Origin of the sequence: Aminobacter sp. BA135 (assembly GCF_050859125.1) — a bacterium.
Taxonomy (GTDB): Bacteria; Pseudomonadota; Alphaproteobacteria; order Rhizobiales; family Rhizobiaceae; genus Aminobacter; species Aminobacter ciceronei.
This window is the reverse complement of record NZ_CP139572.1, coordinates 4,403,384-4,514,462: the sequence shown is the minus strand read 5'-3', so window position 1 is coordinate 4,514,462 and position 111,079 is coordinate 4,403,384. Positions and strand designations below refer to the sequence as shown.

112 protein-coding genes and 1 pseudogene (1 of these 113 only partly in view) are annotated in these 111,079 nt (G+C 64.4%); 70 read left to right on the top strand and 43 right to left on the bottom strand.

Annotation, left to right across the window (positions count from 1 at the left end; genetic code table 11):
• Positions 1-123: 123 nt before the first annotated feature.
• Positions 124-711, bottom strand: a complete 588-nt coding sequence (locus SLT36_RS22030; RefSeq protein ID WP_432288433.1) for a TetR/AcrR family transcriptional regulator — start codon at positions 709-711, stop codon at positions 124-126.
• Positions 712-785: 74 nt separating this feature from the next.
• On the opposite strand from SLT36_RS22030, the gene SLT36_RS22025 reads away from it, so the two are divergent.
• Positions 786-1,694 (top strand): SDR family oxidoreductase, encoded by a 909-nt coding sequence (locus SLT36_RS22025; RefSeq protein ID WP_432284436.1) that lies wholly within the window; start codon positions 786-788, stop codon positions 1,692-1,694.
• A 118-nt stretch (positions 1,695-1,812) separates the two neighbouring features.
• Here SLT36_RS22025 and SLT36_RS22020 read toward each other — a convergent pair whose 3' ends face one another.
• Positions 1,813-2,376: a cytochrome b gene (locus SLT36_RS22020; RefSeq protein ID WP_432284435.1), complete on the bottom strand. Its 564-nt coding sequence runs from the start codon at positions 2,374-2,376 to the stop codon at positions 1,813-1,815.
• A 550-nt stretch (positions 2,377-2,926) separates the two neighbouring features.
• On the opposite strand from SLT36_RS22020, the gene SLT36_RS22015 reads away from it, so the two are divergent.
• The 11 genes from SLT36_RS22015 to SLT36_RS21965 all read left to right on the top strand — a co-directional run bounded on the left by SLT36_RS22015 (position 2,927) and on the right by SLT36_RS21965 (position 14,031).
• Positions 2,927-3,202: a metal-sensing transcriptional repressor gene (locus SLT36_RS22015; protein WP_432284434.1), complete on the top strand. Its 276-nt coding sequence runs from the start codon at positions 2,927-2,929 to the stop codon at positions 3,200-3,202.
• 68 nt (positions 3,203-3,270) lie between these two features.
• Entirely contained in the window at positions 3,271-4,590 is a 1,320-nt protein-coding gene (locus SLT36_RS22010) for an MFS transporter (protein WP_432284433.1), read from the top strand.
• A 57-nt stretch (positions 4,591-4,647) separates the two neighbouring features.
• Positions 4,648-5,049 carry a DUF2946 family protein gene (locus SLT36_RS22005; RefSeq protein WP_432284432.1) on the top strand — a complete coding sequence of 134 codons (402 nt, stop codon included), beginning with the start codon at positions 4,648-4,650 and terminating at the stop codon, positions 5,047-5,049.
• 52 nt (positions 5,050-5,101) lie between these two features.
• Positions 5,102-6,454, top strand: a complete 1,353-nt coding sequence (locus SLT36_RS22000) for a PepSY-associated TM helix domain-containing protein (RefSeq protein WP_432284431.1) — start codon at positions 5,102-5,104, stop codon at positions 6,452-6,454.
• A 135-nt stretch (positions 6,455-6,589) separates the two neighbouring features.
• The gene (locus tag SLT36_RS21995) at positions 6,590-6,922 is read left to right on the top strand and encodes a hypothetical protein (RefSeq protein WP_432284430.1); all 333 of its coding nucleotides are present in this window, start codon (positions 6,590-6,592) and stop codon (positions 6,920-6,922) included.
• Between the two features lie 182 nt (positions 6,923-7,104).
• Entirely contained in the window at positions 7,105-8,286 is a 1,182-nt protein-coding gene (locus SLT36_RS21990) for an MFS transporter (protein ID WP_432284429.1), read from the top strand.
• Positions 8,287-8,369: 83 nt separating this feature from the next.
• On the top strand, positions 8,370-9,146 hold the full coding sequence (recO, locus tag SLT36_RS21985; RefSeq protein ID WP_432284428.1) for a DNA repair protein RecO: 777 nt from the start codon (positions 8,370-8,372) through the stop codon (positions 9,144-9,146).
• Entirely contained in the window at positions 9,143-9,661 is a 519-nt protein-coding gene (locus tag SLT36_RS21980) for a PaaI family thioesterase (RefSeq protein ID WP_432284427.1), read from the top strand. The genes recO and SLT36_RS21980 overlap by 4 nt, the downstream gene beginning before the upstream one ends.
• A 26-nt stretch (positions 9,662-9,687) precedes the next feature.
• Entirely contained in the window at positions 9,688-12,426 is a 2,739-nt protein-coding gene (locus tag SLT36_RS21975) for a DUF2339 domain-containing protein (protein ID WP_432284426.1), read from the top strand.
• 351 nt (positions 12,427-12,777) lie between these two features.
• On the top strand, positions 12,778-13,413 hold the full coding sequence (locus tag SLT36_RS21970; protein WP_115732901.1) for an outer membrane protein: 636 nt from the start codon (positions 12,778-12,780) through the stop codon (positions 13,411-13,413).
• 183 nt (positions 13,414-13,596) lie between these two features.
• Complete coding sequence (locus tag SLT36_RS21965) at positions 13,597-14,031, top strand: hypothetical protein (protein ID WP_432284425.1); 435 nt, start codon at positions 13,597-13,599, stop codon at positions 14,029-14,031.
• Positions 14,032-14,046: 15 nt separating this feature from the next.
• On the opposite strand, the gene SLT36_RS21960 is transcribed toward SLT36_RS21965, so the two are convergent.
• A complete protein-coding gene (locus SLT36_RS21960; protein ID WP_432284424.1) occupies positions 14,047-15,288 on the bottom strand; it encodes an MFS transporter in 1,242 nt (413 codons plus the stop codon).
• 247 nt (positions 15,289-15,535) lie between these two features.
• On the opposite strand from SLT36_RS21960, the gene SLT36_RS21955 reads away from it, so the two are divergent.
• The 9 genes from SLT36_RS21955 to SLT36_RS21915 all read left to right on the top strand — a co-directional run bounded on the left by SLT36_RS21955 (position 15,536) and on the right by SLT36_RS21915 (position 23,504).
• Positions 15,536-16,054, top strand: a complete 519-nt coding sequence (locus tag SLT36_RS21955) for a sigma-70 family RNA polymerase sigma factor (RefSeq protein ID WP_432284423.1) — start codon at positions 15,536-15,538, stop codon at positions 16,052-16,054.
• The gene (locus SLT36_RS21950; RefSeq protein WP_432284422.1) at positions 16,051-16,839 is read left to right on the top strand and encodes an anti-sigma factor family protein; all 789 of its coding nucleotides are present in this window, start codon (positions 16,051-16,053) and stop codon (positions 16,837-16,839) included. Before SLT36_RS21955 ends, SLT36_RS21950 begins: the two co-directional genes overlap by 4 nt.
• Positions 16,840-17,516: 677 nt before the next feature.
• Positions 17,517-18,623: a peptidase C39 family protein gene (locus tag SLT36_RS21945; protein WP_432284421.1), complete on the top strand. Its 1,107-nt coding sequence runs from the start codon at positions 17,517-17,519 to the stop codon at positions 18,621-18,623.
• Positions 18,620-20,080, top strand: a complete 1,461-nt coding sequence (locus SLT36_RS21940; RefSeq protein ID WP_432284420.1) for a RimK family protein — start codon at positions 18,620-18,622, stop codon at positions 20,078-20,080. Before SLT36_RS21945 ends, SLT36_RS21940 begins: the two co-directional genes overlap by 4 nt.
• A 61-nt stretch (positions 20,081-20,141) precedes the next feature.
• A complete protein-coding gene (locus SLT36_RS21935) occupies positions 20,142-20,528 on the top strand; it encodes an ArsR/SmtB family transcription factor (RefSeq protein WP_432284419.1) in 387 nt (128 codons plus the stop codon).
• Positions 20,525-21,085, top strand: coding sequence for an SRPBCC family protein (locus SLT36_RS21930; protein WP_432284418.1), 561 nt, complete (start codon positions 20,525-20,527; stop codon positions 21,083-21,085). Before SLT36_RS21935 ends, SLT36_RS21930 begins: the two co-directional genes overlap by 4 nt.
• A gap of 1 nt (position 21,086) precedes the next feature.
• The gene (locus tag SLT36_RS21925; RefSeq protein WP_432284417.1) at positions 21,087-21,878 is read left to right on the top strand and encodes an SDR family NAD(P)-dependent oxidoreductase; all 792 of its coding nucleotides are present in this window, start codon (positions 21,087-21,089) and stop codon (positions 21,876-21,878) included.
• Positions 21,879-21,941: 63 nt separating this feature from the next.
• Positions 21,942-22,214 (top strand): DUF3303 domain-containing protein, encoded by a 273-nt coding sequence (locus SLT36_RS21920; protein ID WP_432284416.1) that lies wholly within the window; start codon positions 21,942-21,944, stop codon positions 22,212-22,214.
• Between the two features lie 99 nt (positions 22,215-22,313).
• Entirely contained in the window at positions 22,314-23,504 is a 1,191-nt protein-coding gene (locus SLT36_RS21915) for a low temperature requirement protein A (protein WP_432284415.1), read from the top strand.
• Positions 23,505-23,519: 15 nt separating this feature from the next.
• Here the strand turns inward: SLT36_RS21915 and SLT36_RS21910 are convergent, their stop codons facing one another.
• Positions 23,520-24,269, bottom strand: a complete 750-nt coding sequence (locus tag SLT36_RS21910) for a TSUP family transporter (RefSeq protein ID WP_432284413.1) — start codon at positions 24,267-24,269, stop codon at positions 23,520-23,522.
• 169 nt (positions 24,270-24,438) lie between these two features.
• Here SLT36_RS21910 and SLT36_RS21905 point away from each other — a divergent pair, with 169 nt between their 5' ends.
• Positions 24,439-25,065, top strand: a complete 627-nt coding sequence (locus SLT36_RS21905) for a glutathione S-transferase family protein (protein ID WP_432284412.1) — start codon at positions 24,439-24,441, stop codon at positions 25,063-25,065.
• 52 nt (positions 25,066-25,117) lie between these two features.
• Here the strand turns inward: SLT36_RS21905 and SLT36_RS21900 are convergent, their stop codons facing one another.
• Positions 25,118-25,729: a hydrolase gene (locus tag SLT36_RS21900; protein WP_432284410.1), complete on the bottom strand. Its 612-nt coding sequence runs from the start codon at positions 25,727-25,729 to the stop codon at positions 25,118-25,120.
• A gap of 3 nt (positions 25,730-25,732) precedes the next feature.
• Positions 25,733-26,587, bottom strand: a complete 855-nt coding sequence (locus tag SLT36_RS21895; protein WP_432284409.1) for a YgfZ/GcvT domain-containing protein — start codon at positions 26,585-26,587, stop codon at positions 25,733-25,735.
• Positions 26,588-26,658: 71 nt separating this feature from the next.
• Between SLT36_RS21895 and SLT36_RS21890 the strand changes: the two genes are divergently transcribed.
• A complete protein-coding gene (locus tag SLT36_RS21890; protein WP_432284408.1) occupies positions 26,659-27,990 on the top strand; it encodes a dihydroorotase in 1,332 nt (443 codons plus the stop codon).
• 368 nt (positions 27,991-28,358) lie between these two features.
• Here SLT36_RS21890 and SLT36_RS21885 read toward each other — a convergent pair whose 3' ends face one another.
• The 4 genes from SLT36_RS21885 to SLT36_RS21870 form a co-directional block, all read right to left on the bottom strand.
• Entirely contained in the window at positions 28,359-29,204 is an 846-nt protein-coding gene (locus SLT36_RS21885; RefSeq protein ID WP_432284407.1) for a hypothetical protein, read from the bottom strand.
• A 173-nt stretch (positions 29,205-29,377) separates the two neighbouring features.
• Positions 29,378-29,635: a hypothetical protein gene (locus tag SLT36_RS21880; protein WP_214387082.1), complete on the bottom strand. Its 258-nt coding sequence runs from the start codon at positions 29,633-29,635 to the stop codon at positions 29,378-29,380.
• Between the two features lie 133 nt (positions 29,636-29,768).
• Entirely contained in the window at positions 29,769-30,146 is a 378-nt protein-coding gene (locus SLT36_RS21875) for a TIGR02301 family protein (protein ID WP_067964142.1), read from the bottom strand.
• 145 nt (positions 30,147-30,291) lie between these two features.
• Positions 30,292-30,714 carry an NUDIX hydrolase gene (locus SLT36_RS21870; RefSeq protein ID WP_432284406.1) on the bottom strand — a complete coding sequence of 141 codons (423 nt, stop codon included), beginning with the start codon at positions 30,712-30,714 and terminating at the stop codon, positions 30,292-30,294.
• Positions 30,715-31,502: 788 nt separating this feature from the next.
• On the opposite strand from SLT36_RS21870, the gene dgt reads away from it, so the two are divergent.
• The 3 genes from dgt (at position 31,503) to SLT36_RS21855 (ending at position 34,933) form a co-directional block, all read left to right on the top strand.
• Positions 31,503-32,957, top strand: coding sequence for a dGTP triphosphohydrolase (dgt, locus tag SLT36_RS21865; RefSeq protein WP_432284405.1), 1,455 nt, complete (start codon positions 31,503-31,505; stop codon positions 32,955-32,957).
• Positions 32,958-33,429: 472 nt separating this feature from the next.
• Positions 33,430-34,206 (top strand): SOS response-associated peptidase, encoded by a 777-nt coding sequence (locus SLT36_RS21860; protein ID WP_432284404.1) that lies wholly within the window; start codon positions 33,430-33,432, stop codon positions 34,204-34,206.
• A 118-nt stretch (positions 34,207-34,324) separates the two neighbouring features.
• Complete coding sequence (locus tag SLT36_RS21855; protein ID WP_192319603.1) at positions 34,325-34,933, top strand: LysE/ArgO family amino acid transporter; 609 nt, start codon at positions 34,325-34,327, stop codon at positions 34,931-34,933.
• On the opposite strand, the gene SLT36_RS21850 is transcribed toward SLT36_RS21855, so the two are convergent.
• Positions 34,916-35,071 (bottom strand): transcriptional regulator, encoded by a 156-nt coding sequence (locus SLT36_RS21850; RefSeq protein WP_432284403.1) that lies wholly within the window; start codon positions 35,069-35,071, stop codon positions 34,916-34,918. The two genes, SLT36_RS21855 and SLT36_RS21850, sit on opposite strands and share 18 nt — an antisense overlap.
• Positions 35,072-35,624: 553 nt before the next feature.
• Between SLT36_RS21850 and cysS the strand changes: the two genes are divergently transcribed.
• The 10 genes and pseudogenes from cysS to rarD all read left to right on the top strand — a co-directional run bounded on the left by cysS (position 35,625) and on the right by rarD (position 43,558).
• Positions 35,625-37,043, top strand: coding sequence for a cysteine--tRNA ligase (gene cysS, locus SLT36_RS21845; RefSeq protein ID WP_432284401.1), 1,419 nt, complete (start codon positions 35,625-35,627; stop codon positions 37,041-37,043).
• 73 nt (positions 37,044-37,116) lie between these two features.
• Positions 37,117-37,346: pseudogene (locus tag SLT36_RS21840) on the top strand (hypothetical protein); the annotation flags it as partial.
• 145 nt (positions 37,347-37,491) lie between these two features.
• Positions 37,492-37,881, top strand: a complete 390-nt coding sequence (locus tag SLT36_RS21835; RefSeq protein ID WP_432284400.1) for an endonuclease domain-containing protein — start codon at positions 37,492-37,494, stop codon at positions 37,879-37,881.
• Positions 37,878-38,258 (top strand): VOC family protein, encoded by a 381-nt coding sequence (locus SLT36_RS21830; RefSeq protein ID WP_263007717.1) that lies wholly within the window; start codon positions 37,878-37,880, stop codon positions 38,256-38,258. The genes SLT36_RS21835 and SLT36_RS21830 overlap by 4 nt, the downstream gene beginning before the upstream one ends.
• Before the next feature lie 12 nt (positions 38,259-38,270).
• On the top strand, positions 38,271-38,765 hold the full coding sequence (locus SLT36_RS21825) for a GFA family protein (protein WP_432284399.1): 495 nt from the start codon (positions 38,271-38,273) through the stop codon (positions 38,763-38,765).
• Positions 38,762-39,235: a GFA family protein gene (locus SLT36_RS21820; protein WP_432284398.1), complete on the top strand. Its 474-nt coding sequence runs from the start codon at positions 38,762-38,764 to the stop codon at positions 39,233-39,235. Before SLT36_RS21825 ends, SLT36_RS21820 begins: the two co-directional genes overlap by 4 nt.
• Positions 39,232-39,708: a GFA family protein gene (locus SLT36_RS21815; protein ID WP_432284397.1), complete on the top strand. Its 477-nt coding sequence runs from the start codon at positions 39,232-39,234 to the stop codon at positions 39,706-39,708. The genes SLT36_RS21820 and SLT36_RS21815 overlap by 4 nt, the downstream gene beginning before the upstream one ends.
• Positions 39,705-40,667: a prolyl aminopeptidase gene (pip, locus tag SLT36_RS21810; protein ID WP_432284396.1), complete on the top strand. Its 963-nt coding sequence runs from the start codon at positions 39,705-39,707 to the stop codon at positions 40,665-40,667. Before SLT36_RS21815 ends, pip begins: the two co-directional genes overlap by 4 nt.
• A gap of 241 nt (positions 40,668-40,908) precedes the next feature.
• Complete coding sequence (gene cimA, locus SLT36_RS21805; protein ID WP_432284395.1) at positions 40,909-42,522, top strand: citramalate synthase; 1,614 nt, start codon at positions 40,909-40,911, stop codon at positions 42,520-42,522.
• A 118-nt stretch (positions 42,523-42,640) separates the two neighbouring features.
• Complete coding sequence (rarD, locus tag SLT36_RS21800) at positions 42,641-43,558, top strand: EamA family transporter RarD (protein ID WP_432284394.1); 918 nt, start codon at positions 42,641-42,643, stop codon at positions 43,556-43,558.
• Between the two features lie 146 nt (positions 43,559-43,704).
• Here the strand turns inward: rarD and SLT36_RS21795 are convergent, their stop codons facing one another.
• Entirely contained in the window at positions 43,705-44,316 is a 612-nt protein-coding gene (locus SLT36_RS21795; RefSeq protein ID WP_432284393.1) for a TIGR00730 family Rossman fold protein, read from the bottom strand.
• A 110-nt stretch (positions 44,317-44,426) separates the two neighbouring features.
• Between SLT36_RS21795 and SLT36_RS21790 the strand changes: the two genes are divergently transcribed.
• The 5 genes from SLT36_RS21790 (at position 44,427) to pssA (ending at position 49,915) form a co-directional block, all read left to right on the top strand.
• On the top strand, positions 44,427-45,872 hold the full coding sequence (locus SLT36_RS21790; RefSeq protein ID WP_432284392.1) for a LysM peptidoglycan-binding domain-containing protein: 1,446 nt from the start codon (positions 44,427-44,429) through the stop codon (positions 45,870-45,872).
• A 67-nt stretch (positions 45,873-45,939) separates the two neighbouring features.
• Positions 45,940-46,275 (top strand): ArsR/SmtB family transcription factor, encoded by a 336-nt coding sequence (locus SLT36_RS21785; protein WP_432284391.1) that lies wholly within the window; start codon positions 45,940-45,942, stop codon positions 46,273-46,275.
• Positions 46,276-46,289: 14 nt separating this feature from the next.
• On the top strand, positions 46,290-48,188 hold the full coding sequence (locus SLT36_RS21780; RefSeq protein ID WP_432284390.1) for an ABCB family ABC transporter ATP-binding protein/permease: 1,899 nt from the start codon (positions 46,290-46,292) through the stop codon (positions 48,186-48,188).
• 189 nt (positions 48,189-48,377) lie between these two features.
• Positions 48,378-49,076: a phosphatidylserine decarboxylase gene (locus SLT36_RS21775; protein WP_432284389.1), complete on the top strand. Its 699-nt coding sequence runs from the start codon at positions 48,378-48,380 to the stop codon at positions 49,074-49,076.
• Positions 49,076-49,915 carry a CDP-diacylglycerol--serine O-phosphatidyltransferase gene (gene pssA, locus SLT36_RS21770; protein WP_432284388.1) on the top strand — a complete coding sequence of 280 codons (840 nt, stop codon included), beginning with the start codon at positions 49,076-49,078 and terminating at the stop codon, positions 49,913-49,915. The genes SLT36_RS21775 and pssA overlap by 1 nt, the downstream gene beginning before the upstream one ends.
• Before the next feature lie 375 nt (positions 49,916-50,290).
• On the opposite strand, the gene SLT36_RS21765 is transcribed toward pssA, so the two are convergent.
• Complete coding sequence (locus tag SLT36_RS21765; protein WP_432284228.1) at positions 50,291-51,217, bottom strand: IS110 family transposase; 927 nt, start codon at positions 51,215-51,217, stop codon at positions 50,291-50,293.
• A gap of 706 nt (positions 51,218-51,923) precedes the next feature.
• Between SLT36_RS21765 and SLT36_RS21760 the strand changes: the two genes are divergently transcribed.
• Positions 51,924-53,123, top strand: coding sequence for an IS256 family transposase (locus tag SLT36_RS21760; protein WP_432284387.1), 1,200 nt, complete (start codon positions 51,924-51,926; stop codon positions 53,121-53,123).
• 289 nt (positions 53,124-53,412) lie between these two features.
• Here the strand turns inward: SLT36_RS21760 and SLT36_RS21755 are convergent, their stop codons facing one another.
• A complete protein-coding gene (locus SLT36_RS21755) occupies positions 53,413-55,632 on the bottom strand; it encodes an AMP-binding protein (RefSeq protein ID WP_432284386.1) in 2,220 nt (739 codons plus the stop codon).
• 550 nt (positions 55,633-56,182) lie between these two features.
• Here SLT36_RS21755 and SLT36_RS21750 point away from each other — a divergent pair.
• On the top strand, positions 56,183-56,434 hold the full coding sequence (locus tag SLT36_RS21750; protein WP_432284385.1) for a hypothetical protein: 252 nt from the start codon (positions 56,183-56,185) through the stop codon (positions 56,432-56,434).
• Positions 56,435-56,761: 327 nt separating this feature from the next.
• Here the strand turns inward: SLT36_RS21750 and SLT36_RS21745 are convergent, their stop codons facing one another.
• Entirely contained in the window at positions 56,762-57,679 is a 918-nt protein-coding gene (locus SLT36_RS21745) for a DMT family transporter (protein WP_432284384.1), read from the bottom strand.
• A 110-nt stretch (positions 57,680-57,789) separates the two neighbouring features.
• On the opposite strand from SLT36_RS21745, the gene SLT36_RS21740 reads away from it, so the two are divergent.
• Positions 57,790-58,296, top strand: coding sequence for an OsmC family protein (locus SLT36_RS21740; RefSeq protein WP_432284383.1), 507 nt, complete (start codon positions 57,790-57,792; stop codon positions 58,294-58,296).
• A gap of 11 nt (positions 58,297-58,307) precedes the next feature.
• Here the strand turns inward: SLT36_RS21740 and SLT36_RS21735 are convergent, their stop codons facing one another.
• The 3 genes from SLT36_RS21735 to SLT36_RS21725 form a co-directional block, all read right to left on the bottom strand.
• Positions 58,308-58,934, bottom strand: coding sequence for a hypothetical protein (locus tag SLT36_RS21735; RefSeq protein ID WP_432284382.1), 627 nt, complete (start codon positions 58,932-58,934; stop codon positions 58,308-58,310).
• Positions 58,935-59,019: 85 nt separating this feature from the next.
• Positions 59,020-60,786 (bottom strand): SLC13 family permease, encoded by a 1,767-nt coding sequence (locus SLT36_RS21730; protein ID WP_432288431.1) that lies wholly within the window; start codon positions 60,784-60,786, stop codon positions 59,020-59,022.
• Between the two features lie 199 nt (positions 60,787-60,985).
• Positions 60,986-61,732, bottom strand: coding sequence for an SDR family NAD(P)-dependent oxidoreductase (locus SLT36_RS21725; protein WP_432284381.1), 747 nt, complete (start codon positions 61,730-61,732; stop codon positions 60,986-60,988).
• A gap of 203 nt (positions 61,733-61,935) precedes the next feature.
• Between SLT36_RS21725 and SLT36_RS21720 the strand changes: the two genes are divergently transcribed.
• On the top strand, positions 61,936-62,358 hold the full coding sequence (locus tag SLT36_RS21720) for a DoxX family protein (RefSeq protein ID WP_067966855.1): 423 nt from the start codon (positions 61,936-61,938) through the stop codon (positions 62,356-62,358).
• A 27-nt stretch (positions 62,359-62,385) separates the two neighbouring features.
• Here the strand turns inward: SLT36_RS21720 and purF are convergent, their stop codons facing one another.
• The 10 genes from purF to SLT36_RS21670 form a co-directional block, all read right to left on the bottom strand.
• Entirely contained in the window at positions 62,386-63,855 is a 1,470-nt protein-coding gene (gene purF, locus SLT36_RS21715; protein WP_182574415.1) for an amidophosphoribosyltransferase, read from the bottom strand.
• 81 nt (positions 63,856-63,936) lie between these two features.
• Positions 63,937-64,539 carry a CvpA family protein gene (locus SLT36_RS21710; RefSeq protein WP_432284380.1) on the bottom strand — a complete coding sequence of 201 codons (603 nt, stop codon included), beginning with the start codon at positions 64,537-64,539 and terminating at the stop codon, positions 63,937-63,939.
• Between the two features lie 28 nt (positions 64,540-64,567).
• Positions 64,568-65,971, bottom strand: a complete 1,404-nt coding sequence (radA, locus tag SLT36_RS21705; RefSeq protein WP_067964089.1) for a DNA repair protein RadA — start codon at positions 65,969-65,971, stop codon at positions 64,568-64,570.
• A 99-nt stretch (positions 65,972-66,070) separates the two neighbouring features.
• Complete coding sequence (locus SLT36_RS21700) at positions 66,071-67,570, bottom strand: replicative DNA helicase (RefSeq protein ID WP_432284379.1); 1,500 nt, start codon at positions 67,568-67,570, stop codon at positions 66,071-66,073.
• A 215-nt stretch (positions 67,571-67,785) separates the two neighbouring features.
• Positions 67,786-68,109, bottom strand: a complete 324-nt coding sequence (locus SLT36_RS21695) for a YnfA family protein (RefSeq protein WP_432284378.1) — start codon at positions 68,107-68,109, stop codon at positions 67,786-67,788.
• 101 nt (positions 68,110-68,210) lie between these two features.
• Entirely contained in the window at positions 68,211-69,596 is a 1,386-nt protein-coding gene (locus tag SLT36_RS21690) for a class I SAM-dependent methyltransferase (protein WP_432284377.1), read from the bottom strand.
• Between the two features lie 167 nt (positions 69,597-69,763).
• Positions 69,764-70,342 carry a 50S ribosomal protein L9 gene (gene rplI / locus SLT36_RS21685; RefSeq protein ID WP_310324657.1) on the bottom strand — a complete coding sequence of 193 codons (579 nt, stop codon included), beginning with the start codon at positions 70,340-70,342 and terminating at the stop codon, positions 69,764-69,766.
• Positions 70,343-70,579: 237 nt separating this feature from the next.
• Complete coding sequence (gene rpsR / locus SLT36_RS21680) at positions 70,580-70,828, bottom strand: 30S ribosomal protein S18 (protein ID WP_018427106.1); 249 nt, start codon at positions 70,826-70,828, stop codon at positions 70,580-70,582.
• Positions 70,828-71,313, bottom strand: a complete 486-nt coding sequence (gene rpsF / locus SLT36_RS21675) for a 30S ribosomal protein S6 (RefSeq protein ID WP_432284376.1) — start codon at positions 71,311-71,313, stop codon at positions 70,828-70,830. Before rpsF ends, rpsR begins: the two co-directional genes overlap by 1 nt.
• A gap of 361 nt (positions 71,314-71,674) precedes the next feature.
• Positions 71,675-73,531 carry an LTA synthase family protein gene (locus SLT36_RS21670; RefSeq protein ID WP_432288429.1) on the bottom strand — a complete coding sequence of 619 codons (1,857 nt, stop codon included), beginning with the start codon at positions 73,529-73,531 and terminating at the stop codon, positions 71,675-71,677.
• Between the two features lie 426 nt (positions 73,532-73,957).
• On the opposite strand from SLT36_RS21670, the gene fabD reads away from it, so the two are divergent.
• From fabD to SLT36_RS21630, 8 genes are all read left to right on the top strand, one after another.
• A complete protein-coding gene (gene fabD / locus SLT36_RS21665; protein ID WP_432284375.1) occupies positions 73,958-74,899 on the top strand; it encodes an ACP S-malonyltransferase in 942 nt (313 codons plus the stop codon).
• A gap of 56 nt (positions 74,900-74,955) precedes the next feature.
• Positions 74,956-75,693, top strand: coding sequence for a 3-oxoacyl-[acyl-carrier-protein] reductase (gene fabG, locus SLT36_RS21660; RefSeq protein ID WP_432284374.1), 738 nt, complete (start codon positions 74,956-74,958; stop codon positions 75,691-75,693).
• Positions 75,694-75,912: 219 nt separating this feature from the next.
• The gene (locus SLT36_RS21655) at positions 75,913-76,149 is read left to right on the top strand and encodes an acyl carrier protein (RefSeq protein ID WP_055978681.1); all 237 of its coding nucleotides are present in this window, start codon (positions 75,913-75,915) and stop codon (positions 76,147-76,149) included.
• A 29-nt stretch (positions 76,150-76,178) separates the two neighbouring features.
• Positions 76,179-77,441 (top strand): beta-ketoacyl-ACP synthase II, encoded by a 1,263-nt coding sequence (gene fabF, locus SLT36_RS21650; RefSeq protein WP_432284373.1) that lies wholly within the window; start codon positions 76,179-76,181, stop codon positions 77,439-77,441.
• A 99-nt stretch (positions 77,442-77,540) separates the two neighbouring features.
• Entirely contained in the window at positions 77,541-78,761 is a 1,221-nt protein-coding gene (gene mltG, locus SLT36_RS21645) for an endolytic transglycosylase MltG (protein WP_432284372.1), read from the top strand.
• A gap of 94 nt (positions 78,762-78,855) precedes the next feature.
• The gene (locus tag SLT36_RS21640) at positions 78,856-79,746 is read left to right on the top strand and encodes a YicC/YloC family endoribonuclease (protein ID WP_432284371.1); all 891 of its coding nucleotides are present in this window, start codon (positions 78,856-78,858) and stop codon (positions 79,744-79,746) included.
• 3 nt (positions 79,747-79,749) lie between these two features.
• On the top strand, positions 79,750-80,403 hold the full coding sequence (gmk, locus tag SLT36_RS21635; protein WP_432284370.1) for a guanylate kinase: 654 nt from the start codon (positions 79,750-79,752) through the stop codon (positions 80,401-80,403).
• A 1,054-nt stretch (positions 80,404-81,457) separates the two neighbouring features.
• Entirely contained in the window at positions 81,458-82,384 is a 927-nt protein-coding gene (locus SLT36_RS21630; RefSeq protein WP_432284230.1) for an IS110 family transposase, read from the top strand.
• A 343-nt stretch (positions 82,385-82,727) separates the two neighbouring features.
• Here SLT36_RS21630 and rsmA read toward each other — a convergent pair whose 3' ends face one another.
• The 6 genes from rsmA to lptF all read right to left on the bottom strand — a co-directional run bounded on the left by rsmA (position 82,728) and on the right by lptF (position 90,316).
• The gene (gene rsmA, locus SLT36_RS21625; RefSeq protein WP_432284369.1) at positions 82,728-83,558 is read right to left on the bottom strand and encodes a 16S rRNA (adenine(1518)-N(6)/adenine(1519)-N(6))-dimethyltransferase RsmA; all 831 of its coding nucleotides are present in this window, start codon (positions 83,556-83,558) and stop codon (positions 82,728-82,730) included.
• Positions 83,555-84,577, bottom strand: a complete 1,023-nt coding sequence (gene pdxA / locus SLT36_RS21620) for a 4-hydroxythreonine-4-phosphate dehydrogenase PdxA (protein ID WP_432284368.1) — start codon at positions 84,575-84,577, stop codon at positions 83,555-83,557. Before pdxA ends, rsmA begins: the two co-directional genes overlap by 4 nt.
• A 3-nt stretch (positions 84,578-84,580) precedes the next feature.
• Positions 84,581-85,516: a peptidylprolyl isomerase gene (locus SLT36_RS21615; protein WP_432284367.1), complete on the bottom strand. Its 936-nt coding sequence runs from the start codon at positions 85,514-85,516 to the stop codon at positions 84,581-84,583.
• A 127-nt stretch (positions 85,517-85,643) separates the two neighbouring features.
• The gene (locus tag SLT36_RS21610) at positions 85,644-88,019 is read right to left on the bottom strand and encodes an LPS-assembly protein LptD (protein ID WP_432284366.1); all 2,376 of its coding nucleotides are present in this window, start codon (positions 88,017-88,019) and stop codon (positions 85,644-85,646) included.
• A gap of 12 nt (positions 88,020-88,031) precedes the next feature.
• A complete protein-coding gene (lptG, locus tag SLT36_RS21605) occupies positions 88,032-89,120 on the bottom strand; it encodes an LPS export ABC transporter permease LptG (RefSeq protein ID WP_432284365.1) in 1,089 nt (362 codons plus the stop codon).
• The gene (lptF, locus tag SLT36_RS21600) at positions 89,117-90,316 is read right to left on the bottom strand and encodes an LPS export ABC transporter permease LptF (RefSeq protein ID WP_432284364.1); all 1,200 of its coding nucleotides are present in this window, start codon (positions 90,314-90,316) and stop codon (positions 89,117-89,119) included. Before lptF ends, lptG begins: the two co-directional genes overlap by 4 nt.
• A gap of 303 nt (positions 90,317-90,619) precedes the next feature.
• Between lptF and SLT36_RS21595 the strand changes: the two genes are divergently transcribed.
• The gene (locus SLT36_RS21595; RefSeq protein WP_432284363.1) at positions 90,620-92,128 is read left to right on the top strand and encodes a leucyl aminopeptidase; all 1,509 of its coding nucleotides are present in this window, start codon (positions 90,620-90,622) and stop codon (positions 92,126-92,128) included.
• Positions 92,129-92,213: 85 nt separating this feature from the next.
• Complete coding sequence (locus SLT36_RS21590) at positions 92,214-92,663, top strand: DNA polymerase III subunit chi (protein WP_432284362.1); 450 nt, start codon at positions 92,214-92,216, stop codon at positions 92,661-92,663.
• A gap of 75 nt (positions 92,664-92,738) precedes the next feature.
• On the opposite strand, the gene SLT36_RS21585 is transcribed toward SLT36_RS21590, so the two are convergent.
• A complete protein-coding gene (locus SLT36_RS21585; protein ID WP_432284361.1) occupies positions 92,739-93,227 on the bottom strand; it encodes a carboxymuconolactone decarboxylase family protein in 489 nt (162 codons plus the stop codon).
• An 86-nt stretch (positions 93,228-93,313) separates the two neighbouring features.
• On the opposite strand from SLT36_RS21585, the gene SLT36_RS21580 reads away from it, so the two are divergent.
• From SLT36_RS21580 to SLT36_RS21555, 6 genes are all read left to right on the top strand, one after another.
• Positions 93,314-93,994: a TetR/AcrR family transcriptional regulator gene (locus SLT36_RS21580; protein ID WP_432284360.1), complete on the top strand. Its 681-nt coding sequence runs from the start codon at positions 93,314-93,316 to the stop codon at positions 93,992-93,994.
• 56 nt (positions 93,995-94,050) lie between these two features.
• Positions 94,051-94,686, top strand: a complete 636-nt coding sequence (locus SLT36_RS21575; protein WP_432284359.1) for a hypothetical protein — start codon at positions 94,051-94,053, stop codon at positions 94,684-94,686.
• Positions 94,683-95,543 carry a 23S rRNA (adenine(2030)-N(6))-methyltransferase RlmJ gene (locus SLT36_RS21570; protein WP_432284358.1) on the top strand — a complete coding sequence of 287 codons (861 nt, stop codon included), beginning with the start codon at positions 94,683-94,685 and terminating at the stop codon, positions 95,541-95,543. The genes SLT36_RS21575 and SLT36_RS21570 overlap by 4 nt, the downstream gene beginning before the upstream one ends.
• A gap of 53 nt (positions 95,544-95,596) precedes the next feature.
• Entirely contained in the window at positions 95,597-96,040 is a 444-nt protein-coding gene (locus tag SLT36_RS21565; protein WP_432284357.1) for a hypothetical protein, read from the top strand.
• Between the two features lie 16 nt (positions 96,041-96,056).
• Entirely contained in the window at positions 96,057-96,848 is a 792-nt protein-coding gene (locus SLT36_RS21560; protein ID WP_432284356.1) for a ribonuclease T2 family protein, read from the top strand.
• 109 nt (positions 96,849-96,957) lie between these two features.
• Positions 96,958-97,557 carry a glutathione S-transferase family protein gene (locus SLT36_RS21555; protein WP_432284355.1) on the top strand — a complete coding sequence of 200 codons (600 nt, stop codon included), beginning with the start codon at positions 96,958-96,960 and terminating at the stop codon, positions 97,555-97,557.
• 63 nt (positions 97,558-97,620) lie between these two features.
• On the opposite strand, the gene SLT36_RS21550 is transcribed toward SLT36_RS21555, so the two are convergent.
• Complete coding sequence (locus tag SLT36_RS21550) at positions 97,621-98,496, bottom strand: alpha-1,2-fucosyltransferase (RefSeq protein ID WP_432284354.1); 876 nt, start codon at positions 98,494-98,496, stop codon at positions 97,621-97,623.
• Positions 98,497-99,412: 916 nt separating this feature from the next.
• Between SLT36_RS21550 and SLT36_RS21545 the strand changes: the two genes are divergently transcribed.
• Positions 99,413-100,147 (top strand): FkbM family methyltransferase, encoded by a 735-nt coding sequence (locus SLT36_RS21545; RefSeq protein WP_432284353.1) that lies wholly within the window; start codon positions 99,413-99,415, stop codon positions 100,145-100,147.
• Positions 100,148-100,248: 101 nt separating this feature from the next.
• Here SLT36_RS21545 and SLT36_RS21540 read toward each other — a convergent pair whose 3' ends face one another.
• The 4 genes from SLT36_RS21540 to SLT36_RS21525 form a co-directional block, all read right to left on the bottom strand.
• Complete coding sequence (locus SLT36_RS21540) at positions 100,249-100,497, bottom strand: hypothetical protein (protein WP_432284352.1); 249 nt, start codon at positions 100,495-100,497, stop codon at positions 100,249-100,251.
• A gap of 27 nt (positions 100,498-100,524) precedes the next feature.
• Positions 100,525-100,941 (bottom strand): hypothetical protein, encoded by a 417-nt coding sequence (locus tag SLT36_RS21535; protein WP_432284351.1) that lies wholly within the window; start codon positions 100,939-100,941, stop codon positions 100,525-100,527.
• A gap of 63 nt (positions 100,942-101,004) precedes the next feature.
• Positions 101,005-102,000: a hypothetical protein gene (locus SLT36_RS21530; protein WP_432284350.1), complete on the bottom strand. Its 996-nt coding sequence runs from the start codon at positions 101,998-102,000 to the stop codon at positions 101,005-101,007.
• Positions 102,001-102,043: 43 nt separating this feature from the next.
• Positions 102,044-102,544 (bottom strand): hypothetical protein, encoded by a 501-nt coding sequence (locus SLT36_RS21525; protein ID WP_432284349.1) that lies wholly within the window; start codon positions 102,542-102,544, stop codon positions 102,044-102,046.
• Between the two features lie 90 nt (positions 102,545-102,634).
• On the opposite strand from SLT36_RS21525, the gene SLT36_RS21520 reads away from it, so the two are divergent.
• Complete coding sequence (locus SLT36_RS21520; protein WP_432284348.1) at positions 102,635-102,877, top strand: hypothetical protein; 243 nt, start codon at positions 102,635-102,637, stop codon at positions 102,875-102,877.
• A gap of 449 nt (positions 102,878-103,326) precedes the next feature.
• On the opposite strand, the gene SLT36_RS21515 is transcribed toward SLT36_RS21520, so the two are convergent.
• Complete coding sequence (locus tag SLT36_RS21515) at positions 103,327-103,986, bottom strand: outer membrane protein (protein ID WP_432284347.1); 660 nt, start codon at positions 103,984-103,986, stop codon at positions 103,327-103,329.
• Between the two features lie 415 nt (positions 103,987-104,401).
• Here SLT36_RS21515 and SLT36_RS21510 point away from each other — a divergent pair, with 415 nt between their 5' ends.
• From SLT36_RS21510 to SLT36_RS21485, 6 genes are all read left to right on the top strand, one after another.
• Positions 104,402-105,166 carry an SDR family oxidoreductase gene (locus SLT36_RS21510; RefSeq protein WP_432284346.1) on the top strand — a complete coding sequence of 255 codons (765 nt, stop codon included), beginning with the start codon at positions 104,402-104,404 and terminating at the stop codon, positions 105,164-105,166.
• Positions 105,163-107,247, top strand: coding sequence for an excinuclease ABC subunit UvrC (gene uvrC, locus SLT36_RS21505; protein ID WP_432284345.1), 2,085 nt, complete (start codon positions 105,163-105,165; stop codon positions 107,245-107,247). The genes SLT36_RS21510 and uvrC overlap by 4 nt, the downstream gene beginning before the upstream one ends.
• Before the next feature lie 105 nt (positions 107,248-107,352).
• Positions 107,353-107,949, top strand: coding sequence for a CDP-diacylglycerol--glycerol-3-phosphate 3-phosphatidyltransferase (gene pgsA / locus SLT36_RS21500; RefSeq protein ID WP_432284344.1), 597 nt, complete (start codon positions 107,353-107,355; stop codon positions 107,947-107,949).
• A 4-nt stretch (positions 107,950-107,953) separates the two neighbouring features.
• Positions 107,954-108,208 carry a molybdopterin converting factor subunit 1 gene (moaD, locus tag SLT36_RS21495; RefSeq protein ID WP_192317632.1) on the top strand — a complete coding sequence of 85 codons (255 nt, stop codon included), beginning with the start codon at positions 107,954-107,956 and terminating at the stop codon, positions 108,206-108,208.
• A 4-nt stretch (positions 108,209-108,212) separates the two neighbouring features.
• Positions 108,213-108,680 (top strand): molybdenum cofactor biosynthesis protein MoaE, encoded by a 468-nt coding sequence (locus tag SLT36_RS21490; RefSeq protein WP_432284343.1) that lies wholly within the window; start codon positions 108,213-108,215, stop codon positions 108,678-108,680.
• A gap of 175 nt (positions 108,681-108,855) precedes the next feature.
• The gene (locus SLT36_RS21485; protein WP_432284342.1) at positions 108,856-109,623 is read left to right on the top strand and encodes an META domain-containing protein; all 768 of its coding nucleotides are present in this window, start codon (positions 108,856-108,858) and stop codon (positions 109,621-109,623) included.
• Between the two features lie 171 nt (positions 109,624-109,794).
• On the opposite strand, the gene ndk is transcribed toward SLT36_RS21485, so the two are convergent.
• Positions 109,795-110,217 carry a nucleoside-diphosphate kinase gene (gene ndk, locus SLT36_RS21480; RefSeq protein ID WP_067964005.1) on the bottom strand — a complete coding sequence of 141 codons (423 nt, stop codon included), beginning with the start codon at positions 110,215-110,217 and terminating at the stop codon, positions 109,795-109,797.
• Between the two features lie 74 nt (positions 110,218-110,291).
• Positions 110,292-110,984 carry a glutathione S-transferase family protein gene (locus SLT36_RS21475; protein WP_432284341.1) on the bottom strand — a complete coding sequence of 231 codons (693 nt, stop codon included), beginning with the start codon at positions 110,982-110,984 and terminating at the stop codon, positions 110,292-110,294.
• Positions 110,985-111,040: 56 nt separating this feature from the next.
• On the opposite strand from SLT36_RS21475, the gene SLT36_RS21470 reads away from it, so the two are divergent.
• Positions 111,041-111,079, top strand: partial view of a DinB family protein gene (locus SLT36_RS21470; protein ID WP_432284340.1) — the start only. The gene runs 474 nt beyond the window's last position; the window shows 39 of its 513 coding nt (coding positions 1-39); it begins with the start codon at positions 111,041-111,043; its stop codon lies off the right edge, out of view.

The window sequence follows — 111,079 nt, the reverse complement described above, 5'->3', positions numbered from 1 at the left end:
TGAGCTTAAATTTTTTAAGTCTAAAATAACCTAACGTCAACGCAGGTATCCCTGCACTATGGAGAGGCTAATGAGGTGGCCGAACAGGCTCGCGGCAGGCTGCGGGCTGCCATGCCAGCCCTCTCATGTCGTCGCCGGCTCGGCCAGCACCGCCGCAACGAAGCCGCGCAGACCGGCGGCGACAAAATCCTCGACCCGCCCCTGCGGGTCGAAACCCCACCACAAAAGCGAGCCTTGCCATTGCGAGGCCATGAGCAGGCCGATCCCTTGGGGTGCTGCGGAAACCCTTTCGAAACGCTCGTCGAGTGCCGCCGACAGCGTAGCCTTCCAGGCAGCGCCGCGCGCCCTGAGCACCGGATCGCGCAGATCCTCACGCAGCACCAGCAGGCCTTCGGCATAGGTTTCGATGCCGCCATAATCCGACAGGCCGACAAGCAGGGCGATCGCACCCTCAGGCGTTTTCGGCGTCGCGGCGGCAAGTGCCGCTGTCTTGGCGTCGAGCCCGTCCCAGGCGTGCAGAAGTGTTGCCTGCTTGAGCCTGGCCTTGGTCCCGAAGCGTTGCACCAGCGTTGCCGGCGACAGGCCGCAGGCGCGCCCCAGGCTTTCGAAGGTGAGCGCATCGGGGCCGTGCTCATGCAGCAGCCGCGAGGCGGCGACCAGGACCTCTTCGTCTGACAGGGTTTTGCGGCGGGCATCTTGACCTTTATTTATAAACGAATATTCATTTATATATCGCTTCGAAGCCGATGACCAGCCTCCGAAAGAAACACTCTCGGGAGAGATCGATGACACTGCAAGGAAAAGTAGCGCTTGTTGCCGGCGCCAGCCGCGGCGCGGGCAGGGGCATTGCCATGGAACTGGGCGCGGCCGGCGCCACCGTCTATGTCACCGGGCGGACGACGCGCGACCGCCAGTCCGAATACCAGCGGCCGGAGACGATCGAGGAAACCGCCGAGGCCATCGACGCGCTTGGCGGCAAGGGCATCGCTGTGCGCGTCGACCATCTCGTTTCCGACGAGGTCCGCGACCTCGTTGCCCGCATCCGCAAGGACGAGGGCCGGCTCGACATACTGGTCAACGACATCTGGGGCGGCGAAAAGCTGTTCGAATGGAACAAGCCGGTGTGGGACCACAATCTCGACAATGGCCTCAGGATGCTGCGGCTCTCCATCGACACCCATCTGATCACCGCCCATCACGCTTTGCCGCTGATGATCGAAAAGCCGGGCGGCCTCCTGGTCGAGGTCACCGACGGCACGGCCGAATACAATGCGGTGAACTACCGCCTGTCGCCCTTCTACGACCTGTGCAAGTCGGCGGTGCTGCGCATGGCCTGGGCGCACGCCAAGGATCTCGCGCCGCATGGCGCGACTGCGGTGGCGATCACGCCGGGCTGGCTGCGCTCGGAAATGATGCTGGAGCACTTTGGCGTCACCGAAGCCAACTGGCGCGATGCGCTTGAAAATGTTCCGCATTTCGCCATTTCCGAGACGCCGCGCTTCGTCGGCCGCGCCGTGGCGGCCCTTGCCGCCGACCCCGAAAAGGCGCGCTGGAACGGCCAGTCGCTGTCGAGCGGCGGCCTGGCCCAGGTCTATGGGTTCACCGACCTCGACGGCTCCCGGCCGAATGCCTGGCCCTATGTCGTCGAGGTGCAGGATGCCGGCAGGCCGGCCGATACGACAGGCTATCGCTGAGCGCCGTGTGGTTTCCGCCTTCCGGCGCCGACGTCGATCGCATGGCCGACGTCGGCCAGGGACGCACGCTGCGGAACGGGGAGGCGGTCGGCGGCAGAATGCCTTCCGGCAACCTGCGCTACGGATGTTTCAACGCTGCTTGGCGCGCTGAGCTCGGCAGCATTCTGGCGAGAACATTGTCTCGTCTGACGAAGTGATGCCAGAGCGCTGCGAGAGTGTGCAGTCCAGCGACAATGAGAATGCCGTTTGCGCAGAAACTGTGAATTTCGCGAATATCCCGTGCGAAAACCCTGTCGGGAGCCACCGGTGACGGGATCGCAAAAAAACCGAAAAAGCTGAGGGCGTCACCTCGATACCATGTCAGCATGATGCCAAGGCAAGGGATGGCGACCAGGAGGGCATAGAGGACAACATGCGCGGCTTTCGCGCAAGTCCGCTCCCACCCCTTCATGTCGTCTGGCAATCGCGGCGCGCCTCTAGCGATACGAATGCAAACGCGCCAGGCGACAAGGGCGGCAAGCAGGAGACCGAACGAGATATGCAGGCGCCAAGCCAACTCTGCAGAGGGATCGCCTCTCGGGAACAGATCTTCTCCAAATGACAGCGCATAAAGTAGAATGACAAGACCGAACAAGGCCCAGTGGAGGGCCTTTTGCGTAGAGGTGTAAGCAGGCGTCGGCATCCCTCTTGCACCCAATTGTGAACAGGGTCATCCCTCGACCGAGTTCGGGGCAAACTTGTGTTCCCGAAGATTACAAATGCGTAAGAGAAGCCGGCGCCCCAACGCTGTTTCGTCGCGAAACCGCGGCATGGCGATCACGTTGCCGGGCGACCCCAGATATTGGCACCAGGTTACGACGCGCCGACGCTTGCAACGCCAACTTTCTAGGAGGGTGGCGGGCAACCGTGCCGGCTCCTTGCGTGGCGAGATGGCGCGCTGTCGCGTGACAGCGGCACAGCGTCCCAGAAGACCGACCATGGTTACGGCGTGGTCTGCGCCATCGAGGGGCGGGTGCACGGCGTCATCGCGGTCAGGCCGGGCAGCGGGGCGAGACTGCCTTGCCCAACCATGCCTGCGCCACTGGGGCGCAATTCGACGGTTACAACGTTCTCACCACAAGTGGCGGGCTCGACTACTGGCCACGCTTCCGCGGCTGGTGAGCGGATAAGTCAGGACGTTTCGCACAGCGCCGGTCTTGACCGCATCCCCTCCGGGGGGATAGCAATTGGGCATGACGGAACATGCTCACACCTCCCACCCCGACACCATCAAGCGGCTGAAGCGGGCGGAAGGCCATCTGCGCGGCATCATCACCATGATCGAGGCGGGCCGGCCGTGCCTCGACATCGCCCAGCAGCTTCATGCCGTCGAAAAAGCCGTCGGCCAGGCCAAGCGCACTTTGATCCAGGATCATCTCGACCATTGCCTGGAGGACGCGGTCGGAAGCCTGCCGCGCGCGCAGCGCCAGTCGATCGACGCGTTCAAGGAAATCACCAAGTACCTCTGAGCAGGCCGCCGGCCATGCGCCGGTCGCCGTGCTGTCCCAGAGTGCCTGATACCGCCAGAGCCCGACCGATGCTGCAGATCCTGTCCAACCGAACCTACCGGCATCTCTTTGCCGCACAGCTGATCGCACTGCTCGGCACCGGTCTTGCCACCGTGGCGCTCGGGCTTTTGGCCTATGAGCTGGCAGGACCCGATGCGGGTGTCGTGCTCGGCACCGCGCTGGCGATCAAGATGATCGCCTTCGTCCTCGTCGCACCTGTTGCCGCAGCCTTCGCCGAGCGGTTGCCCAGGCGTTCGATGCTGGTCTGCCTCGACCTTGTGCGCGCGGCGGTGGTACTGCTTCTGCCCTTCGTCACCGAGGTCTGGCAGGTCTATGTGCTGATCTTCGTGTTGCAGTCGGCCTCGGCCGGCTTCACCCCGGCATTCCAGGCGACCATTCCCGACGTGTTGCCCCAAGAGAAGGACTACACAAGGGCGCTGTCCCTGACCCGGCTTGCCTATGATCTCGAGAGCCTTGTCAGCCCCATCCTGGCGGCGGCACTGCTGACGGTGGTCAGCTTTCACGACCTCTTCGCCGGCACGGTCGCAGGTTTCCTCGCCTCCGCAGCACTTGTCGTCTCGGTGACGCTGCCGAGCCCGAAACCGTCTGTGCCGCGCGGCATCTATGAGCGCACCACCAGGGGCCTGAAGACCTATCTGGCGACGCCGCGGCTGCAGGGCCTGCTGGCAGTCAGCATGGCGGTGGCGGCGTCGGGCGCGATGGTGATCGTCAACACCGTCGTCATCGTGCAGGGCGAGTATGGCCTGACGCAGAAGGCGACCGCACTGGCGCTCGCCGCCTATGGCGCCGGCTCGATGACGGCGGCGCTGATGCTGCCCAGAATTCTCGACAAGGTGCCGGACCGCTCGATCATGCTGGCGGGCATTTCCCTTTTGGCTGTCGGGCTTGTTTCCGGCACGCTGGTGCAGGGTTTTGCCGGGCTCTTGCCGCTGTGGTTTCTGCTCGGTCTCGGCTATTCGATGGCGCAGACGCCGGCGGGCCGGCTGCTCAGGCGCTCGTCGCACGCCGAGGACAGGCCGGCGCTGTTTGCCGCGCAGTTCGCGCTGTCGCATGCCTGCTGGCTGATCACCTATCCGCTGGCCGGCTGGCTCGGCGTCTCCGTCGGCCTGCCCATGACCTTCGTCATTATGGCCGGCATCACGGCTGCGGCGGTCGCCACGGCGCTGGCGCTGTGGCCGTCATCGGACCCCGAAATCGTCGACCATCACCATCACGGCCTCGCCGATGACGACCCGCACTGGACCGAGGGTGGACATCGTCATGGCCACCGCCATGCCCATGGCTTCGTCATCGACACGCTGCACCAGCAATGGCCGCGCCACGGCTGAGGCGCCAAGCGCTCGTGCCGCAGTGACTTTGCGGCGGCATTGTGGCATGGCGCTGACATGAAGGGGATCCGGCTCATCTTGCGGGACAGGCTGTCGGCTGGCGTCATCGCCGGCATGATCGCCTTCATGCTGCTGTTCCAGGCGCTGCTTTCGGGCGCCGCTTCCGGCGCCATGGCCGCGTCCGCCGCCGACCCGCTCGGCGTGATCTGCACCATGGACGGCATGGGCCCGGCCGGCGGCGACACCAGGCCCGCCCGCAGCCCGGCCGAATGTCCCTGCGGCACGCTCTGCCAACTGGCCGTCGGCGTGTCGCCCGGACTGCCGGGCGAACAGCTTGCTTTCATTCTCGAACGGCCCGAAGCGCAAGGCACTGTCGTTGCCGAACCAGGGCAGCCTGCGCCCCAGGGCCAACGCGGCCTGATCGCCGAGGCGAGAGCGCCTCCGTCTGTCTCCGTCTGACGTCGAACCCTGCGGGCCGATAGGCCCGTGCTTCCACGCTATGGAGACAACAATGTCCGATACGACCCTCGGACGGGAGAACGCCGTCGCGCGCTCCGCGTCCAACCTTTACCGCGCCGTCTGGCGCTGGCACTTCTATGCCGGGCTGATGGTGCTGCCCTTCATGATCACGCTCGCCGTCACGGGCGGGCTCTATCTGTTCAAGGACGAGATCGACACCTTAGTCTACTCCGACCTCAAGCGCGTTGCCGTCGAGCAGACCAAGGTAACGCCCGAGGTCATGGTCGATGCCGCACTCGCTAACTATCCCGGCACGGCGGTGAAATATCTCGACCCGGCAACGCCTGGGAGTTCGGCCGAAATCACCGTCGCATCAGCCGATTTCGGCAAGCTCGCCGTCTATGTGAACCCTTATGACGGGTCGGTGCTGGGCGCCTTGCCCGATCGCGGCACCATCATGTGGACCATCCGCTACCTGCACAGCCTGAAATATTTCGGCGACGGCGCGCGTCTGCTGATCGAACTTGCCGGCGGCTGGTCGATCCTGCTTGTCGGCACCGGCATCTATCTGTGGTGGCCGCGGGGCAAGAAGGGCGGGGTCGTTTCGGTGCGCGGCAGGCCGAAGAACCGCATGTTCTGGCGCGACCTGCATGCGGTGACCGGCCTGTTCGCAGGCGTCTTCATCGTCTTCCTGGCGATCACAGGCATGCCCTGGTCGGGCGTCTGGGGCGAAAAGGTCAATGAATGGGCCAATGGCAGCAATTTTGGCTACCCCTCGGGCGTGCGCGTCGACGTGCCGATGTCGGGCGAACATCTCGACCATGTCGCCAAGACGTCGTGGTCGCTGGAGCAGGCCAGGCTGCCGGAATCGTCTGTGGCCGCGGGCACGCCGATCGGGCTGAACAAGGCCGTCGAGATCTTCGACAGGCTCGGGCTGCATCGCGGCTATACGGTGGCGATCCCAGGCAAGCCGACCGGCGTCTACACCGGCTCGGTCTATCCGGATGCTGCCAGCCAGCAGCGGGTGATCCATCTCGACCAGTATAGCGGCGAGCCGCTGATCGATATGGGTTTTGCCGATTACGGCCTCGGCGGCAAATGGATGGAGTGGGGCATCTCGGTGCATATGGGCCAGGAGTTCGGGCTGGTCACCCAGCTCGTGCTGCTGGCCGCCTGCCTCGGCATCGTGCTGCTTGCGGTGTCTGCCGGGGTGATGTGGTGGAAGCGCCGTCCGGCCGGCTCGCTCGGCGTGCCGCCGCTGCCCGACGACCCAAAGGTGTTCCGCGGTCTGATCGCCATCCTTGCCTTGGGCGGCATCGCCTTTCCGCTCGTCGGTATATCGCTGGTGGTGATGCTCGTGCTCGACTGGGCCGGCATCAGGGTGATGCGACCACGCTTCGCCTGACATGCTTTGCCTGACAGGCTTTGCCTGACAGGGGGGGCGCCGCCGCTTGATCGGCGGCGGCCGCCTTGGCGCTGCTCGGTCGTCGGGCTAAGCTCACGCGCCGGCGTCATCGGCCGGGAGCAAGCGAGGACGAACATGCGGAGAGCATTTCGGGGAGCATTTCTGGCAGCACTGCTGACGCTGACCATCGCCACGCCTGTGATGGCGACCTCAGGGCCGGGCTGCCTTGTGGTGGTCAATGTCGCCAGGAATGATGCGCTCAACATGCGGGCGCGGCCCTCGGCCAATGCCCGCATCGTCGACGTGCTGCCGCCTGAGACGCACGGCATCATCCATCTCGACGCCGCCTGCCGGCCGGCGAGCGCCCCTTGGGCGAGCCGCTGGTGCCCGGTCACCCATTACAATGGCGACCGCACCACCAAGGGCTGGGTCAAGGCGCGTTTCGTCCGCGACAGCGACTGCCCGTAAGGCTCGAACGGCTTTCGCCAGCAAGCTGGACCAACCGGCTTTGCTTGACCCGAGGCCTGTCCTGGGGCACTGACGCCGTCCCGAAAAAGCCCTCGATCCGGGACCGGCCCAAGACCGGGATCGGTCCAAGGTCAAGGCTGGGCCAAGGTCAAGGCTGGGCCAAGACAAAAACAGGCAGGACAATGACAGCCGGCAAGCATGGCGGCCATGCAGGCATCGCATTCGCGCTCATCGTGACAAGCACCGTGCTCGGCATCGCCGGCACCGACCTCGTGCTGCCGGCCGTGCCTGGCTTGCCCGAGGTGCTGGGCGGTAGCTATGCCCAGGCGCAGTTCGTGCTGGCGGCCTTCGTCACCGGCGCTGCCGTTGGCCTGCTTGTCTTCGGCACGCTCGGCGCGCGGTTCGACCAGCGCCGCCTGCTGGTCGCTTCGCTCGTCGCTTATGGCCTGATCTCGGCGGCCGCAGGTTTCAGCACTTCGCTCGACATGCTGATCGGCCTGCGCTTCCTGCAGGGCGCGGCGGGTTCGGCCGCAGCGGTGTTCGCGCCGGGCATGATCCGCGCTTTGTTCGGCGACGAACGCGCGGTGGGCAAGCTCGGACTGCTCGGTTCGATCGAGTCGCTGACGCCGGCGCTGGCCCCCGTGGCCGGCGTCTGGCTTTTGTCGCTCGGCGGCTGGACCATCTCGTTCGACGTCATTGCCACCCTGTCGCTGCTTCTGGCCGCCGCCGTCGCCTTGTTGAGCCGCCACCTGCCGGCGCTGATGACCGGCAAGGGTGCAGGCGGTTATGCCCATCTTTTGCGCGACGCCGTCTTCCTGCGCTATGCGGTGAGCCATGCCTTCACCCTGGGGGCTCTTCTGGTGATCGTCTTTGCCGCGCCCACGGTGTTCGTGGCGGCGCTGGGCGCAGGCCTCAAGGACTTCATCATCATGCAGATGACTGGCATCGCCACCTTCATCGTCGCCGCCAACTGGACCGGCCGGCTGACCGGGCGCTTCGGCGCCGAGCGGATGATCTGGTTCGGCACCGCACTTTCCGCCCTCGGTGGCGTGGCGATGCTGGCCTATGCGCTGACAGGCGGGGCCAACACGCTGGTGGTGACGGCGCTGTTCGTGCCGTTCAATTTCGGCCTCGGCTTCCGCGGCCCGCCCGGCTTCCACCGTGCTGTCGTGGCCTCGCAGGGCGACGATGCCAGAGGTGCTGCCCTTGTCGTCGTGGCGATCCTCGGCACCACGGCGGCGGGCACGGCGGTTGTTGCGCCCTTCATCACGCTCGGCCTGTTGCCGCTCGCCATTGTTGCTGCGGCACTGGTGCTGGCGGCGCTGCTGCTGCTGGCCGTCATCCCACCGCTGAAGGGCAACTGAGCCGCGTCGGTGCGGTCGCCGGCACGGGGCTGGACCGGCGCAATCTCCTTGATTTCGTCACCCAACCGGCTGATGGTCCGGCCATGGAGTGGCGCGACGAAGGAATCATCCTCGGCACCCGCAAGCATGGCGAAACCTCCGCCGTGCTGGAGGTGATGACGCGCGCCCATGGCCGGCATCTCGGCCTGGTGCGTGGCGGCCGCTCGCGCAAGCAGCAGCCGGTGCTGCAGGCCGGCAACCGCGTCGAGCTGATCTGGCGCGCCCGCCTCGACGAGCATCTCGGCACCTTCCAGGCCGAGCCGATCGAGCTCAACGCAGCCAGGCTGATCGACAGCGCGGTTGCCGTCTATGCGCTGCAGACACTCGCCGCCCATCTCCGGCTGCTGCCCGAGCGCGACCCGCATGCCGGCCTCTACGAGACGCTGGCGATCCTGATCGAACATCTCAACGATGCCGACGCCGTCGGCGAACTCGTGGTGCGCTTCGAGCTGCTGGTGCTGGACGAGCTCGGCTTCGGCCTTGATCTCTCGGAATGCGCCGCCACCGGCGCGCTCGAGGAGCTGACTTATGTCTCGCCGAAGTCGGGCCGCGCCGTGTCGCGCGCGGCCGGCGAGCCATGGCGTGACAAGCTGCTGCCGCTGCCACATTTCCTGCAGCGCGGGGCGCGGCAGGGCGCCGACCTCAAGGCGATCGAAGATGCCTTCCGGCTGTCGAGCTTCTTCTTTGCCCGCCATGTCTACGAGCCGCGCGGCATAGAGCCGCCGGATGCGCGCGGCGGGCTTCTGACGGCGCTGCGGAAATTCCACGCTGCCCGGGCCATTTCGCCCGGCGCGATTTCCCATGGAGACACTGCCGCATGAGCGAAGTCGAACTGTTCCCCGGCCTGGTGTCTCCGCTTGGCCTGGGCACGATCCCGCATGAGGACGTGCACCTCTATTCCGGCACCGAGCTTTTGCAGCGCGTCGTCGACGGGCTCTACCCCGCGCCGCCGATCGCGGCTGCGATGAATTTCGGCCTGACCGAGGTCGAAGCCGGACGCGCGGTGTTTCGTGGCCTGCCCGGCGAACGTCACCTCAACCCGCTCGGCTCGGTGCATGGCGGCTGGGCGGCGACCTTGCTCGATTCGGCGCTGGGCTGCGCCGTGCACAGCACGCTCGACAAGGGCGAGGCCTACACGACCGTCGAGTTCAAGGTGAACCTGACCCGGCCGATCACGCCGAAAACCGGCGAAGTGGTCTGCGAGGGCCGGGTGATCCACAAGGGCCGCACGCTTGCCGTGTCGGAAGCGACGCTGAAGGACAAGGACGGCAAGCTGCTGGCCTTCGGCACCGAAACATGTTCGATCTTTCCGGTCGCCAATCTGGCGGCGCGGTAAGCCGGCCAATCTGAGGGGGAACGGCCATGCTTGAGAGCCTGTTGGGCGTCATCGCCATCGTGGCGCTGTTCATCATCATTTCGAAGCAGCACAGCCGGCTCGGCCTGCTGGAACGCGAGTTGGGCGCACTGCGTTCGCTGGTGCTGTCGGGCGCCGTGCCGGCGCCTGTCGCCAAGCCGGTGGAGGTCAAGCCGGTCGAGGTCAGGCCGGCGGAGGTCGCGGCCGAGACGGTGAGCGAGGTGCCCGAAGCGCCGGCGGCGGCTGAACAGCCCGCCGCAGCGGCGCCGGAAACGATACCGGAGACAGCCCCTGCCGAAGAGCTTCCCGTGGCGGCGAATGTCGAGGCGGATGCGGCAGCTTCCGGGCCGTGGGCGTCCTCTCGCGCCGCGCCGGCACAGTCAGCCGCGCGTGCTGCGCCCGACATCGAAACAACGCTCGGCACCCGCTGGGCGGTGTGGGTCGGCGGCCTGGCGCTGGCCTTCGGCGCCGTGTTCCTGATCAAGGTTTCCATCGAATCCGGCATCTTCGGTCCCGGCCTGCGCTTGAGCATGGCCGCACTGCTCGGACTGGTGCTTGTCGGCGGCGGCGAATTCATCCGCCGCACCGGCTACCGCGTGCCGATCCAGAATGGCTCCAATGCCTATATCCCGGCGATCCTGACGGCGGCGGGCGCCTTCACCCTGTTCGGCACCATCTATGCCGCGCATGGCATTTACGGCTTCATCGGCGCCGGCCCGGCCTTCGTGCTCCTGGGCATCGTCAGTGTCGCGACGATTGCCGCGGCCCTTGCCCATGGCCAGGCGCTGGCCGGCCTCGGGCTGCTCGGCTCGATGGTGACGCCGGTGCTGGTGGCGTCGACGGCGCCGAACTACTGGGCGCTGTTCGGCTATCTCGCCATCGTGCTGGTGGCGACGACTGCGGTTGCCCGCACCCGCCGCTGGTCGCTGCTGATGGGGGCTGCCTTCATCGGCACCGGCCTGTGGACGCTGCTCTATCTCGCCGACGCCCCGCTGGCGAGCTTCGCCGTCGTGCTGTTCATCAGTGCGGTGACGCTTGGCGCGCTGGCGTTTGTGTGGCTTGGCCGCGACGAGGAGCCATCGGCGCTCGACTGGCCGTCCATGGTGCCGGCCTTTTTCGTCGCCGTGACCGCCGTCGTGCTGTTCATCCACCCGACCTATGCCTCGCTTGGCGGACCGCTGCGCGGCACCGTCCTTCTGGTCGGCATGCTGGCGGTGGCGCTGTATCGCCCGCAAGCTTTGTCCTTGCTGTTTGCCGCAGGCATCGCCTCGGTGTTGATCTATCTGCGCAACGCGCTGGGCGGCACCTTCGACCTCGACCTGCCGATCGGCGCGCTGACCGTCGAGGGGCTGCCGATCGAGGTCGCCGGCTCGTCGCTGACGCCAATCGGCTGGCTGCTCGGGCTGGTCTTTGCAGCGGCCGGCCTGTGGAACGCACGGCGCGAGGTCGTGGCGGCACCCTGGCGTGCGGCGTCCTGGGCCGGCTGGGGCGTTGCGGTGCCGCTGGCGGTGCTGTTCTCGCTCTGGCTCGCTTATGGCAATCCCGACCGCGATCTCCTGCGCGCGCTTCTGGCTGTCGTCATGGTTGCCGCCTTCGTTGCCGGTGGCGAATGGATCGCCCGCAGCGAGCAGCCGCCGCTGACCGGCGGGCATGCCGTGTCCTTCGCCCTTGGCGGGGCAGGGGTGGCGCTGCTGCTCGCCCTGCATATGGGTTTCGGCTCGGGCTGGACGACGGTGCTGCTGGGGGCTGCCGCCGCACTGCCGGCGCTGGCGACCAGGCAGCGCTCCTATCCGGTGCTCGGCTGGCTGAGCGTCGCTGCGGCCGTTGCCGTGCTGGCGCGCATCGCCTTCGACCCGACAATCGTCGGCGCCGACGTGCTGGGCACCACGCCTGTGTTCAACTGGATCCTGCCGGGCTATGGCATCCCGGCGGCAGCCTTCGGTTTTGCCGCCTGGCAGCTGGCGCGCACCACCGATGGCCGGCCGCGGCTGGTGATGGAGGCGGTGGCGGCGCTGTTTTCGCTGCTGACGCTGGCGATGCTTGTGCGCCACGCGATGAATGGCGGCGTCATCACCTCCGACGTGCCGACGCTGGCCGAGCAGGCGATCTACACGCTGATCGCGCTTGGCGGCGGCGCCATGCTGGTGGCGCTCGACATGCGCTCGCCGAGCCCGGTGCTGCGTTACGGCTCGCTCGGCATCGGCGTCGTGTCGGTGCTGTCGATCGTCGGCCAGCACTTCCTGGTGCTCAACCCGCTGTTCACCAATGAGAGCACCGGCACCATCGTCTTCTTCAACCTTCTGTTCCTCGCCTATCTGCTGCCGGCGGCCGCCGCCGCCGGCCTTGCGCTCTATGCCCGCAACAAGCGGCCGCACTGGTATTCGGCTATGCTGGCGCTGGTCGCGGCCCTGCTGGTCTTTGCCTATGCCACGCTCTCGGTCCGGCGGCTGTTCCAGGGCGAGCATATCGGCATGTGGGCCGGGCTCGGTCAGGTCGAGACCTACAGCTATTCGGCGCTGTGGCTGGTCATGGGCGTCGGTCTGCTGGTTGCCGGCGTGACGCTGAAGTCGCAGGTCCTGCGCATCGCCTCGGCAGCGCTGATCTCGATCGCGGTGGCCAAGGTATTCCTGTTCGACATGTCCGAACTGGAAGGCGTGCTGCGGGCGCTCTCCTTCATCGGCCTGGGCGGCGTGCTGATCGGCATCGGCCTGTTCTACCAGCGCCTGCTGACGCGGGCAGCGCGCTGAACCTGTCGGGCCGGCGTGTCAGCGCCGGCCTCGCTTCCAGCGAGCCAATCTTCACGATGCGTTGCCTTCAGCTGCGGTTCGGTTGATCCCTGGCCGCGCCTGTCCGCGCGTGTCAGCACAACAAAGGCTTAATGAAGATTACCGAAAAGTTACCGCTAAATAATTGATTTTATTATATTCGATGCAATGTTGCTGCAATGCAGGAGGCTCAGGTTACGCTCGCAACCAATGATATGGTGCACGGGACTTGGCTGGCGGGTTCTCCCCCCGTTGCCGCTGCGTCGAGGCCCGTCAACGGGCTGCGAGGCTCCTGCTTCGCAGCCCCACGCAAATGTCGGAGCAAGATCTATCATGTCCACGCGAAATCTGTTTTTCGTCGTATTCGCTGGCCTCGCGCCTTTCGCCATGCCTGCAATGGCCGCTGACATCGCCCAGAACTATGAGGCGCCGCAGGATTTTTCCAATCAGGCTTACAACTGGTCAGGCACCTATGCCGGTGTCCATCTCGGCTCGGCCTCCTCGGGCTTCCCGAACCCGTTTGCCGACAAGAGCGGCTGGCAGCTCGGCGGCCAGGTCGGCACCAACTTCCAGTCCGGCTCGATGGTCTATGGCGCCGAGCTCGAAGGCAGCTATTCCAAGGGTTCGAAGTACAATCTCGGCGGCGGCGCCGAATTGCAGCGCACCTGGAACGGTGCCGCCAAGGTCCGCGCCGGTGTCGCGCTTGACCGCACGCTGGTCTACGGCACCGCGGGTTATTCGATGGCCAAGTTCAAGGGTAAGGGCAACGTCATTTCAGACGACAAGTGGGAAGGCGGCTACCTTGTCGGCGGCGGCATCGAACAGGCGTTCGACGGCGGCCTCAGGGCCCGCGTCGAGTACAACTATGTCAACTACGGCGACGTCAACGCGGTGGTGAAGGGCGGCGGAAAACGCAGCGAAGACCTCGCCAGCCACAGCGTCAAGCTCGGCCTGAACTACGGCTTCTGATCAGTACTTTCCGGACGCTCAGGTCGCCCGGGAGGAGATTGCCCGTCAAGGCGCTGGCCAGCGTCCCGGTCCTCCAGGGGGACGCGAGCCGCGCCGGCGACGGTGTCCCAGCACATCGAAGGCAGGTCCAGCTCCCGATCGGCCTGTTTTCGATGATCGGGCAATGCCCGGAAAGGATGCATCATGTCTGTGTCACGTTTACTGGCCTGTGCCGTAGCTGCCAGCCTGCTCGCAAGCTTGCCGGCGCAGGCCGGCAGCCCACATTTCACACCATCATCGGCTACGCAGGTGCATCTCGTCGGCGGCTATTGGGACGACGATGACGACATCGACTGCGACTGGCCGCGCGACCGCTACGAGCGCCGCCAGTGCGAGCGCTGGCGCGACAGGCAGGACCGCCACGATCGCCGCAAGCGCGACAAGGACACCGAAGCCGCCATCGGCCTCGGCATCCTCGGCCTGGCCGTCGGCGCCATCGTCGCCGGATCGGTGGCCGAGCAGAATTCCCGGGATCGCCAGCGCGACCAGTGGAGCGGCCCGTGCCACCGGCGCTACGGCTACGACCGCCGCAGCAACAGCTTCATCGGCGAGGGCGGCCGCCGCTTCTACTGCCGCTAGGGGCGGGCAGGCAGATCACTCCGCCGGGGCCAGCACCGCCGGCCGTGCGACCGGGCGTTCCTTGATCGGCCAGTGCACGGCGGCGGCAAACAGGCCAAGGATCACACCGAGCCACCAGACCGGGTCGTAGGACCCGAAATGGTCGTAGAGATAGCCGCCGAGCCAGACGCCGAGGAATGAGCCGATCTGGTGCGAGAAGAAGACGATGCCGCCGAGCATGCCGAGATGGCGGGTGCCGAACATGATGGCGACGAGGCCGTTTGTCGGCGGCACCGTCGACAGCCACAACAGGCCCATGATGATGGCGAAGACGACGACTGACGTCGGTGTCTGCGGCACCAGCAGGAACACCGTCACCAATATCGAGCGGGCAATGTAGATCCAGGCGAGGAAGTGCGGCTTGGAATATTTCTGGCCGATGACGCCGGAGGCGAGCGAGCCGATGACGTTGAAGAAGCCGATCAGCGCAAGTGCGATCACGGCGTAGCGCGCGTCGATGCCGATGTCCCTGATATAGGCCGGGAAGTGGGCGGTGATGAAGGCGACCTGGAAACCGCAGACGAAGAAGCCGGAGACCAGCAGGAGGTAGCTCTTGTGGGCGAAGGCCTCCGACAGCGCCTGGCCGAGCGTCTGCTCGATCTCGGCCTGCGAAACCTTGCCGGAGCGCGAATTGCCGACAAGCGGGATCGCCAGCACCGGGATCACCAGCATGGCGATCGACATGTAGACCAGCGTGTCGGACCAGCCATAGGCGTCGATCAGGCCCTGGCTGATCGGGGCGAAGATGAACATGCCGGCGGAACCGGCGGCGGTGCCGATGCCGAACACGATCGAGCGGTTCTGCGGATTGGTGTTGCGGGCGAAGGCGGCCAGCACGATGCTGAACGAGCCGGCGGCAACACCGAGGCCGACGAGCACGCCGCCGCCGAGATGCAGCATGCCGGCGCTGTCGGCATGAGCCATCAGGTAGAGGCCGAGCGCATAGAGCACGGCACCCAGCGTCAGCACGCGCCAGCTGCCGAAACGGTCGGCGATGGCGCCGAAGATCGGCTGGCCGAGGCCCCAGCACAGGTTCTGGATCGCCATGGCGAGGCCGAAGGTGGTGCGGTCCCAGCCCTTTTCCGCAAGCATAGGCAGCTGGAAGAAGCCCATCGCCGAGCGCGGGCCAAAGGTCAGCGCTGCGATCAGGCAGCCACAAATGATGATGAGCCAGGGTATTTTCGACCCCGACCTGGTGTTCACCGCCGCTGCCGTCATCGTCAAATCTCCCGTGAGTGGAATGTTTTTACCCGATCCAGCGCGATGTTCAAAATCAATTGAACTAGGGAAATAGTTCAAGAATTCTGATGTGTCGGGAAGAGAATGGCGCAGCCATTCGTTAGTTGTGCGCTTGGGTGGCCGGGGTGGCGAAAGCCATGGCCAGGCGCTTGCGCAGCGCAGCCAAGCCGCGTTCAATTGGGCGCGTTCAATCGGCGTGGAAGAGGACGGCTTGCGATCCCGGGTCATGGACGACAAGAAGGCAGCGATACTTCAGGAAATCCCCCGCCTGCGCCGCTATGCCAGGGCGCTGCTGCGCGACCGCGATTCCGCCGACGATCTTGTCCAGGACAGTCTCGAGCGCGCGCTTTCGCGCATGGACAACTGGCGAACTGGAGAAAGCCCCAGGAGGTGGCTGTTTACGATCATGCATCATCTCTTTATCGACCAGATGCGCAAGGTCAGCCGCCGCGGCGAAGCGGCGATCCTGCCGCTCGAGGCAAGCGAGGCGCTGGCAACGCCGGCGATCCAGTCCGAGAGCGTGGCCTCGCGCGAGATCGTCGACGCGTTGCAGCAGATCAGCCCCGACCGGCGCGCGGCTCTGGTGATGGTGGCGATCGAAGGTTTTTCTTATGCCGAGGCCGCAACCATGCTCGGCGTGCCGGCCGGCACGCTGATGTCGCGCATCGCGCGTGGCCGCGAGGAACTGCGCGGGCTGCTTGACGACCAGGCACGCCGGCGGGCGATAAGGATCGTCGAGAAATGAGCGCGCGCAGCTTCACCGACCGTGACATCCATCTGGCTCTCGATGGCGAGCTGCCCGAGGACGAGCGCGCCGCCTACCAGATCTGGCTGGAAGCCAATCCCGACATGAAGGCGAGGAGCCTGCGTTATGCCGCCGACAACGCCGCCTTGCGCAACCTGTTTGCCGGTGTGCTCGAGGAGCCGGTGCCGGCACGGCTGGTAACGGCGGTCAATGGCGAGGGGCCGAGGCGCAAGCAGGCGACGCCGTGGTGGCGCATGGTGGCGGCAGCTTCATTGCTGATCGCAGGCGGTCTCGGCGGCTATCTTGCCGGCATGAGCGGCCTTGGCATCGGCGGCGATTCCGACGATCGCATGGCCCAGCTGGCGATCGCCGCCCACCAGACCTTTGCCGCAGACAAGAACCGGCCGGTCGAGGTCGATGGCAGCGACCAGGCCTATCTGACCGGCTGGCTCTCCAAGCGCACCGGCCTCACCCTGGTGGCGCCCGATCTCAGCAAGGACGGCTTCACGCTGCTCGGCGGCCGCCTGGTGCCGGCGGATGGCGCAACCGCGGCGCTGATGCTTTATGCCGACGCCGACGGCAACCGCATCTCGGTCTATGTCGTGGCCGAAGGCACCGAGCGGAGCAAGGGCACCTTCACCCTGGCGAGCGGCGGCCCCGAGGCCGTCTACTGGCAGGACGAAGGTTATGGCTGCGCCATCGTCGGCACGCTGCCGCCCGAGCAGATGGGAACTGTCGCCAGGAACGCCTACAAGCAGCTGATCGCCGGGGCGGCGCGGACGTGAGGGTGGCGCGGTTGGCGGGTGTGTCGTTGGGCGTCGTGGCTTGAGCGTCATGGCCTGATGCTGATGCCTGATCCTGATCGCGTGGTACCTGGTGCCTGATCCTGATGGCCGATGGCTGATCCTGATCGCTTGATCCTGATGGCTTGCGGCCGTTGGCAGCTCACGGCATGGATCCTAGGGTCTACGCAGTTCGTTGCGCTTCCTGCTTCGCCCTAGGATGACGAAGGCAGGGGAGTTATCCGCCAATCGCCAACGTTTCCTGTTGGCGGAAGCCTTCGAGCCAAGCGTCGGAGATTGGCCGACAACGTCTACGCCTTCGTCATCCTAGGGCGAAGCAGGAGCGCAGCTCCGTCGCGGAGACGCTAGGATCCATGCCGTGACGGTCAAACGGCCACACGCCATCAGGATCAAGCCGGGAGAGACGGTAACGGCTTCACCGTTAACCCACATGCGCAACGCGGCGATCACCAGCTGCCGAGGTCGGGAAACAGGGGGTACCGGCACCATCTGATTTCACCATCCCACCCACGAGATTCATATGCCTGACCGGCCGCCGCCCATGTCACAATAAGGCCCGAATCGAGGCGTGACTGCGCAGGGCAAATGCGGGGCGCGCCGGCGCTTCGCGGGACATTCCTTCAGGGCTCCTCCTGCCCAGACGAGGTTCTCAGGACCAGATGGTTGCCGACATTCGTACGGCCCGCGCTGAAGATGTCGATGCGCTTGTCGCCATCGAGAATGCCGTCTTTCCGGGCGACAGGATTTCCCGCCGCTCCTTCCGCCAGCTGATCGATCACGAAACCGCCGAAGCGCTGGTTGCGGAAAGTGGCGGCCGTCTTGTCGGCTACGCCATGGTGCTGTTTCGCAAGGGCAGCGGCGTCGCCCGGCTCTATTCCTTTGCCATCGCCCCCGACTTCGGCGGCAAGGGCATCGGCCGCCTGCTGCTCGATGCTGCCGAGGACGTCGCCTACGGGCATGGCCGCATGCTGCTCAGGCTCGAGGTGCGCCAGGACAATGCCCGCGCCATCGGCCTCTATGAAAAGAACGGCTACCGCCGGATCGGCCACGAGCCCGACTATTACGAAGACGGCATGGCGGCGCTTCGCTACGAAAAGACGCTGCGCGGCGACGTGCCCGTGGCCACCAGGGTGCCGTTCTACGCCCAGACCTGCGATTTCACCTGCGGCCCGTGCTGCCTGATGATGGCGATGGCCAATTTCGACCGCACATTCGTACCCGACCCGGTGATGGAGGTCAGGCTGTGGCGCGAGGCGACGACGATCTTCATGATGTCGGGGCCGGGCGGCTGCGAGCCGTTCGGGCTGGCGGTGGCAGGGCATGAGGCCGGGCTTGGCGCCGAGATCTTCGTCTCGGCCGAGGGCGCCTTGTTCCTGCAGTCGGTGCGAACAGCCGAAAAGCGTCGGGTGATGGAGCTGGCCCAGGCCGACTTTCGCGCCCGCGCCGAGAAATACGCCATCCCCGTGACCTACCGTCCCTTCGCGCTCGACGACATCAGGGCCAGGCTCGCTCAGGGCAAGCTGGTGCTGGTGCTGATCTCGGGCTTCCTGATGTTCGGCAAGAAGGTGCCGCACTGGGTGCTGGCCATCGGCGACGATGGCGGCCACATCCTGATCCATGACCCGTGGATCGAGGACGAGCAGCGCGAGACGGCGTCGGACGCCGCCAATATTCCCGTTCCCTACGACATCTTCATGCGCATGGCGCAGTTCGGCCGCGACGGCCTGCGCGCCGCAATCACTCTCGGAAAGCCTTCGAAACGATGACCTGGGTCATTCTCACCGGCCGGCAAAGCGATCTCGACCAGGCGGCGACGCCGCACAAGATCATCACCAACCGCGACTATCTCGCCCACCCCTCGCTGTTTCGCGGCCAGCGGCCGAAGATCATCAACCTGTCCAACCGTTATACCTATCAGAGCCGGGGTTATTATGCCTCGCTGCTGGCCGGCTCGCGCGGCCACAAGGTGATCCCGACGGTCGAGACGATGATCGACCTGTCGGAACGCAAGCTCTATGAAAACGCGCTGCCCGAACTGGAGCTGGCGCTGAACAAGTGCCGCAAGGATCTCGGCGGCTCGTTTCCGGCCAAGGTGACGATCTTTTTCGGCATCGGCCCGTCCAAGGCCTGGGATCGCTTCAGCAGGCTGTTGTTCGACTGGTTCCGTGCGCCGGCGCTGGAGGTGGCGATCAAGGACGGCGAATGGGCCTCGATCCACAGAATAGGCTTTGCCGCACTCGGCCGGCTCGATGATGCCGACAAGAAGCGCTTCGTTGCGGCGCTGGAGACCTATACCAGCCGGGAGTGGCGCGACACCAAGGCGCGCACGCCGTCGCGCTACACCTTCGCCACGCTGATCGACCCCAACGAGCAGCTGCCGCCGTCGGAGATCGCCTCGCTGCGCCACTGGGCCCGCATCGCCGAAAAGATGGGCGTCGAGGTCGAGCCGATCACCAAGAAGGACCTGGCCAAGCTCGCCAATTACGACGCGCTCCTGATCCGCGAGACGACCTCGATCTCCAACCATACCTATCGCTTCGCCCGGCGGGCGCAGCAGGAGGGCATGCCTGTCATCGACGACCCGCTGTCGATGATCCGCTGCACCAACAAGGTCTATCTCAACGAGCTGATGACCTACAACAACGTGCCGGTGCCGCCGACTGTCATGATCGCCGGCGTCTCGGACCTGCAGCTCGCCGCCGACACGCTGGGCTTTCCCTTGGTGCTGAAGATACCGGACAGCTCGTTCTCTCGCGGCGTCAAGAAGGCGTCCAATTTCGACGAGCTGAAGGCGCTGGCAACCGCCTGGCTCGAGGATTCCGACCTGTTGATCGCACAGAAATTCATGCCGACGCACTATGACTGGCGTGTCGGCGTGCTCGGCGGCCAACCGCTGTTTGCCATCCACTATCTGATGGCCAAGAAGCACTGGCAGATCGTCAACCACGACCGCGCCGGCAAGCCCGACGAGGGCGGCATCAAGACGTTCACGCTGAAGCATGCGCCGGCGCATGTCATCGACACCGCCGTGCGTGCCGCGCGCTGCATCGGCGACGGGCTCTATGGCGTCGACCTCAAGGAGACCAAGGAGGGCGTCTTCGTCATCGAGGTCAACGACAATCCCAACCTCGACCACGGCGTCGAGGATTCTGGCGAAAAGGATGAGGTCTGGGTGCGCCTGACCCAATGGTTCCTCGACCGGCTGGAGCGCAACGGCAAGTAGCCTCGAAAAACATTATACCGAACGGTTGACTATTCGGATTTGCGGCCATATATTATACCTTATGGTTGAACATTCCGAACATCTTGACGCGGTCTTTCACGCGCTGTCCGATCCGACCCGCCGGGCGATGCTCCAGGGGCTGGCCAAGGGGCCGCGCAATGTCGGCGACCTCGCCGCACCCTTCGACATGACGCTTGCCGCCGCCTCCAAGCACATCAAGGTGCTGGAGAAGGCCGGGCTCGTGCGCCGCAGCGTGCAGGGGCGCACCCATGTCTGCAGCCTCGACGCCATGCCGATGCATGCCGGCGTCGAGTGGATGCGGCACTACGAGAAATTCTGGAACCAGCAGCTCGACGTCCTCGAAGCCCTGCTCGTCGCCGAGGACCAGGCCGCGGCGACCAAATCATCCGAATCCACTGAAGCGAAGAAGAAAGGGAAAAGGTCATGAATATCCATACTTCTTACGGCGTCGTCACCGAGCCCGGAACCGTGCGCATCGAGCGCCTGCTGCCGGGCCCGATCGAGCGCATCTGGAACTACCTCACCGACTCCGACAAGCGCAGCACCTGGCTTGCCGGCGGCCCGATGGAATTGCGAGCCGGCGGGCAGGTCGAGAACCTGTTCCGCAACTCCGAACTGACCCGCAACGACGATCCGCCGCCCGCCCATCTCGCCGCCTTTGCCGAACACCGGGTGCCGGGCGAGATCATCGCCTGCGAGCCGCCGCATCTTTTGGCCTATAGCTGGGGTGGGGCTGCGGAAGCCGGCGAAAGCTCCGAGGTGCGCTTCGAGCTTGAGCCGCGCAACGACAAGGTGCTGCTGACGGTCACCCATCGCCGGCTCACCGACCACGGCGCGATGCTCAATGTCGCCGCCGGCTGGCACACCCATCTCGGCATCCTGGCCGACAGGCTCGAGGGTCGCGAGCCCGACGGCTTCTGGCGCACCCACACAAGGCTTGTCGGTGAATATGCCGAGCGTATCGGCAGTGCGGGTGGAGCGTGACATGTCGCTCGTGAACCGCGTTGCGGTTGTCTACGGCGGCGGCGGTGCGATCGGCGGCGCCGCCGCCCGGGCCTTCGCCCGCGACGGGGCGCGTGTGTTCCTGGCCGGGCGGACGCGGGCCAAGATGGAGGCGGTGGCCGGCGACATCCGGGCGCTGGGCGGTGACGCCGACATCGCCGTCGTCGATGCGCTGGACGAGGATGCGGTCGAACGCCACGCCGACATGGTGGCGGCCAAAACAGGCGGCATCGACATCGCGCTCAATGCCATCGGCATATCCCATGCCCAGGGCACGCCGCTGGCGGAGCTGTCCTATGCCGATTTCGAGCTGCCTGTCGCAGCCTACACCAGGACCAACTTCCTGACCGCCAAAGCGGTGGCGCGGCACTTCAGGGGCAAGGGCGTGATCCTGACCCTGTCGACACCGGGCGCGCGGCTGTCGGGCGCAGGCTTTCTCGGCAATGGCGTGGCAAGTGCGGCGGTGGAGGCGTTTTCGCGCATCCTTGCCGGCGAGCTCGGGGCGCAGGGCATCAGGGTGATCTGCCTCCGGCCCGACGCCATCCCGGAAGCGATTGACGTTTCGCATGTCCGCGCGGCCTTCGAGGGTTTTGCGCAGCGCGCGGGCATGTCGGTCGACGCCATGCTCGCTGCCCGCGCCGCCAGCGGGCCGTTGCTCAGGCGCTTTCCGACACTGGCCGAGATCGGCGATTTCGCCGCCTTCGCCGCATCCGACCGCGCCGGCGCGATGACCGGGGCGATCGCCAATCTGAGCTGCGGCACGCTGGTCGACTGACTGCTTGCCAAGTCCCGTGCCCCCTGATCTTCTCCCACGGAGAGTTGGGGGCACGGACAAAAGATGCTTTTCTTTGTCATCGAGGATTTTCGCGGGCGCGACCCGAAGGCGATTTACCGCCGCTTCCGCGACAAGGGGCGGCTGGCGCCCGAAGGCTTCATCGTTCACCACAGCTGGATCGCCGCCGACATGAGCCGTTGCTTCATGCTGGTGGAGGCCGAAAACGTGACGTTGTTGCAGCGCTGGGTCGTCGAATGGGCCGACCTTGTCGGCTTCGAGATCGTGCCGGTGGCATCGAGCAAGGACACCGTCGCGGGGCTGGCGCCGCATCTCTGAGCCGCCTCGCTCGAAGCAGGTGTGGGAAGCATCGTTCTACCCGCTTGACGCGAACCCCTGCTGCCATGAATGCTGCCGCAATCAGCAGAGGAAACAGGCATGGCATTGAGCGGTGCAAGCAACGACTACCAGCGCAAGCGGCAGCAGGGCGAGAGCGCCAGGGTCGAGTTCGTCGAGCTGTTTTTCGACCTCGTCTTTGTCTTTGCGGTGACGCAGCTGTCGCATTTCCTGCTCAAGCATCTGTCGGTGCAGGGTGCGCTCGAGGGACTGCTGATGCTGGTCGCCGTCTGGTGGGTGTGGAACTACACCGCCTGGGTGACCAACTGGCTCGACCCGCGCAAGGCGCCGGTGCGCGGCATGCTGTTTGCCCTGATGCTGGCCGGGCTGATGCTGTCGACCTCGATCCCCGAGGCGTTCGAGGGGCGTGGCCTGCAATTCGCGCTCGCTTATGTCGTCATGCAGGTCGGGCGCACGCTGTTCGTGATCTGGGCGCTGAAGAACCATAACCGCGACAACTACCTCAATTTCGTCCGCATCGGACTTTGGCTCACATTGTCGGGCGTGTTCTGGATTGCGGGCGGCCTGGCCGAGCCCGAGAACCGCTTCGCGCTGTGGGCAGTGGCCCTGCTGATCGAACTGGTGTCGCCGGCGCTCGGCTTCTGGACTCCCTGGCATGGCGCTTCCTCGACCACCGGCTGGGACGTCGAGGGCGGCCACATGGCCGAGCGCTCGGCGCTGTTCATCATCATAGCATTGGGCGAATCGATCCTGGTCTCCGGCGTGACCTTTGCCGAGCTCGAACTGAACTGGGTCAACCTGGCGGCATTCCTGACCACCTTCTTCGCCTCGGTGGCGATGTGGCTTGTCTATTTCAACGTCGGGCAGGAACTCGCCCACCACAAGATCGCCTCGGCCGCCGACACCGGCCAGATCGCCCGTGTCGCCTACACCTACATCCCGGTCATCCTGGTCGCCGGCATCATCGTCGTGGCGGTGTCGGACGAGCTGGTGCTTGCCCATCCGCTCGGCCATGCCGAGCCGGCGCTGATCTGGACGGCGATCGGCGGCTCGGCGCTCTATCTCGCCGGCAACCTGCTGTTCAAATTCTACGTCGTCGGCCGCGCGCCGCTGTCGCATGTCATCGGCATCGCCATCCTTGCGGCCATGGTGCCCTTTGCCAGCCACATGTCGCCGCTGGCGATCGGGGCGGCGACCACTGTCGTGATGGTGCTGGTCGCCGTGCTCGAACTCAGGGGGCAGCCGGCTCACATTGACCATCACGCGGACTAGAAGCCTGGATCGAGGCTAGCCGCGCAAGCCTTGGGCGATGAGCAGCACGCCGCCGACGACAACGACCGCGTCGAGGATGGCAATATGGGCCCGGTTGGTGAGGCCGGATGCGAGCCGCTTGGCGATGAAGGCGCCCGGTGTGGCGCACAGGCCGATGAGCAGGGCCATCACCACCGACGACAGCGGCAGGAAGCCGGTGGTCTGGAAGACCATTGCCTTGGCGAGGCCAAGCGCCATCGAAATGCCGGCGTCGGATGCAATCACCGCCCTGCCGCCAAGGCCGGCGGCCAGCAGGATGGTGATGAGGACGACGCCGGCCCCCGATGTGCCGCCGGCAAGCAGGCCGTAGCCCAGCCCGGCGGCACGCAGGCCGCCGCCGCGGAGATTGCCGCGGGCGCACAACAACAAATGCCTGACCGGCACCAGTATGATCAGCATCGCTCCGATGAGCAGGGTGATAGCAGGACCTGAAAGCAGCGTGTAGCCGTAGGCGCCGGCAAGACAGGCAGGCAAGGCGAAAGCGCCGACGATAACGGCCGTGCGGCGGTCGAACTCGGTGTGGAAGGCGGCCAGTCTGCTGCCGTTCGTCATCAGCGCCGAGACGCTGATGATCGGCACCACCGCCTCGGGCCCGACAATCGGCAGCAGGACCGGCGGCAGCAGCAGGCCGGTTCCATAGCCGGTGATGCCGCCAAGAGTGGCAGCGCAGAACGACACCACTGCCACCAGCAGATATTGCCACAGCGCTACGTCACCAAGGGTCACGACTCAGCCCCGCCCGATAGGAGTTGCCTAGCCGTTCTCAAGCAGTCGCGGCCTGCCGGCAAGGCTGCACTTGACGAACTGGTGCCTTGGGAACCCATTCCCTGGCTTCTGGATCGCAACGATGCCTGGTGTACTATCCCCGCGAGATTTCGCTCCGGGACGTTACGACATGATCCTCATCGGCCAGTATGACAGCCCTTTCGTCCGCCGCGTCGGCATCGCTCTCAGGCTCTACGGCATCCCGTTCCGGCATGAGACATGGTCGGCCTTCGGCGACGCCGACAAGATCCGTGCCTACAACCCGCTGACCCGGGTGCCGACGCTGGTGCTCGACGATGACGAGGTGCTGATCGACAGCCACATGATGCTCGACTATCTCGACCACCTTGCGCCTTCAGGCGAGGCGATGTTCCCCCAGGCCGAGCCGGCCCGGCACCAGGCGCTGAAGATCGCGACGCTGGCCACCGGCGTCGGCGAGAAGGCGGTCAGCCTGTTCTACGAGAAGCGGCTGCACACCCACGTCTCGGAGGTCTGGGTCGAACGCTGCCGCACGCAGATCGCCTCGGTGCTCAAGGTTCTGGAGGCCGAGCGCGCCAAACGCGGCAGCGCCTGTTGGTTCGGCGACCGCATCGGCCATGCCGACATTGCCGTTGTCTGTGTCCTGCGCTTCATCAACGACGCCCATCAGGGCCTGCTCGACATGGCCGAATTCCCGGCACTCGCCGCCGATGCGGCACGGCTCGAGGCTATGCCGGTGTTCAAGGAGATCAGCCAGGAATTCATCCCGCCGGCCTGAGGATTTCCGACGGATGATGTGGCCCGAAAGTGTCACATGCTCGGGATCAGGCTCAGCCGACGCGCAGCTTCTCGATCGCGGCAAAGCGCTTGAGGAAGGCCTCCTGCACCCGTCTGGCCGGCTGCGGCGCAAGGTCGAGCCCGTCGGCGGTGATGCCGCGCGGGCGGCCGAAGAACTCGGTCGCCTCGGTGACCGAAAAGCCGGCAAGCACTGTCGCCTCGAAATAGGCCGATATCTGGTCGGCGCGCTTGATGTCTTTCTTCAGCCCCTGGCCGATCTCGGCCGGCAGGCCGACGCGCAGATGGATGGCGTGCTGCAGCCGCTCCTCGCAGGACTTGTAGCCGCCGCCGACGACCGACTTGAACGGCGAGATCATGTCGCCGATGACATATTCCGGCCCGTCATGCAGCAGTGCTGCCAGCAGCGCCTCGGGTCCTGCATCAGGCACGATCCGGCGGAAGATCTGCTCGACCAGCAGCGAGTGCTGCGCCACCGAAAAGGCGTGGTCGCCCGAGGTCTGGCCGTTCCAGCGCGCGACACGCGCCAGGCCATGGGCGATATCTGATATTTCGACGTCGAGCGGCGAGGGGTCGAGCAGGTCGAGGCGGCGGCCCGACAGCATGCGCTGCCAGGCACGCGGCGGGGCGCCGGGACGGTCGGCCATGGCTCAGGCGTCTTCCGCACTGGTGGCTTCGGGATAGGTGAAGCTGGCCCAGGCAGGAATGGCGAGCGCTACGGTGACGTCGCCGGCGGTGATGGCGCTGCCGGCGTCGAGCGCTGCCTTGACCCTGTCGATGCGGGCGATGGCGAGGCCGTTCGAGCCGTCGACGGAGCCGAGCGTGCCCAGAACCTTGCCGTCGGCCTTGAGTTCGGTGCCCGGCGCCGGCAGGCCTGAAGCAGCCGAGACGAGCAGCACGCGGCGGCGGGCGGTGCCGCGATGTTGCATGCGCGACACGACCTCCTGGCCGATGAAACAGCCTTTCTTGAAACCGATGCCGCCCATCTGGTCGAGCAGAACGTCATGCGGGAAGGCGTCGGAGAGCGCGTAGTCGGGGCCGCTTTCGGCGACGCCATTGTCGATGCGGAATGCGTGCCAGTCGGCCTCGGAGGCGCTAGGCGTGGGGGCGGTGCCGTAATGGCGGAACACAGGCTGCTGGAAGCGGCTGTCGCGGACAGTTGAATCAGAGTGCGAGATAGCTGAATCATCTTGCCACGTAACCGCGATATGTGGCTGATCCTGCTTGGAAATATCGGCCTTGGCGCGCAGCCGGTAGAGCATCAGGCGGCGGACGAAATCATCCGCAATGTCGGCCCGGCATTCCAGCCTGAGCGTATTGTCTGTGCTGCGCGAGACCAGGAAATCGAACATGATCTTGCCTTGCGGGGCGAGCAGCGCGCCGGGCCTGGCTTCACTTTTGCCGAGCGCATCGAGGTCGAGCGTCAGGATGTTCTGCAGAAAATGCTCGGCATCGGGGCCGGAAACATCGATGATGGCGCGGTCGGCGAGGATGGCTGTCGGCATGGACCTGATCTTGCATTTCGGAGAGCCATTACGTAAGCCGCAGGCAATTCCCAGACAAGGGCACGCGCGACATGGCTACCACCTTCGATCTCATCCTCAAGGGCGGCACGGTCGTCAATCATGACGGCAGCGGCGTCCGCGACGTCGGCGTCACCAATGGCAGGATCGCCGCCATCGGCGATCTCGGCCGCGCTTCGGCCGGCGAGACCATCGACTGCACCGGCCTGCACATCCTGCCCGGCGTCGTCGACAGCCAGGTGCATTTCCGCGAGCCGGGGCTGGAGCACAAGGAAGACCTGGAGAGTGGTTCGCGCGCGGCCGTTCTCGGCGGCGTCACCACCGTCTTCGAGATGCCCAACACCAACCCGCTGACGACGAGCGAAGCGACGCTGGCCGACAAGGTCAGCCGGGCGACCGCGCGCATGCATTGCGACTTCGCCTTCTGGGTCGGCGGCACGCGTGACAACGCCGGCGACGTCGCCGAGCTGGAGCGTCTGCCGGGCGCTGCCGGCATCAAGGTGTTCATGGGCTCGTCGACCGGCGACCTTCTGGTCGAGGACGACGAGGGTGTCGCCTCGATCCTGCGCAACACCCGCCGCCGTGCTGCCTTCCACTCGGAAGACGAGTTCCGCCTGCGCGAGCGCCAGAACCTGCGCGTCGAAAACGACCCGTCCTCGCACCCGATCTGGCGCGACGAGATCGCAGCACTTCAGTGCACCGAGCGGCTGGTACGCATCGCCCGGCAAGAGCGCGCCCGCATCCACGTGCTGCACATCTCGACGGCGGAGGAAATCACCTTCCTCGAACAGCACAAGGACGTCGCCACCTGCGAGGCGACGCCGCATCACCTGACCATGAGCGCGGACGACTATGCCCGTCTCGGCACGCTGTTGCAGATGAACCCGCCGGTACGCGCAGCACGTCACCGCGACGGCATCTGGCACGGTATTTCGCAAGGTATCGTCGACGTGCTCGGCTCCGACCACGCGCCGCACACGCTGACTGAGAAGGCCAAGCCTTACCCGGCCTCGCCCTCGGGCATGACCGGCGTGCAGACGCTGGTGCCGATCATGCTCGACCACGTCAATGCGGGCCGGCTGACGCTGGAGCGCTTCGTCGACCTTGCGAGCCACGGCCCCAACCGCATCTTCGGCATGGCCCGCAAGGGCCGCATCGCCGCCGGCTACGACGCCGACTTCACCGTCGTCGACATGAAGCGCAAGCAGACCATCACCAACGCCCAGGCCGGCTCCAAGGCGGGCTGGACGCCTTATGACGGCAAGCCGGTCACCGGCTGGCCGGTCGGCACCATCGTCCGCGGCATCCGCGTCATGTGGGAAGCCGAGATCACCACGCCGTCGCAGGGCAGGGCGGTGGAGTTTTCGGAAGCCGTGGTGAAGTAGTCTTTCCTCCCGCCGTTCGTGGGCGAGATCGGACTGCAGCTCTGGCTATGGAGGTCGCCGCGGTTACGCGACCCCAAGGCCCGACAATCCTGCCATCCGCAAGCCGCCTCTCCAATTCGTCATCCCAGAGGCTTGCCCGACGATCCATGCCGTGAAGGTGAGGAATGCGGAGAGGGCGGAAGAAAGAGCACCTGTTTGCTCGCTTGAACACAGTTGCCATGCCGTTGCTAGAAGATCGACTGGTGCGAAAGCCCTGTGAAAGCGGAGCCGGCGATCGGGAGTGCCCTCCACATTTGCCGGCCGTCAGCGCTGCCTCTCATCCGGCCCTTCGGCCACCCTCTCCCCGTGAACGGGGCGAAGGATGAGGCTCAATCCCCCGCGACGAAAAACGCCCAGCGGCCTTCGGGGGTGATGCCGAGGCGATAGAAGACGTAGGCGCCATATTGCTTCATGTCTTCGTAGTCGCCGGCGGTGACGATCTTGAACAGCTCGACCTTCTGGCGCGGATCGAGCTTGTCGAGCGGGATGCCGAAGAAATAGGGCCAGACATAGAGGTCTTCGTCGGTGCCTTCGCCCAAATGGACGTAGCCGGCGTTCAGCACCTCTTCCATGATGGCGAGGATTTCCTGGCCTTCGCCGTCGCCTGATAGCCCCTTGATGAAGGCGATCGGATCGCCCTCGATGTCGCCGAACGACAATTGCGGCATCGCTTCGCCCTGGCCGACCAGCGGCCGCAGCTTTTCGATGTCGCCGGTCTTGGCGGCCTCGACCAAGAGGCTGCGCATCCGCGCCACCGGCTCGGGCAGGCGGCTGAGATCGTAGACGATTTCGGGCAGCGGGCCTTCCGGATCGAGATTGGGCGCGGCGGGACCGGTGGCGCCGCCCGGTTCGGTGGGCGTGGCATCCGGTTCGGCCGGCTGGTCGTCGGCCGGTTGCTCGGAAGGTGCTTCGGTGCCTGCAGGTGCTTCGGTCCCTTGAGGTGTCGTGGTCGCCGGCGTCTGGATCGGGTCGGGCATCGGCACCGACTTTTCCGGGGTCGCACTCTCGTCAGCGGCCGGCTTGGGCGGCATGACGGGGGCGGGGATTTCCTCGCGCTTGATTTCGGACAGCGCAAACGCCGTCGAGGCGTGGAGCGGCAGGACGAGCGAGGCGGCAAGGCCGAGAACGGCAAGTCGCAATGCGCCGCGGGGCGCAGTTTCAGTCTTTGGCCGCATCAGATCCCTGGCTCCGGTATTCCCGAGCGTTTGCCCCCTCTCGGGCCGACGCTGCAACGCTTTCAATCGCATGACCCCGCCCGGAATCATGTTCCGACAATGCGTGGTTACGCCCTCAATGTGCCAGCATGATGCCGAAACCGTGTCGGCTAGTCAAAGAAGTGGGGCGGCACTCAATGCCGCAGGCGCACCGGCTCGAAGTCGCCGGCTTCCACCCTGGCGCGCATGCGATCGAGCATGGCAAGTGCTGCGCGTTCGCCATTGGCGGCGACGATCTCGGCAAAAGCCGTGGCAAGGGCTGCTTCGGCGATGATCTCGGGCTCGATGCCGGCGGACAGGCCTTCGGCCCACGCCTCATTGTGGCTCTCGACAGCGGTCAGGCGCTTTTCTTCCCGAACCAGGGCGTCGATGTCGCTTACGCTTTGTTCCATTGCGGTCTTTCACCCTGCCCAGCGACCCGATGATTCGGATCAACTTGAGCTATCCCTTTAATGTCCCGTTAAGACACCTAGCACAATCGCCCGTTCGTGTACGGCAAGCAATGCCGGGAGAGTAAATAGCCTGTTAATTACCGAAGCGGGAGGCGATGTCGCGGCTCAAAGCCTCACCTTCCTTCATGTAGCGGCTGATCGCTTCGGTCGCCGACGGCGTGCAGGCGGTGTAGGTACCGTCGAAGGAGCGGTAGCCGCGGTTGAAGGAGGCGATGAAGCGGGCGCGGCGCTCGGGCGAGGGGTTCTCGGCCTGCAGCAGCTTTTCCATCTCGCCGCGCCACTGGCTGCCCTTTTCGCCGCACAGATTGCGCAGGAAATGCAGCGAGCCGAGAACCTCGGCAAGGCGCATCAGGCCCGGCTCGAACGGCGCTTCGACGGCGCGCACCGGTGCTGCGAACGCAGTGGTCGCGGCAAGCGTGATAGCCATGATGTAGGTCGAAGCGCGCATCATAAGCTTTTGTGGCGAAACAATTTGTCCCCGGCAAGGCCGCTGAGGCCTCTATCCCTTTCGCTTTTCGTCGAAAAGCGGAAACCCTCGATCTTCGCCTTGCGAAATCCTTTGGGAAAGGCGCTGCACGGTTTTTCCTGGAATTGCGCTATGCCGGCAGTGCGACCGCACCGCCGAGCAGTTCGAGCACGATTTCGAGCGTCGAATCGGTCAGCGGCAGGCGTTCGATCTCGGCGAGGTCGAAATAGGCGGCCTCGTCGGCATCGTCGGCGGCAACCGGCTCGCCTTCGAGGTGGCGGGCGCCGAAGACGGTGAGCAGGTAGACCGAGCCGCTGTCGTTGCGGCTGTCGATGAGCAGCTCGCGCAGGCGGACGAGGTCGCCGACCGCAATGCCCGTTTCCTCCATCAGCTCGCGGCGGGCGGCCTCTTCCAGCGCCTCGCCTTGTTCGACACGTCCGCCGGGGAAGGCGTAGAGCCCTTTCGACGGCGCGCGGCCGCGGCGCACCAGCATGACCGAGCGGTCGCGCAGGACGGCGACGGAGACGGCAGGAATGATGGTCGCGTCGATCATGCGTTTTGCCCAGAGGTAATGCGTTCCATTGTGGAACAGTCGGTCACATCCGCTTTAGCGGTTGCGGCGGCTGCGATCCATCGCCACTTTCAGGCGATGAACCGGAACCTGACCTAGGGCAAGAACCCAGCCTAAGCTCACCGGCCGGTCACCTTGGTATCGATGCGCATATCGACTGATCGTCATGGCGCCGCGTGGTTTGACGAGCATCTTAATTGGCATGCCGAGATTGGAAAGCCGATTGATCCGGGACGTGCCGTCATATCGAGTGACACGCGACGGCAATCACGGAAACACTGCAACGATTAGAGACGCAACATGTCACAACAACATGTGTTGCATTCAATCGACGAACGTAGCACCTTCGTACATGCGCGGTTATGAAGCGTTGATTTGCGCTATCGTTCGGAGGAACCTGCAAGTGCTAGGTCCGTTGAGTCTGAGCGTGGTGACAGCAGCAGCGCTTAACGAATTCGCAATCGTGCGACGCGAGACTGGTTTTAAATAGAGGAAAAGGCGCTGTCGTAGAACGCTATACGATAGCGCGTTTTCATTGGCACATAGGGGAGATATGGTAATGGCAAAGTCCAGTGCTGTAATGTCATCTGGCAGGAAGACTGCAGCTGCCGCAGAGACCGACAAGAACCCCGTGTACAAGACTGTAGTGCGCGAATTGCGCACTCTGCAAACGGCTGTCGAGAGCCCAAGCGGAACTTGGACGTTGCTGAAGGACCGTTCGGCAGTTAATGGTAGGTTCGTCGAAAAGCTAAAATGACGACCGGGGGGTCATGCGTCCGCTTTACTCTGAGTCCGATTATGGACGCTTGCTTGATACCCAAAATGCAGAAAAATATCGTGATGAATGGCGACGTGACTATGCACGTTTAATACATAGCGCAGGCTTTCGGCGGTTGCAGGGCAAAACTCAGGTATTCCCTGGTCATGAAGGCGATTTTTTCCGAAACAGGCTGACGCATTCGTTAGAAGTCGCCCAGATTGCAAAGAGTATTGCGATCAGGCTTAACGCTACGCATAAACTGTTTCGTAGTAAGAGCCAAAAAATCGCGCCTGATCTCGTGGAGTTCGCCGGACTGGCGCATGATCTTGGGCATCCACCATTCGGTCACAATGGTGAGGAGGCGCTGGATGAGTGCATGCGGGAGCATAACGGCGGCTTTGAAGGCAACGCCCAGACCCTTCGAATCCTATCGCGGCTTGAGAAGAAGGTTACCCTAAATTCTGACCTGCGTGCCTTTAGCGAAGAAATAGACCAGCGCTGCGGGCTCAATCTCACGTACCGATCCTTGGCTTCCATCCTGAAGTACGACTCGCCGATACCTATACGGTGTGCAGATCGGGCTGAGGACAGGCAGAACAATGTTGCCAAAGGGTACTATGAAGCCGACAGCGAATTGGTCGGAAAAATCAAGGAAAAGATAGTCGGAGAAGCGTTCACTGGAAAATTTAAAACGGTTGAATGTTCGATAATGGATATCGCAGACGACATTGCGTATTCGACGTATGATCTTGAAGATGTGTTCAAGAGTGGATTCTTGAGTCCTTTGGAGTTGTTTGCGCTTGATGACTCGATTTACGAATCTGTTGTAAAAACAATTAACAAGAGACTTTCAAATCAATATCCTGAAATTAAGATGTCAATTGGAGTGAAGGATGTTCATGAAATTCTGCATGACGTCTTCTCGGATTTGTTTACGTTTGGAACGGAGCAGATAAAGATACTGAAGAGCCGTACTTCATCCAACGAATATAAGAAAATGTACTTTTCTGTTGACGCTCAGCAGAGGTCTCGTCGCTACGCGGAAGACGGCTATTCGAGGACTGCCTTTACATCAAATCTCGTGCAAGCATTTATTCAAGGTGTCGAGGTAAAGGAAAACGGCGAGTATCCACAACTTCACAATGTTCGTTTGGAAGTTCGCACATTTATCGTTGTTGAAGTTCTTAAAAACATAACATATGAGGCCGTCATTAGAGCTCCTGCCTTGCAGGTGGTGGAATATAGAGGAAAAGACATCGTTAAGAAAATATTTGGAGCGATAAATGAGAAGGGCGGCGACCGGTTGCTTCCAAAGGATTTTAGGGAAGTATATAGGAATGGGGACGAGCTAAATAGATGCCGGACAATATGTGATTTTATTGCCGGAATGACTGACCGATACGCAATTGAGTTCTACAGTCGGTTGTTTGGCGCAAATGGCATGACAATGCACAAACCATTGTGAAGTAGCCTTCGGGGGTAATAGGTGGGATTCCGGTTCTTCTCGTCGAACTTCTCCGTCTTCTTCTGCTGAGGCCTTGGCGAGTTTTGCTTTCCGCTTTTGCAATGGCGACTGGCCGGTTCTCCTGCAGGTGGCTGCACGCTTCGAAGCTTCCTTCCGGCGCCGCAGCTCTCTTTCTGGGGCCAGTTTATCGTTGCTCTTGCTGCGCACGTTGCCATTCGGCCTGTGCCCTGTCCAGGAGATCGCTAATCCATTTGGTTGGCTGGTAAGCGGAAGCGTGTCCATCGAAGATCGAAATACGCAACTTGTGGCGCATCGCCTCAAGTGAGGCGAGGGTGTTAGATGGTTGCGTCGATCATGCGTTTTGCCCAGGGGTCATGCGTTCCATTGTGGAACAGCCGATCCTATCCGCTTTAGCGGTTGCGGCCGGCGCGATCCATCGCCACTTTCAGGCGATGAACCGGAACCTGACCTGATGTGCGGACGCATTGCGGTATTGGCGTCGCCCGACGCAACCTCCGCCTTTCTCGGGCTGGACGATCTCGAGAGCTTTCCGCCGCGCTACAATGTGGCGCCGACCCAGCCGATCCTGGTGGTGACGGCAGGGCCGCAGCGGCCGCCGGGCTCGAATCGCTCAGACCGCATGGCGCTTCTGGCGCGCTGGGGGCTGATCCCGGCCTGGACAAAGAACCCGGCCGACATGCCGCTGTTGATCAATGCGCGTTCCGAAACGGCGATCGAAAAGGCGTCGTTCAAGACCGCGATGCGCCACAGGCGGGCGCTGATCCCTGTCTCGGGTTTCTATGAGTGGAAAAAGCTGCCTGGCAACCGGCGCCAGCCCTACTGGCTGAGACCGCGCAAGGGCGGGCTGGTAGCGCTGGCCGGGCTGATGGAGACGTGGAGCGAGCCGGGCGGCTCGGAGATCGACACCGCGGCGATCCTGACCACCGGCGCCAGCGCCGACATCATGCATATCCACGACCGCATGCCTGTGGTGATCCAGCCGGAGGATTTTGCCCGCTGGCTCGACTGCCGCACCCAGGAGCCGCGCGATGTCGTCCATCTGATGCGGCCGGCGCAGCCCGATTTCTTCGAGCAGATCCCGGTGTCGGAACTGGTCAACAAGGTCGCCAATACAGGGCCGGAGATCCAGCGCCGCGTCGAGCCGCTGCCTGAAGCAGCACCTGAGCGGGCGGCGAAGCCGAAGCCGGAGAAACAAAAGCCTGACGACGGCCAGATGACGCTGTTCTGATTGCAGCAGAACCGCGCGCTGCTGGGCGCTCTGGCATCATCAATCCCTGCATCCTGCCTGCCGGAAATCGATTTTGATTTTCCGGGCGGTGCATTAGAAGAGCGGCGTGTCCACGCCCATTCTCTCCGCCGCCATCTCCGGATTCCTGCTTGGTGCCTCGCTGATCATCGCCATCGGCGCGCAGAACGCGTTCATCCTGCGCCAGGGGCTGCTGCGCCAGCATGTCTTCATCCTCAGCCTGATCTGTGCGGCCTCGGATGCGTTGCTGATCGGCCTCGGCGTCGCCGGGCTCGGCACGCTGATTTCGCAGTCGCCGCGCCTGATATCGGTGGTGACGGTCGGTGGCGCGCTGTTCCTGTTTGCTTATGCGATCATTGCCTTCCGCCGCGCCATGAAGCCTGCTGCGATGCAGGCGGCAAAATCGGTCGGGACGAAGCTCTGGCCGGCGGTCGCCGCCTGTCTCGCCTTCACCTTCCTCAACCCGCATGTCTATCTCGACACGGTGGTGCTGCTGGGCAGCCTGTCGGCAGCCCATGAAGGACAGGCGCGCCTTGCCTATGGCATCGGCGCTGCATCCGCATCGTTCGTCTGGTTTTTCGGGCTCGGCTATGGCGCCCGGCTGCTGGAGCCGGTCTTTGCCCGGCCTGCCGCGTGGCGCGTGCTCGATGTGCTGATCGGCCTGGTGATGGCGGCGATCGGCCTCAGCCTGTTAGGCAGCCTTGTTTAGCTTGGGCGCCGTCTTGTCTTTCTTCGGCGCGCAGATCAGCGCGGCAAGAATTGCTGCGGGGCCGATGGCCCGGTAGTGCTTGGTCAGTTCGGCGTACTGGTGACGCGCTCGGTCCTGGTCGGATTGTTTTCGTTTCATCGGTCTCTTCCCTTAAGTCAGCTCTGTCGAGAGCGGCTGCATTTGCTTACGGATTCGGTCGAATTCGTGGCAGTGCGGCGCCTTTTATCCGGGCGATGTTTCATTACGGTGCCGGGATGTTTAACAAAGTGTTTCAGTACTGCTTCCGTTCCGGTCCGGGCGGTAAAGTTTCGTGTCGCTGCGTCTTGACGGCAACAGCCCGCTGAGGCGATAAAGCCCGCGATGAAAACGTCTTTCGCCATTTCCGGCATTTGTTTTATTGGCTAGCGTTCGCGCTGGTCAGGACGTTTTCGCCTCATCTTCACACGAGACAGGTTGAACGCCCGGGCCAGCAGGCCACGGCGCCGCGCGTCCTTACGGGCACGCAAAGGACGCCGTGAAACTGAAGGCACGGCGCCGCGCGTCCGTTTGGACACGCAAAGGACGCCGTGAAACTGAAGGCACGGCGCCGCGCGTCCGTTTGGACGCGCAAAGGACGCCGTGAAACTGAATTTGCGTGCATGATCCTTGGCGAAAATCGGAGATTTTCGGGGTTACGCACACGGGGAGAACCATGTCTGACGCATTCAAGGGCCTGCGCCTTACCAACACGCTGACGCGCACGAAGGAGGACTTCGTGCCGATCGATCCTGCTAACGTCAGGATGTATGTCTGCGGCCCCACCGTCTACGACTTCGCCCATATCGGCAATGCGCGCCCGGCGATCGTCTTCGACGTGCTGTTCCGCCTGCTGCGCCATGTCTATGGCGAAGACCATGTCACCTATGTGCGCAACCTCACTGACCTCGACGACAAGATCAACGCCCGCGCCTTGCGTGACTTCCCCAACCTGCCGCTCAACGAGGCGATCAGGCGGGTGACCGAAAAGACCGCCAACCAGTACCAGGCCGACGTCAAGGCGCTGGGTTGCCTCGAGCCTTCAGTCGAGCCCAGGGCAACCGAGTTCGTGCTCGCGCGGGCGGACGGCAAGACGGACATGGTCTCGTTGATTCAACGCCTTATCGAACGCGGCCATGCCTATGAAGCGCAAGGCGAAGTGCTGTTCGACACCGGCTCGATGGAAGATTATGGCCAGCTGTCGAAGCGCAATCTCGACGAGCAGCAGGCCGGCGCCCGCGTCGAGGTCGAGGCGCACAAGAAGAACCCCGGCGACTTCGTCCTGTGGAAGTCTTCGTCGCCGGAGGAGCCGGGCTGGGACAGTCCCTGGGGCCGCGGCCGCCCGGGCTGGCACATCGAGTGCTCGGCCATGGCGTCCGCCTATCTCGGCGAGGTCTTCGACATCCATGGCGGCGGGCTCGACCTGATCTTCCCGCACCACGAGAACGAGATCGCCCAGTCGCGCTGCGCCCATGGCACCGAGGTGATGGCCAATTACTGGATGCACAACGGCTTCCTGCAGGTCGAGGGCCAGAAGATGTCCAAGAGCCTGGGCAACTTCTATTCGATCCACGAGCTGCTCGCGACGGAGAATTTCGGCGGCCGCAAATGGCCGGGCGAGGTGCTCAGGCTGGCGATGCTGATGACGCATTACCGCGAGCCGATCGACTTCTCGCTGCGCAAGCTGGAAGAGGCCGAGAACACATTGCGCAAATGGAAGCGCGCGGCCGACAGCGCTGGCGAGGCCGAGGCCGCGGTGCCGGCGGCACTGATTGCGGCGCTCAGCGACGACCTTGCCACGTCGAGCGTGTTCCAGGGCCTGTCGCAGCTGGCCGGCGAAGCGGCCGGCAATGTCCAAGCCGCGGCCGAACTCAAGGCAGCGCTGCTGTTCCTCGGCTTCGGGCTCGACGCGGCCGCGGTCGACGAGGCGGCGGTCGCGGTTACCATCGCGCGGCGGCTGGAGCTGATCAACGCCAAGAACTGGGCCGAAGCCGATCGCATCCGCGACGAATTGCTGGCCCAGGGCGTGCAGTTGAAGGACGGCAAGGACGCGGTCACGGGTGAGCGCGTGACGACGTGGGAAGTGAAGCGGTGATGATGGCGGGGCAGGATAGGGCGGGGCTGCATGCGCCCTTCTGCCTTGCCGGGCAGACTGCGCTGGTCTTGGCGGAGAGGGTTGCGGGACTGCACCCCCCTCTGTCCTGCCGGACATCTCCCCCGCAAGGGGGGAGATTGGCAGCGGCGCGCACACCGTCCCGTCTGCAACGTCGGCGATTGGCAGCGGCGCGCGCACCGTCCTTTCTGCAACGTCTGCGATTGGCGAAGGTCGACGTGACGGCTGATCTCCCCCCTTGCGGGGGAGATGTCCGGCAGGACAGAGGGGGGTGTGACAGAGCGCAGCTCCTGATCTTGCGGCGCGGGGCGCAGGACAGAGGGGGGTGTGACAGAGCGCAACTCTTGATCTTGCAGCGCGGGGCGCAGGACAGAGGGGGGTGTGACAGAGCACTACTTCTGACCTTGCGGCGCAAGGCGAGGACCTGACCATGGGCCACGACCTCGTCCCCCGGCGTCAGCGCAAGAATGCCAAGGCCATGCGTCATGTCATGACCGAGGCCGAGCTGAAGCTGTGGAACGAGTTGCGTGCGCACCGGCTGATGGGGTTGGGTTTCAGGCGGCAGGTGCCAATCGGGCCATACATCGTCGACTTCGCCTGTTCGTCGCATCGCCTGATCGTCGAGGTCGACGGCAGCCAGCATGCGCGGGCCGAGCAAGCCGAACATGATGCGGCAAGGACCGCGTTTCTTCAGGCCAACGGCTGGACCATTCTCCGCTTCTGGAACGATGACGTTGTTCGCGATATGGATCACGTCTGCCAGAACATTGTGATCTCGGCCGGGATGGCCGTCCGCATGACGGAGGAGTTCGTGCAATGATCGACCATACGGGAATTTCAGTCGCCGATTTCGATGCCGCACAGGCGTTTTACGACAAGGCGTTCGCGCCGCTGGGGGCACAGCTTCTGATGATGGTGCCGGGCGAATATACCGGCGGGGTCAAGGTCGGCGGTTATGGCCGCGAGCGGCCGGTGTTCTGGCTGCACGAGGCGCCGGCAGGGCCGGGGCGGCATTATGCGTTCACCGCGCGCAGCCGGGCCGAGGTCGATGCGTTTTATGCCGCCGCCATCGCCGCCGGCGGACGGGACAATGGCGGGCCGGGGCCGAGGCCGCATTACCATCCAGACTATTACGCCGCCTTTGTCTTCGATCCCGACGGCAACAACATCGAGGCGGTGTGCCATGTCCCAGCGTGAGGGTTTGACGCGATGAGCCTCGACAACAGGCCGCATTATTCCGGCGGGTGCCAGTGTGGCGCCGTGCGTTTCCATGTCGACGGCAAGCTCGGCGGCGCCTCGGTCTGCCATTGCCGCATGTGCCAGAAGGCGTTCGGCAATTTTTATGCGCCGCTGGTTTCGGTGCATCGGGATTCCAGGCTTGTCTGGACACGCGGCGAGCCGAAGAAATTCCGCTCGTCGAATTTCGGCCTGCGCGGCTTCTGCGGCGACTGCGGCACGCCGCTGACCTATGAGGCACCCGACGGCGTGGCGCTGGCGATCGCCGCCTTCGACGAGCCGGAGGAGATCGCGCCGACGATGCAGTGGGGGCTCGAGGGCAAGCTGCCCTATGTCGACAATATCCACGAACTCACGGGCTATTCGACCGAAGAGGACCCTGACGCGGCCGACTTCGTCAACGACATCGTCTCGTTCCAGCACCCCGACCACGACACCGAGACCTGGCCGCCGGAGGAGCGCAAATGACTGTCACGACAGGCGGTTGCCAGTGCGGTGCCGTGCGCTACCGCATCGACCAGGCGCTGGAGAATGCGCATATCTGCCATTGCCGCATGTGCCAGAAAGCGTCGGGCAACTATTTCCAGCCGCTGGCGCGCACGCCGAAGGCGAAGTTTTCGGTGACGCGCGGCGAGATCGGCTGGTTCCGCTCGTCCGACATCGTGCGCCGCGGCTTCTGCCGCGACTGCGGCACGCCGCTTCTGTTCGACGTGATCGACCGTGACACGATCAATGTCGTGCTCGGTGCGCTCGACCATCCCGAAGCGGTGAAGCCGACATTCCAGTGCGGATCGGCCGAGAAGATGCCATGGTTCGGCGAACTCGACAGGGTGGAATTGTCGGCCGACGAAAGCGCCTGGTATGCGGCGGTAGCACCTTCGAACCACCAGCACCCCGACCACGACACTGAACAATGGCCAGCGGAGAAAAGGTCATGACCGAGACTGCAAGGACAGGCGGCTGCCAGTGCGGCGCCGTCCGATTCCGTATCCACGGCGCGCTGGGGCGCAGCTCGATCTGCCATTGCCGCATGTGCCAGAAGCAGTTCGGCTCGTTCTTCGGTGCCTTCGTCGCGGTGCCGGTGGATGGCGTCGAGTGGATCCGCGAGGAGCCGAGCTATTTCCAGTCGTCGATCAACATTTCGCGCGGCTTCTGCCAGCGCTGCGGCACGCCGATGGTGTACCGCCACGCGGAAGGGCTGGAACTGTCGATCGGCTCGTTCGACGACCGGTCCGACCTCGCGCCGACGATCCAGATCAACCACGGTTTCCGCCTGCCGTGGGTCGAGACGATCTTCGAGCAGCCGGTGCTCGACAATCCCGACTACTACCAGCGGCAGGAGCAGATCATCTCCTTCCAGCATCCCGATGAAGAGACGGCCCATTGGCCGGAGCATGGACTGAAATTATGAGCGACGAACTGCGCGGCCTCTATCCCGAGATCGAACCCTTCGACAGCGGCATGCTCGATGTCGGCGACGGCCATCAGGTCTATTGGGAGCGTTCGGGCACCAGGGGCGGCAAGCCGGCGGTGTTCCTGCATGGCGGACCGGGCGGCGCGACCTCGCCCAAGCATCGCCGCCTGTTCGACCCCAAGCTGTACGACATCATGCTGTTCGACCAGCGCGGCTGCGGCAAGTCCTTGCCCAATGCCTCGCTCGACGCCAACACCACCTGGCATCTCGTCGCCGACATCGAGCGGCTGCGTGAGATGGCCGGCCACGACACATGGCTGGTGTTCGGCGGCTCCTGGGGCTCGACCCTGGCGCTCGCCTATGCCGAGACGCATCCGGATCGCGTCAGCGAACTGGTGGTGCGCGGCATCTACACGCTGACCCGCGCCGAGCTCGACTGGTATTACCAGTTCGGCGTCTCCGAAATGTTCCCCGACAAATGGGAGCGTTTCGTCAAGCCGATCCCGGAGGCCGAGCGCGCCGACATGATGGGCGCCTACCGCAAGCGCCTCACCGGTGACGACCGCAAGGCCAAGGTCGAGGCGGCGCTGGCCTGGAGCCTGTGGGAAGGCGAGACGATCACGCTTCTGCCCGACCCCGACACGTCGGGCAAGTTCGGCGAGGACGACTTCGCCGTGGCGTTCGCCCGCATCGAGAACCACTATTTCGTCCATGCCGGCTGGATGGAGGAAGGCCAGCTGATCCGCGACGCCCACAGGCTGCGCGACATTCCCGGCGTCATCGTCCATGGGCGTTATGACATGCCGTGCCCGGCGAAATATGCCTGGGCATTGCACAAGGCCTGGCCCGAAGCGGAGTTCCACCTGATCGAGGGCGCCGGCCACGCCTATTCGGAACCGGGCATATTGGACCAACTGGTCAGGGCGACCGACAGGTTCGCGGGGAAAACGTCGTGAACGCTTCCGCCCTACGTTGCCCCCCTCTGTCCTGCCGGACATCTCCCCCACAGGGGGGGAGATCAGCTGGCATGCCGGCTTTCGCCAATCGCCGGCGTTGCAGGACGGAGCGAGGCGTCAATACTGCCGATCTCCCCCCTTGTGGGGGAGATGTCCGGCAGGACAGAGGGGGGCGCCAAAGGGCGCTGGCCCCCAAGGACAGACGGGGGTGCCATAGCGCGCTAGCCCACAAGGTGTTGCCATGAAAGAACGCATCTATCTCTTCGACACAACATTGCGCGACGGCCAGCAGACGCCGGGCATCGACTTTTCCGTCGAGGACAAGATCGCGATCGCGGCGATGCTCGACGAGTTCGGCCTCGATTATGTCGAGGGCGGTTATCCCGGCGCCAACCCGACCGACACCGCCTTCTTTGAGGAAAAGCGGACCAAGCGGGCGAAATTCGTCGCCTTCGGCATGACCAAGCGGGCAGGGGTGTCTGCTTCCAACGATCCGGGCCTGGCAACCCTGCTGCAGGCCAGGGCCGACGGCATCTGCTACGTCGCCAAGAGCTGGGACTACCATGTCCGCGTCGCCCTCGGCGTCACCAACGAGGAAAACCTTGAAACGATCAGCACTTCGGTCGAGGCGGCGCGTGCCGCCGGCCGCGAGCCGATGGTCGACTGCGAACACTTTTTCGACGGCTTCAAGGCCAATCCCGACTACGCGCTGGCCTGCGCCCGCACCGCCTATGACGCCGGCGCGCGCTGGGTGGTGTTGTGCGACACCAATGGCGGCACCCAGCCGTCGGAGGTGCGCGACATCGTTGCCCAGGTGATCGCCGCGGGCATTCCGGGCGCCAATCTCGGCATCCATGCCCATGACGACACCGGCCAGGCGGTAGCCAACTCGCTGGCGGCGATCGAAGCCGGCGTGCGCCAGGTCCAGGGCACGATCAACGGCATCGGCGAGCGCTGCGGCAACGCCAATCTGGTTACCATCGTCCCGACGCTGGCGCTCAAGCCGCATTTCGCCGAACGTTTCGAAACCGGCGTCTCGGCCGAGGCGATGGCCGGCATTTCCAGGCTGTCGCGGGCCTTCGACGAGTTGCTCAACCGCGCCCCCGAGGCGCAGGCGCCTTATGTCGGCGCATCGGCCTTTGCCACCAAGGCAGGCATCCACGCCTCGGCGATCGTCAAGGAGCCGAAGACCTACGAGCATGTGCCGCCGGAGACGGTGGGCAATCGCCGCAAGGTCATGGTGTCGGACCAGGGCGGCAAGGCCAACTTCATCGCCGAGCTCAGGCGGCGCGGCATCGACGTGCCCAAGGATAGCAGCCGGCTCGATGCGCTGATCGCGGTGGTCAAGGAGCGCGAGGCCGAGGGTTATGCCTATGAAGGGGCGGATGCCAGCTTCGAGCTTCTGGCGCGCGGCATGCTGCACAGCTTGCCGGATTTCTTCCGGGTGACCTCGTTCCGCTGTCTCGTCGAGCGCCGTTTCGACGCCAATGGCAATCTCAAGACCGTCTCGGAAGCCGTGGTCAAGGTGATGGTCGACGGCGAGGAAAAGATGTCGGTGGCCGAAGGCGACGGCCCGATAAATGCGCTCGACATCGCCCTACGCAAGGATCTCGGCAAGTTCCAGGACGAGATCGGCGACCTCGAGCTCGTCGACTACAAGGTGCGTATCCTCAATGGCGGCACCGAGGCGATCACGCGCGTGCTGATAGAATCGCATGACTCGACCGGCGCCCGCTGGTGGACCGTCGGCGTGTCGACCAACATCATCGACGCCTCGTTCCAGGCGCTGATGGATTCGATCATCTACAAGCTGATGAAGAACCGCGAGATGGCCGGGCTGGTGGCGGCGGAATAGGCGCGGTGAGCAATGATGGGCCAGCCGCAACGGCTGGCCCTGTCGATTGATCCATCAATGAAAAGCGGGTGGACCATCACTATTTTGAAATGGCATGCGCTGGCGGGCGGGCGCATAGGTGCCCGCCATGAGCACCAACACGCCTGCGATTTCCCGCGACGAAGCCACCCGTGGCTTCCTGTTTGCCCTGTCGGCCTATCTGATGTGGGGCTTCCTGCCCTTCTACATGAAGGCGGTGGCGCATATTCCGGCGCCTGAGGTGATCGCGCACCGCATCACCTGGTCGATCCCGATCGCAGCCTTGTTGTTGTGGTGGCTCGGCCGCACCTCCGACATCAAGAGCGCCCTGCGCACCCCGCGCACGCTGGCGATGGGCACGCTGACGGCGACGCTGATCACCATCAACTGGGGCGTCTATGTCTGGGCGATCGGCAATGACCGGGCGCTCGAAACCGCACTCGGCTATTACATCAACCCGCTGTTTTCGGTGTTTTTGGGCGCTGTAGTGCTCGGCGAGAAGCTGACGCGGGCGCAGATGGTGGCGATCGGGCTTGCGGTGATCGCGGTGGCACTGCTGACCTGGGAAAGCGGCGGCTTGCCCTGGGTGTCGATCGTGCTGGCGCTGTCCTGGGGTTTTTACGCGCTGTTCAAGAAGACGCTGCCGATCGGCCCGGCGCAGGGCTTTTTCCTCGAGGTGCTGATCCTCGGCATCCCGGCGCTCGTCTACATCGCCTATCTCCAGGGCACCGGCGTCGGCCATTTCGGCACCACCGGGATGACCGATGTCTGGCTGATGCTCGGCTGCGGCATCGTCACCGCCGTGCCGCTGATCCTGTTTGCCAATGGCGCCAAGCTTTTGCGCATGTCGACCATCGGCATCATGCAGTACATCGCGCCGACGATGATCTTCGTCATCGCCATCTTCATCTTCAGGGAGCCGTTCTCGAGCGAACGCGCTGTTGCCTTCGCCCTGATCTGGGCTGCACTGGCGATCTACACCTGGTCGATGTTTTCCGAACGCGCCAAAAACGGCTGAGTTTCAGGTGAGGCCGGCCTGCAAATGGCCGTTGCCTGCGCTTCTCGCGTAGCCGAATGTACGCTCCGCTCCGGTTCTCGGTAACGACCATTTTCGGCTCGGCCTGACCTGAAACAGGCCGAGCGTGGTTCGATCCGGCCTCGAACCTACATCTTGTCGATGACCGACTGGACGCCTTCGGTCGGCGTGGAATCGGCACCCGCGGCGACCATGATCGCCGAGACCACCGCTTCCGGCTGGTCGACGACAAGCGGCTGGACCAGATGGGAGGTATGGACGAAACCCTCTGTCTTCATATGGTCGAGCAGCGTCAGCATCGGATCCCAGAAACCCTTGACGTTGGCAAAGACGATCGGCTTGCGGTGATGGCCGAGCTGGGCCCAGGTCATGATCTCGACGATCTCCTCGACCGTGCCGATGCCGCCGGGCAGTGCCACGAATGCGTCCGATTTCTCGAACATAAGATGTTTGCGCTCGTGCATGTTGTCGGTGACGATGAGTTCGTCGAGCCGCGTCAGCGCGCTTTCCGTCGCTTCCTTGTTCATCAGGAAGCGCGGGATGATGCCGGTGACCTTGCCGCCGGCGCGCCGCGCGCCATCGGCGACAGCGCCCATGATGCCCTTGGTGCCGCCGCCATAGACGAGCCTGACGCCGGCCTTGGCGATCGAATGGCCGAGCAGGTGCCCGGCCTTGATGTAGACCTCGTCACGGCCCGGCGAGGAGCCACAATAGACGCAGATGGATCGAATCTTGTTCATCGGCTGATTGGGTATTGCCTCCACAGGCAGGGTCAAGCCCGAACGGGGCTTTTTCTTGTCGCTGCCGGCAAAACAAGGTAGACCCGGCGGGCGGCTAGGGGCAGAGAAATATGGCGATCAATCCGTTGAAGATATTCCTACTCGCAGCAGGCGGCTCAGCCGCTGCTGCGACCGTTGCGTATGTGTCGGGAGCACTCGATCCCTATCTGGCGCCGCCGGCCGCGATCGCGTCCCTGCCGGCACCCGCGACAACGACTCCGACCGCCGACAAGCCCGCAGATCCGGCCAAGCCGGCAGCCGGGGCCGAGGCGCCTGCCACGGTCGCGCCGGCACCCGCAGCGCCTGCCGCAGCCGCTGCCGTGATCGCCCCGTCCTTCGACGTGGTGCGTGTCGAAAACAACGGCTCGGTGGTGATCGCCGGCAAGGCCGCCGGCAATTCCAAGGTCGAGATCGTCACCGGATCGAAGGTCATCGGTGCGGCGGTTGCCGGCGCTGACGGCGATTTCGCCGTCGTGCTCAACGATCCGCTGAAGCCCGGCGACTACCAGATCGTGCTGCGCGCAACCGCGCCCGACAATGTCGTGGCGACCTCGACCGAGACAGCGGTGGTGTCGGTGCCGTCCGATCCGGGCGGCCAGGTGCTGGCCCTTGTCGAGGAACCGGGCAAGCCGGCGCAACTGATCACCGTGCCGAAGCCTGCCGACGCGCCATCGGCGCCCGCCACTGCTGAACAGCAGGCAAGCGCGCCTGCGACCGCCCCCGCAGCAGAACCCGCACCGGCCAAGTCGGCCGCACCGGCAGCTGAGATCAAGGTGGCCGTCGAGGCCGTCGAGATCGAAGGCAAGAAGATCTTCATCGCCGGCTCGGCCGACGCCGGGCGCAAGGTGCGCGCCTATGCCAACGAGATCCTGATCGGCGAGACGCAGACTTCGCCCGAAGGCCGCTTCCTGATCGAGGCCGAGCGTGAATTGCCGGTCGGCGACTACATCATCCGCGTCGACGCGCTCGAGCCGAACGGCGCCAAGGTCGTCGCCCGCGCCGCCGTGCCGTTCCAGCGCGAGCCGGGCGAGGCGGTAGCAGCGGTCGCGCCGCAGCCGACGGCCCCCGCAGCGCCAGCCGTCGATGCAACCGCGCCCGCTGCTGCATCAACGGCCGAGGCCAAGACGGCGATGGCGGGCGAAGTACCTGCCAAGCCTGCAGACCCGGCTGCCGAAGCGACGGCACCGGCACAGGCAACTGCTCCGGCCGCCACGGCCGACAAGCCGGCTGAAGTCGCCGCCGCACCGGCCACAGCTGAGGTCACGGCGCCCAAGCTCGAGGCCGTCAATGGCGCCGTCATCATCCGTCGCGGCGATTCCTTGTGGCGCATCTCGCGCCGCGTCTATGGCCACGGCGTGCGCTACTCCAACATCTATCTCGCCAATCAGGACCAGATCCAGGATCCGGACCGTATCTGGCCGGGCCAGGTGTTCCGCGTTCCGGAAAAGTCGAAAGAGGGCGAGGCGGCCAATATGGGCGCCATGGGCGAGCAGGCGATGCCGGCGCCCAAGCCGTAAGTGCCGGGAACGGTTTTCCGCTTTCCCGGTTGATTGGAAAGAGTTCATCGTCTATCGTCGATAAACGATGAATTCTTTCTCCTCCCCGCCGTCCTGCTGCAGCGCCGTCACCGACGTGACGCAGAAGCTTGCCGCGCTGTCGCATCCGGCGCGGCTCGAAATCCTGAAATGCCTGGCCGGCGGCAGGTCATGCTGCTGCAAGGAAGTGGTCGAGCATCTCGACCTCGCCCAGTCGACAGTCTCGCAACATCTGAAAATCCTCGTCGAAGCCGGTCTGGTGCGTTACGCGCCGGAGCGGCAGCGCTCGCGTTATGAGATCGACCAGGCGGCGCTGCGCGCCGTCGCCGTGTCGGTATCGGCGCTGGTCGACACCTTTTGCGCCGCCGACGGCGCGCACATCTAATCAAGGCAAGCACAGTGGCCAGCAAAACCGTATCCGCCGAACGCGGCTCAACCTTCAGCACGATCAGGAACCTGTGGCCCTATATGTGGCCGGAAGACCGGCCCGACCTCCGGGCGCGGGTCATCTGGGCGACGATCTTCCTGTTCGTCGCCAAGCTGACCCTGGTCGCCGGCCCGTATTTCTTCAAATGGGCGACCGATGCGCTCGCCGGCGACCAGCGTTCGCCGCTGCCGCTGCCGGCCTTCCTGGTGGCGCCGGTGATGCTGGTGATCGCCTACAATGTGGTGCGCATCGTCCAGCTCGGCTTCAACCAGCTGCGTGACGCGCTGTTTGCCCGCGTCGGCCAATATGCGGTGCGCCAGCTTGCCCACCGCACCTTCGTGCACATGCACCAGCTGTCGCTGCGCTTCCATCTCGAGCGCCGCACCGGCGGCCTGTCGCGCATCATCGAGCGCGGCACCAAGGGCATCGAGACGATCGTCCGTTTCACCATCCTCAACACCGCGCCGACGGTGCTGGAATTCGGCCTCACCGCCGGCATCTTCGGCTTCGCCTATGGCTGGAAATATGTCGCCGTGGTGGCCGCGACGGTGTGGCTCTACACCTGGTTCACCGTCTGGGCGAGCGACTGGCGCATCGGCATCCGCCGCGAGATGAACGATTCCGACACCGACGCCAACACCAAGGCGATCGATTCGCTGCTCAATTTCGAGACGGTGAAGTATTTCAACAACGAGGCCATGGAGGCCGAGCGTTTCGACCGCTCGATGGCGCGCTACGAGACGGCGGCAACCCGCATCTGGACCTCGCTCGGCTGGCTGAATTTCGGCCAGGGCGTCATCTTCGGCATCGGCATGACCATCGTCATGGCCATGTCGGCGATGGAGGTGATGGCCGGCACCCAGACCGTCGGCGATTTCGTCTTCATCAACGCCATGCTGATGCAGCTGTCGGTGCCGCTCAACTTCATCGGCTTCATCTATCGCGAAATCCGCCAGGGCCTGACCGACATCGAACAGATGTTCGACCTGCTCGACGTGAGCCAGGAGGTGACGGACAGGCCGGATGCCAAGGCACTTGTCGTCGGCACCGGCCGCGTCGAGTTCCGCGACGTGCATTTCGCCTATGACCCGAACCGCCAGATCCTGAAGGGTGTCAGCTTCGAGGTGCCGGCCGGCAAGACGGTGGCGATCGTCGGTCCCTCGGGCGCCGGCAAGTCGACGATTTCGCGCCTGCTGTTCCGCTTCTATGACATCCAGCAGGGCGCGATCCTGATCGACGGCCAGGACATTCGCGACGTCTCCCAGCAGAGCCTGCGCGGGGCGATCGGCATGGTGCCGCAGGACACGGTGCTGTTCAACGACACCATCGCCTACAACATCCGCTACGGCCGGGTGAACGCCGACGAGGAGGATGTGCGCAAGGCAGCCGAGCTGGCGCAGATATCGGGCTTCATCCAGCGCCTGCCGGAAGGCTACAAGGCGATGGTCGGCGAACGCGGCCTGAAGCTGTCGGGCGGCGAAAAGCAGCGCGTGGCGATCGCCCGCACCATCCTCAAGGCGCCGCCGATCCTGATGCTCGACGAGGCGACCTCCGCACTCGACACCCAGACCGAGCAGGAAATCCAGAGCGCGCTCGACCTTGTCAGCAAGGGCCGCACCACGCTTGTCATCGCCCACCGCCTGTCGACGGTGATCTCAGCCGACGAAATCATCGTGCTCGCCGATGGCGGCATCGCCGAGCGCGGCACCCATGCCGAGCTTTTGGCCCAGGGCGGGCTCTACGCCTCGATGTGGGATCGCCAGCGCGAGGCGACCGAGGCCGAGGAACGCCTGCGCCAGGCCCGCGAGGGCGACGAGCTCGGCGTCGTCGTGCGCCGCCGCACGCCGGAGGTGACCAACGACGCGGAGTGAGCCTCCGGCTCGCTAGCCGGCTGAGACGAACAGCCTGCCATGATCAGGCTCGCATGATCATTCCTCATGCGAGCGGCGACAGCGCCGTCTGCCGCCCGCGATTGCGGTGGGTGCTGCCAATGCCGCGTTGCGGCTGACGGTCGTTTCCGGTAAGCACTCCGGGACTTCAACAGCAACGGCCTCCACTTCATGAGCATAGCCGACACGATCCGCAACGCCTTCGTTCCGGTCCATCGCGAGGGATATCCCTTCATTGCCGGATTTGCGGCTGTTGCCGTCCTGCTGGGCTTCTTTTCTACTTCGCTGTTCTGGATCGGCGCGATCCTGACGGCCTGGTGCGCCTATTTCTACCGTGACCCCGAGCGCGTCACCCCCGTCGACGACAGGCTGGTGATCAGCCCGGCCGACGGCGTCGTCTCGGCCGTCGGCCCCGCCGTGCCGCCGCGCGAACTCAATCTCGGCACCGCCGAGATGACCCGTATCTCGGTGTTCATGAATGTCTTTTCCGTGCACATCAACCGCGCCCCGGTGCGTGGCAAGATCGTCCGCATCGAGCACCGTCCCGGAAAGTTCCTCAATGCCGAGCTCGACAAGGCAAGCCAGGAAAACGAGCGCAACGGCATTGTCATCGACAGCCCCAACGGCCAGGTGGCGGCGGTGCAGATCGCCGGCCTCGTCGCCCGCCGCATCCTGTGCTGGGCCGATGTCGGCGGCAACGTCGCCGTTGGCGAGCGTTTCGGCCTGATCCGCTTCGGCTCGCGCGTCGACGTCTTCCTGCCCAACCATGCGGTTGCCCGCGTTTCGGTCGGCCAGACCGCGGTCGCCGGCGAAACCGTGCTTGCCGAATTCGGTGGCGCCAGCCATCCGCCGCTGGTGCGGGTCTCCTGATGGTTGCGCCGTTCAAGCCCTTTGAACCGCATGGCAGCGGCGGACCGCGCATTCGCGAGATTCCGCTGCGCATGGTGCTGCCCAATCTGATCACCGTGCTGGCGATCTGCGCCGGCCTGTCGGGCATCCGGCTCGCCTTCGAGGGCCGTTTCGAATCGGCCGTGGTGATGGTGCTGCTGGCGGCCTTTCTCGACGGCATCGACGGCCGCCTGGCCCGCATGCTCAAAGCGACCTCGCGCTTTGGCGCGCAGATGGACTCGCTCGCCGACATCGTCAATTTCGGCGTCGTGCCGGCGCTGGTGCTTTACGCCTACCTGCTCGACAAGGCAGGTTCGCTCGGCTGGATCGCGACGCTGTTGTTTGCCATCGCCATGGGGCTGAGGCTGGCGCGCTTCAACGTGCTCGACGAGGATCTCGATCGTCCCGCCTGGCAGGCCGAATATTTCGTCGGCGTGCCGGCGCCGATCGGCGCCATCACCTTGATGCTGCCGATGTATCTCGGCTTCCTCGGCGTCGAAGGCACCCGCAACGCCGCCTACATCGCCACCGTTTTCACCATTCTGGTCGCCTTCCTGCTGGTCAGCCGCTTGCCCGTCTATTCCGGCAAGAAGCTGAAGATCAAACGCGAGCACCTGCTGCCTGTCATGCTTTTGGCGGTGTTCTACGTGCTGCTTCTGACCGTCTATCCCTGGCAGACGCTGACCGCCTCGGTCGGCGCATATCTGATCTTCCTGCCGCTCAGTGCCAGCGCCTATGCGCGCCGCTCCAAGCTCGAAGCTGCAGCGGCTGCTGCCGAAGCGGCCACGGCGGCTGAAACGCCTGCTGACCCCAAGGCCTAGCCGGAACAATTTTGAGCCGTACCTTGCGGGTGGCGACATGGACGGTGCCGTCGCCTTGGCAATTGGGTTCATGCGAAGCAAACGAGTGCTCTTTCTTCCACCCGCCCCACATTCCTCACCCTCACGGCATGATCCTCGGGGCAAGCCTCTGGGATGACGAATTGGAGTGCCCGCGCTCGCTAATCATCATCACCTAGGCCCGCGGCGACGCCCCCCGTCCTTCGTCATCCTAGGGCGGAGCAGGAGCGCAGCGACGTCGCGGAGACCCTAGGATCCATGCCGTGACATTACCGTCGGGCTAAAGCCGCCAAGAAGGCGTGCTCTCTTTCTGCACCCTGCATAACACTCCTCACCCTCACGGCATGGCAACTGTGTTCAAGCGAAGTGTTTTTGATCGCGGATCATGGCGTTGAGGATTGTGATGAGCTTTCGCGCGACGGCGATGATTGCGCATTTCTTTGATCCGGAGCGTTGGGCGATAGCCTGGTAGAAGGCCTTGAAGCGCTGGTTTGCGCGGATGGCGCCGAGGGCTGCCATATAGAGCGCCCGGCGTAACCTTGGCCGGCCGCCCCGGATGCTGCGCCGGCCGGTCCTTGTGCCGCTGTCGTTGTTGCAAGGCGCAAGGCCGGCGAGGCTGGCGATGGCCTTGGGCGAGATGGTTCCAAGTTCAGGCATGTGGGCCAAGAGGGTGATGGCGGTCACCTTGCCGATGCCTGGAGCGGAGGTCAGGCGCTCGGCCTGTTCGGCAAGCTCGTCCAGGGTTTCGATATGGCTGGCGATCTCGGCCTCGAGGGCCGAGATGCGCTGGGACAGGCCAACGATTGCAGCTTCGATGTCGGCAAGCACGGTGATGTCGGTGGTTTCGTCGTGATGGCGCAGCTCGATCGCGCGCGCTGCGACCAGTTGGTCGCGGCGGCGGGCAAGGGCAACAAGCCGCTCACGCCCGGGGCATGGCGGCGTGTCGGCATCGGGGCAGAACATCGCCCCCATCTCGCTCAGGATGCGGGCATCGATGCGGTCGGTCTTGGCCAGGTGGCCGCGCGCCTGGGCGAAACGGCGCACCGTCATCGGATTGATGCGGACGCAAGCGATGCCGGCCTTGGCGAGCGCCTGGCGTAAAGCCCGGTCATGGTGCCCCGTCGCCTCGAGGACGACAAAGCTGTTTGGTGCCAGGCCGGCAGCGAAGCGGGCCAGAGCCGCAGCCTCGTTGGCCACCCGGCTGAAACGGCGGCTGAGCGGATCGAAGACATCAATCATCGCCTTGGCGATGTCGCAACCGATGTAACTGTGATGTATCGTCATGGAACCTCTTCCTGTGGTGCGAGGTCCGCGCCAACGGCCTCGTGCAACTGTGCAGGTTGACGGCAGGTGGTGCGGGAAGGGAGCCGAGCCAAGCCGCGGTCTGTCGTGTTCAGCACGACGACCAGGATCCTGACGGCCTCCTTCCCGCATTCATTCTACACCAAGCGCAACACACAGGATCCTCGGGTCAAGCCCGAGGATGACGAAGTGGAGAGGCGGCTCCAGACAACCGTGGCTCACCATCCAAGCCATCGGCTACTGCCCCCCAAATCGTCATCCTAGGGCGGAGCAGGAGCGCAGCGACGCGGAGACCCTGGGATCCATGCCGTGACATTACCGCCGGGCTCAAGCCGTCAAGAACGCGTGCATCCTCTGCCATCCGTCCCACATTCCTGGCCCTCACAGGATCCTAGGGTCAAGCCCTAGAATGACGAACTAAAGAGGCGGCGCCGCGCAGCCGGCTCACCGCCGCGCAAGGCCTGCCACATCGGCGCACGCCCCGCAGTTGAACCTCACCTGGCACGCCCCCGTCCTTCGTCATCCCAGGGCGGAGCAGGAGCGCAGCTCCGTCGCGCAGACCCTGGGATCCATGCCGTGACGTTGGGTGACGTCCCCGGACGTGGTGTATCTGGGTAGCGCGGTGGTCATCGGCGCTTTCCGGTAGGGTCTGGTTGTCGAAGCCAACTCCTGACTGGAAGGAACACCGATGACCGACGACATGATGAACCTGCGTGCGCTTGTCGAGAAGACACCCGATGCCGATCTGCTGCGCGAAATGATCGGCTTCGCCGCCGAGCGCCTGATGGAGATGGAAGTGGGTGCCGCCACCGGCGCCGCCTATGGCGAGAAGAGCCCGCTGCGGACCGCCCAGCGCAACGGCTACCGCGACCGGGACTGGGAGACGCGGGCAGGCACCGTCGAGCTGCGCATCCCGAAGCTCCGGAAGGGAAGCTACTTCCCGGGTTTCCTCGAGCCGCGGCGCATGGCCGAGAAGGCCCTGACGGCCGTCATTCAGGAGGCCTATGTTCAGGGTATCTCGACGCGCTCGGTCGACGATCTGGTCAAGGCCATGGGCATGAGCGGCATCTCGAAGAGCCAGGTGTCGCGGCTCTGCGAGGAGATCGACGGCAAGGTGAAGGCATTCCTCGAACGGCCGATCGAAGGCGACTGGCCGTATCTGTGGATCGACGCGACCTATCTGAAGGTCCGTCGCGGTGGCCGCATCGTCTCCGTCGCCGTCATCATCGCCGTCGGCGTCAACACCGACGGCCGGCGCGAGGTGCTGGGCATGGAGATCGGCACCTCCGAGGCCGAGCCGATCTGGACGGAGTTCCTGCGCAAGCTGACACGGCGAGGCCTGCGCGGCGTCAAGCTCGTCGTCTCTGATGCCCATGAAGGCCTCAAGGCCGCCGTCACCAAGGTTCTCTCGGCCACCTGGCAGCGCTGCCGCGTCCACTTCATGAGGAACGTGCTGGCGCATGCCGGCAAGAGCGGCCGCCGCGTGGTCTCGGCCTTCATCGCCACCGCCTTCGCCCAAGAGACGCCCGAGACGGCCAGCGCCCAGTGGCGTGCCGTCGCCGACCAAATCCGGCCGAAGGTGCCCAAGCTCGCCGCTATCCTCGATGATGCCGAGCTGGACGTGCTCGCCTACATGACCTTCCCGAAGGAGCACCGCCCGAAGCTGCACAGCAGCAACCCGATCGAGCGCCTCAATGGCGAGATCAAACGGCGAACCGACGTCGTCGGCATCTTCCCGAACGACGACGCCATCGTCCGCCTCGTCGGCGCGCTGCTGCTCGAACAGAACGACGAGTGGGCCGTCCAGCGCGCCCGCTACATGACGCTGGAAAGCGTCGGACAATTGAGCGATGATCCCATGATCAGCCTGCCCGCTGTGGCGCGCTGATCAGCCCGGCAATGCCGGAAAGCACGGCGACCAATGCCGCCAGATACACCACGCGGTGGGACACCATCTGACGTTGGCGCTGGGCTCAAGCAGTCAAGAACGCGTGCTCTTTCTGCACCTCTTACGACGTTCGTCACCCTTACGGCATGGATCCTAGGGTCAAGCCCTAGGATGACGAATTGGGAGGCCGCGCCCGGCAACAATTCACCACCCAAGCCCGCGGAGACCCCATCCTTCGTCATCCCAGGGCGGAGCAGGAGCGCAGCGCCCGCAGCCCGCGATAGGTGCGTCAGGCCGCCAGGCCGAGCTGGTCGAGCGCCAGGCGGCGGGCGGCGACATAGTCGGTCTTGCCCGAGCCGAGCACCGGGATCTCATGCACCTTGATGATGTCGTGCGGCACCATCAGCTCGGTGGCGCCGGCCTGCCTGCCATGGAGGCGCAACGCCTCGGCATCGGCATTTCCGGCTGTCGTGACCAGCACGATGCGCTCGCCCCGGCGCTTGTCGGGCACGGCGACCGCGGCGTGGCGCTGTTCCGGCCACAGCGCCTGGACCAGCATCTCGACCGCCCCGAGCGACACCATTTCGCCGGCGATCTTGGCGAAACGCTTGGCACGGCCCTTGATGGTGATGAAACCCTCGCGGTCGACGGAGACGATGTCGCCGGTGTCGTGCCAGCCGTCGAGCGGCTGCAGTTCGCCCGGCCGGTCCGATGTCATGTAGCCCATCATCAGATTGGGGCCGGTGAGCCAGAGCTGGCCGCCCTCGGCGACGCCCTCGACCTCTGCGAGGCGCATGCGCATGCCGGGCAGAAGGCGTCCGACGGTGCCGTCACGGCCATGCGTCGCCGTGTTGACGGCAACGACGGGGGCGGCCTCGGTCAGGCCGAAACCCTCGATGATCTCGGCATTGAAACGTGTGCGCCAGACCCGGCGCGTCTCCGCCCTGACAGGCTCGGCCCCGGCGACGACGAAGCGAAGGCTGGAAAAATCGCCGTCCTCGGCGGTGCGGGCATAGGCGGCGAGGAAGGTGTCGGTGCCGAACATGATCGTCGGACGGATCTTGCGCGCGACATCGGGAATGATCTTGTAGTGCAGCGGCGAGGGGTAGAGGAACAGCCTGATGCCGGTCAGAAGCGGCAGGATGGTGCCGCCGGTGAGGCCGAAGGAGTGGAACACCGGCAGCACGTTGAACAGCTTGTCTTTTGGCGAGATGCTGATGCGCGCTTCGGCCTGCATGGCATTGGCGACGAGGTTGCGGTGCGACAGCACCACCGCCTTGGGCGTGCCCTCGGAGCCCGAGGTGAACAGGATGACGGCCGGCTTTGACGCATCCTGTGGCGCAAGCGGCCGCCACCATTGCAGGGCGGCCGTCAGCTTTTCCTGCGTCGTGACGCTGTCGCGCAGCTCTTCCAGCCAGACGATCTTGGCCCCCGCCTGTTCGGCAGCAGTGACGACGTCGCCGAGATCGGCCTTCTGGACGAAGGCGCGTGACGAGACGATGGTCGTGATCGCCGCTGTCTTCACCGCCGAGGCGACATTGGCGGCTCCCGCCGTGTAGTTGATCATCGCAGCGACGCGGCCGGCCGAGATCAGGCCGAGCATGGCAAGCACCACGCCATTGGCGTTGGGCAACAGGATGCCCACGGCTTCGCCCGGTCTCGACATGGCTTCGAAGCGTTGGCCGAGCACGCGCGCGCCAACCAGAAGCTTGCGGTAGCTGAGCGCGCCGCTGACGACATCCTCGACGATCGGCCGCGACGGGCCGTAGCGCCTGGCAGCGTCGACCATCGCGCCGAACACTCCCCTGTCGAGATCGGTGCCGGCAAGGCGGGCCTCGGCGAAGCGGTCGAACAAGGCGTTGGCCGTCGTCGTCTGGCTGTAGCCGGCGCGCTGCAGCAGCTCGGCCATGGTCATCGGGGCAAGGGCTGATATGCGGAGGCGCTGGAACCAGTGGCGCGGCGCCCGTTCGGCCGGCGTCAGCGAAAACGGCAGGTGGCGGGCGCCGCTGACGAAGATCGGCACGATGCGCGCGTCGGCCTGCATGGCGATGCGGGCGACGGCGCGGAACAGCCGGAAGGCTTTGACGTCGGGCTCGACGGTGTCGGGCAGATAGACGGCGAGGCGGCCCTTGCCGCGCAATACACGCACCAGCCGGCGGCTGACGAAGACATGCTCGGCGTTGAAGGCGATGGTGCGGCCAAGCTCGCGCCACGGCTCGAGCCAGAACGCCTGGGCCGAAGCATCGTCGAGGATATGCAGCGTCCGATCGGGCAGCAGCGACAGCATCAGCGCCGGTTCGAGGCGCGACTGGTGTGAAATGACATAGATGACGGGCGCTTCGGCGTCGCGGGCCTGGATCAGCGCGCGGTCCTCGATCCGGTAGATCAGCTTGAGCGGCAGATAGAGCAGCGCCTGGCGGAAGCGGATGCCGCGTCCGTGCATCAAAACGCCTGATGCAAGCATCCATGCCGCAACGAAGCCGAGCACAATTGCACTGGCCAGGACCATGCCGCACCTCCCAATGCACGCGAAGCCCACCGCGCGCATCGAAACTAGACGATGACGGCGCAACGTCAATGCGCGTCGTCATTCCCCACCCCCCTCTGCCATAGAGCCTTGACTTCAGGGCAGGAAAAAGCCGGTCTTGCGACCGGCTTGAAGCTAAGGGACGGGTGGAGGGATGGGGGATGGGGCAACCCGTCCTGAGCCCAACAACGCGGTCGCTGACATTTGGTTCCACTGACATCATGCTTTTTGTGATTATTTTTCGATCGGGCCGGGCAGGGGGCAGTTCTCGCCGGCCGACGGTATCCTTCTGCGCAGCCGGAAGACCAATTGCGCTGTCGGCGAGCGGCGACGATGGGGCCTGATGTGTTCGAACATCTGATTTCGGGCGCAACCAGAACAAGCTGCCCAGCTTTGCCGGATCGCTTGCGGTATTCGGCATGACGTATTGACCGCGACCCTCGCCAAGGCGATGCTCATATTAGACCGTGCTTGTAAGTCCGTGTTTAGTCGCGCCGTTCCTGCCAACTCGAAAAAGGCGACGGAGGCCCTGATGCCCAATACCCTAGACAGACAGTATGTCGAGGATCACCTAGGCGCTCACAATTACGAGTCCTTCGGGCGCAGCATTGTTGCGGCTGTTCTCGAAGAGGCGCTGGAGCAAAAAAGCCGTGACGGCGGAGGAGACCTGAAGTTCAAGGTCGAGACCAAGCTCGAAGCGACATCCTCCGGCTGCACCTGGCTTATCATGATCGTCAATGGCCGGCGGATCCGGATCCATCAGCCACCCATTACCAGCTTCTAGACGTTCTGGCCCGGAAGCGGGCTGCATAAGGCGGCGGCAGGCACCAAGCGGCGCGTCCTGTCGCCAATCGCCACATCGATGCGGTCGTCGCGCCGGTCCGGGCAGCGAAGCAGCCGAGAGACGGAGAACGTGCCCGTGCCGGAGGTCGCGACCGCCGACAGGTCGGGCAGGCGGCTGTGTCCATGCGAGCAAACAGGGCTCTTTCTTCCGCCCGCTCCACAGTCCTCACCCTCACGGAATGAATCCCAGGGGCAGGCCTCTGGGATGACGAAGGGCGCGGGCGTAGCGGGTGGTTCTGGCTTGCCGCGAGCGGCCACCCGCGCTTCGTCAAGAAGGCGTGCCCTTTCCGCCACTCGCCTCCATCCTCACTTCGAGCCGGACAGCCGCGCGGGCGTCGCGCCAGGCGTGCCAGAACACCGCGCCAAGCACGATGGCGCCGCCGACAAGGCTGGCCGTCGGCGGCAGCTCGGCCAGGAACAGCCAGGCGAAGAAGATGCCGAACGGCACCTCGGTCGTGCCGAGCAGGCCCGCCTCCGCTGCCGGAATGCGGCGCGCGCCTTCGGTCCACAGGATGACGGCAAGGGCGAAGGTGAAGCCGAAGAAGACGAGCGGCGCGACGCTCGACCGTGGCACGGTGAGCGGATCGGTCAGAAGCCAGGCCGGGATCACGCCGAGAAAGGCGGAAACGGCCCCGGCCCAGACGACGGAGGCGTTGCGGAACCGCCTGACGAGGGCGGCGTAGACGGCAAACAAGCAGGTCATCAGCAGCGCCAGCGCATCGCCGAAAGCATGGCCGCCGCCGAGCCCGGACCAGACCATGACGGCGACGCCGGCAAGGCAGACGGCCGCCGCCACCGCTGTCTGGCGCCGGAACACCTCGCCGGCGATCAGCCAGGCGAACAAAGCGACGACGAACGGCACGGTGGCGTAGATGACCACGACATTGGCGACATAGGTGTTCTTGAAGGCGGCGATGAAGGCGACGCTGGAGATCGTGCCGAGTACGGCCAGCAGCCAGCCTTGCCAGCCGAGATGCAGGCTTTCACCGCTGCCGTTTCGCCGCCGCCACAGCACATAGGCCGAGATCAGCAGGCCGCCGACCAGCCCGCGCCACGAGGTGATGGTCAGCGGGTCGGCGTCGACGGATTTTGTCAGGATACCGGCAAGGCCGAAGACGGCGGCCGAGGCGGCGACGAGCAGCATGCCGAGGCGGTGCTGTGCTGCGGTTTCGGCTGCTGTCGACATCTCGGCCTCCCAGGCGGTAGCGTAGCCTATCCCGGTGCCACTGACAGCCTGCTGTCAGCAGACCGGCGTGCCGGGACGGCGCGGAACGGGTTCTATCAGGGAGGAAAAGGATGGACGCCGCTGAGCTGAAGGCGCTGCAGGCGCCGATGAAGGATGCCTATCGCGCCGATGCCGGGCGCGCCCTGATCACGCTTCGGGCGCGCGGCGCCGTCGACGAGCAATCGATTTCCTGCAAGATCGACACCGGCAAGGCAATCGTCACCGCCGGGCTGCACCCGGCGACGGGCGGCAGCGGAATGGAGCTGTGCTCGGGCGACATGCTGCTCGAGGCACTGGTCGCCTGCGCCGGCGTGACCCTGAAGGCGGTGGCGACCGCACTCGAGTTCCGCCTCGGCCAGGCAGTGGTCTCGGCCGAGGGCGACCTCGATTTTCGCGGCACGCTGGGCGTCGGAAGGGATGCGCCGGTCGGCTTCCGCGCCATCCGGCTTGCCTTCAAGCTCGACACTGACGAGCCGCAGGAGCGCATCGACGCGCTGATCAAGCTGACCGAACGGTATTGCGTGGTGTTCCAGACGCTGAACGTCCGGCCGCAACTCAGCGTTTCGGCCGAACGCTAGAAGTGCCGCCGTCAGTTGGCGGCGAAGCAGTAGAACAGGCCGTCGCCGCCGGTTCCCTTCAGCGCTTCCTGGCTGCAGCCGCCGCGCGAGGCATGCGACGAGTTCCAGGATTTGGCCGCCGCGGAATCGTCGAGGCCCATGCGGTCGTGATGGCCCATCATCGCCGCACCCTCGGTGCCGTCGAGGGTCCAGTCGCCGCAGGTCTGGTCGGCGATGCGGGTGCCGTCGGGTTTGGAACCGGTCAATATATCGTGCTTGTTGGGCTGGTCGCCGCGGCCATTGATGGTGTTGCCCTTCTCGTCGAGGGCGGTTTCCTTGTTGATGTTGTTGGCGTCGCTGTGCAGCGACGCCACGTCGTCGGCAATCTTCTGGCCCTTGGCGTTGACCCATGGTCCCTTGCCGATGCGGTCCTTGGCATCGGCGTCCTTGGTCGAGAGATAGGCATGCCAGGTCTTGCCGGTCGAGCCGGCGGCCTCGGCCAGGCTCTGGCAATGGGCGTCGGCGCCAGCCAGGCCGCCGAGATTGGCGCCCTTGCCGAGGCCGCTGCTGGTGACGAAGAAACTCATCGTGTCGTCCTGCGCGCTGGCCGCCGACAGGCCTGACAACAGCAGCGCAGACATCAGAAGAATGCGTTTCATCGAGTGGTCCTCCCTCATTTTCTTGATTTGAGGGCCGCAAAACTAGGACTGGCCGAATTCACCGGCCAATCACGCTTGCGTGTCGCTACATCGGCCAGACCAGCATCAGCATCGGCACGGCAACGATGATGACCAGCAGCGACAGCGGCAGGCCGAGCCGCGGGTAGTCGGAGAATTTGTAGCCGCCGGGACCCATGACAAGGGTGTTGCACTGATGGCCGATGGGGGTGAGGAAATCGCAGCCGGCGCCGATCGCCACCGCCATCAGGAAGGCTTCGGGGCGGAAGCCCAGCGTGGTGGCGAACCCTGCCGCGATCGGTGCGACGACAAGCACGGTTGCGGCATTGTTGAGGAACGGCGTGACCGCCATCGCCACGACCATGATCAGCGTCAGCGCCCCGGCAGGCGGCAGCGTCGAGGCAAATTCGGCGAGCCAGGCCGAGATGATGTCGGTGGCGCCGGTCCGTCGCAGCGAGTCGCTGACCGGGATCAGAGCGGCGAGCATCACCAGGATCGGGCCGTCGATGGCGCCATAGACCTCGCGCAGCGGGATGACGCGGAACAGCACCATGGCGACAGCGGCGGTGAAGAAGGCGAGCGGCACCGGCAAAAGGCCAAGGGCGGTGGCGCCCATCGCGGCAACCAGGATGGCGAGCGGGACGATGCCGCGCCTGAAACTGCCGAGCAGGATCGGGCGTTCGGCCAAGGGCAGGCAGCCGAGTTCGCGCAATATGTCGGGCATCGTCTGCGGGTTGCCCTGCAGCACGACGACGTCGCCGAGGCGCAGGATGACGGCGCCGAGCCGCTCCTGGATGCGTTCGCCCTTGCGGCTGACGGCGAGCAGGTTGACGTTGAACCGGTCATAGAGCGCCAGGCGCTGCGCCGAGCCGCCGATCAGGGTCGAGGTTTCGCCGATGATCGCCTCGACGGCGGTGGCTGCGTGCTTGCCGCCGGCGGAATCGCGGCTGCCGGTGACGCTGAGCTTGGCCTGGGTGACGATGCGGTCGAGCGCCTCGGGCGCGCCTTCGATCAAAAGGATGTCGCCCTCGCGCAGCACGACATCGGGGAACGGCGTCACATGCAGCGCGCGCGAACGCAGGATCGAGGTCACCACGGCGCGGCTGCCGCCGAGCTTCAGCAATTCGGCCAGCGTCTTGCCGACGACGGTGGAGTCGGCGACCAGGCGCGCCTCGGTGACGTAGTTGTTGACGTCGAGCGCCTCGTGGATCGAGGCCGAGGCGCGGGTGCGGATCGGCAGCAGCCAGTAGAACAGAACCAGGAAGACGAGGCCGGAGGCGGCAAGTGCAGCACCCACCGGAGTGAAGTCGAACATCGAGAAGGCTTCGCCGGTCATGTCCTGGCGCACGCGCGACACCACGATGTTGGGCGAGGTGCCGACCAGCGTCATCAGCCCGCCGAGCAGCGAACCGAAGGCCATCGGCATCAGGAAAACCGAGGGCGAGGTGTTGGAGCGGCGGGCGAACTGGTAGGCGATGGGGATCATGATCGCCAGCGCGCCGATGTTCTTGACGAAAGCCGAGAGGATGGTGACGATGATCACCAAAAGCGCCAGTTGCGCCCTGACGCTCGAGACGTCGGGGGCGAAGCGCTGGATTGCATATTCCATGATGCCCGAGCGCGCGACGCCGGCGCTGACCAGAAGCGCCGAACCGACGATGATGACGATGTCGTCGCTGAAGCCGCTGAAGGCCTCGGCCTGGGGCACGATGCCGATCGCAACGGCTGCGATCAATGCGCCGCAGGCGACGAGGTCGTAGCGAAACCGGCCCCAGACGAATGCCGCCATCATCAGCGCAATGACGGCGAAGGACATCAACTGGTCGGTGGTCATGCGGCCGATGTCCCCCACATTTTTGCATAGAGCGCCCTGGCGGGCGCCTGGCTTGGCATAGAGCGCCCGCGAGAGCGCGGGAACCACTTCCATTCCACGCATCACTGCGATGCGGTCAAGCTCCGGTCAACGCGACGGCGGCAACATCGTTGCCTCGATCGCGGCGTTGCCGCTGAGATGTGTCGCCAAACAGATGGCGTCAGGCCGGCTTCTGGTGCGAAACCCAGCGCTGCTCGCGGATCTGGTAGATCTCGCCGGTGCGGGTCAGGGCGGGGTCGACCATGCCAAGGATGTGGCGCGCTGTCTCAGACGGATGGGTGACGGTTGCCGGATCCTCGCCGGGCACGGCCAGCGCGCGCATCGCGGTGCGGCTGGTGCCGGGGTCGAAGATGTTGACGCGCAAGGCGGTGTTTTTGGTCTCGTCGGCCCAGGAGCGGGCGAGCGCCTCGACGGCGGCCTTGGAGGCGGCATAAGGCGCCCAGAAGGCGCGCGCCGAATGGGCCGAGCCGGAGCTGACGATGACGGCGCGGCCGGCATCCGACTTGCGCAGCAGCGGATCGACCGAGCGGATCAGGCGCCAGGTGCCGGTGACGTTGACGGCCATGACCTTGTCGAAGACCTTGGCCTCGACATGGCCGATGGGGGCGATGACGCCGAGCACGGCGGCATTGGCGACCAGAATGTCGAGCTTGCCCCAGCGGTCGTTGATCGAGCTGCCGAGGCGGTCGATGCCGGCCATGTCGGTGAGGTCGAGCGGCACCAGCGTCGCCTGGCCGCCTGAAGCCTTGATCTCGTCGTCGAGCTCTTCCAGCCCGCCGACCGTGCGTGCCACGGCAATGACATGGGCACCCGCCGCGGCAAGCTGCTTGGCCGTGTTGTAGCCGATGCCGCGCGATGCGCCGGTGACGAGCGCGATGCGGCCGGAGAGGTCGGGTGTGGTTGTCATCATGGCATCCAGTTCGATCTTGTCGGTCCGCAGCCTGATAGGACGATTTTGTCCCGAACAAAACCCCACGCGTCCGGAATGGATGCCGCAGGCGCCGGCGGCGGGCCTTATTTCTCGCCGTCGCCCTATTTCCTGCCGACGATGTCGGGAATGCCGGCAGGTATCCGTCCTAGGGTATGAAACATCCCCTGGAGGAGGACATGATGGGCAGAAGCGTTGCAATCCTCGTGGCCAGACTGATCTTCGCCGGCGCCTTCGGCATGGCGGCCTTGTTCAAATTTGCCGGAATGACCGAGACCGCCGCCTACATCTCGGCCGCCGGCTTTCCTTTTGCCTTGCCATTGGCCTGGCTGGCGGCCTTTTTCGAACTCGGGCTGGTGCTCGCCTTCCTGACCGGCGCGTTCTTCTCAGAGGCGGCCCTGTTGGCCGGCGCCTATGTCGTCTTCCTGGCCTTCGCCTTCCACGGCCCGTCGCACTGGCAGGGCAACCCAGCCGAATTCGGCTTCTTCGTCGATCACTTCACCTTCCTGGCCGGACTGCTTTACGCAGCCGTCCACGGTCCGGGCGAGCGGCTCGCGCTGCGGCAAGGCTTGATCTGGAAGGACAAGGCTGCTTCCGCGCATTGACGCGGAAGCATGCTGAGGGTGCTGCTGCTACAGTCCGCCGGTGGCCAGAAGCGACAGCGAGCGCACATTGTCGGTGCCTTCGAGGTCGGCCAGGCGGGTCGGGTACTGGCCGGAGAAGCAGGCATCGCAATATTGCGGCTGCTCGTCATTGCGGCTTGCCTCGCCGACGGCGCGGTAGAGACCGTTCATCGACAGGAAGCCGAGCGAGTCGACGCGGATGAATTCGGCCATTTCCTCGATCGTCATGCGCGAGGCCAGCAGCTTCGACTTTTCCGGCGTGTCGACGCCGTAGAAGCAGGAGGCGCGGGTCGGCGGCGAGGCGATGCGCATATGCACCTCCTTGGCACCGGCATCGCGCACCATCTGCACGATCTTCTGGCTGGTGGTGCCGCGGACGATGGAATCGTCGACCAGCACGATGCGCTTGCCTTCGATCATGCGGCGGTTGGCATTGTGCTTCAGCTTGACGCCCATGTGGCGGATGGAATCGCCGGGCGAGATGAAGGTGCGGCCGACATAGTGGTTGCGGATGATGCCCAGCTCGAAGGGGAGGCCGGCGGCTTGCGAGAAGCCGATCGCTGCCGGCGTGCCCGAATCCGGCACCGGCACGACGATGTCGGCGTCGACGGGGCTTTCGAGCGCCAGTTCCGCGCCGATGCGCTTGCGCACGTCATAGACGTTGCGGCCTTCGACCGAAGAATCGGGACGGGCGAAATAGACATATTCGAAGATGCAGAAGCGCGGCTTCTGTGGCTCGAACGGGAAGATGCTCTCGATGCCCTTGGAGGTGACGATGACCATCTCGCCGGGCTTGAGGTCGCGCACGAAACGCGCGCCGATGATGTCGAGCGCGCAGGTCTCGGAGGCGAGGATCCAGGCGCCGTCGAGATCGCCGAGCACCAGCGGGCGGATGCCGAGCGGATCGCGGCAGCCGATCATCTTCTTCGACGACAGCGCGACCAGCGAGAAGGCACCCTCGACCTGGCGCACCGCATCGATGAAGCGCGCATTGAGGTCGCGTTCCTTCGAGGTGGCGACGAGATGCAGGATGGTTTCGGTGTCGGAGGTCGAGGAGAAGATCGAGCCCTGCTTCTGCAGCGCGCGCTGCACCGTCATCGCATTGGTCAGGTTGCCGTTATGCGCGACTGCGAAGCCGCCATCGGCGAGTTCGGCGAAGAAAGGCTGGATGTTGCGGACGCCGGCGCCGCCCGTCGTGGCGTAGCGGGTGTGGCCGATGGCGCGGTTGCCCTTGAGGCTGTCGATGACGCGCTGCTTGGTGAAGGTGTCGCCGATCAGGCCGACATGGCGCTCGACGTGGAACTGGCTGCCGTCATAGCTGACGATGCCGGCGGCCTCCTGGCCGCGATGCTGGAGCGCATGCAGCCCCAGCGTGACGATTGCCGCGGCGTCCTGTCGGCCAAAAATGCCGAACACGCCGCATTCGTCGTGGAAATGATCATCGGCTTCCGCGGAAAGCACGTCAGCTGCGTCTGCCATCGGGGGCGGCCTCTTCTAGCAAAAACGCTATATAGTGCGATGAGGCGGCAAGGGCAACGCGCCATCCCGCCTCAGGCGCAATCAGTTGTTGGTCGGTGCCGGCTCAGCCGGCGCCTCGCCTTCGGCAGGCGCCTCGGCAGGCGGCGTGGTGGCGCCGGCTTCCGGTTCGCCGGTCTGCGAATTGAGCTTCTTGAGGATCGAATTCTCGGGATCCTCGGGCAGAAGGTTCTCGATCGAGGTGCCGATGCTCTCGAGCAGCGGCCGCGACTTCGCCTCCGCGACCCAGGCCGGCGCGTTGGAGCCGACCAGCCAGTTGAAGAACAAAAGGCCGACGGCCACCACCAGGATGCCGCGGGCGGCACCGTAGAGGAAGCCGAGCGTGCGATCGAGCGCGCCGATGCGGCTGTCGATGATGAAATCGGCGATCTTCATGGTGATGATGGTGACGACGATCAGCGCGATGACAAAGACGATGCCGGCGGCAGCCGCCATGGCGATCTTTTCGTTGTCGATATAGGGCTGAACGTAAGGCACGACAGGCTTGTAGAAGAAGAAGGCGGCAGCGGCGGCAGCGGCCCATGAGGCGACCGACAGCACTTCGCGGGAAAAGCCGCGCACCATGGCGAGCATCGCCGAGACCAGGGTGAAGCCGACAAGAATTCCGTCAAGCAGCGTAATCGGCATCGTGTCCACTCACTCCATGGCGACGGTTTCAGTCCGTCTCTTCCGCGCGGCTTCGTCTTGAGCCGGCTATCCGCGCCACCAGATCCGCGAGTGCGGTCGGCTGGAACGAACCGGCTCCGATTCCACCTGCGAGCTCCCCACTGCCGGAGGGCAGCACGGCCCTTCCGAAGCCCAACTTTTCGGCCTCTTTAAGGCGTTGCTGCGCATGCGCAACCGGCCTCACGGCGCCAGAAAGGCTGATTTCGCCGAAATAGACGCAATCAGCAGGCAGGGCAATACCGGTGAGCGATGAAACCAGTGCGGAAGCCACGGCCAGATCGGCCGCCGGCTCCGAGATGCGGTAGCCGCCGGCGACGTTGAGATAGACGTCGTGCTGGCCGAAACGCACGCCGCAATGCGCCTCGAGCACGGCGAGGATCATCGACAGCCGCGACGAATCCCAGCCGACGACGGCACGGCGCGGCGTGCCCAGGCTGGAGGCGGCGACAAGCGCCTGGATCTCGACAAGCACCGGTCGCGTGCCTTCGATGGCGGCAAAGACCGCGGCTCCCGGCGCCTTGGAATGGCGTTCGCCGAGGAACAGCTCGGACGGGTTGGCGACCTCGCGCAGGCCCTTGTCGGACATTTCGAAGACGCCGATCTCGTCGGTCGGGCCGAAGCGGTTCTTGACCGTGCGCAGGATGCGGAAATGGTGGCCGCCTTCGCCCTCGAAATAGAGCACGCCGTCGACCATGTGCTCGACGACGCGGGGGCCGGCGATCTGGCCTTCCTTGGTGACATGGCCGACGAGCACCACCGCAGCCCCGGTCGACTTGGCATAGCGGATCATCGCCTGGGACGCCGCCCGCACCTGGGTGACGGTACCAGGCGCCGAATCGGCGAGGTCGGTCCACAAGGTCTGGATCGAATCGATGATGACGAGGTCCGGCCGCTTGCCGTCGGCGATGGTGGCGAGAATGTCCTCGACATTGGTCTCGGCGGCGAGTTCGACCGGTGTCGAGGCGACGCCGAGGCGCTGGGCGCGCAGCCTGATCTGGGCAACGGCTTCTTCGCCCGAGACATAGACGACGCGGTGGCCGCGCGCGGCCAGTGCCGCCGCCGCCTGGGTCAACAGCGTCGACTTGCCGATGCCGGGATCGCCGCCGATGAGCAGCGCCGAGCCGCGGACGAAGCCGCCGCCGGTGGCGCGGTCGAGTTCGCCGATGCCCGAGACGATGCGCGGCGCATCCTCGATGTCGCCGTCGAGCGAGGTCAGCGTGACGGCGCGGCCCTTGCGTGCGCTCTTGAGCGAGCCGGGACCGCTGCCGATGCCGCCTGCCGTGCCTTCCTCGACCAGCGTGTTCCACTCGCCGCAGGAATCGCACTTGCCAGCCCAGCGCTGATGCGCGGCACCGCAGTTCTGGCAGATGAATTGAACGCGGGCTTTAGCCATGGAGGGGGTGCCTTTCGGAAGAATGGAAAGGCAGAGTACTACGTTGCCCCCCTCTGTCCTGCCACCGTCGCCAATGACGAGCGCTAGCTCTGGCATGCGTTACTCTTCCCCGAACCTGTCCGGCAGATGATGCTCGGGCGCGAGGTCGAAGAAGCGGGTGAATTCGCCCTGGAAGCCGAGGCTGACGGTGCCGGTGGGGCCGTGACGCTGCTTGGCGACGATGACTTCGGCCTTGCCGCGCACGTCGTTCATGTTGGCTTCCCACTGCAGGTATTCGTCGGTGCCGGGCTTCGGCTCCTTGTTCTTGAGGTAATATTCCTCGCGGTAGACGAAGATCACGACGTCGGCGTCCTGCTCGATCGAGCCCGATTCACGAAGATCGGAGAGCTGCGGGCGCTTGTCGTCGCGGCTTTCGACCTGACGCGACAGCTGCGACAGCGCGATGATCGGAACGTTGAGCTCCTTGGCCAGCGCCTTGAGGCCGGTGGTGATCTCGGTGATTTCCTGGACGCGGTTCTGCGAAGCCTTGGCGGACGAACCCTGCATCAGCTGGATATAGTCGATGATGATCAGGTCGAGGCCGCGCTGGCGCTTCAGGCGGCGGGCGCGTGCCGCGAGCTGGGCGATGGAGATACCGCCGGTCGAGTCGATGAACAGCGGGATCTTCTGCAGCGTCTGGGTGCAGCTGACCAGCTTTTCGAAGTCGGCCTCGGTGAGATCGCCGCGGCGGATCTTGGAGGAGGGCACCTCGGCCTGCTCTGATATAATACGGGTGGCGAGCTGCTCGGACGACATTTCGAGCGAGAAGAAGCCGACCACGCCGCCGTTTTCGGCCTTGAACGAACCGTCCGCCTGCTGTGCCGGCACATAGGCATGGGCGACGTTGAAGGCGATGTTGGTGACCAGCGAGGTCTTGCCCATGCCCGGGCGGCCGGCGAGCACGATCAAGTCGGAGGATTGCAGGCCGCCCATGCGTGCGTCGAGGTCGTGCAGGCCGGAGGCGACGCCGGAAAGATGGCCGTCGCGCATATAGGCGGCACTTGCCATGTCGATGGCCGTCTTGACCGCATCGGAGAAGCTTTCGAAGCCGCCGTCGTAGCGGCCGGTTTCGGCGAGCTCGAACAGGCGGCGTTCGGCGTCCTCGATCTGCTCGGCCGGCGACATGTCGACGGGTGCGTCATAGGCGATGTTGACCATGTCCTCGCCGACGGTGATCAGCGCCCGGCGGGTGGCCAGGTCATAGACGGCGCGGCCATAGTCGGAGGCGTTGATGACGGTCACCGCGTTGGCGGCAAGGGCAACGAGATATTGCATGACCGTCATGTCGCCGACCTTCTCGTCGGCCGGCAGGAAGGTTTTCAGCGTCACCGGGTTCGCCATCTTGCCCATGCGGATGAGCTCGGCGGAAACCTCGAAGATCTTGCGATGCAGCGGATCGTAGAAGTGGGTGGATTTGAGGAAGTCGGAGACGCGGTAGAAGGCATCGTTGTTGACCAGCATCGCGCCGAGCAGGGCCTGTTCAGCCTCGATGTTGTTGGGGGCTTCCCTGTAGAGCGGGCTTGCTTCCGCCACTTCGAATTTGCGCGCTGCCTCTGCCAATGTCGTCCCCGTCGCTGAACCAGATACTCCCGTAGCAGAGTCCGATATCGAAGTGCTGGCTCAATCTGCTTTAGCTGGGTTTCAAGGCCAGTTTGCTCAAGAATTCACAGGCTGGGCGAAACCATCCACAGGACATGAGTCCTACTGCCGGAATCAATTTGACTGTTGCCGAATCCTACCCCGTACAAGTCGGCAAGACCATCGAATCCTTAGGATCAGGCGCCGCGCGGCGCAAGCAGGATGACCGAGGCGCCGAGGATGCAGATGACGGCGCCGATCATGTCCCAGCGGTCGGGGCGGATGCCCTCGGCGAGCCAAAGCCAGGCCAGCGACGCTGCGATGTAGATGCCGCCATAAGCGGCGTAAGTGCGGCCGGCGGCGTCGGCATCGACCAGGGCCAGCAGCCAGCCGAAGGCGATGAGCGCGGCGACGCCGGGGATCAGCCACAGCGCCGACTTGTCGAGCCGCCACCAGGCCCAGAAGGCAAAGCAGCCGGCGATCTCGGCAAGGGCTGCCAGGACGTAGATGGCATAGGTCATCGAGGAAACCCTGGGGTCATGAAAAAAGCCCGGCTCATGGCGAGACGGGCTTTTTCCTATGGCAGACGCATGAGGCGCAAGGGCCAGGCGTGGTTGCCATGCTATTCCTTGTCGGCAACCTTCCTGCGGCGGCCGACCTTTCCAGCTCCAGCCTGGGCGGCTTCGGCCTTGGCGGCAGGTTGAGACTTGGCGGCAAGTTGAGCCTTGGCTGCAGGCTGGGCGGCAGGTTTGTCCTCGGCGCCGAGCTTCGCCTGCCGGTGCCCCATCTCGTGCATGGCCAGCGCCTTCTCGCATTTGCCGATATAGTCGCGGGTCAGCGGCAGCGTGTCGTTGCGGTGGCTGAGCTGGATCTGGAACACCATCAGGTCCTGCCAGCGGAAGGCAGCCTCGGACGCCGCGAGATAGAACTCCCACATCCGGCAGAAGCGCTCGTCATAGATCGCCTTGGCCTTGTCTCGGTTGGCCTGGAAACGCAGGCTCCAGTGCCGCAGCGTCTCGGCATAATGCAGCCTGAGAATCTCGACGTCGGTGACCATCAGGCCGGCCTTTTCGATCGCCGGCAGCACTTCCGACAGCGCCGGAATGTAGCCGCCGGGGAAGATGTGCTTGCGGATGAAGGCGCTTGTCGAGGCCGGCGGGCCGGCGCGGCCGATCGAATGCAGCACCATGACGCCGTCTGGTTTCAGCCGCTTGGCGACATTGTCGAAGAAGGTGCGGTAGTGGTTGACGCCGACATGCTCGAACATGCCGACCGAGACGATGCGGTCGAAACGCTCGACCAGGTCGCGATAGTCCCTGATTTCGAAATGGACCCGGTTTTCCAGCCCCTCGGCCTGGGCGCGCTCGGTGGCAACCGCATGCTGCTCGGTCGACAGCGTCACGCCGAGCACCTGCGCCTCGAAGGTGCGGGCGAGGTAGAGCCCGAGCCCGCCCCAGCCGGAACCGATGTCGAGCACGGACTGGCCCGGCCTCAGCCGCATCTTGGCAGCGATATGCGCCTTCTTGGCGATCTGGGCTTCTTCCAGCGTCATTTCGGGCTCGGCGAAATAGGCGCAGGAATATTGCATGTCGGTGTCGAGGAAGAGCCGGTAGAGCTCGCCCGACAGGTCGTAGTGGCGCTGCACGTTGCGCTTGGAGCGGGCTGTGGTGTTGACCTGCTGGAAGCGGCGGAAGGCGAGCCGCAGGTTGTCCAGCGCCTTGGTCCAGGCGGTGTCGATGCTGCCATTGCCGAGGTTCTGGAACACCACCCGCATCAGCCCGAGCACGTCGCCGCCGACGATGTCGACATCGCCGTCCATATAGGCCTCGGGCAGAGCCAGCATCGGGTCGAGCGTGATGGCGCTTTCGGCACGCCGCGTCTTGATCAGCAGGTGGACAGGGTCGCCCGTGTCATCGCCGAAACGGTGCGATCGACCGTTGGGGCCGGTGACTGTCAGATTGCCGGTGCGCACAAGCTTCCCGACGATGCGTTGCAACAACATGTTCATGGCGTGCTCGCGAAAAGGTCAGTCGTATGGTCCTTCTCAAAATAGGAGCGACGCTGCCAAGTTCCACGCCTGGCACAAAAAAAGCCCGGATGTCGCCATCCGGGCTTGGTCCAGAAAACCGGCCGGAAGACCGGCCGGTAAACTCGGATCGGGACAGAAGGCTCAGATCAGCCTTCGTCGCCTTCGCCGTCTTCGTTCGGATCAAAGAAGCTGTCCGGACGGGCGTTTTCGTTGATGTCGTCGCCATAGATGGCTTCGGCGGTGGTCAGCGTCTCGCCCTTCGACTGGCGCTCGGCTTCGTCGGCCGTGCGTGCGATGTTCAGCGTGATGGTGACTTCGACTTCGGCGTGCAGCGCGATCGCCACGTTGGTCAGGCCGATGGTCTTGATCGGCTGGTTGAGCTCGACCTGGTTGCGGGCGATCGTGAAGCCTTCGGCGATCAGCAGATCAGCGATGTCGCGGGTCGAGACCGAACCGTAGAGCTGGCCGGTTTCACCAGCCGAACGCACGATGATGAACGACTTGCCGTCGAGCTTGTCGGCGACCTGCTGGGCTTCCGACTTGCGCTCGAGGTTGCGGGCTTCGAGCTGGGCGCGCTGGCCTTCGAACTTCTTCTTGTTGGCTTCGTTGGCGCGGAGCGCCTTGCCCTTGGGCAGAAGGAAGTTACGGGCAAAGCCGTCCTTGACCTTGACGGTGTCGCCCATCTGGCCGAGGCGGGAAATGCGTTCGAGGAGAATGACGTCCATTGTCCTTGTCCTTTCGTTGGCTGCGGAGGCAGCGGTCGTTGGCTGCAAAGGCAGCTGAAAAATTCAACGGGCAAGGAAGCAATGAGGGCGTTGCCGCCGGTTTCGCTGTCCTGCCTGTCGCGGCAGTTAGGATTTCCCTTAGAAATCCAACCCGGGATTTTGAAATTTAACCCGCCACGCCCGTCGCAGCAGGAAAAATTCCGGCCCGGGGCGGATGCCGCCGGGCCGGAACCGAAATCACTTCACCACGTAGGGCAGCAGGCCGAGGAAGCGGGCGCGCTTGATCGCCTGGGCGAGTTCACGCTGCTTCTTCTGGCTGACGGCGGTGATGCGCGAAGGAACGATCTTGCCGCGCTCGGAAATGTAGCGCTGCAGCAGACGCACGTCCTTGTAGTCGATCTTCGGGGCGTTGGCGCCGGAGAACGGGCAGGTCTTGCGACGACGGTGGAAAGGACGACGGGTCGGGATCTGGTTGATGTCGACCATTATTCTGCACCCCCTTCAACACCTTCGCGCGGACGGCGCGGGCCACGATCACCACCGCCATCGCGGTCGCCGAAGCTGCGCGGACCACGGTCGCCGCGGTCGCCGAAGCTGCGCTGCGGACGGTCGCCGAAGCCACCGCGCTCGCCACGCTCGGAGCGCTCTTCGCGCTTCTGCATCATGGCGGAGACGCCTTCTTCATGCGCCTCGACCTTGACGGTCATGAAACGCAGGATGTCTTCGGACAGGCCCTGCTGGCGCTCGACTTCCTTGACGGCAGCCGACGGCGCGGTGATGTCCATCAGCGTGTAATACGCCTTGCGGTTCTTGTTGATGCGGTAGGTGAGGGACTTCAGTCCCCAGTTCTCGACCCGGCCAACCGATCCGCCTGCTGCAGTGATGATGCCCTTGTAGTGTTCGACAAGTGCATCGACCTGCTGCTGCGAGAGGTCCTGGCGGGCAAGAAACACATGTTCATAAAGAGCCATAGTTTTTGCCTTTCTTCGTTTCCATCTTCCGGTCCCGGCGGCTAGAGCCTCTGCGACTTCCCTGATCCTTCGAGGGCCATTGGCCACCTCGGGAGAAGAAAGGTGCACGACGAGACGGTCGAGAGCGGAGACACGGGAGGCGGAAGCGTTTTCGCTTCACACGGCGGCTTTCAAGAAAGCCTCCGGCCCTCCGTTCAGCCCCCAGCTGGGACCGGCAGATGGCGGGCGTCTACATGCTAAGGTGAGCCAAGGCAAGGGGGAAGGCCGAGATTCCCTGAGAAATCGGGCTTTTGCGCCCGATTTCGATGCTCAGCCGGAGGCTTCCGGGAAGAGAAACCGGCCTTTTCAAGCCGGTTTTGGCTCAGCCGAATGCCTCGTCCCGGAGGAACAGCGGCGACCGCGTGCGGTTGGCGACGACCTTGTCGACGGTCTCGGGGAAGAAGCCCTTGGCGCCGCGGCGCTTGCCGAACATCATGTCATATTGCAGCCAGCGGAAATCGCGGATCGCCGGGTCGAGTTCCTTCTGGCGCGACCAGTCGAACACCGATTGGCCCTGTCGCGGCATCAGCATGTTGCGGTCGACGACGCGGTAGCGGTCATGCAGGTCGCCGAGGAAGCCGGTGTAGTAGGGGTGGCTGATGCCGGCGGTCTCGAGCACGTGCAGCGGCAGGAAGGCCGGGCTGATCGAGCCGATGTCGCGCGCAGCACCGGTGCGGTTCGACCACACCACCAAAGGCGTCTCGTGCTGCACCAGCATCTCGTCGATCGGCGCCTTGCGCTTGGCGACCGGCTCTTTCATGAAACCGGTCTCGACATAGACGGGGCCGAGCGGCGGCAGGTGGTCGCCGAAGAAGGCAATGACCGTCGGGCGTTCACGCTTGCTGGCCCAGTCCATCAGCCGCTTCAGGCCACGGTCGGCATCGGACGCACCCTCGGCATAGGTCAGGATCGAATCGCGCGTCCACTGCGAGGTCGGCGCATCGACCTTGTGGGTGGTGTCGCTGTAGCGGTTCGGCTCATAGGGGCCGTGGCTCTGCAGCGAGACCGCGAACATGAAGAAGGGATGATCGGTGGCGTCGGCTTCGCGGATGATCTCTTCGGTCAATGCCGCGTCCGAGACCAGCGGGCCGCGCTTGGCGAGCAGCGGCAGGTTCTCTTCCGACATGAACTTGTCGAAACCGAAGGCCTTGTAGACCGGCGCGCGGTTCCAGAACCAGCCGCCGAAGGGATGGATGGCCTTGGTGTCGTAACCTTCGCTCTTGAAGAAGGTGGCAAGCGAAGGCACCGGCGCGCGGACATATTGCTGGTAGGGGATCGAGCCGGCCGGCAGGAAGGCATTGGAGAAGCCGGTCAGCGCCTCGAACTCGACATTGGCGGTCATGCCGCCGAATTCGGGCGAAAAGACATGGCCGGACTGCGATGCGCGCACGTTGGGGATCGGGTCGGGCGTGATCGAAACGCCGGGCAGGCGTGACGGATCCCAGAAGGATTCGCTCATCACGATGATGACGTCGGGCTTTTCCTCGGGCAGCACCGCAGCGGCCTTTTCGGGGGCGGCGATGGCGTCGATGGCCTTGTCGGAATAGCCCTGCGGCGCCTTGACCTTGGCCATCGGCACGTTGAGCGCAAAAGCGATGGCAAAGCCGTTGGAGGCGTAGTTTTCCTTCTGGTCCCACATCATCGGGATGATCTGCAGGCGGTCGCGCGTCCACGAGAAGGTGGCGTAGTCCATGATCGAGACGAAGAAGGCCAGTGCCGGAAGGGCGATCGCCAGGCGCGACATGCGCGCCCAGAACGACAGCGCCGGCATGCGGCGGCGCCAGTAGCGCCAGGCAAGCACCAGAAGCGTGATGCCGCCGACCAGGCCGACAGCAATGCCTGCGCCGGCAAGCGGCCGCTCGCGGACAAGAAGCGGCATCAGTTCGACGATCTGGCGGGCGTAAAGGAAATCGGTCGGGTAGAGCGGATCGCCGAGATAGAGCGACTTCTGGTGGCCGACAAAGGCCAGCGCCAGCGCCACGGGTGCGACGACCAGAAGGCCGTTGTAGGGCCGGCCGAGCAGCGCGTCGAAACCGATGATCAGCAGCGCAAACAGCGCGACCGTGGTCCAGCTCGGCTTGAACGGCTGCTGGAAGAAGTTCAGCGTGTCGACGAAGGAGCCGCGGGCGACGAACTCGATGGCGAAGACGAGGACGGCCGAGACGGCAAGCGTGATCATCACCGAGCGCAGCACGCCGAGCGCATAGGCACGCCGGCTGAGTGCTTCAGCCTCGTTCTCCTCGTCGCGGGCGACGGTTTTGCCTGTCGCGAACAGCTTTGCCAACTCAACTTCCTCGAACGCTGGACGGCGGCGTCACGCAACCGTCACGAAACTGTCATCGAAAACCTAGCGCATATGGCAAAATTGAGAAGGATGGGGCAAACAAAACGTTTTTCGCATTAATTCTCTGTGATTATTTGCCCCGGAGGGGTGCCAAAGCCCTCAAGGCTTGACTTGACGGTATCCATTGCGCCAGAGGCACAACGATATGGCGCGCAGCCGGTTCCAACGACGTCCGGCGCAGCACCTCGTGATATGTCTGCCCGTCCACCCGAAAAACCGATTCCGGTTCGGGTCGATGCGGCAAGTAGCCAGGAGACTGACATGGCCGTTGCATTCACTTTTCCGGGGCAGGGCAGCCAGGCCGTCGGCATGGGCAAGGAACTGGCCGATGCCTTTCCGGAAGCACGCCGCGTCTTCGAGGAAGTCGACGACGCGCTCGGTGAAAAGCTGTCGCAGCTGATCTGGGAGGGGCCCGAGGAGACGCTGACCTTGACCGCCAACGCCCAGCCGGCGCTGATGGCGGTGTCGATGGCGGCGTTCCGGGCGCTGGAAGCCCGCGGCCTGTCGCTCAAGGACAAGGTGTCCTACGTCGCCGGCCACTCGCTCGGCGAATATTCGGCCCTTGCCGCCGCCGGTTTCGTCTCGGTCGCTGACGCCGCACGCCTGCTGCGCATCCGTGGCAACGCCATGCAGGCGGCGGTGCCGGCAGGGCAGGGCGCGATGGCTGCGATCATCGGCCTCGAGCAGGGCGACGTCGACGCCGCCTGCATCGAGGCAGCACAAGGCTCGGTCTGCCAGATCGCCAATGACAATGGCGGCGGCCAGCTGGTCATTTCGGGCGAGAAGGCAGCGGTCGAGCGTGCCGCGGCCCTTTGCACCGCCAAGGGCGCCAAGCGCGCGCTGATGCTGCAGGTCTCCGCCCCCTTCCATTCGGCGCTGATGGCGCCCGCTGCCGAGAAGATGCGCGAGGCGCTGGCCGGGGTGAAGAAGAACGTGCCGGTCGTGCCGGTCGTGGCCAATGTCACCGTCCAGCCGATCACCGATCCGGAAGAGATCGCCGCCCGCCTCGTCGAGCAGGTCACCGGTCGTGTCCGCTGGGCCGAGACCGTCGAGTGGTTCGGCAACAACGGCGTCACCACGCTTTATGAAGTGGGCGCCGGCAAGGTGCTGTCGGGCCTCGCCCGCCGCATCAACAAGGAGATCGCGACCGCTGCCGTCAACACGCCGGCCGATGTCGAGGCGGCGATTGCCGCGCTCGCCTGAACGTTTCAAACGACCCCACCCGTGTGAAGGGTGCGCTCTTCAAGGAAGGTAGCAAAATGCTCGATCTGACCGGCCGCAAGGCACTCGTCACCGGTGCATCCGGCGGCATCGGCGAAGAAATCGCCCGCATCCTGCACAAGCAGGGCGCCATCGTCGGCCTGCACGGCACCCGCATCGAAAAGCTCGAGGCGCTCGCCGGCGAACTCGGTGACCGGGTCAAGCTGTTCCCGGCCAATCTCGCCGACCGCGACGAGGTCAAGGCGCTGGGCCAGAAGGCCGAGGCCGAGCTCGAAGGCGTCGACATCCTGGTCAACAATGCCGGCATCACCAAGGACGGCCTGTTCGTGCGCATGTCGGATGCCGACTGGGACCAGGTCATCGAGATCAACCTGACCGCGATGTTCCGCCTGACGCGTGAATTGACCCATCCGATGATGCGCCGCCGCCATGGCCGCATCATCAACATCACCTCGGTCGTCGGCGTCACCGGCAACCCCGGCCAGACCAATTACTGCGCTTCCAAGGCCGGCATGATCGGCTTCTCCAAGTCGCTGGCCCAGGAGATCGCCACCCGCAACATCACCGTCAACTGCGTTGCCCCGGGCTTCATCGAATCGGCGATGACCGAGAAGCTCAACGACAAGCAGAAAGAGGCGATCATGGCCGCGATCCCGGCCAAGCGCATGGGCACCGGCAAGGAAATTGCCTCGGCGGTCGCCTATCTCGCCTCCGACGAGGCGGCCTACGTCACCGGCCAGACGATCCACGTCAATGGCGGCATGGCAATGATCTGATTTGGGATCTGATTGGGGATCTGATTGGGCAATTGGCCGGGATAACCGGGCCTTTTGCCTTGGACGCGGTGAATTTTTCGTGTATTGCCGCGCTCCATCAGGTGGCCAGGACGAAACCCGACCGCCGCCCGAGCGCTTGGGAAAGCGTAGATTACAGCTTGATTAGCGGCAATCCGCCCGCTAACGAAGACCTAACAACACCAGACTGAGGATGCCCACATGAGTGACACCGCAGAGCGCGTCAAGAAGATCGTCATCGAACATCTTGGCGTCGACGCCGACAAGGTGACGGAAGCTGCGAGCTTCATCGACGATCTGGGCGCGGACAGCCTCGACACGGTCGAGCTCGTCATGGCTTTCGAAGAAGAATTCGGCGTCGAGATCCCCGACGACGCGGCCGAGACCATCCTCACCGTTGGCGACGCCGTGAAGTACATCGACAAGGCTTCGGCCTGAGCGATCGCGAATTGTCAGGGATGCCTGCGATGAGGCGTGTGGTCGTCACAGGCCTTGGCCTGCTTTCACCGTTCGGCATGGGCTACGAGCACGGCTGGAAAGAGCTTCTTTCCGGCCGCAGCGCAGCCCGTCGGATCACGGAGTTCGAGGTCGACGACCTCGCCTGCAAGATCGCCAATGTCATCCCTCGCGGCGACGGCTCCAACAACAGCTTCAATCCCGAAGCGGTCCTTGAACCCAAGGAACTGCGCAAGATCGGCGACTTCATCCTCTACGGGATCGCGGCCGCCGACGAGGCATTGAAGGATTCGGGTTGGACGCCAAAGACGCCGGACGAACAGAATTCGACCGGCGTCATGATCGGCTCGGGCATCGGCGGCATTGACGGCATCGCCGAAAATGCCCTGATCCTCAAGGAACGCGGCCCGCGCCGCATCAGCCCCTTCTTCATTCCGGGCCAGATCATCAATCTGGTCTCCGGCCAGGTGTCGATCCGGCACGGGCTCAAGGGCCCGAACCATGCCGTGGTCACCGCCTGCTCGACCGGCGCGCACGCCATTGGCGATGCCGCCCGCCTGATCATGTTCGGCGATGCCGACGTGATGGTGGCCGGTGGCGCCGAAGCGCCGGTGACACGCCTGTCGCTGGCCGGCTTTGCCGCCTGCAAGGCGCTCTCCACCGATCGCAACGACGATCCCGAAAAGGCTTCGCGCCCCTATGACCGCGACCGTGACGGCTTCGTCATGGGCGAGGGTGCCGGTGTCGTCGTCCTCGAAGAGCTCGAACATGCCAAGGCGCGCGGCGCGAAGATCTACGCCGAAGTGGTCGGCTACGGCCTGACCGGCGATGCCCATCACATCACGGCTCCCGCCGAGGATGGCGACGGCGCCTTCCGCTGCATGACGGCCGCCCTCAAGCGCGCCAATCTGACGCCGGCCGACATCGACTACATCAACGCCCATGGCACCTCGACCATGGCCGATACGATCGAACTCGGCGCCGTCGAGCGTCTCGTCGGCAACGCCGCCTCCAAGGTGTCGATGTCGTCGACCAAGTCGTCGATCGGTCACCTCTTGGGTGCTGCCGGTGCGGCCGAGGCGATCTTCTCGATCCTCGCCATCCGCGACAACATCGTGCCGGCGACGATCAACCTCGACAATCCGGAGCGCGAGACGGCCATCGATCTGGTGCCGAACACGCCGCGCAAGCGGCAGGTCGACGTCGCTTTGTCGAACTCCTTCGGCTTCGGCGGCACCAACGCCTCGCTGGTGTTCCAGCGCTTCAACGGCTGATAGGTTGTGGGAAGGGGCCCCTCGCGGGCCCTTTGCCGTGATTTTTGCCACATTCAAGCCTAGTCTCCCGGCGGGGATTCGACGCAAAGGCGAGGCAAGATGAGCATCAATACGCCAGGGCAGGGAGAGGGCGCACCACGCGCCGCACCTGCCAATCCGGTTTCGGCCAATCCGATCGTTCCAAAGACCGCGCAGGAAGCGCTGCGGCCGGAAGCCGGTACGCCGCCGCCCTCCAAGCGGTCGCGCGCCTCGCGCAACCAGATCGTCGTGTTCCTCAATTTCATGATGTCGACGGCGGTGCTGGTCATCCTCGCCAGCGGCGCGGCCCTCTATTTCGGCAAGCAGGAATTCAGCGGCGCGGGTCCCTCGACGGTGCCGGCGACCTTCCTGGTCAAGCCCGCCACCGGCGTGGCCGACATCGCCGACCAGCTCGAGCGGCGCGGCCTGATCAGCGACGCCCGCATCTTCCGCATGGGCGTGCGCGCCTATGGCAATGACGGCTCGCTCAAGGCAGGCGAATACGAGATCCAGGCCGGCGCCTCGATGCACGACATCATGGAGCTCCTGAAGAGCGGCAAGTCGGTGCAATATTCGCTGACCATTCCGGAAGGACTGACCGTCGAGCAGGCGTGGAAACGGATTGCCGAGCAGGAAGCGCTGAGCGGCGACATGCCGACCGAGATGCCGGCCGAAGGCACGCTTGCCGCCGACACCCAGCGCTTCACCCGCGGCCTGACCAGGCAGCAGATCGTCAACAAGATGCTGGCCGACCAGAAGGAACTGGTCGAGACCATCTGGGCCCGGCGCTCGCCGGACCTGCCGCTCGCCGACATCAACGAGTTCGTGACGCTGGCTTCCATCGTCGAGAAGGAAACGGCACGTGGCGACGAACGCTCGCGCGTGGCGGCGGTGTTCATCAACCGCCTCAACAAGGGCATGCGGCTGCAGTCCGATCCGACGATCATCTACGGCATCTTCGGCGGCAAGGGGAAGCCGGCCGACCGGCCGATCTATCGCTCCGACATCGACAAGCCGACGCCTTACAACACCTACACCATCAAGGGCCTGCCGCCGACGCCGATCGCCAATCCGGGCAAGGCTTCGCTCGAGGCCGTCGCCAATCCATCGAAGACCAAGGACCTCTATTTCGTTGCCGACGGTTCGGGTGGGCACGTCTTCGCCGAGACGCTGGACGAGCACAACGAGAACGTCGCCCGCTGGCGCGCCTTCCAGCGCAAGGTCGTCGAGGACGAAAAGGCTGCCGACGAGACCGATCCGGCCAAGAAGGACGCCGCCACCACCAACGCCGTCAAGAAGTAGCCACGAGCCTCGCCCTGCGCCCGCTCGGGGGCGAGGCACGCTGCAAGACGGAAACGCGCTGCCGAGATGACCCTTTCGAGATGAGCCTGCCCAGATGACCCTACAAAGCATGACAGGCTTCGCCCGCGTGGCCGCCGAGCACCAGGGAACGGCGATCGCCTGGGAGGTGAAGTCGGTCAACGGCAAGAGCGTCGATGTGCGCCTGCGCCTGCCGCAGGGCTTCGAGCGGCTCGAACCGGCGGTCAGGCAGGCGATCCAGAAGCGCTTTTCGCGCGGCAATGTGCAGGCGACTTTGACGGTCAGCCGCACGGCCGGCGCGATGGTGCAGCCGGTCATCAACGAAAATTTCCTGCGCGACGTGGCCGAGCTTGCCACCCGCCTGGTCCAGCAATATGGCGCGGCCCCCGCCAGCGCCGACGGGCTGCTTGCCCTGCGCGGCGTGTTCGACATGCCCGAGGCGGTCGAGACGGAAGAGCAGCGCGCGGCGATCGACGCCGTGATCATGGATGGCCTGGAAAAGGGCCTCGCCGGTCTCGTCGAGGCGCGCAAGGCCGAGGGCGAGGCGCTGCACACGCTTTTGTCGGATCACATCGCAACCATCGAGACGCTGACCTTGCAGGCCGAAGCCGACCCGTCGCGCGAGCCGGCGCAGATCCGCCAGCGCCTGGCCGAACAGGTGCGGTTGCTGCTTGAGGCCTCACCCGCGCTCGACGAGACGCGGCTCAACATGGAAGCGGCGTTCCTCGCCACCAAGGCCGACATCCGCGAGGAGATCGACCGGCTGAAGACCCATATCGCTTCAGGGCGGACGCTACTCGCCGGCGGCGGCGCCATCGGCCGCAAGCTCGATTTTCTGGCGCAGGAATTCAACCGCGAATCGAATACTCTGTGTTCGAAGTCGAATGCCGCCGCAGTGACCGCCATCGGGCTGGAACTGAAGGCCGTCGTCGATCAGTTCCGCGAGCAAGTTCAGAATCTGGAGTAGCGCATGAGCGCCGAGGCCCTATCCATCGTCATCAAGCGGCGCGGCTTGATGCTGGTCCTGTCGTCGCCGTCGGGCGCCGGCAAGTCGACAATCTCGCGCAACCTGATCGAGACCGACCCGGAGCTGAAGCTGTCGGTCAGCGTGACCACCCGGCCGCGCCGCGGCAGCGAAATCGACGGCGCCCACTATCATTTTACCTCAAAGCGCGAGTTCGAGCTGCTGCGCGACAATGACGCGCTGCTCGAATGGGCCGAGGTTCACGGCAATTTCTACGCCACGCCGCGCGAGCCGGTCGAGCTCGCAATGTCGCAAGGGCGCGACATGCTGTTCGACATCGACTGGCAGGGCGCCAAGCAGCTCAAGGAAAAGATGCGTGGCGACATCGTCTCGATCTTCATCCTGCCGCCGTCGATGGGCGAGCTGAAGGCCCGCCTCAAGCGCCGTGCCGAGGACCAGGACGCGGTGATCGAGACGCGGCTGAAGAACGCCCGCGACGAGATCGAGCACTGGGGCGAATACGACTATGTCGTGATCAACGAAGACCTCAACCGCGCCTTCGCCGAAGTCCGCGCCATCGTCGCCTCTGAACGCCTGCGCCGCGACCGTCGGCCCGGCCTGTTCGACTTCGTGTCGAAACTGCTCGACGAGAAGATCTGAGGTTTCCTCCAGACCTGGCCCGTCCGGATGAAACGGACGGGAACCAAGGCGGCATCGGCGAAGGCAATCGCCGATCCTGTTGCGCGCGAGATCGGTGCGGCAACTGAAGAAAGCCCTGAGGTCTCGGAAGGCCTCGTCGGAGAACAGCTTGAGTTTCTCAGTCGGAATCCATGCCAAGAGGGTGAGGAGCGTGATGCCGGTGCAGAAGGTGCACCCGTTCTGAATCGTCTGCGCGCTGCCGCGAGGTCACGGCATGGATCCTAGGGTCTCCGCGTCGCTGCGCTCCAGCTTCGCCCTAGGATGACGAAGGGGTGAGCATGCGCTTGGTGGTTTTGGCTTGCCGGACAGGCCTCTCCATTCGTCATCCCAGAGGCTCGACCCGAGGCCGCGCCCGACTAACCACCCAAGCCGGCGGCGACCACCCACCCTTCGTCATCCTAGGGCGAAGCAGGAGCGAAGCTCCGTCGCGGCGACCCTAGGATCCATGCCGTAAAGGTGAGGCATGCGGAGAGGGCGGAAGAAAGAGCACTTGTTTGCTCGCATGAACACAGTAGCCATGCCGTGAGGGTGGGGAATGTGTTGCGCGTGGCAGAAGGTGCACCCGTTCTGTATCGTCTGCGCGCTGCCGCGAGGTCACGGCAGGGATCCTAGGGTCTCCGCGTCGCTGCGCTCCTGCTTCGCCCTAGGATGACGAAGGGGTGAGCATGCGCTTGGTGGTTTTGGCTTGCCGGACAGGCCTTTCCATTCTTCATCCCAGAGGCTCGACCCGAGGCCGCGCCCGACAACCGGCTCACCACCCAAGCCGGCGGCGACCACCCAACCTTCGTCATCCTAGGGCGAAGCAGGAGCGCAGCTCCGTCGCGGCGACCCTAGGATCCTGTGTGTTGCGCTTGGTGTAGAATGAATGCGGGAAGGAGGCCGTCAGGATCCTGGTCGTCGTGCTGAACACGACAGACCGCGGCTTGGCTCGGCTCCCTTCCCGCACCACCTGCCGTCAACCTGCACAGTTGCACGAGGCCGTTGGCGCGGACCTCGCACCACAGGAAGAGGTTCCATGACGATACATCACAGTTACATCGGTTGCGACATCGCCAAGGCGATGATTGATGTCTTCGATCCGCTCAGCCGCCGTTTCAGCCGGGTGGCCAACGAGGCTGCGGCTCTGGCCCGCTTCGCTGCCGGCCTGGCACCAAACAGCTTTGTCGTCCTCGAGGCGACGGGGCACCATGACCGGGCTTTACGCCAGGCGCTCGCCAAGGCCGGCATCGCTTGCGTCCGCATCAATCCGATGACGGTGCGCCGTTTCGCCCAGGCGCGCGGCCACCTGGCCAAGACCGACCGCATCGATGCCCGCATCCTGAGCGAGATGGGGGCGATGTTCTGCCCCGATGCCGACACGCCGCCATGCCCCGGGCGTGAGCGGCTTGTTGCCCTTGCCCGCCGCCGCGACCAACTGGTCGCAGCGCGCGCGATCGAGCTGCGCCATCACGACGAAACCACCGACATCACCGTGCTTGCCGACATCGAAGCTGCAATCGTTGGCCTGTCCCAGCGCATCTCGGCCCTCGAGGTCGAGATCGCCAGCCATATCGAAACCCTGGACGAGCTTGCCGAACAGGCCGAGCGCCTGACCTCCGCTCCAGGCATCGGCAAGGTGACCGCCATCACCCTCTTGGCCCACATGCCTGAACTTGGAACCATCTCGCCCAAGGCCATCGCCAGCCTCGCCGGCCTTGCGCCTTGCAACAACGACAGCGGCACAAGGACCGGCCGGCGCAGCATCCGGGGCGGCCGGCCAAGGTTACGCCGGGCGCTCTATATGGCAGCCCTCGGCGCCATCCGCGCAAACCAGCGCTTCAAGGCCTTCTACCAGGCTATCGCCCAACGCTCCGGATCAAAGAAATGCGCAATCATCGCCGTCGCGCGAAAGCTCATCACAATCCTCAACGCCATGATCCGCGATCAAAAACACTTCGCTTGAACACAGTTGCCATGCCGTGAAGGTGTGGAATGCGGAGAGGGCGGAAGAAAGAGCACTTGTTTGCCCGCTTGAACACAGTTGCCATGCCGTGAAGGTGAGGAATGTGGAGAGGGCGGAAGAAAGAGCACTTGTTTGCTCGCATGAACACAGTAGCCATGCCGTGAGGGAGGGGCGCTGCAAGGCCAGGTCGCGAACTTCGGCACCGAAGAAAACCCGCACTTCATCGTGCCCGCACTTCATCGTGTATGTGCGTGACCCCGAAGGAAACATACTGGAACTGGAGCAGCCCGGTATCCAATAGGCATCGGGTGCTGGACAGTGCTCCGCAGACGGTCGCCCGGCTTCAGACCGCCTTGGCGAGTGCCACGAATTCCTCGACGCTGAGCGTTTCGGCGCGGCGGGTCGGGTCGATGCCGACAGCTTGCAGCAGCTTTTCGCCGCCCATGCTTTTCAGGCTCTGGCGCAGCATCTTGCGGCGCTGGCCGAAGGCGGCCTCGGTGACCCGGCCCAGCACCTTCACATCGGCGGCCAGCGGCGCCGGGCGCGGCTCCAGATGGACCACCGACGAGGTCACCTTGGGCGGTGGCGTAAACGCCTGCGGCGGCACGTCGAAGGCGATGCGGGCATCGGTGCGCCAGCCCGCCAGAACGCCGAGGCGGCCAAAGGCGGAACTGGTTGGCTTTGCCACGATGCGCTCGGCGACCTCGCGCTGGAACATCAGCGTCAGCGACTGGTAGAAGGGCGGCCAGGCCTCGACGGTCAGCCAGCGCACCAGAAGCTCGGTGCCGATATTGTAGGGCAGGTTGGCGACGATCTTGACCTGTTCGCCATTGGCAAGGCTTGCGAAATCGGTCTTCAGCGCATCGCCCGACACCACCTCGAGCCGGCCGGGATAGTGGTCGGACACTTCGGCAAGGGCAGCCAGGCAGCGCTCGTCGCGCTCGATGGCGATGACCTTCTTCGCGCCATGCATCAACAGCGCGCGTGTCAGGCCGCCGGGGCCGGGCCCGACCTCGATGACGGTGACGCCGGTCAGGTCGCCGGCGGCGCGCGCCACCTTGCCGGTGAGGTTGAGGTCGAGCAGGAAATTCTGGCCGAGCGCCTTCTTGGCCTGCAGGCCATGGCGTTCGATGACGTCGCGGAGCGGCGGCAGGCCGTCGATGCTGGTGCTCATGATGCCTTTGCCTCGCCGTCGGCGAGCAGCCGCGCCAGCTTGAGCGCCGCGATCAGGCTGTCGGGCCGGGCGATGCCCTTGCCTGAAATGTCGAAGGCGGTGCCGTGGTCGGGCGAGGTCCTGACGAAGGGCAGGCCGAGCGTGACGTTGACGGTCTCGTCGAAGGCCAGCGCCTTGGCCGGGATCAGCGCCTGGTCGTGATACATGCAGATCGCAGCATCATAGCCGGCGCGGGCCCGGGCATGGAACATGGTGTCGGCGGGCAGGGGACCGAAGGCGTCGATGCCTTCCGCCTTGAGCGCCGCGATCGCCGGGCGGACGATGCGCTCGTCCTCGTGGCCCATGGCCCCACCTTCGCCGGCATGCGGGTTGAGGCCGGAGACGGCGATGCGTGGCCTTGATATGCCGAAGCGGGTGCTGAGGTCGCGTGCGGTGATGCGCACGGTCTCGACGATGGCCTCTGTGGTCAGCGCCTTCGGAACCTCCGCCAGCGCGATGTGGATGGTCACAGGCACCGCGCGCAGTTCCGGCCCGGCGAGCATCATCACAGGGGTGGTGTCGACGCCGGTCCGTTCGGTCGCGAGATGCGCCAGATATTCGGTGTGGCCGGGAAAGCGGAAGCCGGCGTCATAGAGCGGCTTCTTGGCGATCGGGCAGGTGACGACGGCAGCGGCCCGGCCTTCGAAGGTGTCGGCCACCGCACGGTCGATGGCCTCGATGATGCCGGCGGCATTGGCCTTGTCGGGCTGGCCCGGCGTGTCGATGAATGGCGCTTTGAGCGGCACCACGGGCAGGGCTTCCGCGAAGGCTTGCGCTGCACCTGCGGGGTCGGTCTCGACGATGGCGACATCGACGCCAAGGGCGTGCGCCCGCGCCGCAATCAGCTTCGGACAGGCAAGCAGATAGAAGGGCGGCACGCCTGCCGCCACACGCTGCCGCCAGGCGGCGACAGCGATTTCGGGGCCAATGCCCGAGGGATCGCCCGACGTCAGCGCCAGGGGCAGGCTATGGAGCGCCACGGCCTAGCGGGTGACGATGCGGGCCTTGGCCCGCAGCTCTTCGATGTACTTCTTGTTGAGCTCTTCGGTCTTGGCGTCGCCGCCCTTGCCGGCGCCCTCGGCCTGGAACACCATCTGGGCGACCTTGTCGTCGGAGACTTCGCGCGAGCTGCAGACGCCGATGAACTCGACGCCGCGGTCGGTTTCGCGCACCGGCGTGGCAGCGCCGGCCTTGAGCTTCTTGATGTCCTCTGCCCATTCGGGCGGCAGCTGCGGGGCGATGACACGGCCGAGGTCGCGCACCGTGACGTCGAGCAGGCCCTTGGCGAATTCACGCGTCTGGTCGCAGCCATTGAAACGGGCGCGCATCTGATCCGCTTCGCGCTTGCGCTTGCCGATCGAACCGCGCTCGGCGGCAGGCACCACGAAGATCACCTGCTGCAGCATGTATTCGGTGGCGCTCGGCTTGGCGCCGCCCTGCTGCAGCATGCGGCGCACCGCGTCCTGCTCGGTCGACATACCGCCGCCGCCGTCAGCCGAGCGGAAGCGGGCGCCGAGCGCCTGGTTCCAGCCCATCTGGGCGCGGATATAGTCCTTGAAGTGGCTTGATGTCACGCCGGCCTGGCCGAGGATCTGGTCCATCTGCGCCGGCTTCAGCTTGTTGGAGCCGGCGAAGCGCGCATAGGCTTCGTTGACCTGCTTGTCGGAGATGCGGATGTTGAGCCGCTTCATCTCGGCGATGCGCAGCGTCTGCTCGATCATCTCCTGGCCGGCATCGCCCTTGCGCTTCTGCAGCTTGAGGAAAGCCGCACGGCGCTGGATGTCATAGCTGGTGATCGGCACATCGTTGACGATGTACTTGATCTCGCTGGCCTGAGCCGGAGGTGCGTAGGCGGTGATCGAAAGCGACGTCGCCGCCACGAGCAGGGCAAGGCCTGCCGAAAAGAGGTGCTTCCGCATAGAAAAAGTCCCGTTCAAACCCCTGATCCGGACTTTGCCCGGACCATCTGCCCCGTCATTGCCGTCTTATGCGGCAAAACGATGTCGGGCCGCCCCGACAAATCCGTTCCGCCGTTCCGCCGCTGGCCTAGAAGGCGCTGGTCGCGCTGCCGAAGTCGCCGATCGTGCGGAACGAGATGTTGAAGCCGACGGTGCGCGAGACGTCGTCAGGCTTGTTGTGATCGCGGCTCTCCGAATAGGACATCAGATAGGTGAAGCACTCGTCGTCATAAGCGAAGCCGACGCCGTTCTTGACCAGCAGGTCGCCCTTGATGTCGTAGGTGCCGGAGCCGAAGACGCGCCACTGGTCGTTGAAGCGGGCGGTGGCGCCCAACGTCACTTCGTGGCGGTCGTTTTCAAAGCCGTAGAGCGGCTGCGCCTGGATGAAGGCATAACGCGCCGACACGGCGAGCGGACGGGCGTCGAGGCCGACCTTCATCTCGGCACGGCGAACATCGAACGTACGCTCGTCGAAGCGGCCGCTGACCGAGGCCGAGAAGCCGTTCGGGCTGGCGAGGCCGGCCAGTGCGACATAGTCCGACGTGTCGGTTTCGAGGCCGGAATAGGCGCCGGCATTGACCAGGTCGGGGGCGGCAAACGAGTTGTCGCCGGCAAGGTGATAGGACTGGCCGACAAGCGCGTTGGTGGTCCAGCCATTGTTGAAGCTGCCGGAATAACGCAGGCCGAGATTGGCGCGGGTGCCGCCTTCCATGCGGTCATAGCCGGAGAACTTGTCGCGCTCGAACAGCGAGGCCGCGTCGAAGACGAAGCTCTGCGCATCCTCGTTGGGAATGCCGAGGCCGCCTATGGCGCTTTCGCTCGGGCGGGCAAAGATCTGCGCCATCGGCTCAAGCACATGGGTCGAGCTGGTCGACGAGAACAGCACCGGCCAGCGCAGTTCGAGGCCAAGCGTCGCCATGTAGCGGAATAGCGACGAGCGCACGTCCTCGGCGACGTTGATCCTGGGATCGCCGGCCATGTCGTTGATGGCGGTCAGCGAAGCGGCTGACGCGTCGACATAGCTGCCGTCGGCGCGGAAGGCGAGCAGGGGCGTGACCAGCAGGCCGCCATCGGTGACGATGGTGCGCTTCCACTGGGCTTCGGCGGTGATGCGGCTCGACGTGCCTTCGATGCCGTGAATCGTCGGACCGTTCGATGCCAAAATGTTCGCATCGAGATCCGAGCGCTGGATGACGCGCGAATTGACGTTGAACGACAGCTCGCCGCCGGCCAGCGGCGCGTCGGGAATATAGGCATAGTCGAGCGACGGCAGCACCCAGGGCTGCTTGTCGGCGCGGGCATTCGGGTCGCTGTCGAGCGCTTCTTCCTGGACCTGGAAGCGCATGGCGCGCAGGTCGAAATAGTTCCGGTCGTTGAGGCCGGTCAGATAGACTTCCGAGCGGTGCGTGCTCTCGGAGAAGCCGTCGATGCTGTAGGTGCGCGAGAAATTCTTGTCCGTCTGGGCAAGGATGTTCCAGCCGAAGGCCCAGCGCGGATTGAGGTCGAAATGGCCCTTGGTGCCGACCATGCCGCGCAGCTTGTTTTCGTCGCCGGTCGGGCCGCGATCGACCGTGTTGAGGTCGAACTTGTCCGGATTCATCTGGTAGATGCCGGCCATCTTCAGGCTGTATTCGCCATTGTTGAAGCGCTGGCGCCACTCGGCCTCGCCGAGGAATCCCTGCTTGGTGTAGCCGGTGCCCTTGACGGTGAGATCGTAGGTCGGCGAAAGCGCGAAATAATAGGGGATCGAAACGCCGATGCCGAGCTTGCTGTTGAAGCTTATGCCGGGCATCAGGAAGCCGCTCTTGCGCTTGACCGTCGGGTCGGCAATCTCGAAGGCCGGCAGGAAGGCGATCGGGAAGCCGAAGAACTCGAAGTTCGAATTCTCGAAGCGCACCGTCTTCTTCTGGCCGTTCCAGATGATCTTCTGTGCCTTGACGCGCCAGATCGGCGCCTTGTCGGGCTTTGCCTCGCAAGGTTCGCAGGCGGTGTAGACGCCGTTGTTGAAGGTCGTCAGGAAGCCGCCTTCGCGCTTGGCGCTTTCGGCGGCGAAATAGGTCTTGTCGACGGTCTCGATGCGCAGCGTGTTGACGAAGCCGTCGGCAAAGTCGTCGGTGATGTCGATCTCCTGCGAGAAGATCTTGGTGCCGTCCGAATTGACGACCTCGACATTGCCGCTGGCGATCAGCCGCGACGTCTTGCGGTCATAGGTGACGCGCTGGGCGACCAGGCGGTTGCCGGCATAGTCGATCTGCACGCCGCCCACCGCAGTGACGGTGCTGGCGTCGTTGTCATAGACCAGCGTGTCCGCCTCGAGCAGCATCTGCGCGCCTTCCGGCACGCTGGGTGCGAGGTCGGCGACAGTCTGCGCGAAAGCAGGTGCGGACGGCAGCGCGACCGCAAACAGGCACGCGAGCGCGGTTGCGCCCAGAAGGCCTGCCATATGGGCCCTGCGGTTGGCCATTGCGCCCCTCAACTAACCGTCCTCTTTATAAAGCAGGAACGTCACCCCGAAAAACATTGCGACCACTACTGGAAACCACGCCGCAATATAAGTCGGCACGAATCCCGCATTGCCAAATGCTTTGACCAGAACCGAAACGACATAAAGCAGAAAGCCGGCGACGACGCCACCCAGAATCATCGTTGCCGACTGCCCCATACGTGCAAATCGCATCGACACTGTTGCAGCAATGAGCGTCATTGCAACCAAAAGGAAGGGCAGGGCGACAAGTGAATGAAATTGCATGGCGAATGCGTTGGCCCTGAGGCCGAAGGAACGCGCCACTTCGATCTTCGACGGCAGCTCGAAGAAGGGAATAGTTTCGGGCCGCGCCAGCCGTTCCTGGACGAATTCGGGCTTCAGGTTGGTGGGCACCTGATCGACCGGCTGGGAGGTGAAATTCCTGCCGCCCTTCATGCTGCGGACATTGACCAGTTCCCAGTGGCCGTCACGCAGATAGGCGCGCTCGGCGTCCTTGCGTTCGACCATGTCACCCTTGTCGTCGAAGATGAAGAACACCGCGTCCGACAGCTCGAGACCCTGGTTGAGCACGGCGCGGGCGCCGATGATGACTTCGGTGCCCTCGGCCTTCTGGCGCAGCCACGGCGCCGAGAACGCCGAGACCGAATTGGACTGGCGCGAGCGCAGCTCGGATTCGATGGTTTCGGAATGCGAGAAGCCGTAAGCGGCGATCGGGTTGAGGATGCCGACGGTGACCAGGCCGAACAGCAGCGCGCCGATGCAGCAGGGCAACAGGAACTGCCAGGCCGAGATGCCGGCGGCGCGCGCGATCACCAGCTCATAACGCCGGTTGAGCGAAACCAGCGTCGCCATGGCGCTGAACAGTGCCACGAACGGCACCGTCTGCTGCATGATCATCGGCACGCGCAGGGCCGAAACGGTCATCGCGATCGAGAACTTGAAGCCGGGCAGGCCGCCGACATTGCTCGAGAATTCGGTGACGTCGATGATGAAGATCAGCGCGTAGATGCCGATGAAGAACCACGTCGTGATGACGGCGTAGCGGACGAGGAAATAGCGGCCAAGCGTCCAGCCCATCATGCCGCTCCCTGGCCCGAGGCGCGGCCGGTGAGGCGCTGGCGGAAGGCGGTGAAGCCGTCGCGCAGCCGTGCGGCTGCCGCTGCCATGCGGTCGGCGACCGAAACCGGCAGCTCCATGCTGCGGTGGTTGCGGATGAACCACAGCGCAAACAGCGAGGCGCCGATGGGAATGGCGTAGACGACATAGCCGATCCAGGCGAAGGCTTCGGCCTTGCTGTTGGCGAAGAAGCCGAGCCAGCGGAAGAACAGGGCGATCGCCACCGTGGTGACAAGCGGGTGGATTCGGGCCTCGCGGTGCGAGCGCGCATCGCCGGCGACGGCGAGCGCGATGAAGGCGAAGGCGATCGAATAGAGCCAGTCGGAGAAGCGGCGGTTGAGCTCGGCGTCGAACAGGCGCGGGTTGCGCTGGTAGAATTTGTCGTCGTGCTGGGGCTGCATCAGATAGGACGTCGAGCGGTCCTTCGGCTGCATGGTGATTTCGTTGGCGGCAGCGGAAAACTCACTGAGATCAAAGGCATAGGAGTCGAAGCTGATGACCGAGACTTCGCCGCCAGGCGCCTTGCGGTGGATGACGCCCTCATTCATCACCAGCATCTGCTTGTTGTTGCGTTCGATGAACGAGCCGTCCTTGGCATAATAGACGAGATCGACATTGGGCTCGCGCGAATCGGCGACGAAGATGCCGCCCAGCCCGCCATTGGGCAGGCGCTCGCCGACCTGCACGAACAGGCCATCGTCGACCTTGCGGAAGGTGCCTTCCTGGATGATCAGCGACAGAAGGTCGGCGCGCGAGGTCGCGATCAGCTCGCGGTTGCGCTGGCGCGCCATCGGGTTGGCGACGTTGTCGACGATGAAGGAAAACATCGCCGCGCAGACCGCGAGGATGATGATCGGCCGGATCACGGTGAGCCGCGAGGCGCCGGCGGCATTGAGGATCACCAGCTCGGAATCGCTGTTCATCGTGCTCAGCGTCAGCGCCACGGCGATGATGACGGCAAACGGCACGACGATGGGAATGACCGTCGGCAGGATCAGGGCCGCGACCTCGAAGAAGGTCAGCGCCGACTGGCCGCTGTCGGTGACGAGGTCGATGCGACCGAGCACCTGGGTGGTCCAGACGATCGCCAATGTCCACGTCAACGCCGCGATGAACACCGCGAACGCACGACGCAGAATGTAGCGCTCAACAACCTTCATCGATGATCAGGATTCCGTGTTTCCGACTTGGCCGGCCGACTGACGTCGCTTGGCCGGTGGGTGTCTAAACTATAGTCCAAGGCATGCCGGCACAACTGCCGTCAGCACCGCCAACACTTTCTCCCGCCATTCGGACTCTCCTAGCCAATGGCTAAGAAACGCCGAACGGAAGTGGTTAACACGAGGTTTCCGAACAATTTTCAGCTTTAATCATAATGGGCCAACATGACGGGAGGCTTGCCAAACCGGCGAAAACGACGAAATGTCGCGCACCATCTGAACGGGATCCGAAAGCGGGATATCATGACTTCTAAGCCGTCGATCAGTTTTGCCAAGCCGGGCACGCCCAAGAAGGGCACCGTCATCGTCTTTTCCGCCGACGAAGGCGGGCTGAGCGATGCGGCACGTGCCAACGATCCGGCCAAGGCGCTCGACCGTGCGTTCCCGGTCGCCGACTTCAACGGCAAATTCGGCAGCGTGGTCGAAGTGCTGGCGCCCGAGGGCACAGCCGTCGACCGGCTTGTCGCCATCGGAACCGGCAAGGCGGCGTCGCTCGACGACTATGCCTGGCTGAAGCTCGGCGGCGTGGTCGCAGCGCAGCTGCGCAAGGCAACCGAAGTGGCCGTGATCCTCGACATTCAAGGCGTCACGACAGATGGCGCGGCCGCGGCCGGCATCGCCGCGGGCATCCTGCTGAGGAGCTACAGCTTCGACAAATACAAGACCAAGAAGGACAATGGTGACGGCAGGGGCGACGGCAAGGCCGACGAGAAGAAGCCGGCCAAGATCACCATCCATTGCGCCGATCCGGCTGCCGCCAAGAAAGCCTTTGCCGACGCCGAGGCCGTCGTCGGCGGCGTGCTGCTTGCCCGCCATCTTGTCAACGAGCCGGCCAACATCCTCGGCCCGGTCGAGTTCGCGGCTGAAGCCAAGGAGCTCGAAAAGCTTGGCGTCAAGGTCGAGATCCTGACCGAGAAGGAAATGAAGAAGCTCGGCATGGGCTCGCTGCTCGGCGTCGCCCAGGGCTCGGTGCGTCCGCCGCGTCTCGCTGTCATGCAGTGGAGCGGCGGCAAGGCCAAGGACAAGCCGGTGGCTTTCGTCGGCAAGGGCGTAACCTTCGATTCGGGCGGCATCTCGATCAAGCCGGCGGCCGGCATGGAAGACATGAAGGGCGACATGGGCGGTGCCGCAGCCGTCACCGGCCTGATGCATGCGCTTGCCGCGCGCAAGGCCAAGGTCAATGTCGTCGGCATCATCGGCATTGTCGAGAACATGGTCGACGGCAACGCCCAGCGTCCGGGCGACATCGTCACCTCGATGTCGGGCCAGACCATCGAGGTGCTCAACACCGACGCCGAAGGCCGCCTCGTGCTGGCCGATGCGCTGTGGTACTGCAACCAGCGCTTCGAGCCGAAATTCATGGTCAATCTGGCAACCCTCACCGGGGCGATCATGGTCGCGCTCGGCCAGAGCCATGCCGGCCTGTTCTCCAACAATGACGAGCTCGCCGAGCGCCTGACCGCCGCGGGCACGGCGACGCAGGAGAAATTGTGGCGCATGCCGCTCGGCTCGGAATACGACAAGCTGATCGATTCCAAGAATGCCGACATGAAGAATATCGGCGGCCGTTTCGGCGGCTCGATCACCGCCGCACAGTTCCTGCAGCGCTTCGTCAAGGACACGCCTTGGGCGCATCTCGACATCGCCGGCACCGCCATGGGCTCGCCGACCAGCGAGATCAACCAGTCCTGGGGCTCGGGCTACGGCGTGCGGCTGCTCGACAGGCTGGTGCGCGATCACTACGAGGGCTAAGGCCCAAGTCCAGGCAACCGCGCGTCATCGGCGCGGTTGCCTGGAAGCTTCACCCGCGCCCTGAATTGGGGCATAGCATTGCCCCATGGCCGAAGTCCTTTTCTACCACCTGACCGAATCGACGCTCGAGGATGCCTTGCCGGGCCTGCTCGAGCGCAGTCTGCAGCGCGGCTGGAAGGCGGTGGTGCAGTGTGGCAGCGAAGAGCGCCGCGACGCCCTCGACCAGCATCTGTGGACCTTCCGCGACGATTCGTTTCTTGCCCATGGCAGCGACCGCGAGGCGCATGCCGCCGACCAGCCGGTGGTGCTGACGGTAACGGAAGCCAATGCCAACGCCGCCGAGATCCGGTTCCTCGTCGATGGTGCATCGCCGCCCGACATCACGTCCTATCAGCGGGCGGTGTTCCTGTTCGACGGCCATGACGCCGCCCAGCTCGAAGGCGCGCGCGAGCACTGGAAGACGATGAAATCGAGCGGCCACACGGTGACCTACTGGCAGCAGGGCGCCGACAAGCGCTGGGAGCGCAAGGCCTGACAGCCAGGCGGGCGCGGCGCACAACAAGGCGCGGCGCACCTGACGGGCCGCCGCGCCGCTGCCGAAACCGGTCGGCTACTTGGCAGCGCTTTTCTCGCCGCCAAGATCCTTCTTGAAGGTCTCGAAATCGACCTGCATGCCGTTGAAGATGGTGCTCCAGTGGCGCGTCAGCGCCGCCATGGCGACGGCTTCCTGGATTTCCTCTGATGTGGCGCCGGCCTGTTTGGCGCTCTCGGTGTCGGCCCAGATGCAGTAGCTGCACGGGATCTGTGCGGCCACCGCGAGCGAGATCAGCGCTTTGGTCTTCGGCGGCAGGGCGGTCTTGTCGCTGAGCTCGATCGCCTTCAGCTCCGACCAGGCGCCGGGCAGGCCGGCTTTGGGAAATTGCGAGATGAAGGACGGCACGCCGCCCATCGTCTTCTGGATGTCCTTGACCGTCGCGTCATAGTCGTCGGCGACAGCGGGCAGGGGCATTGCGGCAAGCGAGATGGCAAGGCTAGCTGTACTGGCCAGGACCGTCATCGTGCGGCGGAACGAGGCGAAGATGGATGCATATGCGGGCATGACTTCCTCCTCTGGATCATTTTTCCCTTACGGTGTAAGGTAAGCAAATTGATGATCCTTACAGTGTAAGTTGTCAAGGTGAGCGGATGGACAGGGCGATCAACAAAAAGCGAGCGAAGCTGTCGCGCGATAGGATCGAGCGGGCCGCCTTCGAGGTCATCGAACGTGAAGGACTGGCCGGCTTTTCGATGCGCAAGCTGGCGCAGGCGCTCGGTTGCGAGGCGATGAGCATCTACCATCATTATGCCTCGCAGGCGCATCTGTTCGAGGCGCTGGTCGAAAGGCTGGTCGGTGAACTGGAGGTCCCGCCGCGCGAGCTGCCCTGGCGCCAGCGGGCACGGGCTGTGATGGGCGACTTCCGCGCCATCGGGCGTGCGCATCCGGCCTTCGCGCCGTTCCTCGTCACCTACCGGATGAATTCGCCCAAATGCCTGGCCTGGCTCGACGGCGTGCTCGGCGTGTTCGAGGATGGCGGCTTCGGCAAGGAGCGCGCCGCCCGGCTGTTCCGGGCCACCGGCTATTATCTGATGGGGGCGATCCTCGACGAGACGGCAGGCTACGCCAGGGGCGCCTCGGCGGTGACCACTGTCGACGACGAACAGTTGCGCCGCGACTATCCCAATGTCGCTGCCGCCGGTCCGTTCTTTACGGTCGCCGAGTTCGACAAGACCTTCGAGCTCGGCCTCGACATGCTGCTCGACGAGATGGAGCGGGAAGTTGCCTCGTTTGGCCGGGCGACCCTTTCCGCCTCGCCGCAAAAGCCGTAGTACGAAAAATCGCCCGGTCGGGGCGATTGCTGTTTCGGTCCAGAGTAACGAGCGACATGCGGTTCCTGTTTCTGATCATCCTGCTTGCCGGCACCGGTCTCGGCATACTCTATCCCTGGGCGACGACCAATTTTGCCGGGCGCGAGATCGGCACCTACCGCGCCTATGACCGGTCAGGCGGCTATCGCCCGGTCGAGGTCGCGCTGGCGTCGAGCGATGCGCCGGTGCGTGTGCTGGTGGATCTGACCACGCTGGCGCCGCCGCAGGTCAATCCGGCAAGTGCCGTCTTGACCATCACCGCCTCGACGCGCGGCCAGACGGTGCTGGCCGAGGCGCTGAATTTTTACGACACCACGCCGCGCGAGCGCAGCCCGCAATTGCCCGATCCGGTGTTCCGCGACGATGCCGGGCTGATCCGCGAGATCCAGCCGGGCAGCTACCGCTTCGTCATCGAGCAGGGCGATGCCGACAACGTCCAGATCCAGCGTGTCGATCTCATCTTGCGTTCAGGCGGCCTCGAGGTCGACCAGCGGGCGCAACCGATCGGGCTGTCGCTGATGGCTGTAGGCTTCGTCGGCCTGGTGCTGTCCTTGCGCCGCAGGAAGGACAGCCCGCCCGACAATCCAAACTCGCAGCCGCCCAAAGCACAGGCTCCTGCGCCGCGCTGGGGCAGGGACGCCGACAGGTCATGAACTATCGCCACGCCTATCATGCCGGAAACTTTGCTGATGTGGTCAAGCACGCCGTGCTCGCCCGGCTGGTCGACTATCTCAAGCGCAAGGACAAGGCGTTCCGCGTCATCGACACCCATGCCGGCATCGGGCTTTACGACCTCGGATCGGAAGCGGCCGAAAAGACGGGCGAGTGGCATGACGGCATCGGCCGCCTGATCGACGCCCGATTGCCCGCTGACGCCGCAGCTCTGCTGGCGCCCTATCTCGACGCCGTCAGGGCCGTCAACGCAGAGGGCGGCATCTCGCGCTATCCCGGCTCGCCTGTCATTGCGCGGCATCTCATGCGCAAGCAGGACCGCTTGTCGGCGATCGAACTGCACCCCGAGGACGCAAGGACGCTTGCGGCGCAGTTCGAAGGCGATTTCCAGACCCGTGTCACCGAACTCGACGGCTGGCTGGCGCTGGGCGCCCATCTGCCGCCCAAGGAAAAGCGCGGCCTGGTGCTCGTCGATCCGCCTTTCGAGATCGGCGGCGAGTTCGACCGGCTTGTCGATGGCCTGAAGAAGGCGCATCGGCGCTGGCCCGGCGGCATCTTCGCTTTGTGGTATCCGGTCAAGGACCGCAAGGCGGTGGCGGCGTTCCGTGAGGCGCTCGGCGATGCCGGCATCCCCAAGATCTTGGACATCGAGTTCTACATCAGGCCGCCCTCGGCCGAGCCGCGCCTCGACGGCACCGGCATGGTGGTGGTCAACCCGCCTTACCAGCTCGAAAGCGAGCTCGAGACCATGCTGCCGGCGCTCGGCAAGCTGCTGGCCGAAGGCCCCGGCGCGCGTTGGTCGGTCGAGTGGCTGGCGGGCGAAACAGCGGCTTCTTGACCGCGAAGCGGCGACACCGCAAACTGCGCGCCTCAAGCCTTGGAGTGGGAACCATGAGTCGCGTCGCCAGCACCATCTTTGCCGCCATGATCGGCCTCGGAACGGCCCTGTCGGGCGCGGGCTCCGCGCAGGCAGCCGACCTCTCCGTCGGCGCCGACTATTCCGATCCGGGCATCTGCGGCAACGCTGCCGTGCTCAACCGCATCACCAGCCGCTTCAGCTACCAGGTCCGCCACGTGCCGAACCTGCCTGAGGTTGCCATCACCGACTTCCAGCGCATCCACGAACACCGCTACGAGCCGGCCGACGAGAACCATCCGATCGGCCGCCGCTATTGTGGCGCGACAGTGGTTCTGTCCGACGGTGCCGACCGCGACATCTGGTACCTGATCGAGGAAGGCATGGGTTTTGCCTCGATCGGCGACAATGTCGAGTTCTGCGTCTCGGGCTTCGACCGCTGGTACGTCTATAACGGCCGCTGCCGCGTCCTGCGCTGAGGCGAGCCGGGCTGACATGATCCGCAATTTCGTAAAGGCCGCGCTGACAGCTGCGGCCTTTGCCTTGCTGGCGGCCTGTGCGCCGGCCGAGCAGTCGCAACCCGCCGACAAATCTGCCACCGGAGCTGCCGACAAGGCTGCCTCTGGGACTGCCGACAAGCCCGTCACCGGGTTTGCCGGCAAGCCCGCCACCGGGCCTGCCACTGGGGCGCAGCAGGCGGCTGTCCCGCGTGGACAAGGGTTCGACTTCTACGTGCTGGCCCTGTCCTGGTCGCCGAGCTATTGCGAGGCCGAGGGTGAGCAGGCCAACGGCCAGCAATGCCGCGCAGGCCGCCCCTATGGCTTCGTCGTGCATGGCCTGTGGCCGCAAAATGAGCGCGGCTATCCCGAGAACTGCCCGACAAACGTCAGCGACGTATCAAGCGACAGGCTGCGCGGCCTCTACGACCTGATCCCCTCGGCCGGCCTGATCCGTCACCAGTGGCGCAAGCATGGCACATGCAGCGGGCTTAGCCAGGACGACTATTTCAAGGTCTTGCGGGCGGCCCGCGACAGAATCGAAATTCCAAAGGAATTCAAGAGCCTGGCGAGCTATCGCACGCTGGCGCCCGGCCAGGCCGAGCGTGCCTTCCTGCAGTCCAATCCCGATATGCCGGCCGATGCGGTCGCGGTGACCTGCGACAGGCGCTATCTGCGCGAACTGCGCATCTGCATGGGCAAGGATCTCGCCTTCCGCGCCTGTCCCGAGATCGACCGCCGCGCCTGCCGGCTCGACAAAGTGGTGATGCCGCCCGTGCGCGGCGGCTGATTTTTGCCCCTGATTGTGGCGAACTCCGATTCTGGCGCCCTGATTCCGGCAGCCGGATGTTGCCGGAACAGCACGTGCTGATATGGTCGCCGCGCAAAAGGGGACCTCCATGCCGAAACTCTTCTATTCCTCCGCTTCGCCCTACAGCGGCAAGGTCCGCATGGCGGCCGCTTACGTTGGCATTTCAGTCGAATCCGTCACCGTCGAGACCGGCCCGCAGCCGGCGCTTTTGACCGACGCCAATCCGCTCGGCAAGATCCCGGTCTGGATCACCGACGACGGCCAAAGCATCTATGACAGCCGCGTCATCACCCAGTATCTGAACCGGCTGTCCGGCAACAAGCTGTTCCCGCGCAATGCCGACAAGCGCCTCGATGCCGAGCGCCTGGAGGCGCTGGCCGACGGCATCTGCGATTGCCTGCTCGCGATCGTCTACGAACGCCGCGGGCGTCCGGAAGAGATCATTCACCAGCCCTGGATCGACAAGCAGTGGTCGAAGGTGACGCGTTCGCTCGACCTGCTCAACGCCAATCCGCCGAAGCTGCCCAAGGCGATCACCACGGGCCAGATCGCGCTTAGGGCGGCGATCGGCTATCTCGACCTGCGCTTCCCCGGCAAGTGGGAAAAGGGCCGCCCGCGCCTCAAGCGCTGGGCCGCCCGCTTCGACGAAAAATTCCCCGAGCTGAAGGCCATCGTCCCGCAAGGCTGAGAGCCTGCGGCCGGACGCGGTTGCTCAGCCCTTGTGCTCAAACCTTGTGCTCGGGCCTGGCGCTCAGCCTTGATTGGACAAGGGCAGCCAGCCATCGGGCAGGATGTCGGGATTGCTGGCCTTGGGATCGGCAAACCACGCCGCCGGCCCGATGACGATCTTGTCGGGCGACGGGTTGAGCCAGGCGCCCCACCAGGAAAAGCTTGAGTTGGCGATGATGTGATGGCGGCAGGCGCTCATCAGGCGCATGTCCTCATAGTCGGCGTCGCGGCCATTATGGCCCATCACCCGTTTCTCGACCGGGAAGGCGAGGTTGTCGCGGGCCCAACTGGGATCGTCCGAGAAGACATAGATGACCGGCTCTTGCCGCATCGTCGCGATCATCTGGTCCACGGCCTTGGCGTAATACTGCTTGGAGCAGGCGGCAAACAGCGCCTGGTTCTCCGGCAGAAGATAGTCGCCGCGCCGGACATGCAGCGAGATCGCCGGGCAGGCGGCGATTTCGGCAAGGTGCCGGGCGTTCTCCGGGCTGGGCGGCGTGACGATGCGGAAATCGTTGGCGATCACCTCGATGCAATCGGCGAAATAACGCTGCGACTGCCAGTAGCCGTCGAGCCAGAGATTGCTGCGCGGGACAAGCATGCCGGCATCGAAGCCGAGGCCGTTCTCCCTGACCCGGGTCGGGAACCGCCCCAGCGCGTGCCAGAGATAATAACGCAGCCGCTCCTGCTTGCGCCGTGGCGGCAGCGTGCCTGAGGTGACGGCCGGGCCGATGTTGAAATGGCCGAGCCGGAAGCTCACCGAGGGCGAGCTGTCGAACCACCTGGTATCGAGCACAAGCGCGCTCCGGCTGCGCAACGCCATGGCGCGGCCCATGGCGAACTGGAACATCTGGTTGCCAAGGCCGCCATAGATGGTGCTGACGATGCTCTTTTTCATCGGTGTCGGTCGCTGCAAATCATGCCGCTTAGTGCCAGCGGCGACAGCCGAAATCAAATCCGAAGCGGCGGATGTTGTGGCAGATGGAAAACGGCAGGGTGGTCGTCTTGGTGACGATTGTTGAGCGATGCCTCCTCACATCGTCATCCCAGAGTCTCCGCGACGTCGCTTCGCTCCTGCTCCGCCCTAGGATGACGAAGTGGTGGGCATGCGCAGCGGGCCTAGGTGGTCTTGGCTTGCCGAGCGCGGCCTCTCGACTTCGTCATCCCAGAGGCTTGACCCGAGAGTCCATGCCGTGAGGGTAAGGAATATGAGGGGGTGCAGAAAGAGCACGCGTCCTGCACCGCCTGGGCCCGGTGGCAATGTCACGGCATGGATCCCAGGGTCTCCGCGACGTCGCTTCGCTCCTGCTCCGCCCTAGGATGACGAAGTGGAGAGGCCGCTCGTGGCAACCGGCTCACCACCTAAAGCCCGCGACGACGCCCCCCCCCTTCGTCATCCTAGGGCGGAGCAGGAGCGAAGCTCCGTCGCGGCGACCCTAGGATCCATGCCGTGAAGGTGAGGAATGTCGAGAGGGCAGAAGAAAAAGCACTTGTTTGCTCGCCTGAACACAGTTGCCATGCCGTGAACGTGAGGAATGCGGAGAGGGCAGAAGAAAGAGCTCTCAAGACGTGGCCCTGGTGAGCTCGCCACGAATGATGCGGCTTGCTGACGGCGGCGACAGCGCAAAGTAGTTCCGGAGTGCTCGTCCGTGTCGGCCAAATGACGGTTCGGACAATCCGCAAGCGCGGGAAGGTGGCCGCCGACCAAGCTTATGCACAGCCGTCTCGCCGCCGCTGTATCCAACCTGCAATGTCTCGTCTAATGGGCGGTCGAGGCAGGCGTTACAATGTCGCCAGCCAGCACAGGGTCAACAATGTTCCGACAGTTACTCGGCCAGTTTGGTGTTCTCGAAAGGCCCCGGGAGCCGCTGGTGCTGCTGCGCGAAGGTTTGTGCGCGCGCCTCGGGCTGAAGACGGCGATCCACGTCGGCGCCCATTATGGCGAGGAGCGTGATGCTTACGAGGCGCTCGGGCTGACCGACGTGTTGTGGGTCGAGGCCTCGACACACGTCTACCAGGAACTCGTCGAGCGCCTGGCAAAGCCGACCGGACACGGCACGCGCCATGTCGCGGTGAATGCCTTTGCCTCCGACAAGGCAGGCGACGAGGTCGTGCTGCGCCAGTTCAGCAATGAGGGGGCGTCGAGCTCGATCTTCGCGGCGACGGACCTGTTCCGTCAGACCTGGCCTCAGGTCAGCGAAACCGGCGGTTCCGAAGAGGTCGGCACCGACACGCTCGATCACATCGCCCTGGTCAACGGCTTTGAGAATGCCGACCTTGTGGCTGCCGACGTGCAGGGCGCGGAACTGCTGGTGCTGAAGGGCGCAACCGGCCTGCTGGCGCAAGCCAAGGCGGTAATCGTCGAAGTGTCGTTGCAGCGCTTCTATGACGGCGGCGTGCTGCAGCCGGAGCTGCGTGCCTATCTCAGGCAGTATGGCTTCATCGAAGTCAGGCGCCCGCCCAACCATGGCGACCAGCTGTTCCTGCGCAAGAGCCTGTTCGGCCCCCTCCGCCGCTTCAGCGACAGCATCAGGGAGCGTCGCGGCTAGAGCGCCGGCAGCGTCGCAACGGCAACAAAAAGGCCGGGCATGAGCCTGGCTTTTTCGTTGGTGGCTATGCTTGGGGCTGGGTGAAGGTGCGCGGTAGCCGGTCAATCAACAACTTCGCCAGTCGCGAGGGCATGAATGTCAGAACGCTTCGCCGGGCTATTACCCGTATTTGTCAGCAGGCTGCGAACGATCTCAACCGAATGCAGCTTGTTGGGTTGAACAGTGGCGGTGACCCCTGTCCGAAAATCAGGCAGAACTTGATCCAGAACAGATATCTTCGGTGACGTATGCCAATCACTGGCGCGCCGCCGATGCCAAGCCCCCAGCACCTCCCTGAACTTCTGGATCAAAGGGCACCCGTTAAGCGGGCGGGGTGACTATCCCGGGTACTCTTCGATGTAGCCAAAATCGGCCTTGCATCGTGGGCACACCGTATGTCGGCCGGCACCTTGCGAGGTTATGGTCTCGATCCACCGGTCGTCAGAAGCACAGGATGTGCAATATGGATGGCCAGCAGCGCCTCCGTCATCGTTCTTTCGATATCGGTACCCATTGACTAGAACGGTGTCCGCCTTAAAGCGCAGCGTCTCTTTGAGTGCCTCGATCTCCTGATCCTTTGCCTTTACCAAATCGCCGGCATCAAGGATGCCGTGCTTAGCGTCAGCTAGGGCCGAGCTGAGATCGGCAATCTTGAGTTTGAGCTCCGCTTTATCGAACTGGTTGTCGATGTCGCGGAGTTCCTTGGCCACACTGAGTGCGGCTGTGATTGCGCTTAGCGTGCTTGGTATGTCCATCGCCCCCTCCCATTGAGGCGCGCATCCTCCCATCACTCTCTGCACCTGTCGAGCGATTGGGGACTAGCCGATTGGGGCGAACTGATCGCCTAGGTTTGTAAAATATGCATATCGCGCATGAGGGTATTTGCGGCGATCCGCAGGCAAGTCGCTGATGGCTAGTTGAAATTTCCCGAACTGGGCATTGCTGGCGCAGAGGAAGGCAAGAAGTCCTTCAAATGAGGCGCTAACCTCGTCCAGTACGTCTCTGAGTAAGTTCGAAGCTGGAGTCGAAGTTTGGGGCACCGTGGGGTGCCTTATCTCGATTGAAGGTGGAGCAAATTGACCCGAGGGCATCAACCGGAAGTCACTAACCAGCATTTTCTCGTTGTCTTTGGGATGCACAACTGCGTTTCGCCACTGCCATATGCGGCTAAGCGGGGCCAAGCTGCCGGCTAGCCAAGCCAAGAGCTCATCGGGTTCGGAACCTTTGCTACGCAGGTATGCGTCCAAAGAGTCAGGGTGAGTGATCGACTTGCCGTAGAACACTCGAGCAATATCCATCGAGGACTTGATGGAATCGTGCGCGCGATGGAACGAGGCTTTGCACTTAGCTTCGAGCCCAGATATCGACGGAAGCGTAAAACTATGCTTCGCGTGGCTACCTGCCAACCCCTGAAAGGCACGAACAGTTTCCTCTTCCAACTTCCCCACATCGTCAGCGACGGCTGCGAGGTGTAGGGCAACGTCCAAAGCCGATTGCCGTGCGGAATCGCAATTGATAGTTGGCGGAAAAAACTGCTGATCAAGGAGACGATCAGCAGTCAGAAGCGTACGCCCCAGCAACTGACTTTCCGATCCTATCGATAAGATCCTCTGATGGGCGTTCGGAATGTCTGGGTTTGTACGCTCGGGATCGATTGAATCCGCAAGCAGAACTTCATAGACCGCGCGCTCCTTAATGATGAGCAGCCGCCCGCCGAGCTTAACGAAGCCTGATACTGCGCCCTCGTCGGTGCCGCCGACCGACATCCTGGCTGCACCTTCTCGAACCGCATCGATGTATCGTTTTGTCGTCATTGCGGCCCCCTTTGAGAAAAAATCAGACCAGAAGTCTATCAAGTTAGCCGGACTTGAGTTCGGCAATTCGCTTTTGAATGGCCGCAAGTAACCGATCCGCTTGATCGCGCAGACCTTCCGCATTGATGATGTCGGAATCGGAGAGCCGATCGTGCAGTGCACGGTCGATCGCCAACCGCATGGACTTCGCAGTCGATGCCGCCTTGGCCTCAACCTTCCTCAGCGCGGTGACATTCTTGGCGCCGGTCGCATCTTTGGCCAGCTCAATCAATCGGGAGGTGGTATCTGCGAGGTGCTGGCGAGCGCGAACTGACCGCTGCTCCCGCCAGTTCTCGGTCATCGATACGTGAGGTGACGGTCGACTATTTAGGTATGCTAGCGCGCAATCCTTGGCTTGATCGGCAGTCTGGTAGACGTCGGAGAAATACGGTTCGCGGTCGTCCCGGTCTGCCCTTGCAACGCAGAACTTGAAGCCAGCGTCCTGCGCGAAGACAGTCAGCCGATGGTTTCCAACAACGATAGACGGATTGCCGCTGTCGGACACTGCCCAACTCGGAGGAGCGGCGCCAAACAGCCACGATAATAGGCCCATCCCAACCCCCGTCTAAAATAGACGAAAAGTAGAGCAGGATAGATGGCAGTCGGCAAGAAGACTGGTGGACGCTCGAAAGGCACTCCAAACAAGGCTACGGCTCGCCGAGAAAAGGAAATCGCCAAGGGCGGCGATACACTTCTCGACTACATGCTGAAGGTGATGCGGAACCCGAAAGCAGATGCTTCCAGGCGCGACGACATGGCCAAGGCTGCGGCACCGTATGTGCATCCCAAGCTTGCAGCCCATCAGCACACTGGCCCGCGTGGCGGTCCATCCCCGTAATCGACCTGACGAAACTGAGTGGCGATGAACTCGATCAGCTCGAAAGCATCTTCGGCCCGCTTGCCGGACCCGGCGACGATGATGCGCCAGATCAGGCAGGAGAGGGCGAGGCGAGCAGCTGAGGCTGAACGGGAGCGGGTGGCTCGGGAAGCGCATCAGGGCGCGGTGCCGGACGCTGCTCGCCTATGTCATCCAGCTTGCGGGCAATGCGCTTATCGGTGCCTACGACTATTACCGGGCGCCGATCTAGATGTGGTCACGTTATCAATCGACCGGCACGGGAGCTGCCAGCGCTCGCCCAGCACAGGCCGGTCGACATGACACCGGAAAATCGAGACGCCCTCAGTGACAGCCTTCGGGCGCGTCCCGACAAGCATTCCGCTTCAAGCCGACGCCAACAAAAAAGCCGGGCGCGAGCCCGGCTTTTTCGTGTGTGCTGATCTCTGGGATCAGAACTTCATGCCGACGCCGAACTGGATGCGGTGATCCTTGTTCGAGATCTCGGTGTTGCCTGCGCCCAGCGCAAAGGTGTCGGTGCCGAGGTCGGTGTAGCGGTACTCGACGCGGCCGAAGACAGACTCGGTGAGCTTGACGTCGGTGCCGACGCCGGCGGTCCAGCCGAGCATGGTGTTCTTGTCTTCGATGCCGCCCTGCGTTGCCTTGACCTGTGCGCCAGCACCACCGGCGGTGGCGTAGAGCAGGATGTCAGGGGTCACGACATAGCCGAGACGGGCGCGCAGCGAGCCTTCGAAGCCGTTCTTCACCGAGGTACCGGCATTGTCGCCTTCGACGCCGCTGTAGCCGAGGTCGCCTTCAGCACCGAGGACGAAGTTGTCCATCTGGTAGTTGTAACCAGCGAAGGCGCCGCCGAGGAAGCCGCTGGTGCCGATCTTGTTGCCGGCAGCGTCAGCTTCACCGCTGAAGCCGTAGCCGAGCGTCACACCGGCATAGGGGCCGGACCAGGTGTTGACGGGGGGCTGTTCCATCGGCGCGGCAGGTGCCGGCGGCTCTTCCATGACGACGTCGGCAGCGAATGAAGGCATCGAGGCCAGCGCGACCAGGCCGAACGCCGCAGCAAGCGGACGAGCGTGCTTGAGAATGGCAGTCATTGTTTTACTCCTTAAGCCAACTAGACACTGGCTCTTTTTCAACTGGCGCCCCTAGCCCGTCCGGGGGGAGAAACGGGCTGGGCGCCGAACGGTTCCGAATGTCGGGTCGAAATGCGGCTGAACCGAACCTGAAACTGGGTGATTGCCCGGCGCAAATGAGGCTGAAGCGTGACGTTGCATCGCTGCAACAGCCGTGTCAGGAGCTTTGCCAGTCCTTTGCCTGAAGCCGCTTGGTACAAGGCGTTGGCCGTTCTATATCTCGCATGCAAGCCTGCTTCGCGGGCACGATTTGCGGCGGTATCCCGGGCATTCGCCACATTGCCGCCGGATCGATGAACGGCTTTTTACAGAGGTTACCAAAGGGTAGCCGAAAGCTGCCTGTGCGGAAGCCGGCAGACGGCATGAGAGGACTGGGATGGCTGAGATGGCGGGCAATGTGTTGGTGACGGGCGGGGCCAAGCGCATCGGCCGCGCCATCGTCGAAGACCTTGCCGCGCATGGCTTCGGCGTCGCCATCCATTGCAATCACGCGCGCAAGGCCGCCGACGATCTCGCCGCCACCATCAATGCAGGCGGCGGCCGCGCCGCCGTCGTGCAATGCGACCTCGCCGACATGGCTGATGTCGACGGGCTTGTCGCCGCTGCCGCGGCAGCGCTCGGCCCGATCTCGCTTCTGGTCAACAATGCCTCGGTGTTCGAGGTCGATTCGGTGACCGATTTCGACTGGGAGGTGTGGGACAGGCATTTCGCCCTGCATGTGAAGACGCCGGCACTGCTGGCCAAAAACTTCGCCGCCGCTTTGCCCGAGGGGACGGACGGCCTGATCGTCAACATGATCGACCAGCGCGTGCTCAAGCCGACACCGCATTATTTCTCCTATTCGCTGTCGAAGGCGGCGATGTGGGCGGCGACCAGGACGATGGCGCAGGCGCTGGCGCCAAGGATTCGCGTCAATGCCATCGGCCCCGGCCCGACGCTGCCGAGCGCGCGCCAGGATGCGGCAGCCTTCGCCGCCCAGCTCGACGGGCTGATCCTCAAGCACGGTCCCGCCCTCGGCGAGTTCGGCGCCACCATCCGCTATCTCTGGCAGTCGCGCTCGATAACCGGCCAGATGATCGCGCTGGACGGCGGCCAGCATCTTGCCTGGCAGACGCCTGACGTGACAGGCATGGTGGAATGAAACCACGTCATTCCGATACCGGCACCGGCCTCCCCAAGGGCGGCAAGGCTGCCGAAGACATGCCCGAAGCCGAGCTCGATGACGACGAGGCGGCGGAAGAGATCGTCATCACCTCCGGTCCGGACCTGCCTTTCACCGCCATAGACTGGACCGCGCATGCCGGCGATGCCGACGGCATGGTCGGCGCCGAGGTGATCCAGACGCTGGTCAAGCGGCTGCCCAATGCGCCCGGCGTCTACCGCATGATGAATGCGGCGGGCGACGTGCTCTATGTCGGCAAGGCGCGCAGCCTGAAGAAGCGCGTCACCAACTACGCGCAGGGGCGCTTCCACACCAACCGCATCGGCAAGATGGTGCGCGAGACGGCGACGATGGAGTTCGTCGTCACCCGCACCGAGATCGAGGCGCTGCTGCTCGAAGCAAACCTGATCAAGCGCCTCAGGCCACGCTTCAACGTCCTGATGCGCGACGACAAGTCGTTTCCTTACATCATGCTGACCAGCGACCACACGGCACCCGGCATCTACAAGCATCGCGGCGCGCGCTCGCGCAAGGGCGGCGATTATTTCGGCCCCTTCGCCTCGGCCCAGGCGGTCGGCCGCACCATCAACTCGCTGCAGCGCGCCTTCCTTTTGCGCAGCTGCACCGACTCGTTCTTCGACAACCGCACGCGGCCCTGCCTGCTGTTCCAGATCAAGCGCTGTGCGGCGCCTTGCACCGGCGAGATCTCGCGCGAGGGCTATGACGAGCTGGTGCAGGAAGCCCGGGACTTCCTGTCCGGCCGCAGCCAGAAGGTGAAGACGGAGATTTCGAGCCAGATGCAGCATGCTGCCGAGGAGCTCGATTTCGAACGCGCCGCCATCTATCGCGACCGCCTGGCGGCGCTGTCGCATGTCCAGAGCCACCAGGGCATCAACCCGCAGACCATCGACGAGGCCGACGTCTTCGCCATCCACCAGGAGGGCGGCCAGACCGGCATCCAGGTGTTCTTCTTCCGCACCGGCCAGAACTGGGGCAACCGCGCCTATTTCCCCAAGGCCGACCCGTCGCTGGAGGCGGCCGAGGTGCTCGGCTCGTTCCTGGCCCAGTTCTATGACGACAAGCCGTCGCCGCGGGCGATCCTTCTGTCGCATGGGGTCGAGGAACAGGAGCTGCTGGCCGAGGCGCTGTCCACCCGCGCCGGCCACAAGGTGGCGATCTCGGTGCCGCAGCGCGGCGAAAAGAAGGACATCGTCGACCATGCCGTGCAGAACGCCCGCGAGGCGCTCGGCCGCCGGCTGGCGGAAACCTCGACCCAGGCGCGGCTGCTCGAAGGTTTTGCCCAGACCTTCGGGCTGGACAAGCCGCCAGTGCGCATCGAGGTCTACGACAACTCGCACATCATGGGCACCAATGCCGTCGGCGGCATGGTGGTCGCCGGCCCCGAAGGCTTCGTCAAGAACCAGTACCGCAAGTTCAACATCCGCTCGACCGACATCACCCCCGGCGACGATTTCGGCATGATGCGCGAGGTGATGACGCGGCGCTTTTCGCGGCTGCTCAAGGAGCATGGCGGCGACCAGCCAGGGGCGGACGAGGCCGCCATGGATCAGGATGCTGACATCGAGGATACGGGCGCGTTTCCGGCCTGGCCCGACGTCATCCTGATCGACGGCGGCCAGGGCCAGATGACGGCGGTGCGGACCATGCTGGCCGAGCTCGGCATCGAGGACCGCGTGGTGGCGATCGGCGTCGCCAAGGGCCAGGACCGCGAAGCCGGACGCGAGCGTTTCTTCGTCAGGGGCAAGGAGTCGTTCTCGCTGCCGGTGCGCGACCCCGTGCTCTATTTCGTCCAGCGCCTGCGCGACGAGGCGCACCGCTTCGCCATCGGTTCGCACCGGGCGCGGCGCAAGAAGGAAATGGTCAAGAACCCGCTCGACGAGATCGGCGGCATCGGCCCGAGCCGCAAGCGCGCGCTGCTGCTCGCCTTCGGCACCGCCAAGGCGGTCAGCCGGGCGGCCGTCGACGACCTGATGGCCGTCGAAGGCATCTCGGAATCCATCGCGCGCCTTGTTTACAACCATTTTCACGATAATGGGTGATCAACGGGAATTGTCGTCCGGCGCCTGCCCGGGCTATCTCTAGACAGTTGACCCCCAAGCCCGCCTTCTGATTTCACTACGGCAGACGAAAGAGCATAAGAAACCATGGCCCAGCGCGCATTCAATCTGCCCAACATGCTGACCTATGCCCGCATTCTTGCCGTGCCGATGGTCGTGCTCTGCTTCTTCCTCGAAGGCCGGCTGCAATCGTCCGATTTCGCCCGCTGGAGCGCGCTGGCGATCTTCGTCGTCGCCAGCATCACCGACTACCTCGACGGCTATCTGGCCCGCGCCTGGCAGCAGACCTCCAACATTGGCCGCATGCTCGACCCGATCGCCGACAAGCTGCTTGTCGCCACCTGCCTGCTGTTGCTCGCCGCCGACACCGACAATCGCGGCGGCATCGCCGGCTGGTCGCTGTGGGCGGCGATCATCATCCTGTGCCGCGAAATCCTGGTCTCGGGCCTGCGCGAATATCTTGCCGCACTCAAGGTCAGCGTGCCGGTGACCCAGCTTGCCAAGTGGAAGACGGCGATTCAGATGGTGGCCATCGCCTTCCTGCTGGCCGGCCCGGCCGGCGACAAGATCTTTCCGCTGACCACCCAGATCGGCCTTGTGCTGTTGTGGATCGCCGCCCTTGTCACGCTCTACACCGGCTATGACTATTTCCGTGCCGGCCTGAAGCACATCATGGACGAGTGAGACCATGACCAAGCTCATCTATTTCGCCTGGGTGCGCGAGCGGATCGGCAAGGCCGAGGAAGAGGTCGAGCTGCCCGCCGAGGTCAGGACGGTCCGTGACCTGTTGTTGTGGCTGAAGTCGCGCGGCGAGGAATTCGAAAGCGCCCTGCAGCACCCCGAGGTGATCCGCGTCGCGATCAACCAGGAACATGTCGACCACCGCGAAGAGATCGGCAGCGCGCGCGAGATCGCGTTGTTTCCGCCGATGACGGGCGGCTGACCCCATGAGCGTCGTGCCTGTGGTGCGCATCCAGGCCGGCGACTTCGACGTCGCCGCCGAGATCGCGCTGATATCTGGGGGCAGGGCCGATGTCGGCGCCGTCGTCACCTTCACCGGCCTCTGCCGCGACGAGGCTGGCAGCCTGGCCGCACTTGAGCTCGAACATTATCCCGGCATGGCCGAGGCCGAGATCACCCGCATCGCCCAAGAGGCTCTGGCGCGCTGGCCGCTGGCCGGCATCACCGCCATCCACCGCTTCGGCAAGATCAGGCCCGGCGAGAACATCGTGCTGGTGGTCACCGCCTCCAGGCACCGGCAGGCCGCCTTCGACGCCGCAAACTTCCTGATGGACTATCTCAAGTCGCGCGCCCCGTTCTGGAAGAAGGAACATCTTGTCGACGGCAGCGAGGGCAGCTGGGTCGACGCCAAGGACAGCGACGACGCCGCCGCCGCCCGCTGGGCGAAGTCCTGAGCGATGCCGGCCGCGATTGCTCTCGGCGGCCATCGAACCACCTCATTCATTGGTAGTTTGGGCCTTGGTAGTGGCCCTTGTGGTTTTGGCGCTCGTGGCCCGCGGCTTGGCGGCCTCGGGGGCAGATGGACGGCGCGTCGCGCGCCCTGGCAACACCTGAAACGGAGAGGCAAACGTGCTCGGCAAACTCGCGGAATTCCTGATGTTCGGCATGACGCCGCTGCTGGTCGGCATGATGGCCGTTCCGACCCTGGCAACGGCTGACGAAACCCTTGTTACCGGCGAGGTGGTCTATCTCCAGCGCATCGCCTTGCCTGCGAATGCGGTGCTCGAGGTGCAGCTTGCCGACGTCTCGCTGGCCGACGCCCCCGCAAGGATACTCGGCGCGCAGAAGATCGATCCGGCGGGCCAGGTGCCGATCAAGTTCGCTATCCCCTTCGATCCCACCGCGATCAAGACCAACATGACCTACGCGTTGCAGGCGCGCATCAGCGTCGACGACCAGCTCTGGTTCATCAACGATGTCAGGCATTCGCTCGATCCGCTGACGGCGGGGCCGCAGACGATCCAGGTCAAGATGGTCCGCCAGTCCAGCACTGCCGAAGAGGTGACGATTTTCGACCGCGACTGGGTTGCTGAGGACATTGACGGCGCGGCCGCTCATGACAAGGCCAGGCCGACATTGCGCATCGCGAACGACGGCAAGGTCTCCGGTCGCGGCGGCTGCAACGGCTTCTTCGGCAGCGCCAAGGTCGACGGCCAAAAGGTGGCCTTCGGCCAGATCGGCTCGACCGAGATGGCCTGCGAGCAGGCGGTGATGGACCAGGAACACAAGTTCCATCAGGCGCTGGAGCGCGCTGCCAGCTTCAGGATCGTTGAGGGCAAGCTTGTGCTGGCCGACAAGGACGGCAAGGACATATTGCGTTTTGCCGCGGCAAGCTGAATCAGTTTCGCAACTGATTGAATCGGTTTCGCCTGAAACCCCGCCAAGCCGTTGAAATCTCTGGCCGGCAGGCAAGGCCAGCGGCAGAGAACCAAAGAAAAAGCCGGGGCGTTGCCACCCCGGCTTTCGATTCTGGATCAGCAACTTGTCAGCCGCTGTTCGACGGCCGGATCAGCCGACGATTTCGGTGCCCGAGAACCAGTAGGCGATCTCTTCAGCGGCGGTCTCGGGGGCGTCCGAGCCATGCACCGAGTTTTCGCCGATCGACAAAGCGTGGACCTTGCGGATGGTGCCTTCGGCAGCGTTTGCCGGATTGGTGGCGCCCATCACTTCGCGGTTCTTGGCAATGGCGTTTTCGCCTTCGAGAACCTGGACGATGGTCGGCGCCGACGACATGAACTCGACCAGCTCGCCGAAGAAGGGGCGTTCCTTGTGCACGGCGTAGAAGCCTTCGGCCTCGCGGCGGCTCATCCAGACGCGCTTCGAAGCGACGACGCGCAGGCCGGCGTCTTCGAGCATCTTGGTGATGGCGCCGGTCAGGTTGCGGCGGGTTGCGTCCGGCTTGATCATCGAAAATGTGCGTTCGATCGCCATGTCTGGTCCTTGTGATTTCTGGGATTTGCAGTGTGGCGGGCTCTATACAGGCCGCCCGCCGCATTGCCAAGGGGCTAGGCCGCCGCAGCCACGCGGGCAGCAAGGCCGTCATGGAGCTCGAGGCAACGGCCGAACCAGGCGGCGATCGGGTCGGCCGCGTCGAGCAGCTGGTAGGGCGTGGCGATGCGGGCCCATTGCAGCGCGCCGAAGACGATGTAGTCGGCAAACAGCGGGCGATCGCCGCCGATCCACGGCTGGTAGGTCAGCATGCTGCGCAGCGGCTCGAGCGACGCCCTGAAGCCCTGGAGCCCGGCATCGCGTCCGGCGCTGACCTCTTCGAGCGTCCTGCCGAAACGTGCCTCGCGGCTTTGAAGGAAATAGGCGGCGTTGGCCTCGTCCTGCATGCCGTGCAGGGCGGTCAGCGCGGCGACGCTGACGAACGGATGGATGGTCAGTTGCGACCAGCGTTCGATGAAGCGGGCATGGGCCTCGCCGCCGGCGCCTGAAAACAACGACGGCCTGTCGGGATAGGCCTGTTCGAGATGGAGCGCGATGGCGAAGGAATCGGCGACCACGATGTCGCCGTCGCGGATGACCGGGACGGTTTTCGAGGCACCGCCTTCGATATCGGGCACGTCGAGGAAACGTGTCGGCATGGTGCTGAAGTCCAGCCCCTTATGTGCCAGCGCCATCGCCGCTTTCCAGCAATGCGGGCTGAACGGGCGCGTCATATCGCTGCCGACGAGGTCGTAGAGGAGAATGGTCATTGGGTTCCCGATGGGCTGTAGTAAGAAGCTGATTTCGAAACACTTAGGGATATCGGATGAAACAGCATTTCATGATGTTGGCCGCTTACAATCAA

What these genes read in the sequence shown, in the direction of transcription:
- rplI (WP_310324657.1), bottom strand. Translation starts at nt 70,342, where the DNA reads ATGGACGTCATTCTCCTCGAACGCATTTCCCGCCTCGGCCAGATGGGC.
- SLT36_RS21825 (WP_432284399.1), top strand. Translation starts at nt 38,271, where the DNA reads ATGAGCCTCGACAACAGGCCGCATTATTCCGGCGGGTGCCAGTGTGGC.
- lptF (WP_432284364.1), bottom strand. Translation starts at nt 90,316, where the DNA reads ATGAAGGTTGTTGAGCGCTACATTCTGCGTCGTGCGTTCGCGGTGTTC.
- SLT36_RS21615 (WP_432284367.1), bottom strand. Translation starts at nt 85,516, where the DNA reads ATGCGGAAGCACCTCTTTTCGGCAGGCCTTGCCCTGCTCGTGGCGGCG.
- SLT36_RS21725 (WP_432284381.1), bottom strand. Translation starts at nt 61,732, where the DNA reads ATGACAACCACACCCGACCTCTCCGGCCGCATCGCGCTCGTCACCGGC.
- SLT36_RS21535 (WP_432284351.1), bottom strand. Translation starts at nt 100,941, where the DNA reads ATGGACATACCAAGCACGCTAAGCGCAATCACAGCCGCACTCAGTGTG.
- SLT36_RS21885 (WP_432284407.1), bottom strand. Translation starts at nt 29,204, where the DNA reads ATGCGGCCAAAGACTGAAACTGCGCCCCGCGGCGCATTGCGACTTGCC.
- SLT36_RS21975 (WP_432284426.1), top strand. Translation starts at nt 9,688, where the DNA reads ATGCTTGAGAGCCTGTTGGGCGTCATCGCCATCGTGGCGCTGTTCATC.
- SLT36_RS21580 (WP_432284360.1), top strand. Translation starts at nt 93,314, where the DNA reads ATGGACAGGGCGATCAACAAAAAGCGAGCGAAGCTGTCGCGCGATAGG.
- fabF (WP_432284373.1), top strand. Translation starts at nt 76,179, where the DNA reads ATGAGGCGTGTGGTCGTCACAGGCCTTGGCCTGCTTTCACCGTTCGGC.
- rsmA (WP_432284369.1), bottom strand. Translation starts at nt 83,558, where the DNA reads ATGAGCACCAGCATCGACGGCCTGCCGCCGCTCCGCGACGTCATCGAA.
- SLT36_RS21980 (WP_432284427.1), top strand. Translation starts at nt 9,143, where the DNA reads ATGAGCGAAGTCGAACTGTTCCCCGGCCTGGTGTCTCCGCTTGGCCTG.
- radA (WP_067964089.1), bottom strand. Translation starts at nt 65,971, where the DNA reads ATGGCTAAAGCCCGCGTTCAATTCATCTGCCAGAACTGCGGTGCCGCG.
- SLT36_RS21750 (WP_432284385.1), top strand. Translation starts at nt 56,183, where the DNA reads ATGCCCAATACCCTAGACAGACAGTATGTCGAGGATCACCTAGGCGCT.
- SLT36_RS21575 (WP_432284359.1), top strand. Translation starts at nt 94,051, where the DNA reads ATGCGGTTCCTGTTTCTGATCATCCTGCTTGCCGGCACCGGTCTCGGC.
- SLT36_RS21630 (WP_432284230.1), top strand. Translation starts at nt 81,458, where the DNA reads ATGACGATACATCACAGTTACATCGGTTGCGACATCGCCAAGGCGATG.
- pip (WP_432284396.1), top strand. Translation starts at nt 39,705, where the DNA reads ATGAGCGACGAACTGCGCGGCCTCTATCCCGAGATCGAACCCTTCGAC.
- SLT36_RS21720 (WP_067966855.1), top strand. Translation starts at nt 61,936, where the DNA reads ATGGGCAGAAGCGTTGCAATCCTCGTGGCCAGACTGATCTTCGCCGGC.
- purF (WP_182574415.1), bottom strand. Translation starts at nt 63,855, where the DNA reads ATGGCAGACGCAGCTGACGTGCTTTCCGCGGAAGCCGATGATCATTTC.
- uvrC (WP_432284345.1), top strand. Translation starts at nt 105,163, where the DNA reads ATGAAACCACGTCATTCCGATACCGGCACCGGCCTCCCCAAGGGCGGC.
- SLT36_RS21815 (WP_432284397.1), top strand. Translation starts at nt 39,232, where the DNA reads ATGACCGAGACTGCAAGGACAGGCGGCTGCCAGTGCGGCGCCGTCCGA.
- SLT36_RS22015 (WP_432284434.1), top strand. Translation starts at nt 2,927, where the DNA reads ATGACGGAACATGCTCACACCTCCCACCCCGACACCATCAAGCGGCTG.
- SLT36_RS21895 (WP_432284409.1), bottom strand. Translation starts at nt 26,587, where the DNA reads ATGCCGACAGCCATCCTCGCCGACCGCGCCATCATCGATGTTTCCGGC.
- SLT36_RS21870 (WP_432284406.1), bottom strand. Translation starts at nt 30,714, where the DNA reads ATGATCGACGCGACCATCATTCCTGCCGTCTCCGTCGCCGTCCTGCGC.
- SLT36_RS21935 (WP_432284419.1), top strand. Translation starts at nt 20,142, where the DNA reads ATGGTTGAACATTCCGAACATCTTGACGCGGTCTTTCACGCGCTGTCC.
- SLT36_RS21735 (WP_432284382.1), bottom strand. Translation starts at nt 58,934, where the DNA reads ATGAAACGCATTCTTCTGATGTCTGCGCTGCTGTTGTCAGGCCTGTCG.
- SLT36_RS21835 (WP_432284400.1), top strand. Translation starts at nt 37,492, where the DNA reads ATGGGCCACGACCTCGTCCCCCGGCGTCAGCGCAAGAATGCCAAGGCC.
- cysS (WP_432284401.1), top strand. Translation starts at nt 35,625, where the DNA reads ATGTCTGACGCATTCAAGGGCCTGCGCCTTACCAACACGCTGACGCGC.
- SLT36_RS21755 (WP_432284386.1), bottom strand. Translation starts at nt 55,632, where the DNA reads ATGGTCCTGGCCAGTGCAATTGTGCTCGGCTTCGTTGCGGCATGGATG.
- SLT36_RS21655 (WP_055978681.1), top strand. Translation starts at nt 75,913, where the DNA reads ATGAGTGACACCGCAGAGCGCGTCAAGAAGATCGTCATCGAACATCTT.
- pssA (WP_432284388.1), top strand. Translation starts at nt 49,076, where the DNA reads ATGGTTGCGCCGTTCAAGCCCTTTGAACCGCATGGCAGCGGCGGACCG.
- SLT36_RS21585 (WP_432284361.1), bottom strand. Translation starts at nt 93,227, where the DNA reads ATGCCCGCATATGCATCCATCTTCGCCTCGTTCCGCCGCACGATGACG.
- SLT36_RS21955 (WP_432284423.1), top strand. Translation starts at nt 15,536, where the DNA reads ATGGACGACAAGAAGGCAGCGATACTTCAGGAAATCCCCCGCCTGCGC.
- SLT36_RS21850 (WP_432284403.1), bottom strand. Translation starts at nt 35,071, where the DNA reads ATGAAACGAAAACAATCCGACCAGGACCGAGCGCGTCACCAGTACGCC.
- SLT36_RS21555 (WP_432284355.1), top strand. Translation starts at nt 96,958, where the DNA reads ATGCCGAAACTCTTCTATTCCTCCGCTTCGCCCTACAGCGGCAAGGTC.
- SLT36_RS21730 (WP_432288431.1), bottom strand. Translation starts at nt 60,786, where the DNA reads ATGACCACCGACCAGTTGATGTCCTTCGCCGTCATTGCGCTGATGATG.
- recO (WP_432284428.1), top strand. Translation starts at nt 8,370, where the DNA reads ATGGAGTGGCGCGACGAAGGAATCATCCTCGGCACCCGCAAGCATGGC.
- SLT36_RS21545 (WP_432284353.1), top strand. Translation starts at nt 99,413, where the DNA reads ATGTTCCGACAGTTACTCGGCCAGTTTGGTGTTCTCGAAAGGCCCCGG.
- pgsA (WP_432284344.1), top strand. Translation starts at nt 107,353, where the DNA reads ATGGCCCAGCGCGCATTCAATCTGCCCAACATGCTGACCTATGCCCGC.
- SLT36_RS21860 (WP_432284404.1), top strand. Translation starts at nt 33,430, where the DNA reads ATGTGCGGACGCATTGCGGTATTGGCGTCGCCCGACGCAACCTCCGCC.
- SLT36_RS21515 (WP_432284347.1), bottom strand. Translation starts at nt 103,986, where the DNA reads ATGACTGCCATTCTCAAGCACGCTCGTCCGCTTGCTGCGGCGTTCGGC.
- SLT36_RS21565 (WP_432284357.1), top strand. Translation starts at nt 95,597, where the DNA reads ATGAGTCGCGTCGCCAGCACCATCTTTGCCGCCATGATCGGCCTCGGA.
- dgt (WP_432284405.1), top strand. Translation starts at nt 31,503, where the DNA reads ATGCGTCCGCTTTACTCTGAGTCCGATTATGGACGCTTGCTTGATACC.
- SLT36_RS21795 (WP_432284393.1), bottom strand. Translation starts at nt 44,316, where the DNA reads ATGAACAAGATTCGATCCATCTGCGTCTATTGTGGCTCCTCGCCGGGC.
- SLT36_RS21610 (WP_432284366.1), bottom strand. Translation starts at nt 88,019, where the DNA reads ATGGCCAACCGCAGGGCCCATATGGCAGGCCTTCTGGGCGCAACCGCG.
- lptG (WP_432284365.1), bottom strand. Translation starts at nt 89,120, where the DNA reads ATGATGGGCTGGACGCTTGGCCGCTATTTCCTCGTCCGCTACGCCGTC.
- SLT36_RS21990 (WP_432284429.1), top strand. Translation starts at nt 7,105, where the DNA reads ATGACAGCCGGCAAGCATGGCGGCCATGCAGGCATCGCATTCGCGCTC.
- SLT36_RS21970 (WP_115732901.1), top strand. Translation starts at nt 12,778, where the DNA reads ATGTCCACGCGAAATCTGTTTTTCGTCGTATTCGCTGGCCTCGCGCCT.
- SLT36_RS21950 (WP_432284422.1), top strand. Translation starts at nt 16,051, where the DNA reads ATGAGCGCGCGCAGCTTCACCGACCGTGACATCCATCTGGCTCTCGAT.
- SLT36_RS21960 (WP_432284424.1), bottom strand. Translation starts at nt 15,288, where the DNA reads ATGACGGCAGCGGCGGTGAACACCAGGTCGGGGTCGAAAATACCCTGG.
- SLT36_RS21550 (WP_432284354.1), bottom strand. Translation starts at nt 98,496, where the DNA reads ATGAAAAAGAGCATCGTCAGCACCATCTATGGCGGCCTTGGCAACCAG.
- SLT36_RS21640 (WP_432284371.1), top strand. Translation starts at nt 78,856, where the DNA reads ATGACCCTACAAAGCATGACAGGCTTCGCCCGCGTGGCCGCCGAGCAC.
- SLT36_RS21595 (WP_432284363.1), top strand. Translation starts at nt 90,620, where the DNA reads ATGACTTCTAAGCCGTCGATCAGTTTTGCCAAGCCGGGCACGCCCAAG.
- SLT36_RS21670 (WP_432288429.1), bottom strand. Translation starts at nt 73,531, where the DNA reads ATGATCACGCTTGCCGTCTCGGCCGTCCTCGTCTTCGCCATCGAGTTC.
- SLT36_RS21710 (WP_432284380.1), bottom strand. Translation starts at nt 64,539, where the DNA reads ATGCCGATTACGCTGCTTGACGGAATTCTTGTCGGCTTCACCCTGGTC.
- moaD (WP_192317632.1), top strand. Translation starts at nt 107,954, where the DNA reads ATGACCAAGCTCATCTATTTCGCCTGGGTGCGCGAGCGGATCGGCAAG.
- SLT36_RS21570 (WP_432284358.1), top strand. Translation starts at nt 94,683, where the DNA reads ATGAACTATCGCCACGCCTATCATGCCGGAAACTTTGCTGATGTGGTC.
- SLT36_RS21765 (WP_432284228.1), bottom strand. Translation starts at nt 51,217, where the DNA reads ATGACGATACATCACAGTTACATCGGTTGCGACATCGCCAAGGCGATG.
- SLT36_RS21760 (WP_432284387.1), top strand. Translation starts at nt 51,924, where the DNA reads ATGACCGACGACATGATGAACCTGCGTGCGCTTGTCGAGAAGACACCC.
- SLT36_RS21995 (WP_432284430.1), top strand. Translation starts at nt 6,590, where the DNA reads ATGCGGAGAGCATTTCGGGGAGCATTTCTGGCAGCACTGCTGACGCTG.
- SLT36_RS21520 (WP_432284348.1), top strand. Translation starts at nt 102,635, where the DNA reads ATGGCAGTCGGCAAGAAGACTGGTGGACGCTCGAAAGGCACTCCAAAC.
- SLT36_RS21785 (WP_432284391.1), top strand. Translation starts at nt 45,940, where the DNA reads ATGAATTCTTTCTCCTCCCCGCCGTCCTGCTGCAGCGCCGTCACCGAC.
- SLT36_RS21530 (WP_432284350.1), bottom strand. Translation starts at nt 102,000, where the DNA reads ATGACGACAAAACGATACATCGATGCGGTTCGAGAAGGTGCAGCCAGG.
- SLT36_RS21920 (WP_432284416.1), top strand. Translation starts at nt 21,942, where the DNA reads ATGCTTTTCTTTGTCATCGAGGATTTTCGCGGGCGCGACCCGAAGGCG.
- SLT36_RS21745 (WP_432284384.1), bottom strand. Translation starts at nt 57,679, where the DNA reads ATGTCGACAGCAGCCGAAACCGCAGCACAGCACCGCCTCGGCATGCTG.
- SLT36_RS21900 (WP_432284410.1), bottom strand. Translation starts at nt 25,729, where the DNA reads ATGGCCGACCGTCCCGGCGCCCCGCCGCGTGCCTGGCAGCGCATGCTG.
- SLT36_RS21830 (WP_263007717.1), top strand. Translation starts at nt 37,878, where the DNA reads ATGATCGACCATACGGGAATTTCAGTCGCCGATTTCGATGCCGCACAG.
- cimA (WP_432284395.1), top strand. Translation starts at nt 40,909, where the DNA reads ATGAAAGAACGCATCTATCTCTTCGACACAACATTGCGCGACGGCCAG.
- SLT36_RS21590 (WP_432284362.1), top strand. Translation starts at nt 92,214, where the DNA reads ATGGCCGAAGTCCTTTTCTACCACCTGACCGAATCGACGCTCGAGGAT.
- SLT36_RS21475 (WP_432284341.1), bottom strand. Translation starts at nt 110,984, where the DNA reads ATGACCATTCTCCTCTACGACCTCGTCGGCAGCGATATGACGCGCCCG.
- ndk (WP_067964005.1), bottom strand. Translation starts at nt 110,217, where the DNA reads ATGGCGATCGAACGCACATTTTCGATGATCAAGCCGGACGCAACCCGC.
- SLT36_RS21930 (WP_432284418.1), top strand. Translation starts at nt 20,525, where the DNA reads ATGAATATCCATACTTCTTACGGCGTCGTCACCGAGCCCGGAACCGTG.
- mltG (WP_432284372.1), top strand. Translation starts at nt 77,541, where the DNA reads ATGAGCATCAATACGCCAGGGCAGGGAGAGGGCGCACCACGCGCCGCA.
- SLT36_RS21490 (WP_432284343.1), top strand. Translation starts at nt 108,213, where the DNA reads ATGAGCGTCGTGCCTGTGGTGCGCATCCAGGCCGGCGACTTCGACGTC.
- SLT36_RS21740 (WP_432284383.1), top strand. Translation starts at nt 57,790, where the DNA reads ATGGACGCCGCTGAGCTGAAGGCGCTGCAGGCGCCGATGAAGGATGCC.
- fabG (WP_432284374.1), top strand. Translation starts at nt 74,956, where the DNA reads ATGCTCGATCTGACCGGCCGCAAGGCACTCGTCACCGGTGCATCCGGC.
- gmk (WP_432284370.1), top strand. Translation starts at nt 79,750, where the DNA reads ATGAGCGCCGAGGCCCTATCCATCGTCATCAAGCGGCGCGGCTTGATG.
- SLT36_RS21905 (WP_432284412.1), top strand. Translation starts at nt 24,439, where the DNA reads ATGATCCTCATCGGCCAGTATGACAGCCCTTTCGTCCGCCGCGTCGGC.
- SLT36_RS22010 (WP_432284433.1), top strand. Translation starts at nt 3,271, where the DNA reads ATGCTGCAGATCCTGTCCAACCGAACCTACCGGCATCTCTTTGCCGCA.
- SLT36_RS22005 (WP_432284432.1), top strand. Translation starts at nt 4,648, where the DNA reads ATGAAGGGGATCCGGCTCATCTTGCGGGACAGGCTGTCGGCTGGCGTC.
- fabD (WP_432284375.1), top strand. Translation starts at nt 73,958, where the DNA reads ATGGCCGTTGCATTCACTTTTCCGGGGCAGGGCAGCCAGGCCGTCGGC.
- SLT36_RS21510 (WP_432284346.1), top strand. Translation starts at nt 104,402, where the DNA reads ATGGCTGAGATGGCGGGCAATGTGTTGGTGACGGGCGGGGCCAAGCGC.
- SLT36_RS21945 (WP_432284421.1), top strand. Translation starts at nt 17,517, where the DNA reads ATGGTTGCCGACATTCGTACGGCCCGCGCTGAAGATGTCGATGCGCTT.
- SLT36_RS21880 (WP_214387082.1), bottom strand. Translation starts at nt 29,635, where the DNA reads ATGGAACAAAGCGTAAGCGACATCGACGCCCTGGTTCGGGAAGAAAAG.
- SLT36_RS21820 (WP_432284398.1), top strand. Translation starts at nt 38,762, where the DNA reads ATGACTGTCACGACAGGCGGTTGCCAGTGCGGTGCCGTGCGCTACCGC.
- SLT36_RS21890 (WP_432284408.1), top strand. Translation starts at nt 26,659, where the DNA reads ATGGCTACCACCTTCGATCTCATCCTCAAGGGCGGCACGGTCGTCAAT.
- rpsF (WP_432284376.1), bottom strand. Translation starts at nt 71,313, where the DNA reads ATGGCTCTTTATGAACATGTGTTTCTTGCCCGCCAGGACCTCTCGCAG.
- SLT36_RS22000 (WP_432284431.1), top strand. Translation starts at nt 5,102, where the DNA reads ATGTCCGATACGACCCTCGGACGGGAGAACGCCGTCGCGCGCTCCGCG.
- SLT36_RS21775 (WP_432284389.1), top strand. Translation starts at nt 48,378, where the DNA reads ATGAGCATAGCCGACACGATCCGCAACGCCTTCGTTCCGGTCCATCGC.
- SLT36_RS21875 (WP_067964142.1), bottom strand. Translation starts at nt 30,146, where the DNA reads ATGATGCGCGCTTCGACCTACATCATGGCTATCACGCTTGCCGCGACC.
- SLT36_RS22025 (WP_432284436.1), top strand. Translation starts at nt 786, where the DNA reads ATGACACTGCAAGGAAAAGTAGCGCTTGTTGCCGGCGCCAGCCGCGGC.
- SLT36_RS21695 (WP_432284378.1), bottom strand. Translation starts at nt 68,109, where the DNA reads ATGACCTATGCCATCTACGTCCTGGCAGCCCTTGCCGAGATCGCCGGC.
- SLT36_RS21940 (WP_432284420.1), top strand. Translation starts at nt 18,620, where the DNA reads ATGACCTGGGTCATTCTCACCGGCCGGCAAAGCGATCTCGACCAGGCG.
- SLT36_RS21560 (WP_432284356.1), top strand. Translation starts at nt 96,057, where the DNA reads ATGATCCGCAATTTCGTAAAGGCCGCGCTGACAGCTGCGGCCTTTGCC.
- rpsR (WP_018427106.1), bottom strand. Translation starts at nt 70,828, where the DNA reads ATGGTCGACATCAACCAGATCCCGACCCGTCGTCCTTTCCACCGTCGT.
- SLT36_RS22020 (WP_432284435.1), bottom strand. Translation starts at nt 2,376, where the DNA reads ATGCCGACGCCTGCTTACACCTCTACGCAAAAGGCCCTCCACTGGGCC.
- SLT36_RS21690 (WP_432284377.1), bottom strand. Translation starts at nt 69,596, where the DNA reads ATGAACATGTTGTTGCAACGCATCGTCGGGAAGCTTGTGCGCACCGGC.
- SLT36_RS21925 (WP_432284417.1), top strand. Translation starts at nt 21,087, where the DNA reads ATGTCGCTCGTGAACCGCGTTGCGGTTGTCTACGGCGGCGGCGGTGCG.
- SLT36_RS21790 (WP_432284392.1), top strand. Translation starts at nt 44,427, where the DNA reads ATGGCGATCAATCCGTTGAAGATATTCCTACTCGCAGCAGGCGGCTCA.
- SLT36_RS21915 (WP_432284415.1), top strand. Translation starts at nt 22,314, where the DNA reads ATGGCATTGAGCGGTGCAAGCAACGACTACCAGCGCAAGCGGCAGCAG.
- SLT36_RS21965 (WP_432284425.1), top strand. Translation starts at nt 13,597, where the DNA reads ATGTCTGTGTCACGTTTACTGGCCTGTGCCGTAGCTGCCAGCCTGCTC.